Origin of the sequence: Streptomyces sp. NPDC048441, assembly GCF_043200235.1 — a bacterium.
In the GTDB taxonomy this organism is placed as follows: Bacteria; Actinomycetota; Actinomycetes; order Streptomycetales; family Streptomycetaceae; genus Streptomyces.
Map to the genome: position 1 here is coordinate 57,672 of NZ_JBICXM010000019.1, position 101,290 is coordinate 158,961.

Annotated in this window: 96 protein-coding genes and 4 pseudogenes (1 of these 100 running past the window's edge); 27 read left to right on the plus strand and 73 right to left on the minus strand. The window is 69.7% G+C overall.

All coding sequences use genetic code 11. From position 1 onward, the window contains the following. A protein-coding gene (locus ACGFSB_RS34125) for an SDR family oxidoreductase (RefSeq protein WP_393407495.1) crosses the window boundary here: on the plus strand, nucleotides 1-25 show its end. It extends 743 nt beyond the left edge of the window; only the last 25 of its 768 coding nucleotides appear in the window; its start codon lies beyond the left edge, outside the window; it ends in the stop codon at nucleotides 23-25. A 38-nt stretch (nucleotides 26-63) separates the two neighbouring features. Here the strand turns inward: ACGFSB_RS34125 and ACGFSB_RS34130 are convergent, their stop codons facing one another. The 4 genes from ACGFSB_RS34130 to ACGFSB_RS34145 all read right to left on the minus strand — a co-directional run bounded on the left by ACGFSB_RS34130 (nucleotide 64) and on the right by ACGFSB_RS34145 (nucleotide 5,669). Continuing rightward, a complete protein-coding gene (locus tag ACGFSB_RS34130) occupies nucleotides 64-1,611 on the minus strand; it encodes an MFS transporter (protein WP_393407497.1) in 1,548 nt (515 codons plus the stop codon). A gap of 83 nt (nucleotides 1,612-1,694) precedes the next feature. Beyond that, entirely contained in the window at nucleotides 1,695-3,782 is a 2,088-nt protein-coding gene (locus tag ACGFSB_RS34135; RefSeq protein WP_393407500.1) for a condensation domain-containing protein, read from the minus strand. A 114-nt stretch (nucleotides 3,783-3,896) separates the two neighbouring features. Further along, on the minus strand, nucleotides 3,897-4,679 hold the full coding sequence (locus tag ACGFSB_RS34140; RefSeq protein WP_393407502.1) for an AMP-binding protein: 783 nt from the start codon (nucleotides 4,677-4,679) through the stop codon (nucleotides 3,897-3,899). Between the two features lie 111 nt (nucleotides 4,680-4,790). Next, complete coding sequence (locus tag ACGFSB_RS34145) at nucleotides 4,791-5,669, minus strand: aromatase/cyclase (protein WP_393407505.1); 879 nt, start codon at nucleotides 5,667-5,669, stop codon at nucleotides 4,791-4,793. Nucleotides 5,670-5,857: 188 nt separating this feature from the next. Here ACGFSB_RS34145 and ACGFSB_RS34150 point away from each other — a divergent pair, with 188 nt between their 5' ends. Beyond that, nucleotides 5,858-7,786, plus strand: coding sequence for an ABC1 kinase family protein (locus ACGFSB_RS34150; RefSeq protein ID WP_393407507.1), 1,929 nt, complete (start codon nucleotides 5,858-5,860; stop codon nucleotides 7,784-7,786). A 92-nt stretch (nucleotides 7,787-7,878) separates the two neighbouring features. Then, the gene (locus ACGFSB_RS34155; RefSeq protein ID WP_393407509.1) at nucleotides 7,879-8,817 is read left to right on the plus strand and encodes an amidohydrolase family protein; all 939 of its coding nucleotides are present in this window, start codon (nucleotides 7,879-7,881) and stop codon (nucleotides 8,815-8,817) included. Nucleotides 8,818-8,846: 29 nt separating this feature from the next. Here the strand turns inward: ACGFSB_RS34155 and ACGFSB_RS34160 are convergent, their stop codons facing one another. The 11 genes from ACGFSB_RS34160 to ACGFSB_RS34210 all read right to left on the minus strand — a co-directional run bounded on the left by ACGFSB_RS34160 (nucleotide 8,847) and on the right by ACGFSB_RS34210 (nucleotide 21,392). Next, nucleotides 8,847-10,334, minus strand: a complete 1,488-nt coding sequence (locus tag ACGFSB_RS34160) for a peptide MFS transporter (protein WP_393407511.1) — start codon at nucleotides 10,332-10,334, stop codon at nucleotides 8,847-8,849. An 88-nt stretch (nucleotides 10,335-10,422) separates the two neighbouring features. Next, the gene (locus ACGFSB_RS34165) at nucleotides 10,423-11,430 is read right to left on the minus strand and encodes a cytochrome d ubiquinol oxidase subunit II (protein WP_393407513.1); all 1,008 of its coding nucleotides are present in this window, start codon (nucleotides 11,428-11,430) and stop codon (nucleotides 10,423-10,425) included. A gap of 12 nt (nucleotides 11,431-11,442) precedes the next feature. Next, nucleotides 11,443-12,705: a cytochrome ubiquinol oxidase subunit I gene (locus ACGFSB_RS34170; protein WP_393407515.1), complete on the minus strand. Its 1,263-nt coding sequence runs from the start codon at nucleotides 12,703-12,705 to the stop codon at nucleotides 11,443-11,445. A 102-nt stretch (nucleotides 12,706-12,807) separates the two neighbouring features. Further along, the gene (locus ACGFSB_RS34175; RefSeq protein ID WP_393407517.1) at nucleotides 12,808-14,979 is read right to left on the minus strand and encodes an MMPL family transporter; all 2,172 of its coding nucleotides are present in this window, start codon (nucleotides 14,977-14,979) and stop codon (nucleotides 12,808-12,810) included. A gap of 96 nt (nucleotides 14,980-15,075) precedes the next feature. Beyond that, the gene (locus ACGFSB_RS34180; protein ID WP_393407519.1) at nucleotides 15,076-15,642 is read right to left on the minus strand and encodes a DUF4865 family protein; all 567 of its coding nucleotides are present in this window, start codon (nucleotides 15,640-15,642) and stop codon (nucleotides 15,076-15,078) included. 102 nt (nucleotides 15,643-15,744) lie between these two features. Further along, nucleotides 15,745-16,236 carry a MarR family winged helix-turn-helix transcriptional regulator gene (locus ACGFSB_RS34185; protein ID WP_393407521.1) on the minus strand — a complete coding sequence of 164 codons (492 nt, stop codon included), beginning with the start codon at nucleotides 16,234-16,236 and terminating at the stop codon, nucleotides 15,745-15,747. 83 nt (nucleotides 16,237-16,319) lie between these two features. Next, nucleotides 16,320-16,808, minus strand: a complete 489-nt coding sequence (locus ACGFSB_RS34190) for an SgcJ/EcaC family oxidoreductase (protein WP_393407523.1) — start codon at nucleotides 16,806-16,808, stop codon at nucleotides 16,320-16,322. A gap of 185 nt (nucleotides 16,809-16,993) precedes the next feature. Continuing rightward, complete coding sequence (locus ACGFSB_RS34195) at nucleotides 16,994-18,754, minus strand: hypothetical protein (RefSeq protein ID WP_393407525.1); 1,761 nt, start codon at nucleotides 18,752-18,754, stop codon at nucleotides 16,994-16,996. After that, complete coding sequence (locus ACGFSB_RS34200) at nucleotides 18,754-19,638, minus strand: hypothetical protein (RefSeq protein WP_393407527.1); 885 nt, start codon at nucleotides 19,636-19,638, stop codon at nucleotides 18,754-18,756. The genes ACGFSB_RS34195 and ACGFSB_RS34200 overlap by 1 nt, the downstream gene beginning before the upstream one ends. A 44-nt stretch (nucleotides 19,639-19,682) precedes the next feature. Further along, the gene (locus ACGFSB_RS34205) at nucleotides 19,683-21,041 is read right to left on the minus strand and encodes a hypothetical protein (protein ID WP_393407530.1); all 1,359 of its coding nucleotides are present in this window, start codon (nucleotides 21,039-21,041) and stop codon (nucleotides 19,683-19,685) included. 207 nt (nucleotides 21,042-21,248) lie between these two features. Next, a complete protein-coding gene (locus tag ACGFSB_RS34210; protein WP_393407533.1) occupies nucleotides 21,249-21,392 on the minus strand; it encodes a hypothetical protein in 144 nt (47 codons plus the stop codon). Between the two features lie 94 nt (nucleotides 21,393-21,486). On the opposite strand from ACGFSB_RS34210, the gene ACGFSB_RS34215 reads away from it, so the two are divergent. Further along, a complete protein-coding gene (locus ACGFSB_RS34215) occupies nucleotides 21,487-22,005 on the plus strand; it encodes a MarR family winged helix-turn-helix transcriptional regulator (protein ID WP_393407536.1) in 519 nt (172 codons plus the stop codon). Here ACGFSB_RS34215 and ACGFSB_RS34220 read toward each other — a convergent pair. The 3 genes from ACGFSB_RS34220 to ACGFSB_RS34230 all read right to left on the minus strand — a co-directional run bounded on the left by ACGFSB_RS34220 (nucleotide 21,980) and on the right by ACGFSB_RS34230 (nucleotide 25,514). After that, the gene (locus tag ACGFSB_RS34220; RefSeq protein ID WP_393407539.1) at nucleotides 21,980-23,191 is read right to left on the minus strand and encodes a cytochrome P450; all 1,212 of its coding nucleotides are present in this window, start codon (nucleotides 23,189-23,191) and stop codon (nucleotides 21,980-21,982) included. The two genes, ACGFSB_RS34215 and ACGFSB_RS34220, sit on opposite strands and share 26 nt — an antisense overlap. Nucleotide 23,192: 1 nt before the next feature. Beyond that, nucleotides 23,193-24,647 carry a multicopper oxidase family protein gene (locus ACGFSB_RS34225; protein WP_393407541.1) on the minus strand — a complete coding sequence of 485 codons (1,455 nt, stop codon included), beginning with the start codon at nucleotides 24,645-24,647 and terminating at the stop codon, nucleotides 23,193-23,195. 90 nt (nucleotides 24,648-24,737) lie between these two features. Further along, complete coding sequence (locus ACGFSB_RS34230; RefSeq protein WP_393407544.1) at nucleotides 24,738-25,514, minus strand: SDR family NAD(P)-dependent oxidoreductase; 777 nt, start codon at nucleotides 25,512-25,514, stop codon at nucleotides 24,738-24,740. Between the two features lie 277 nt (nucleotides 25,515-25,791). Between ACGFSB_RS34230 and ACGFSB_RS34235 the strand changes: the two genes are divergently transcribed. Genes ACGFSB_RS34235 through ACGFSB_RS34255 form a run of 5 tightly spaced genes read left to right on the plus strand, consistent with a single transcriptional unit; the run spans nucleotide 25,792 to nucleotide 32,732 of the window. Next, nucleotides 25,792-26,742: a hypothetical protein gene (locus ACGFSB_RS34235; RefSeq protein WP_393407546.1), complete on the plus strand. Its 951-nt coding sequence runs from the start codon at nucleotides 25,792-25,794 to the stop codon at nucleotides 26,740-26,742. A 50-nt stretch (nucleotides 26,743-26,792) separates the two neighbouring features. Then, nucleotides 26,793-27,311 (plus strand): cobalamin B12-binding domain-containing protein, encoded by a 519-nt coding sequence (locus ACGFSB_RS34240; protein WP_393407549.1) that lies wholly within the window; start codon nucleotides 26,793-26,795, stop codon nucleotides 27,309-27,311. Further along, nucleotides 27,308-30,610: an FAD/NAD(P)-binding protein gene (locus ACGFSB_RS34245; protein WP_393407551.1), complete on the plus strand. Its 3,303-nt coding sequence runs from the start codon at nucleotides 27,308-27,310 to the stop codon at nucleotides 30,608-30,610. The genes ACGFSB_RS34240 and ACGFSB_RS34245 overlap by 4 nt, the downstream gene beginning before the upstream one ends. Further along, the gene (locus tag ACGFSB_RS34250) at nucleotides 30,610-32,334 is read left to right on the plus strand and encodes an AMP-binding protein (RefSeq protein WP_393407553.1); all 1,725 of its coding nucleotides are present in this window, start codon (nucleotides 30,610-30,612) and stop codon (nucleotides 32,332-32,334) included. Before ACGFSB_RS34245 ends, ACGFSB_RS34250 begins: the two co-directional genes overlap by 1 nt. Beyond that, on the plus strand, nucleotides 32,331-32,732 hold the full coding sequence (locus tag ACGFSB_RS34255) for a cupin domain-containing protein (protein ID WP_393407556.1): 402 nt from the start codon (nucleotides 32,331-32,333) through the stop codon (nucleotides 32,730-32,732). Before ACGFSB_RS34250 ends, ACGFSB_RS34255 begins: the two co-directional genes overlap by 4 nt. 80 nt (nucleotides 32,733-32,812) lie before the next feature. Here the strand turns inward: ACGFSB_RS34255 and ACGFSB_RS34260 are convergent, their stop codons facing one another. Further along, complete coding sequence (locus ACGFSB_RS34260; RefSeq protein ID WP_393407559.1) at nucleotides 32,813-33,139, minus strand: antibiotic biosynthesis monooxygenase family protein; 327 nt, start codon at nucleotides 33,137-33,139, stop codon at nucleotides 32,813-32,815. Nucleotides 33,140-33,160: 21 nt separating this feature from the next. Then, a complete protein-coding gene (locus ACGFSB_RS34265; RefSeq protein WP_393407562.1) occupies nucleotides 33,161-33,856 on the minus strand; it encodes an N-acyl homoserine lactonase family protein in 696 nt (231 codons plus the stop codon). A 232-nt stretch (nucleotides 33,857-34,088) separates the two neighbouring features. On the opposite strand from ACGFSB_RS34265, the gene ACGFSB_RS34270 reads away from it, so the two are divergent. The 4 genes from ACGFSB_RS34270 to asnB are packed head-to-tail and all read left to right on the plus strand — an operon-like array spanning nucleotide 34,089 to nucleotide 40,347. Beyond that, nucleotides 34,089-35,897: an MFS transporter gene (locus tag ACGFSB_RS34270; RefSeq protein WP_393407564.1), complete on the plus strand. Its 1,809-nt coding sequence runs from the start codon at nucleotides 34,089-34,091 to the stop codon at nucleotides 35,895-35,897. A 36-nt stretch (nucleotides 35,898-35,933) separates the two neighbouring features. After that, on the plus strand, nucleotides 35,934-36,791 hold the full coding sequence (locus tag ACGFSB_RS34275) for a PfkB family carbohydrate kinase (RefSeq protein ID WP_393407566.1): 858 nt from the start codon (nucleotides 35,934-35,936) through the stop codon (nucleotides 36,789-36,791). A gap of 31 nt (nucleotides 36,792-36,822) precedes the next feature. Continuing rightward, nucleotides 36,823-38,457 (plus strand): FAD-dependent oxidoreductase, encoded by a 1,635-nt coding sequence (locus ACGFSB_RS34280; RefSeq protein ID WP_393407568.1) that lies wholly within the window; start codon nucleotides 36,823-36,825, stop codon nucleotides 38,455-38,457. Nucleotides 38,458-38,496: 39 nt separating this feature from the next. Beyond that, nucleotides 38,497-40,347, plus strand: coding sequence for an asparagine synthase (glutamine-hydrolyzing) (asnB, locus tag ACGFSB_RS34285; protein ID WP_393407570.1), 1,851 nt, complete (start codon nucleotides 38,497-38,499; stop codon nucleotides 40,345-40,347). Nucleotides 40,348-40,423: 76 nt separating this feature from the next. On the opposite strand, the gene ACGFSB_RS34290 is transcribed toward asnB, so the two are convergent. From ACGFSB_RS34290 to ACGFSB_RS34350, 13 genes are all read right to left on the minus strand, one after another. Further along, nucleotides 40,424-41,986 carry a multicopper oxidase family protein gene (locus tag ACGFSB_RS34290; protein WP_393407572.1) on the minus strand — a complete coding sequence of 521 codons (1,563 nt, stop codon included), beginning with the start codon at nucleotides 41,984-41,986 and terminating at the stop codon, nucleotides 40,424-40,426. A 181-nt stretch (nucleotides 41,987-42,167) separates the two neighbouring features. Next, the gene (locus ACGFSB_RS34295; protein WP_393407574.1) at nucleotides 42,168-42,512 is read right to left on the minus strand and encodes an antibiotic biosynthesis monooxygenase family protein; all 345 of its coding nucleotides are present in this window, start codon (nucleotides 42,510-42,512) and stop codon (nucleotides 42,168-42,170) included. Continuing rightward, nucleotides 42,512-44,170, minus strand: coding sequence for an FAD-dependent monooxygenase (locus ACGFSB_RS34300; RefSeq protein WP_393407577.1), 1,659 nt, complete (start codon nucleotides 44,168-44,170; stop codon nucleotides 42,512-42,514). Before ACGFSB_RS34300 ends, ACGFSB_RS34295 begins: the two co-directional genes overlap by 1 nt. Before the next feature lie 39 nt (nucleotides 44,171-44,209). Further along, a complete protein-coding gene (locus ACGFSB_RS34305; RefSeq protein ID WP_393407580.1) occupies nucleotides 44,210-45,073 on the minus strand; it encodes an NAD(P)-dependent oxidoreductase in 864 nt (287 codons plus the stop codon). A gap of 33 nt (nucleotides 45,074-45,106) precedes the next feature. Continuing rightward, nucleotides 45,107-45,418, minus strand: coding sequence for an antibiotic biosynthesis monooxygenase family protein (locus tag ACGFSB_RS34310; RefSeq protein WP_393407584.1), 312 nt, complete (start codon nucleotides 45,416-45,418; stop codon nucleotides 45,107-45,109). Next, the gene (locus tag ACGFSB_RS34315) at nucleotides 45,408-45,728 is read right to left on the minus strand and encodes an antibiotic biosynthesis monooxygenase family protein (protein ID WP_393407586.1); all 321 of its coding nucleotides are present in this window, start codon (nucleotides 45,726-45,728) and stop codon (nucleotides 45,408-45,410) included. The genes ACGFSB_RS34310 and ACGFSB_RS34315 overlap by 11 nt, the downstream gene beginning before the upstream one ends. Further along, complete coding sequence (locus tag ACGFSB_RS34320; RefSeq protein ID WP_393407589.1) at nucleotides 45,728-46,480, minus strand: SDR family NAD(P)-dependent oxidoreductase; 753 nt, start codon at nucleotides 46,478-46,480, stop codon at nucleotides 45,728-45,730. The genes ACGFSB_RS34315 and ACGFSB_RS34320 overlap by 1 nt, the downstream gene beginning before the upstream one ends. A 25-nt stretch (nucleotides 46,481-46,505) precedes the next feature. Further along, entirely contained in the window at nucleotides 46,506-46,961 is a 456-nt protein-coding gene (locus tag ACGFSB_RS34325) for a DUF1772 domain-containing protein (protein WP_393407592.1), read from the minus strand. Between the two features lie 10 nt (nucleotides 46,962-46,971). Further along, nucleotides 46,972-47,436, minus strand: a complete 465-nt coding sequence (locus tag ACGFSB_RS34330) for an SRPBCC family protein (RefSeq protein ID WP_393407594.1) — start codon at nucleotides 47,434-47,436, stop codon at nucleotides 46,972-46,974. Between the two features lie 20 nt (nucleotides 47,437-47,456). Next, entirely contained in the window at nucleotides 47,457-48,686 is a 1,230-nt protein-coding gene (locus ACGFSB_RS34335; protein ID WP_393407597.1) for a ketosynthase chain-length factor, read from the minus strand. Beyond that, nucleotides 48,683-49,969, minus strand: coding sequence for a beta-ketoacyl-[acyl-carrier-protein] synthase family protein (locus ACGFSB_RS34340; protein WP_393407599.1), 1,287 nt, complete (start codon nucleotides 49,967-49,969; stop codon nucleotides 48,683-48,685). The genes ACGFSB_RS34335 and ACGFSB_RS34340 overlap by 4 nt, the downstream gene beginning before the upstream one ends. Then, nucleotides 49,966-50,400: a cupin domain-containing protein gene (locus tag ACGFSB_RS34345; protein ID WP_393407602.1), complete on the minus strand. Its 435-nt coding sequence runs from the start codon at nucleotides 50,398-50,400 to the stop codon at nucleotides 49,966-49,968. The genes ACGFSB_RS34340 and ACGFSB_RS34345 overlap by 4 nt, the downstream gene beginning before the upstream one ends. Continuing rightward, entirely contained in the window at nucleotides 50,397-50,732 is a 336-nt protein-coding gene (locus tag ACGFSB_RS34350) for a TcmI family type II polyketide cyclase (RefSeq protein ID WP_393407605.1), read from the minus strand. Before ACGFSB_RS34350 ends, ACGFSB_RS34345 begins: the two co-directional genes overlap by 4 nt. A gap of 178 nt (nucleotides 50,733-50,910) precedes the next feature. On the opposite strand from ACGFSB_RS34350, the gene ACGFSB_RS34355 reads away from it, so the two are divergent. Beyond that, nucleotides 50,911-51,291, plus strand: coding sequence for a SchA/CurD-like domain-containing protein (locus ACGFSB_RS34355; protein ID WP_393407607.1), 381 nt, complete (start codon nucleotides 50,911-50,913; stop codon nucleotides 51,289-51,291). A 76-nt stretch (nucleotides 51,292-51,367) separates the two neighbouring features. Here ACGFSB_RS34355 and ACGFSB_RS34360 read toward each other — a convergent pair whose 3' ends face one another. From ACGFSB_RS34360 to ACGFSB_RS34420, 13 genes are all read right to left on the minus strand, one after another. Next, nucleotides 51,368-51,820: a DUF1772 domain-containing protein gene (locus ACGFSB_RS34360; protein WP_393407610.1), complete on the minus strand. Its 453-nt coding sequence runs from the start codon at nucleotides 51,818-51,820 to the stop codon at nucleotides 51,368-51,370. Further along, nucleotides 51,817-52,206 (minus strand): SchA/CurD-like domain-containing protein, encoded by a 390-nt coding sequence (locus ACGFSB_RS34365; RefSeq protein WP_393407613.1) that lies wholly within the window; start codon nucleotides 52,204-52,206, stop codon nucleotides 51,817-51,819. Before ACGFSB_RS34365 ends, ACGFSB_RS34360 begins: the two co-directional genes overlap by 4 nt. Further along, the gene (locus ACGFSB_RS34370; protein ID WP_393407616.1) at nucleotides 52,206-52,964 is read right to left on the minus strand and encodes an SDR family NAD(P)-dependent oxidoreductase; all 759 of its coding nucleotides are present in this window, start codon (nucleotides 52,962-52,964) and stop codon (nucleotides 52,206-52,208) included. The genes ACGFSB_RS34365 and ACGFSB_RS34370 overlap by 1 nt, the downstream gene beginning before the upstream one ends. Further along, nucleotides 52,961-53,230, minus strand: a complete 270-nt coding sequence (locus ACGFSB_RS34375) for an acyl carrier protein (RefSeq protein WP_393407619.1) — start codon at nucleotides 53,228-53,230, stop codon at nucleotides 52,961-52,963. Before ACGFSB_RS34375 ends, ACGFSB_RS34370 begins: the two co-directional genes overlap by 4 nt. 50 nt (nucleotides 53,231-53,280) lie before the next feature. After that, on the minus strand, nucleotides 53,281-54,120 hold the full coding sequence (locus ACGFSB_RS34380; RefSeq protein WP_393407622.1) for a BTAD domain-containing putative transcriptional regulator: 840 nt from the start codon (nucleotides 54,118-54,120) through the stop codon (nucleotides 53,281-53,283). 29 nt (nucleotides 54,121-54,149) lie between these two features. Continuing rightward, nucleotides 54,150-54,947, minus strand: coding sequence for a thioesterase II family protein (locus ACGFSB_RS34385; protein WP_393407625.1), 798 nt, complete (start codon nucleotides 54,945-54,947; stop codon nucleotides 54,150-54,152). 75 nt (nucleotides 54,948-55,022) lie between these two features. After that, on the minus strand, nucleotides 55,023-55,826 hold the full coding sequence (locus ACGFSB_RS34390) for a 4'-phosphopantetheinyl transferase family protein (RefSeq protein ID WP_393407628.1): 804 nt from the start codon (nucleotides 55,824-55,826) through the stop codon (nucleotides 55,023-55,025). Next, nucleotides 55,826-56,074, minus strand: coding sequence for a phosphopantetheine-binding protein (locus ACGFSB_RS34395; RefSeq protein WP_393407631.1), 249 nt, complete (start codon nucleotides 56,072-56,074; stop codon nucleotides 55,826-55,828). Before ACGFSB_RS34395 ends, ACGFSB_RS34390 begins: the two co-directional genes overlap by 1 nt. A gap of 57 nt (nucleotides 56,075-56,131) precedes the next feature. Then, nucleotides 56,132-57,871 (minus strand): acyl-CoA dehydrogenase family protein, encoded by a 1,740-nt coding sequence (locus ACGFSB_RS34400; protein WP_393407634.1) that lies wholly within the window; start codon nucleotides 57,869-57,871, stop codon nucleotides 56,132-56,134. A gap of 51 nt (nucleotides 57,872-57,922) precedes the next feature. After that, nucleotides 57,923-58,180, minus strand: coding sequence for a hypothetical protein (locus tag ACGFSB_RS34405; protein ID WP_393407636.1), 258 nt, complete (start codon nucleotides 58,178-58,180; stop codon nucleotides 57,923-57,925). Between the two features lie 134 nt (nucleotides 58,181-58,314). Continuing rightward, nucleotides 58,315-59,559, minus strand: coding sequence for an acyltransferase domain-containing protein (locus tag ACGFSB_RS34410; protein WP_393407638.1), 1,245 nt, complete (start codon nucleotides 59,557-59,559; stop codon nucleotides 58,315-58,317). Continuing rightward, on the minus strand, nucleotides 59,556-61,277 hold the full coding sequence (locus ACGFSB_RS34415; RefSeq protein ID WP_393407641.1) for a fatty acyl-AMP ligase: 1,722 nt from the start codon (nucleotides 61,275-61,277) through the stop codon (nucleotides 59,556-59,558). The genes ACGFSB_RS34410 and ACGFSB_RS34415 overlap by 4 nt, the downstream gene beginning before the upstream one ends. Nucleotides 61,278-61,500: 223 nt before the next feature. Next, the gene (locus ACGFSB_RS34420; RefSeq protein WP_393407644.1) at nucleotides 61,501-62,973 is read right to left on the minus strand and encodes a hypothetical protein; all 1,473 of its coding nucleotides are present in this window, start codon (nucleotides 62,971-62,973) and stop codon (nucleotides 61,501-61,503) included. A gap of 184 nt (nucleotides 62,974-63,157) precedes the next feature. Between ACGFSB_RS34420 and ACGFSB_RS34425 the strand changes: the two genes are divergently transcribed. Next, entirely contained in the window at nucleotides 63,158-63,385 is a 228-nt protein-coding gene (locus ACGFSB_RS34425) for a DUF6059 family protein (protein WP_393407646.1), read from the plus strand. A 17-nt stretch (nucleotides 63,386-63,402) separates the two neighbouring features. On the opposite strand, the gene ACGFSB_RS34430 is transcribed toward ACGFSB_RS34425, so the two are convergent. The 11 genes from ACGFSB_RS34430 to ACGFSB_RS34480 all read right to left on the minus strand — a co-directional run bounded on the left by ACGFSB_RS34430 (nucleotide 63,403) and on the right by ACGFSB_RS34480 (nucleotide 75,017). Then, on the minus strand, nucleotides 63,403-63,792 hold the full coding sequence (locus ACGFSB_RS34430) for a DUF6009 family protein (protein WP_393407648.1): 390 nt from the start codon (nucleotides 63,790-63,792) through the stop codon (nucleotides 63,403-63,405). A gap of 148 nt (nucleotides 63,793-63,940) precedes the next feature. Beyond that, the gene (locus ACGFSB_RS34435; protein ID WP_393407651.1) at nucleotides 63,941-65,518 is read right to left on the minus strand and encodes a phage/plasmid primase, P4 family; all 1,578 of its coding nucleotides are present in this window, start codon (nucleotides 65,516-65,518) and stop codon (nucleotides 63,941-63,943) included. Continuing rightward, the gene (locus ACGFSB_RS34440; protein ID WP_393407729.1) at nucleotides 65,515-66,549 is read right to left on the minus strand and encodes a bifunctional DNA primase/polymerase; all 1,035 of its coding nucleotides are present in this window, start codon (nucleotides 66,547-66,549) and stop codon (nucleotides 65,515-65,517) included. Before ACGFSB_RS34440 ends, ACGFSB_RS34435 begins: the two co-directional genes overlap by 4 nt. Nucleotides 66,550-67,300: 751 nt before the next feature. Continuing rightward, complete coding sequence (locus tag ACGFSB_RS34445; RefSeq protein ID WP_393407653.1) at nucleotides 67,301-68,122, minus strand: BTAD domain-containing putative transcriptional regulator; 822 nt, start codon at nucleotides 68,120-68,122, stop codon at nucleotides 67,301-67,303. 328 nt (nucleotides 68,123-68,450) lie between these two features. Beyond that, nucleotides 68,451-69,107 carry a ScbR family autoregulator-binding transcription factor gene (locus ACGFSB_RS34450; RefSeq protein ID WP_393407655.1) on the minus strand — a complete coding sequence of 219 codons (657 nt, stop codon included), beginning with the start codon at nucleotides 69,105-69,107 and terminating at the stop codon, nucleotides 68,451-68,453. 8 nt (nucleotides 69,108-69,115) lie between these two features. Next, a complete protein-coding gene (locus ACGFSB_RS34455) occupies nucleotides 69,116-69,949 on the minus strand; it encodes a BTAD domain-containing putative transcriptional regulator (RefSeq protein WP_393407657.1) in 834 nt (277 codons plus the stop codon). Between the two features lie 297 nt (nucleotides 69,950-70,246). Then, the gene (locus ACGFSB_RS34460; protein WP_393407660.1) at nucleotides 70,247-70,882 is read right to left on the minus strand and encodes a ScbR family autoregulator-binding transcription factor; all 636 of its coding nucleotides are present in this window, start codon (nucleotides 70,880-70,882) and stop codon (nucleotides 70,247-70,249) included. A 63-nt stretch (nucleotides 70,883-70,945) separates the two neighbouring features. Then, the gene (locus tag ACGFSB_RS34465; protein WP_393407731.1) at nucleotides 70,946-72,529 is read right to left on the minus strand and encodes an acyl-CoA carboxylase subunit beta; all 1,584 of its coding nucleotides are present in this window, start codon (nucleotides 72,527-72,529) and stop codon (nucleotides 70,946-70,948) included. A gap of 124 nt (nucleotides 72,530-72,653) precedes the next feature. Further along, on the minus strand, nucleotides 72,654-72,848 hold the full coding sequence (locus ACGFSB_RS34470; RefSeq protein WP_393407663.1) for an acyl-CoA carboxylase subunit epsilon: 195 nt from the start codon (nucleotides 72,846-72,848) through the stop codon (nucleotides 72,654-72,656). A 137-nt stretch (nucleotides 72,849-72,985) separates the two neighbouring features. Then, a complete protein-coding gene (locus ACGFSB_RS34475; RefSeq protein ID WP_393407666.1) occupies nucleotides 72,986-74,218 on the minus strand; it encodes a cytochrome P450 in 1,233 nt (410 codons plus the stop codon). 115 nt (nucleotides 74,219-74,333) lie between these two features. Continuing rightward, on the minus strand, nucleotides 74,334-75,017 hold the full coding sequence (locus ACGFSB_RS34480) for a ScbR family autoregulator-binding transcription factor (RefSeq protein WP_393407668.1): 684 nt from the start codon (nucleotides 75,015-75,017) through the stop codon (nucleotides 74,334-74,336). Nucleotides 75,018-75,417: 400 nt separating this feature from the next. On the opposite strand from ACGFSB_RS34480, the gene ACGFSB_RS34485 reads away from it, so the two are divergent. Next, a complete protein-coding gene (locus tag ACGFSB_RS34485; protein WP_393407670.1) occupies nucleotides 75,418-77,370 on the plus strand; it encodes an acyl-CoA dehydrogenase in 1,953 nt (650 codons plus the stop codon). 14 nt (nucleotides 77,371-77,384) lie between these two features. On the opposite strand, the gene ACGFSB_RS34490 is transcribed toward ACGFSB_RS34485, so the two are convergent. Continuing rightward, nucleotides 77,385-77,831 (minus strand): hypothetical protein, encoded by a 447-nt coding sequence (locus ACGFSB_RS34490; protein ID WP_393407673.1) that lies wholly within the window; start codon nucleotides 77,829-77,831, stop codon nucleotides 77,385-77,387. Nucleotides 77,832-78,024: 193 nt separating this feature from the next. On the opposite strand from ACGFSB_RS34490, the gene ACGFSB_RS34495 reads away from it, so the two are divergent. The 5 genes from ACGFSB_RS34495 to ACGFSB_RS34515 are packed head-to-tail and all read left to right on the plus strand — an operon-like array spanning nucleotide 78,025 to nucleotide 83,136. Further along, complete coding sequence (locus ACGFSB_RS34495; RefSeq protein WP_393407675.1) at nucleotides 78,025-78,456, plus strand: DUF2834 domain-containing protein; 432 nt, start codon at nucleotides 78,025-78,027, stop codon at nucleotides 78,454-78,456. Next, nucleotides 78,453-79,241, plus strand: coding sequence for a 2,3-dihydro-2,3-dihydroxybenzoate dehydrogenase (locus tag ACGFSB_RS34500; RefSeq protein ID WP_393407678.1), 789 nt, complete (start codon nucleotides 78,453-78,455; stop codon nucleotides 79,239-79,241). The genes ACGFSB_RS34495 and ACGFSB_RS34500 overlap by 4 nt, the downstream gene beginning before the upstream one ends. A gap of 33 nt (nucleotides 79,242-79,274) precedes the next feature. After that, the gene (locus tag ACGFSB_RS34505) at nucleotides 79,275-79,937 is read left to right on the plus strand and encodes an isochorismatase family protein (protein WP_393407681.1); all 663 of its coding nucleotides are present in this window, start codon (nucleotides 79,275-79,277) and stop codon (nucleotides 79,935-79,937) included. After that, entirely contained in the window at nucleotides 79,931-81,862 is a 1,932-nt protein-coding gene (locus ACGFSB_RS34510) for an anthranilate synthase family protein (protein ID WP_393407734.1), read from the plus strand. Before ACGFSB_RS34505 ends, ACGFSB_RS34510 begins: the two co-directional genes overlap by 7 nt. Nucleotides 81,863-81,912: 50 nt before the next feature. Beyond that, nucleotides 81,913-83,136: a 3-hydroxybenzoate 6-monooxygenase gene (locus ACGFSB_RS34515; RefSeq protein ID WP_393407683.1), complete on the plus strand. Its 1,224-nt coding sequence runs from the start codon at nucleotides 81,913-81,915 to the stop codon at nucleotides 83,134-83,136. A 15-nt stretch (nucleotides 83,137-83,151) separates the two neighbouring features. Here the strand turns inward: ACGFSB_RS34515 and ACGFSB_RS34520 are convergent, their stop codons facing one another. From ACGFSB_RS34520 to ACGFSB_RS34560, 9 genes are all read right to left on the minus strand, one after another. Further along, complete coding sequence (locus tag ACGFSB_RS34520) at nucleotides 83,152-84,636, minus strand: flavin-containing monooxygenase (protein WP_393407686.1); 1,485 nt, start codon at nucleotides 84,634-84,636, stop codon at nucleotides 83,152-83,154. 19 nt (nucleotides 84,637-84,655) lie between these two features. After that, nucleotides 84,656-85,549 carry a 1,4-dihydroxy-2-naphthoate polyprenyltransferase gene (locus tag ACGFSB_RS34525; RefSeq protein WP_393407688.1) on the minus strand — a complete coding sequence of 298 codons (894 nt, stop codon included), beginning with the start codon at nucleotides 85,547-85,549 and terminating at the stop codon, nucleotides 84,656-84,658. Next, nucleotides 85,543-86,274 carry a bifunctional 2-polyprenyl-6-hydroxyphenol methylase/3-demethylubiquinol 3-O-methyltransferase UbiG gene (gene ubiG / locus ACGFSB_RS34530; protein ID WP_393407691.1) on the minus strand — a complete coding sequence of 244 codons (732 nt, stop codon included), beginning with the start codon at nucleotides 86,272-86,274 and terminating at the stop codon, nucleotides 85,543-85,545. Before ubiG ends, ACGFSB_RS34525 begins: the two co-directional genes overlap by 7 nt. A 145-nt stretch (nucleotides 86,275-86,419) precedes the next feature. After that, the gene (locus ACGFSB_RS34535) at nucleotides 86,420-87,583 is read right to left on the minus strand and encodes a cell wall protein (RefSeq protein ID WP_393407694.1); all 1,164 of its coding nucleotides are present in this window, start codon (nucleotides 87,581-87,583) and stop codon (nucleotides 86,420-86,422) included. 306 nt (nucleotides 87,584-87,889) lie between these two features. After that, complete coding sequence (locus tag ACGFSB_RS34540) at nucleotides 87,890-88,360, minus strand: hypothetical protein (protein WP_393407696.1); 471 nt, start codon at nucleotides 88,358-88,360, stop codon at nucleotides 87,890-87,892. 566 nt (nucleotides 88,361-88,926) lie between these two features. Beyond that, nucleotides 88,927-89,826, minus strand: a complete 900-nt coding sequence (locus ACGFSB_RS34545) for a hypothetical protein (protein ID WP_393407699.1) — start codon at nucleotides 89,824-89,826, stop codon at nucleotides 88,927-88,929. After that, a complete protein-coding gene (locus ACGFSB_RS34550) occupies nucleotides 89,819-90,751 on the minus strand; it encodes a ParA family protein (RefSeq protein ID WP_393407701.1) in 933 nt (310 codons plus the stop codon). Before ACGFSB_RS34550 ends, ACGFSB_RS34545 begins: the two co-directional genes overlap by 8 nt. Nucleotides 90,752-91,474: 723 nt before the next feature. Beyond that, on the minus strand, nucleotides 91,475-92,557 hold the full coding sequence (locus ACGFSB_RS34555; RefSeq protein ID WP_393407703.1) for a ParB/RepB/Spo0J family partition protein: 1,083 nt from the start codon (nucleotides 92,555-92,557) through the stop codon (nucleotides 91,475-91,477). Then, nucleotides 92,557-93,216: a ParA family protein gene (locus ACGFSB_RS34560; protein WP_393407705.1), complete on the minus strand. Its 660-nt coding sequence runs from the start codon at nucleotides 93,214-93,216 to the stop codon at nucleotides 92,557-92,559. The genes ACGFSB_RS34555 and ACGFSB_RS34560 overlap by 1 nt, the downstream gene beginning before the upstream one ends. 847 nt (nucleotides 93,217-94,063) lie before the next feature. Between ACGFSB_RS34560 and ACGFSB_RS34565 the strand changes: the two genes are divergently transcribed. Both ACGFSB_RS34565 and ACGFSB_RS34570 read left to right on the plus strand, forming a co-directional pair. Then, nucleotides 94,064-94,513, plus strand: coding sequence for a MarR family transcriptional regulator (locus ACGFSB_RS34565; RefSeq protein WP_393407707.1), 450 nt, complete (start codon nucleotides 94,064-94,066; stop codon nucleotides 94,511-94,513). After that, nucleotides 94,513-94,824 (plus strand): replication initiation protein, RepL2, encoded by a 312-nt coding sequence (locus tag ACGFSB_RS34570; RefSeq protein ID WP_393407710.1) that lies wholly within the window; start codon nucleotides 94,513-94,515, stop codon nucleotides 94,822-94,824. The genes ACGFSB_RS34565 and ACGFSB_RS34570 overlap by 1 nt, the downstream gene beginning before the upstream one ends. 156 nt (nucleotides 94,825-94,980) lie before the next feature. Here the strand turns inward: ACGFSB_RS34570 and ACGFSB_RS34575 are convergent. Next, nucleotides 94,981-95,280: pseudogene (locus tag ACGFSB_RS34575) on the minus strand (polysaccharide deacetylase family protein); the annotation flags it as partial. Nucleotides 95,281-95,520: 240 nt separating this feature from the next. On the opposite strand from ACGFSB_RS34575, the gene ACGFSB_RS34580 reads away from it, so the two are divergent. Further along, a complete protein-coding gene (locus ACGFSB_RS34580) occupies nucleotides 95,521-96,741 on the plus strand; it encodes an alpha/beta hydrolase family protein (protein WP_393407712.1) in 1,221 nt (406 codons plus the stop codon). A 76-nt stretch (nucleotides 96,742-96,817) separates the two neighbouring features. On the opposite strand, the pseudogene ACGFSB_RS34585 reads toward ACGFSB_RS34580, so the two are convergent. The 3 genes and pseudogenes from ACGFSB_RS34585 to ACGFSB_RS34595 all read right to left on the minus strand — a co-directional run. Then, nucleotides 96,818-96,934 (minus strand): annotated as a pseudogene (locus ACGFSB_RS34585) (divalent-cation tolerance protein CutA); the annotation flags it as partial. 123 nt (nucleotides 96,935-97,057) lie between these two features. Further along, a pseudogene (locus ACGFSB_RS34590) lies at nucleotides 97,058-97,434 on the minus strand (hypothetical protein). Next, nucleotides 97,431-97,796: a hypothetical protein gene (locus tag ACGFSB_RS34595; RefSeq protein ID WP_393407714.1), complete on the minus strand. Its 366-nt coding sequence runs from the start codon at nucleotides 97,794-97,796 to the stop codon at nucleotides 97,431-97,433. The pseudogene ACGFSB_RS34590 and the gene ACGFSB_RS34595 overlap by 4 nt, the downstream one beginning before the upstream one ends. A gap of 192 nt (nucleotides 97,797-97,988) precedes the next feature. Between ACGFSB_RS34595 and ACGFSB_RS34600 the strand changes: the two genes are divergently transcribed. Next, nucleotides 97,989-98,366 carry a nuclear transport factor 2 family protein gene (locus tag ACGFSB_RS34600; protein WP_393407716.1) on the plus strand — a complete coding sequence of 126 codons (378 nt, stop codon included), beginning with the start codon at nucleotides 97,989-97,991 and terminating at the stop codon, nucleotides 98,364-98,366. 379 nt (nucleotides 98,367-98,745) lie between these two features. On the opposite strand, the gene ACGFSB_RS34605 is transcribed toward ACGFSB_RS34600, so the two are convergent. Continuing rightward, nucleotides 98,746-98,952 (minus strand): hypothetical protein, encoded by a 207-nt coding sequence (locus ACGFSB_RS34605; protein ID WP_393407718.1) that lies wholly within the window; start codon nucleotides 98,950-98,952, stop codon nucleotides 98,746-98,748. A 450-nt stretch (nucleotides 98,953-99,402) separates the two neighbouring features. Between ACGFSB_RS34605 and ACGFSB_RS34610 the strand changes: the two genes are divergently transcribed. Next, complete coding sequence (locus tag ACGFSB_RS34610; protein ID WP_393407721.1) at nucleotides 99,403-99,708, plus strand: hypothetical protein; 306 nt, start codon at nucleotides 99,403-99,405, stop codon at nucleotides 99,706-99,708. Between the two features lie 24 nt (nucleotides 99,709-99,732). On the opposite strand, the gene ACGFSB_RS34615 is transcribed toward ACGFSB_RS34610, so the two are convergent. Next, the gene (locus ACGFSB_RS34615; RefSeq protein ID WP_393407724.1) at nucleotides 99,733-100,320 is read right to left on the minus strand and encodes a hypothetical protein; all 588 of its coding nucleotides are present in this window, start codon (nucleotides 100,318-100,320) and stop codon (nucleotides 99,733-99,735) included. A 701-nt stretch (nucleotides 100,321-101,021) separates the two neighbouring features. Here ACGFSB_RS34615 and ACGFSB_RS34620 point away from each other — a divergent pair. Next, nucleotides 101,022-101,196: pseudogene (locus ACGFSB_RS34620) on the plus strand (helix-turn-helix domain-containing protein); the annotation flags it as partial. Nucleotides 101,197-101,290: the final 94 nt, after the last annotated feature.

The following is a 101,290-nucleotide window of genomic DNA, read 5'->3' on the forward strand; positions in this document are numbered from 1 at the left end:
GGAATGGCTCAACACCCAGCACTGACGCGGCGGCGCCCGTACGTGAGGTCGGCGGCGTAAGTGTCAGGTCCGGGCGGTCTCGGACTCCGTCGGCTTCCCGGCGGGCGCGGCGGCCGTCGGCGCCCGCAGCGGGCCGCGGCGCATCAGCGAGCCGCAGATGACGGCGCCCGCCGCGAAGATGCCGGCGCACCACCAGAACGCCGTGATGAAGCCGTGGACCGTCGCGAGCTGGAACAGCTCCGGCGTGGGCCGGCCCTGCGCGTGGTCCTCGACGTAGTGGGTCGAGGAGCTGGTCGCCATCGTGTTGAGCAGTGCGAGGCCGATCGCGCCGCCGATCTGCTGTCCGGTCTGGATGCTCGCGGAGGCGATCCCCGCGTCCTGCGGGGCCACACCGGAGGTGCCGGTGCGCAGCGCCGAGGCGAAGATGAGGCCCATGCCCACACCGACGATCATGAGCGGTCCGAGCAGGGCGGACGCGTAACCCGATTCGACCTCGATCCCCGTCAGCCAGACCATGCCGGACGCGCCGAGCAGCAGGCCGACGGTGACCATCGGCTTGGGGCCGAACCGCGGCATCAGCTTGATGTTGCCCACGTTGGCCGACACCGCGGTGGCCGCCACCATCGGCAGCAGGGCGACACCCGACTTGATCGCCGAGTAACCCCACGTGTTCTGCATGTAGTAGATGACGAACAGGAAGATGCCGTACGTGGCCGCGCCGACGAGCAGCATGGTGAGGTACGCGCCGCCCCGGTTGCGGTCGAGGACGATGTGCGGCGGCAGCAGCGGGTGCGGGGCGCGGGTCTGCCAGCCGGCGAAGGCGATCAGCAGCACGGCGCCGACGATCAGGAAGCCCCACGTCGAGGGTGTGCCCCAGCTGTGCGTGGAGGCGTTGGAGAAGCCGTAGACCAGGCAGAACATGCCGCTCGACACCAGGATTATGCCCGGGACGTCCAAGCGGGCACGGACGCTGGGCAACTTGGGCTGTCCGGCCATCAAGGCCGCGGCCCCGATCACCGCGACGCCGACGAACACCAGGTTGACGTACATGCACCAACGCCAGGACAGGGAGGAGGTCAGCGAGCCACCGATGATGAGCCCGAGGCCACCGCCGCTGGCCGCGACCGCGCTGAAGGCGCCGAACGCCTTGCCGCGTTCCTTCGGATCGGTGAACGTCGTGACCAGCAGCGCCAGGGCGGCCGGCGCGAGGAGCGCGGCGAAAACCCCCTGGCAGGCGCGCGACGCCGCCAGCATCCCGAAGCTGTTCGAAGCGCCGCCGACGGCGGAGGCGCCCGCGAAGCCGACAAGACCGACGAGGAAGGTCTCCTTACGGCCGATCAGGTCGACAAGGCGACCGCAGAACAGCAACAGGCTGCCGAACGCGAGCAGGTAGGCGGTCACGATCCACTGCCTGTCGGCGTCCGTGAACCCCAGGTCCTCCTGCGCGGACGGCATCGCGAGGTTCATCACCGTCGCGTCGAGGACGACCATGAGCTGCGCGATGCAGATGACGGCGAGGATGAGCCAGCGCCGGGGATTCCTCCCCTCGGCTCCGGCCGCCTCGGGAGCGGAGGCTGCGCTCTGTGCTGCCACGGTCTTCTCCTTCACCATGTGGGACAGACGTGAGGTCTCCCCCGTACGACCGATCGGGCCGACGGAATGTGACACGGGGCCGGCCCGCGCCCGCAGCGCACTCAGGCGCGGGCCGCCGCCTCGATCGCGCGGGCGAGATCACGTACGCCGCCGTTGCCCGCGTTCCGGCAGGCGTCGTCGCAGCTTCCGCCGAGCACCACCAGTGGGGGTTTCACGCCGCCTGCCGCGATCCGCCGGGCGATCTCGTACGCGATGGCTCCAGCGCCGGAGAAGCCGCCGAGCACCAGGGGACCGCCCGCGTCGAGCAGGGAACGCAGCGCCTCGGCGTACTCCTCGGCGTTGTCCACCGTGGGCCTGATCGAGGCCAGCGCCTGCGGTCCGCCGTACAGCCCGGCGAGCCCCGTGTGGCACAGCCCGGGTGCGCCGGGCGGGGTGACGAGACAGACCGTGCCCGCGCCCGGCACCCTGGCCGCGCGGAGCGGCACGAGAGGGCTCGAAGCGGCGCCGAAGTGCCCTGGGCGGTCGTGCGTCCGGGGCACGTCCACACCGCTCAGGGTGGCGAGGACCTCCGCCACGGTGGTCCTCTCCCCCGCCGTGTGCGGGAGCTCGCGCAGCAGGCGGGCGCTCTGTGCGAGCATCGCCGCCGCCAGGTCGTCCTCGATGCGGGCCCGGTCGTGCACCGAGGTGAGCACCAGGCCGCCGTCGTCGGCGCGGTGGGCGACGACCCCGATGGGGAACGCGGTCCGCCCGGCCAGCGGACCGGGGTCCTCGACGTGGATGCCCTGCGCGGCGAGCGCGGGAGCAAGGCCGTCGACGTGGCGCAGTCCGTGCTCGAAGACCAGCAGGGTCTCGGCGAGTTCGGCGCCCGGCGCCCTGCCGAGCCACTCGTGGATCCGGCCGGCCGAGACCCACTCGTACGCCGCCATGTCCAGCGCGTGGTCGCGCAGCGACCGCAGCAGCCGTCGCACCGTGGACGCCGGGTCGACCTCGACGACCATCGGGAGCGCGTTGGCGAACGGGCCCGGGATGCGCTCGATGCCTTCGAGGGGGATGCCACGCCCGGACACGGTCACGCCGAAGCCGACCGGGGCGGGGCCGCGGGAGGTGCCGGACGCCCGGTACAGCAGCATCGCCCACACCGCTTGCAGGGCGCTGCTCTCGGTGGTGCCCCAGCGGGCCGCCCACTCGACGAGCCTGGTCGTCTCCTCGCAGGTCAGCCGGGCGCGGCTGCGGCCCGTGCCGTCCCTTCCCGTCGCCTCGCCGGGCCGTGCGCGCAGCAGCCGGGCGGGGGCGCGCCACCGGCCCGCCGACCAGAAGTGCCGGGCGGCCGACGGGTCCTGGCCGTTCAGCCAGCACGTGTAGTCCCTCAGGTCGGGGCGGCGTTCGCCGCCGGGGAGCGCGCCTCCCGCGAGGTAGGCGCGGTAGAACTCCTGGAGCAGGACGCGCACGCTCCAGTTGTCGAGCAGCGCCCGGTGGTAGGTGAGCACCACATCGGTGGGCGGGGTGCAGTCGATGTCCTGGGGCTCGCCCGCCAGGAGGGCGGCCCGCAGCAGTGCGGGGCGGCGCAGGTCGAAGCCGCGGTCGCGTTCGCGGTCCATGAGCCGGGTGAGCTCGGTGTGGTGGGCGTCGTCGGCTCCGGTGGGCACGGATCCGTACGGGTGGCGTACGACGTCGGGGGCCGCGCGGTCGAAGAGCACGGCCCGGGGGTGCGGGTCCCAGGCGAAGGCGGTGCGCAGCACCGTCTCGTGGTCGAAGACGGACTGCCAGGCAGTGGTGAACCGGCGGGTGTCCAGGGGGCCGTGCCAGCGCCAGGACAACTGCTCGATGTGGTGGGCCGGGTGAGCCACGGCGTCGGCGAGCAGTTCACGCTGGAGCGGGCTCACCGCGATGTCGCGTGACAGCGGCCGAGCCGGAGGCGTGCCGGTGAGCAGGTCGGCGAGGAACCCTGCCGGGTACGGGGCCGAATCGCCGTCCCCCCGGGGGATGCTGAGGGTGTGGTGGGCGGCGTCGACAGCTCGCAGCACGGGCCGCTCGGGCCGCTCGGGCTGTGACCCCGGGCATCCGGTGGCGATGCGGTCGAGTGCGGCCTCCAGGACGGTGGTTTCGAGCGGCCCGAAGAGTTCCAGTGCGGGGCTCTCCAGGTCGAGGACCACCGTCAGGGATGTGGCCGGGGGGCGGTCGGTGGTCATCGGCTCTCCCCCTCCTCCGCGAGCATGGGATGTTCCACGCTACTGGCGTCAGGAGGGGGGTACCGGTTTCCTCTAGCCGCCCTGGACGGCTTCGCGAACAGCTCTCCGTCCAGGTCAGCCCTGGTCGAGGCCGATCGAGGCCGCCGGCGGAGGAGTTCGCGCGAAGGAGGCCACCGGGTCGGGCTCCCGGCACAGCACCTGTGAAGCCCCCGCGTACACACCGGAGTTGAGGTGGATGTCGCGGTAGGCCGGGAAGTGGTTGAGGGTGACCGAATCGGGGCCGAGCCGGTGCACGAGGGCGGCCTTGCGGGCCTGGGCGACGAGGCTGCGGTGGGTGAGCCGCACGCCCTCGGGCCGCCCTGCCCTCCCCGCACGGAACCGCACGCAGGTCACCGCGTCGAGGTCGCCGCCGACCACCACGGGGTCGTCCGCCGTGCCCGCCAGGGCGAACGGCAGCGTGATCGTCCCAGCGGGAGCGGCGCCGGCGTCGATGACGACGACGGTGTGGAGCCGCGGCAGCCGGCCGCGCAGTGCGGTGAGCAGCGCGGCGGTGGCGGCGGGAACGAACGCGATCTCGATCCCGGCGGCCGTGCAGATCTGGTGCAGGGGTCCTTCCCCGAGCCCCGGGCTGATCAGTGCGAAGGTGTGCCCGCTGCGGCTCGCACCGTAATAGGCGGCGGCGAAGGCCGGGTCGAGGGCGCTGGCGACCCCCACAACGGCCCCTGCGCCGCCCGCCGTTCGCCGGATGTAGTGGGCGACGCGGTCGGTCTGCCGGTCCAGTTCCGCGAAGGTGCAGATGCCGGACTCGGTGGTGATGGCGGCACCGTCGGGATCTCGGACAGCTGCCCAGCGCGGCAGGCCGTCGAGCGGGATCTCCGGGTACGCGGGCCTCTGCACCGGGTGGCCTCCTGTCTCCGTGCTGTTCGGACCGTGAGGGCGTCACGGTGTGCGGCAGCGCTGGAGGAGTCTTCGAGGACCGCTCGATGTATCGGCATCACCAGTGGCCGCTCATAGTGCTCGTACCGCGGACTGTGTGTGTTTCTTGGCCAGGGCGAGGACGCGGGTGCTGGCACGGCCGAGGGTCCGGCGCACCTGGCGGCGGGCGTGGGGTGCGCGCAGCAGGACGTCCTGCTGGGCGCTGACGGTGGTGCCTGTCGCGTCGGGCAGGACGGACCATTCTCCTGTGTGGGCGCTCAGGAGCCCTGATGCCGTCAGCTGTTTGTAGATGATGCGTCCGGCGTGCGGGAAGCAGATGCGTACCGATCGGGTGGTGTGCACGCGGCCGTCGGTGTCCATCGTGTCCATGGACACGAGCTGTACGCCCGGCTCGTCCTCGGTCACATCGGCCCGGATCACGCCGGGTACCCGGCCCGGCCAGTCCTGGACGCGGTAGAGGAAGTCGTACGCCGGCTCGGCCGGGCCGTCGATCCGTACCGAATCCTCGAAGGACAGTGCCAGCTCGTCGAGTCTGGGCCAGAGTTCGGCGGCGTCGCGCAGACTGTCCAGCGATGCGCCGGAGTCCGCGCCCACGGTGGTGAAGCTGTGGCGCAGTGTCAGCTTCGAGCGTCCCGCGGTGAGCGGTTCGACGTTCCAGACGCCGCTCAGGGCGTGGGTGGGTGCCGAGGAGGGTTCCTGCCGGAACTCGATCTGGTGCAGCTCGGGTGCGAACGTACGCCGTGAGGTCCAGGACTCCACCCGTCCGTCGGCGGTGGTGGTCCACATCCTCGTACGTTCGTGTCTGCCGTCGAATTCCAGTTGCTCGACATGGACGCTGATCCTGAGGTGGACGGGCCAGCGCGTGGAGTCGGCGAGCAGTGCGTAGACCACGCCCGCGGGAGCCTCGATGGTCACTTCGTGTGCCGTACTGTGCACGCTCTCGACGCTCATCGGTCTCGGCACCCTTCTCTGCGTACGGCTCTGGTGCGCTGTGGAGCACCAGTCGGGCGATGCCCCTTCTCAATCTGTCGTGCGCCACTTGAGAACCGGACGAGGCAGTCTCGAGGACGATTGCCGCATGACGGCCATTCGGGGCTTCGCTGCAGGGAAACTCCAGCGGGATTAGGGACACTTGCGCTATGTGGATCATCGCCGCGCTCGCCGGGACGTTCGCCGTCGTCCTCATCCCCGCCTTCCTCGGCCGCCGTCTCTTAGGCATCGACGCCGGTCCGCTGCGGCTCGTGGTGGCGGGGATCGTCGGGATCTCCGTCTCGGGGTCGCTCCTCGGATCACAGCTGCAGAACTCGGACCGTCGGAACACACTGCTGTCGCTGATGATCGGGATCGGGCTGCTGGTGGCGATGGTCACGCTCGTCGCGCTGCGGGAGCTGCTGCCCCCGGGGAGCGGGCCGTTGGACCTGTTCCGCGGGATCAGGGGGCGGATCTCGCGGGGGCGCCGCTATACGCACATCGCCCGGATCGCCGGACGGCACGGGCTCGGGCCGTATCTGCGGGGGCGCAGGTCCGTCGAGAGCGACGGGGCGCCCCATCAGCTGCTCGCGCAGGAGTTGCGGCAGGCGTTACAGGCGGGCGGGGTCACCTTCGTGAAACTCGGCCAGCTGATGTCGACCCGGCGGGATCTGCTGCCGGAGCCCTATCTGGAGGAGCTGAGCCGGCTACAGGACCAGGTGGCGCCCGCCGCCTGGCCAGAGGTCGAGCAGACGCTGATCGCCGGGCTCGGGGCGCCTCCGGGGGAAGCCTTCGCGCACTTCGACAGGATGCCGCTCGCCGCGGCCTCCATCGCGCAGGTGCACGCCGCCGTTCTCCATGACGGGACCCGGGTGGTCGTCAAGGTGCAGCGGCCGGGGATCCAGGAGGTCGTCGCGCGCGATCTGGACATCGTGAACAGGCTGGCGGCCACGCTGCAGAGCCGTACCGGCTGGGGCCGGAGTCTGGGTCTGACCGATCTGGCCCGGGGGTTCGCGGTCGCGCTGTGCGAGGAGCTCGACTTCCGTATCGAGGCACGGAACATGACGTCCGTACGAAGGGCGGCCGAGGCGCGCGGCGACGTGAGCGTCACCGTGCCGCGGGTGTACGACCAGCTGAGCACCGCGCGGGTGCTTGTGATGAGCCGTATCGACGGCGTGCCCCTGGGCCAGCTGGCGCCCGCCGCCCCGGAGCTCGGGGAGAAGCTGGCCCATACGCTGCTCACGGCGCTGCTCAACCAGATCATGCAGGACGGGGTCTTCCACGCCGATCCTCATCCGGGGAACATCCTGGTACTGCCCGACGGCACGCCCGCGCTCCTCGACTTCGGTTCGGTGGGCCGGCTCGACGCGGGGCTGCGGGCTTCCATGGCCGGGCTCTTCCTGGCCGTCGACCGGGGGGATCCCACCGCCCTTTGCGATGCGCTGCTCGAGGTGACCAACCGGCCTGAGCAGGTGGACGAGCAGCGGCTGCGCCGGGCCCTCGGCCACTTCAGTGCCCGCTATCTCGTCCATGGGGGTACCCAGGACACGGCGATGTTCACGGAGCTGTTCCGGCTGATGACGGACTTCCGTCTCGCGGTCCCGCCGGAGATCGCGGCCGTGTTCCGGGCGCTGGCCACGATAGAGGGCACCCTGACCCGCCTTTCGGACGGCTTCGACATCGTGGAGGCGTCCCGTGCGTATGCCGCGACGGAGTTCGCCCGGCAGCTGAGCCCCGGGACGGCGGGCGACACGGCGCGCGACGAGCTGGTGTCGCTGCTGCCGGTGCTGCGTCGGCTGCCCCGGCGCCTGGACCGCATCAGCGGGGCCCTCGAGGAGGGCCGACTGGGGGTGAACGTCCGGCTGCTCGCCGATCCGCGGGACCGGCGGGTGATCGGCGAGCTGCTCAGCCGGGTGCTGCTCGCGTTCCTCGCGGTCTTCTTCGGCATCGCCGGGGTGATGCTGCTCCTGGGCTCGGAGGGCGGTCCTGTGGTCGCCACCGGTCTGGGTCTCTACGCCCTGATCGGCTACCACTTCCTGCTGCTCTCCGGGGTTCTGGTGCTGCGTACGGTCTACATGCTGGCGCGTCCGCTGAGCTGAGGTCACCGGCCGGTCCTGGCCCGCGTACGAGTGATCCTCGATCCGTCGCCGGGAGAATCGGCGCTCGCCTGTCGACAGGAAGGGAACGCCCGATGAGCCAGGTTCGGCATATCGACGTGCATCACCACTTCATCCCCGAGTTCTACCGCGACATCGCCGGGCAGGCAGGTCATGTGCTCTCCGGCGGCGCGCCGATACCGCCGTGGACGCCCGGGGAGAGCCTGGCGATGCTCGACGACGCCGGGATCGAGTTCGCGCTGCTCTCGATCGCCCCGCCGGGGGTGTACTTCGGGGATCCGGCAGCGGCGGCCGCGCTGGCCACCCGGTGCAACGACCACCTCGCCGAGCTGATCAAGGAGCATCCGGGCCGCTTCGGCGGGTTCGGGGTGCTGCCCCTGCCCGACGTCGACGCCGCTCTCGCCGAGATCGACCGGATCTTCGACGTACACCGCCTGGACGGTGTGGGGCTGTACACCAATGTGGCCGGCCGGTACCTCGGCGATCCCGCCTTCGAGCCGGTGTTCGCCGAGCTGAACCGGCGCCGGGCGGTGGCCTATCTGCATCCGGCCGAGCCGCCGGTGGATCCTGCCCCGGGCCTTGGACTGCCGGGCTGGTACGGCGAGTTCGTGTTCGACACGACCAGGGCGCTGTCGCAGATGATCGTGCAGGGCACGCTCAGCCGCCATCGCGATGTCTCGCTGATCGTGGCCCACGCGGGCGGCACCGCGCCGGCCATCGTCCAGCGGATCGAGAACGTGCGCCGGACGACGCCGGACGCCGCGCAGGAGACCTCCGTCGACTTCCTGAAGCGGCTCTACTTCGACACGGCAAGCTGCGGCGCGGGACACGGGCTGCGGCTGGTCCGCGACCTGGTGGGCACCGAGCGCATCCTGGTCGGTTCCGACTACCCGTTCGTGCCGCCGCACTCGGTGGGGGCGCTGACGAAGAACCTCGCCGATCCGCGTTTCCTGGGCGTCGGGCCCGCCACCTTGCGGGAGAACACGGTCCGTCTCTTCCCCCGCCTGGGCTGACACCACGTCAGGAGCCGGTACGGGGCCGGTCAGACGCCGAGGCGCCGGGTGAGCGGCCGCCGGGCCAGGAGCAGGCCCGCGCCGACGGCGAGCACGACGAGGCCGAGCGTGAGGAAGTAGCCGGGGCCGGGGACGTCGTCGCCGGAGACCTTCAGCGCGTTGCCGCCGAGGCCGCCGCCGAGCGCGCCGGACAGCCAGAACAGGGACACCATCTGGCTGACGAACGTCGCGGGGGCGATGGCCGTGGTGGCGCTCATGCCGACCGGCGCGAAGGACACCTCGCCCGCCGCGAGCAGCAGGTACGCCACGATCAGCCAGAGCGGGGAGACCAGTTCGCCGCCCGAGGCGGACAGGGCCGCGAGGGACATCACCAGGTAGGCGGTGCCGGTGCAGGACATGCCGATGGCGTACTTCACCGCGGTGGCGACACGGGATCCGGCATGTGTCCACAGCCAGGCGAAGAAGGGGGCGGTGATCAGGACGAAGAGCGGGATCGCGGCATGGAACCAGCTGGCGGGAATGGTGGTGCCGAACATCTCGCGGTCGGTGGACTCCTTGGCGAACAGAGTGAACACGGAGCCGCCCTGAAGGAACATCGCCCAGAAGACCGCCGAGGCCGCGAAGAGCCAGATGTACGTCTTGACCCGGGTCCGCTCGTCGGCGGTCAGCAGCGGGTTGCGGAGGAGACGGGTGAAGCAGTAGACGGGCAGGACGACGCACAACAGGCCGATGAGCGCCATGACATGGCCGATCCGGAACGAGCCGAGGGCCGCGTCCGTGCCGTACCCGAGCAGGAGGAGCGCGCCGCCGGCCAGGGACGCGCGCCGCACCCGGTCGCGCTGTATGGGGGTGGCCGCCCGCTCGGGCACCCGGCCGACGTCGCCGAAGTGGCGGGAGCCGCGCACGTACTGCAGCAGGCCGGCGGCCATTCCGGCCGCCGCGAGGCCGAAGCCCAGGTGCCAGTTGACGCGTTCACCGACGACTCCCACCACGATCGGTGCGAGGAGTGCGCTGACCTGGACGCTCATGTAGAAGATGGCGAAGCCCGCGTCCCTGCCCGCGCGGTCGTCGGGGCGGTAGAACGCGGAGAGGAGGCTGGCCATGTTGGGCTTGAGGAGCCCGGTGCCCGCCGCGATAAGGAGCAGACCCGGGTAGAAGAACCCGGGGTGCGGGACGGCGAGGCAGAGGTGGCCGAGCCCGATGGTCACCCCGCCGTGGAGCACCGCCCGGTAGGAGCCGAGGATGCGGTCGCCCAGCCAGCCGCCGGGCACGGAGGTGATGAACACCGAGGCCATGTAGAGACCGAAGAGGAGCGTGGCGTCGGCCTTGCTCATGCCCAGGCCGCCGCCGGACTTCTCCTCCGTGGCGTACAGGACGAGGATCGCCGTCATCCCGTAGAAGCTGAACCGCTCCCACACGTCGGTGCCGAACAGGGTGTTGAACCAGCGCGGCCGTCCCAGCAGCCCCGTCTCCGCGGACTGCTGGGCGGCCTCTGGCCGGACCGGGGCGATCGTCATGGTTCCTCCGTACGTCTCCGGGGCAGGGAGCGAGGTTCGTACGGATGCACCGAGGACGGCTCGAGACCGCCTCAAGACCGCCTCGGGATCAGAAGTACACCGGGGACCGCTCGTCCGTCCGGGTGCGGAACGCCCACCACTGCATGGCCTGGAAGGCGAGCAGCACCGGCAGCACAAGGAGCATCACGGGACCGACCAGGCTCAGGGTGTCGGGGTGGGCGGCGGCCTCGGCCAGCGAGAGATCCTCTCCCCCGTACGTGCTCATCACCGTCTGCGGAAAGCGGCCGAGGCCGATCGCCAGGACGGGAAGGCACGCGGCGAGTCCGCTGAACAGCGGGGCGCCCGCGCTGTCGGACGCCACGAGCCGTGCCGCGAGCAGCGCGGCGGCGATCGCGGCCGCGGCGATCAGCACGGCAGGGATCGCGTTGGGCACTCCGTCCCGGGTCCTGGCGTCGAAGGTGGCGGCGAAGAGTGTGAGCAGCCCGAGCCCCGCCGCCGCGATGCCCAGCCGCGAGGTCAGCTCCGCGGCCCGTTCGGCGACCGGACCCGTCGTCCTGCGGGCCAGGAACACGGCGCCGTGGAGCGCCAGTACGGCGACGGCGGTCAGCGCGGACACCACCGGTACGGGGCGCAGCAACAGGTCGAGGGAAGGGCTCAGGTGCCCGTCCTTGACGGGGAGCGCGCCGAGCACCGCGCCGCCCAGGGCGCCCCACATGAGGGCCAGTGCCACGCAGGCGGCCTGGACCACGGCGTCCCAGCGCTGCCGCCAGCCGGGAGTCGGCACGCGGCGGCGGAACTGGATCGCGGCGTGCCGCAGCAGCAGCGCGGCGACAGCCACGACGATCAGCGGGGCCATGCCGCTCACGACGGTGGACTCCAGGCCGGGGAATCCGCCGAGCGTGATGCCCGCGGCGGCCACCAGCCAGACCTCGTTGCCGAGGAAGAACGGCCCGGTGGCCGCGTCGACGGTGCGGCGGTCCGCGTCGGTGCGGGCGACGAGGCGGCCCACGATCCCGCTGCCGATGGTGATGCCGTCGAGTACGAGATAGCCCGTCAGCAGCAGTGCCAGCAGGGCGTACCAGATGTTGTCCCACATGGTGTGCGCCTTTCAGTAGGTCAACGGGGCTGCGTCTGCGGGCTTTTCGTCCGGGATCGGGGCCTTCCCGATCTGCGCCTCGTCCGGTCCCCGCCGGGCGAAGCGGAGCAGCAGGGCCCAGTCGACGAGCGTGAGGGCCGCGACGAGTACGCCGAAGACGAGGAGCGAGGCGAGCGCACCGCCGGTGGTCAGTCCGGGGGTGACCGCTTCCTCGGTCTTGAGCACTCCGTAGATGGCCCAGGGCTGGCGCCCGGCCTCGCGGAAGATCCATCCGGCGGTGCTCGCGAGGTACGGCAGGACCACGGCGGCACTGAGCAGCCACAGCAGGATGCGGCGGCGGATCAGGTTCCGTTTGATCAGGAACAGCGTGGCGATGACGGTGACGGCCATCATCACGCCCCAGGTGGAGATCATGAAGCTCTCCGCGGTCTTGACGTAGTCCGGGCTGAAGTAGTTGTCGGGCCCGAACTTCTCGGTGAACTCCTTGGCCTGGGCCACCGCGTCCTTGTCCCCCGGACCGAATTTGGTCGGGGTCTGGTCGGCCACCACCTGGAACAGGCTGGCACCCATGGCACCGGTGATCATGGCCATGACCGCGGCGACGGGGAGGGCCAGCTTCATCGACGACCAGAAGAACTCCGTGTGTGCGGTGCGCCGTCGCAGGTGCCAGGCGCTGACCGCGACGACGAAGAAGGCTCCGGTGGTCAGCGCGCCGGTCAGGATGTGCGCCATCGCGGAGCTCGCGTTGGAGTTCTGGAAGAGGGTGGCGGCATTGATCGGCACCATCTCGCCGTCGACCTTCCGGGTGCCCACCGGGTTCTGGAGGAACCCGTTGGCGGCCATGACGAAGAAGACCGAGGCGTACGCGGTGAGGGCCACCAGCCAGATCAGTATGGTGTGCGCGGTGCGGCCCAACCGGTCCCAGCCGAAGATCCACAGGCCGAGCAGCGTGGACTCGGCGAAGAACGCCACCAGAGTCTCCACCGCGAGGGGCGCGCCGAAGACGTTGCCCGCGGCATGGGTGAGTCCGCTCCAGTTCAGCCCGAACTGGAACTCCATCACGATGCCGGTGCCGATTCCCAGGGCGTAGTTGATCAGATAGAGCTGGCCCCAGAACCTGGTCTGCGCGCGGTGCTTCTCCTTGCCGGTGATCGCCCAGCGCGTCTGCATGACGACGAGGAAGGTGACCAGGCCGAGGGTCAGCGAGACGAACAGGTAGTGCGCGATGGCAGTGAGGGCGAATTGGAGCCGTGCGAGTGTGAGCACGTCGTCCACGAGGGTCTCTCCTTGTGCAGCCGAGCGTATGGAAGGGCCGGTGCGACGGCCCCATGGCGGAGTCCGGACGCCGTCAGGGGCGCCCGGACTCCCGTATCGGGGTCAGTGCTTCTCGAGGTTCAGCTTCGGCAGCATCCGGTCCAGGCCTGCCGGGATCCACCAGGCCTTCCGCCCCATCAGCTGCATCGCGGCGGGGACGATCATCAGGCGGATGATGACGGCGTCTACGAAGACGGCGACGGCCATCCCGAAGCCGAACTGCTGCAACATGCGGTCGCCGTTGAGCATGAAGGCCCCGAAGACCGCGACCATGATGGCGCCGGCGGCGATGATGACTCCGCCGGTGTGCGCAAGGCCTTCGCGGATGGCGGTGCCGTGCTCGTTCGTACGGTCCCACTCCTCCCGGATCCGGGTGACGAGGAAGATCTCGTAGTCCATGGACAGGCCGAAGACGATCGCGAAGACCATGATCGGCAAGAAGGCCTCGATCGGTCCGGACTCGATACCGAACATGCCCTTCTGGAAGACGAGCGTCATCGCACCGAGCGCGGCTCCGATGCTCAGCAGGTTGAGGAGCGCGGCCTTGAGCGGAACGAGCACCGAGCGGAACACCATGACCAGGAGGATCAGCGAGAGTCCCACCACGATCGCGATGAACAGCGGCATCCGCTTGGCGACAGTGTCGGAGTAGTCCACGACGGCCGAGGTCGATCCGCCGACCAGGTACTCGGCGCCGTTCTCCTTGCCGAGGTCCGGAAGGACGTCGTCGCGCAGCACGTGCACCAGGTCCGAGGTCTCGGCGTCCTGCGGAGCGGAGTCGGGGAACGCGATCACGGTGAACGCGCCCTTGTCCTCTGCGGGGATGGGGCCGGTGGCGGCCGCGATGCCCTTGGTGTCGTTGAGCTTCGCGGTCAGTGCCTGAGCCGCCTGGTCCTTGCCTTCGGCCACCACGACCAGCGGGCCGTTGAAGCCGGGGCCGAAGCCGTCGGCCAGCAGGTCGTAGGCGCTTCGACTGGTGGACTTCGCCGGGTCGTTGCCCGCGTCGGCGAAGCCGAGCCGCATGTCGATGGCGGGGGCGGCAAGGGCGCCGAGCGCGACGACGGCAAGGACCAGGACGGCCAGCGGCCGGCGCTGGACGAATCCGGCCCAGCGGCGCCAGCCGGTACCCGGGGCGGGCTTGCCCTTGTCGATCCGCTTCTGGGCCTTGGCGGTGAACTGGCGGGCGAAGCGCTTGCCGAAGATCGCAAGCAGGGAGGGCAGCAGGGTGAGCGAGGCCAGCATGGTGACAAGGACGGTGAGCGCGAGCGCCACGGCGGTGCCCTGCAAGGAACCGAGCCCCAGGGCCACCAGGCCGAGCAGGGCGACGATGACCGTGCACCCCGCGAAGAAGACGGTGCGTCCGGCCAGGTCGAGCGCGCGCCGCGAGGCATCCTCCGGCGAGGCTCCCTTGACCAGTTCGGCCCGGTAGCGGGCGAAGATCAGCAGTGCGTAGTCGATGCCGACGCCCAGGCCCACCAGGATCATGATGTACGGGGTGTAGCTGGCGATGGTGAAGGTGTGCGAGAGGACGATGATGGCGCCGAGGGTGCTGCCGACCGCGAACACCGCGGTGATGACCGGCAGTCCGGCCGCGATGACCGTGCCGAACATGATGCCGAGGATCACCAGCGCGGCGAGCATACCGGCGCTCTCCGCCGCGCCGCTCTCCTGCTCGGCCAGCTTCCTGGCCGCGTCGCCGCCGAGTTCGACCTGGAGACCGTCCGACTGCGCCTTGCGGGCGGTGTCCAGGATGCGCTGGGTGTCGGCCTTCTCCATGTCCTCGGCCTTGCCGTCCAGGACGACCGTGGCGTAACCGATCGTGCCGTCCTTGGAGACAGCGGACCGGTCCTGGTAAAGGCTGCGCACCTGGGCGACCTTGGGCAGGTCGGCCACCTCGGCCAACATGCCGGTCACCCGCTGCTTCACGGTCGCCGCGGTGAGGCCGTCCTTGTCGTGCAGCACGATGTCCACGGAGTCGCCCGCGTCGGCGGACCCGTGCTCCTTCATGACGTCCAGCGCCTGCTGGCTCTCGGTGCCCGGCAGTGAGAAGTCGTCACGGTAGCGGTCACCGGCTGCCGACGCTCCCGCCCAGACGCCGACGAGGATCACCAACCACAGCACCAGCGCCGTCCACCGGTGGCGCTGGGCGAAGCCGGCAGTGCGCTCGAGGACGCTTCTGCGGGGTGGGGGCGGCGCCGGGCGGTTCTCCTGTGCGTGGGCGGGCGTGTAGGTCACCGTGCGCTCCTTGTCTGGGTCACTCACCCAGGGATTCCACAGCGTTGTCGAGCACCACTTGAGGCGCACTCGAGCACGAGCAGAGCCGGCCGGGCGTCAGTTCGTAGGGGTGGGGGGCAGGGAAAGGTGCAGCACACGCAGCACCCGGGCCCCGCTCTTGGGCTCGGGGGCGTCCTGTCCTGCGCGCAGCAGAGTGCGCCGGGTGACCGTCATGGTCACCGGATCGAGCTCAGTGATGTGCGAGTGGACCGCCGGGTCCCGCAGGGCGGCGCGGTGCCGTTCCCGTTCGAGTTCGGCGACCGCGCGCAGATCCGTCACGGGCCCCAGTTCCTCGGACTCGGTCACCAGATGCGCGACGGGTCCCGTACCGGTGCTCAGCTGGATCACGGCGCCCGTCCGCACGGGCACCGGGCCGAACGCGGAGCACAGTCCGGCGTACTCGGCTCCGGTGAGAAAGGAGCTGAACTCGGCGGTGTCGGCCCACACGTAGAACGGCGCGTAGCTGTTGTGTCCGTCGCCGCTTTCGGCCTCGGTGACGCAGAAGGCCTTCAGCAGCAGTCCTGCCCTGGCGTCCCAGGGCGCGGCCTTGGCCGCCACCCGGTCGCGTATCCGGGCCATGTCGTAGTCGGCGGGAAGAGGGATGGAGTAATGGGCGGACAGCATGGTCCGGTCACCTCGTTCGCTGGGAACGGCAGAGGAACTGCCGGTCGCCGAGGGTGCCGTTTCGTGCTTGAGCCCTGGTCGGGCGGTGGAGGGGCGCGGCGGCTACTTGGCCTGAAGGCGCCCGGTCTCGGTGTGGAAGATCTCGTTGCCCCGGTTGGTGATCTCCAGGAGCAACTCCTGCTGCTCCTCGGTGAGTCCGGTCAGGAGCTCGCCGATCGCCGTCCGGTAGTCGGTGAAGAGGACGTCGACCTGTGAGGCGAAGGCCTCGGGCACGGCCTCGACGATGACGCGCCTGCGGTCCACCGGGTCGGGCCTGCGCCGGACGAATCCGGCCTTCTGGAGCCGGTCGATCACCGTGGTGATGGCGCCGCCGCGGCTGAGACCGACCCGTTCGGCAAGGTGTCCGGGGGTCGTGGGCCCTTCCAGGTCCAGCAGGCTCAGGCAGTTGAAGTCGGTGGCGTTGAGCCCCACGGCCTGGGCCACCGCCGACTGGAACAGGACGGTCCTCGCGGCCTGCACCCGCAGCGCCGTCGCCAGTGCCAGCAGCCTGGATCCGGAGCTGCTCACACTGTCCGCCGCACCGTCAAGACGCATGTCGGGGCTGCCCTTTCTGTCTGGTGACCGAGACCAGCAGCGTACTGCCCTGCCGGGTCCGCTCCGTCGTCCGGTAAGCGCTCTCAGGCGGCCCGTCGCGTCCTGTCGACGCGCATCCTGACGGCCTTGGCACCCACCGAGAACAGCGGCCCACTGGTCGGGAACGGCTTGATGCGGCCGTTGTGGAAGGCCTCGACGAGCCAGCGGCCGTCCTGTCTGACCAGCGTGAGCGTCTGCCTCGAGAGCCGCTTGGGCACGACGTGGGGCTGCCAGGGGTAGAGCGCGGCCCCGGTGGCGACCACCACCACCACGTCGTCGCGCAGCACATGGACGCTCTCGATCTCGTGGGTGACCAGCCGCGTCCCGTACAGCATGGTGCGGAACATCAGGCTGTGCATGTCCGCGATCTCCTGGCGCCCCCTGAGCATCGCCCCGTCGAACTGGACGTAGGTGGCGTCGGGGGCGAAGAGCGCTCCATAACCCTCGCCGTCCGCGTGGTCCCAGCGGTCGCTGAGGTCCTGCATCAGGGTGCGGACGTCGAGTTCTGTCGGGTTGATCGTGGTGGTGGACATGACGGCCTCCTCTCGGACGAATTCTCTCCATCTTCATGCTTCTCTAATTTAGAGAGGTTTTTTCGCCCCGTCAAGCCGCAACGAGCCGCAACGGAAAGCACCCCGGGCGGGCCGCTTCAGCGGCCCGCCCGGGGTGCTTCGACACGCACTCAGAGCGCGATTCAGAGCGCGATTCAGAACGCGATTCAGAACGCGATCGGGAAGAGCCCGTCGTACGCCCCCGCCCGGACGGCGAGCAGCACCGCGAGCGTGCGCAACGGGGTGTGGTCGGCCGACTTCAGCTGCCCCCCGGTCTCCGCGCAGCGGTCCCCCGCACAGAGCCCCGCCCGCCGCCAGGCCGCCTCGACGTCCGTACCGGGGCGCGTGATCCACACCCCGGCCACCGAGGACTCGAACGAGGCGCCCTTGCCGCTGGAGTACACACCGGCAGCGACCCGGGACGCCCCCGACTCCCGCACCGCCTGCTGCCGCAGCCGCGCGTCGTCGCACGTCCCGGCGACGGCCGCGAGACGCGCGGCACGGGTCAGCGAACCAGCCTTGTCCGAACTGCCTTTGCCCGAACTGCCTTTACTCGCAGGGGACTTGACGGTACGCAGCACCGAACCCGGTGCGCACAGCTGGTCCCGGCCCCGGGCGGACGCCCCCAGGTCGAGGGCGCTCAGCAGCAGCCGGGCCTCGTCAGTGGCGGGGACGGCGGACGCCGTCGGCGCGGGCAGCGTGGTGTCGACCGTGCGGACGAGGGGAGCGCCCAGCCGCTGGGCGAGCTGCCGCAGGTTCACTCGGCCGGCCAACTGCGCGGTGTCGTAAGGGGCCTTGTGCCGGGAGGCCGCCGGCAGCCAGACCTCGCGCACCTGGCGGACAAGACCCGCCGCGAACGGCTCGGTGTACCCGGTGCGCCCGGCGACCTCCATCGCGGCGGCCGAGGAGCCGAGCGCGGTCTCCCGCGCCTCCTTCCTCGGCCAGCCCATGCGGGAGTGCGGCCCGGGAGCGGGCGCCTTGGCACCCGCGCAGCCAAGGCGCAGGGCCAGATAGGTGGCCTGCGGATCACCGGCCGTGCCGCCGGGCAGCGCGACGCTGCCGTCGGGCCGTACCGCCGCCGCGCAGGACGCCGGGTCGAACGCCGGCAGCCGAACGCCGAGTTGGCCCGCCGCCGTGCGCAGCGCGTCCTCCGAGGCGAGCCTGACGGCGTCCATGCCGCGCTGGGCCAGGGTCCGCCGGGCGGCCTCGGTGAGCGCCGCTGTCCGCGGGGGCGGGGTGAGACCCAGGGTGCCCGCGGTCTGCAGTACCGAGATCGCGGCGCCGGGGTCGCGGGTGACATCGGCCGGGGTCAGGGAGGCCAGCAGGCCCGCTGCCCGTGCCCGCACCGGTGCGGGCACGGGCAGCCCGAGCCGGGCAAGCACCCGCACGGCCACCGCGGTGCTGCCCTCGTCGGCCGCCTTGGCCGAGCTCGCCGTGCGGTAGCCGTCGCCCCTGCGCAGCCCTTCCAGGGCACGGGCGACACGTGCCCGGTCCGGGCGGCCGCCCGCGGCGAGCTGGGCCTCGACGGCGAACTCGATCTGGGCGATCGCGGGCAGGCCCGAGGACTCCAGACGGCCCTGCTCCGCCGCGGAGGCCCACGGCCGCATCCGGTCCGGTTCGACGTGTACGCCGCGGGAGCCCGCGAGCTTCGCCGTGCGCAGCCGCCAGGTCGTCTCGTACAGCGAGAAGGGCGAGCCCGCCGTGGACCGGGCGCCGTCCACGAAGTAGCCGCGCTTCCCGTCGCTCACCCAGGAGTCGAGGAGCAGTTGCCGGGCGTCGACGCGCGGCGCCGGCGCGTCCGCACCGGCGTCCCGCGCCCCGGAGGGTCCGCCGGGACCGCAGCCCGTGACGGCCACGAGCAGGGCAACGCAGCAGGCCCGCACCGCTCCCAGCCGGGAGCGGTGCGGGCCGGGGGAAGCCGCCCCCATCAGCTGTAGGCCCTGTCCTGGCTCGTCACGGTGAAGAAGGACGAGCCGAACTGGAAGGTCCCGGTCACCGAGTGGCTGATCCGGAACACATTCGAGTAGTCGGCCTCGTTGGGCGGGTAGAACGCGACCTGGTCATAGGCGTGCTGGCTGTACCAGTTCCGCTCCACGCTGGTGCTCCAGCTCGCCTCGGCCGAGCTGCCGGTGCTCTTGACCGCGGCTCCCTCCGGGGCCCCGACCACCAGGAACGGAGCGCCGACCGAGCCGATGCGCCACGTGTCGGTGTGCTTGATGCTGTCCGCGTTGAACGGGCGGCCACCGAGCCAGGCCACATCGGACTTGGTGTCGGTGAAGATGGCGTAGTACTCCATGAACGGGACCTTGACGAAGCTGGACCCGGCCGCGGAGATCTCCCCGGGGGCCCCGCCCTCGGGCGAGACCCGGCTCGACTTGGTGGAGTCCAGCCACTGGTCACGGGTCGGGAAGCCGGACTGGTCGCCGTGGCCACCGCTGTCGCCGCCGGAGCCACCGGTGTCGCCACCCGTGCCGCCGCCACCGGTCGTCCCGCCGGTCGTCTCGCCCGTGCTGCCGCCCGTCGTGTCGGCCGTCGTACCAGCCGCGGTCTCCTGGGAGCCTGCGGCCTTCTGACGCTCCTTGCGCTCCTTCTTCGCCGCATCGACGAGTTTGCGCTTGTTGCGTACGGACGGGTCCGCGACCCGGACCTCGCCGTGCGCGTCCTCCTTGTGCACGACGGTTCCCGGTGTGGCGCTCTCGGCGGCCTGGGAGTCCGAAGCGCCCTGGGTCACTCCGACGGCGACTCCGGCCAGGAGCAGCGCGGCCACGCCGGCCAACGAGGCCGAGCGCCTGCTGCGGATGGCGATCCCCATGGTGGGTCCTTTCTGTGTCGACGATGTACGGGGGCGGGTTGGGGTCACGACTGCGGGCGCCGGACGAAGATGTCGGGCTGTCCGTTGGTGTCACCGGCGACCAGGTTGGTCGCGTAGGAGGCGAAGACGACGGAGCGCGCGGTGAAGTCGGAGTCCGGGAAGTAGCTGGCCGCGTCGGCCTGCTGGCCCCCGTCGCCCACGCTGATACGGCGCAGACCGCCCTTGGGCAGGTCGGCGACGAAGATGTCGCGCACCTTGTTGGTGTCACCGGAGACCAGGTTGGGTCCCGCGGACGACATCGGTACGTGCTTGGAGTCGCCGCTGATACTGGCCCAGAACGTGCCGCCGGGCGCGGGGACGCCGTCGGCTCCCTTGTCGAGGAGACTCAGCGTGCCCTCCTGCAGATCCTGTAGGTACGCGTGGTTCTGCCCGGTGGACGGGCTCTCCGCGGTCAGGTTGGTGGCGTGCGAGTTGAGCACCACGTAGCGGTTGTCGTCGCTGATGGTGCCGCCGATGGTGATCTGGTCGGACTCGACGCCCTTGGCGCTGACGCTCAGCCGGGTGGTGCGGCCGGTGCGGACGTCGTGCAGGAATTCGTCGACCTTGCCGTTGGTGTCCCCCGCCACCAGATTGGTGGCGTTGGAGAAGAGGGTGATGAAGCGGCCGTCGGCGCTGATCTGGGTGCCGTCGGTGGCCGCGTTGCCCGGGGTGCCGTCGGAGCTCCTGCTCGTCCGCACCACGGTTCCGGTCTCCATGTCGCGCACCACGCTGTCCCAGGTGTCAGGCGTGTCGCCGCCCAGGATGTTGGTGGCCGCGGTGGTGAAGGCGACGTGGCGGCCGTCGGCGCTGACGGTCGGCCGCATACTGTCGTTGTCGCCCTCCTTGCCGTCCTTGTCCCGGGAGACCAGGACGGTCTCGCCGGTCCGCAGGTCGGCCCGGAAGATCTGGGACTTGCCGCCACGGGTGCCGGGGACCAGGTTGGTCGAGTCGGCCGCGTAGACGACGTAGCGCCCGTTGTTGGAGATGATCGGGTCGATGCTGGTGCAGCCGTTGGACTCGCCGCCGTGCATCCCGGTGTTGACACGGGTCGTCCTGGACTCGGTGAGATCGCGCAGGAAGATGTCGCTGCAGTCGTTGCGGTCCCCGCTCACCAGATTGCTGGCGTGCGACGCGAAGACGACCAGGCGGCCGTCACCACTGATCGAGGCCCGCTCGCTGGGGCCGTTGGCCGGTTCACCGCCCCGGCCCACACTGACCAGCAGGGTCTCATCGGCCGATGCGGCGGCCTTCTCGGTCTGCTCCGCGGCGGGCGCGGGCGCGGCGGTGGCCGCGACGAGCGCCAGCGCGGAACCCAGCAGCGCTCCGCGCGTGGCTCGTACACGCCCCGCTCGTTCCTTGGTCATTCAAGCCTCCTCGTGCCGCAGCCGCTCGGCCGTCGGTTGCGGCCGAGATTCACACCGGCGGCTCGGGAGGGACTCGAGAGGACCTTGACACCACGCCGGAGCGGCGTTGCGCAGGAGGCGGACAGAGCACAGCCACCCGGGTCCGCGGGGGAATGAAGACCCGGATGGCTGTGGGTTCAGGAAGCGGCGCGGGGGCGCCGCCGGCGGTTACGCCACGGAGACGGCCGGGAGCACGGCACGGCCGAGGCGGGGCTCGACCCGGAGCACGAGGGCACGGGTCAGCCGCTCGGCGGGCGCCTCCGCGCGGCCTTCGGCGGTCCACTCGGCCTGCTCCGCCACCAGCGTTTTCACGGCTTCCCCTCACCGCTAGACTAATCCCATGGATGGGATTTCTTGATCCATGGGAAATCTCGATGGATCGAAATATATTTGCCGGAGGCTTCTCATGTCAACTCATGACCGAAGGGCAGAGCTCGTCGCCAGGATCGAGGACGACGTACGGGACAACGGCGGGCGCGGCCAGCTCTTCCACCAGGCCATCGCGGAGCGCTTCGGGCTCAATCCGACCGATCTCAAATGCATCGACCTGGCCCGCAGCGAGCAACGGCCGACCGCGGGCAGGCTTGCCGAGATCACCGGCATGAGCACCTCGGCGACCACCGCCGTACTGGACCGGATGGAGCGGGCCGGGTTCATCGAGCGAGTCCGCGACCCCGGCGACCGGCGCCGGGTCATCGTCGTCTCCACCGGCCTCAGGGAGCAGGAACTGGCCGAGGCGTTCGCGCCGATGAGGGAGGTCATGCGCACCGCGCTCGAGGCGTACGACGACGAACAGCTCGCCCTCATCGCCGGATTCACCGGCCGGGTCAACGACATCCTGCGGGAGGTGACCAAGGAGTTGCCGGCCCGGCCGCCCGCGCGGGCGGCCGGCTCCGCGGTCACCAGGCGACGGGAAGCGAGCTGACGCCCCTGATCATTCCCTTGCCCCAGACCACCTCGCCCTCGGCGACGGCGAGCCTCAGCGCGGGAAAGCGCCGCAGCAGCGCGGTGAACGCCACCTGGAGCTCGGCCTTGGCCAGGGGCGCGCCCAGGCAGTGGTGGATACCGGGACCGAAGGCGATGTGCCGGTTGGCCGTGCGGCCCAGATCGAGCCGGTCAGGATCAGGGAACACGGCGGCGTCCCGGTTGGCCGATGCCGTGGACGGAATGACGCCGTCCCCCGGACGCACGACCGTGGAGCCGATCTTGAACTCCTCGGTCGCGATCCGAATGGTGCCGCCGCTCACCGGCCCCGGCGTCCAGCGCAGCAGCTCGTCCACGGCCGCGGCCGGAAACTGCTCGCCGCCGCGCAGCGGCTCCAGCTGTTCGGGGTGGCGCAGCAGCGCCAGCACCGAGTTGGCGAGGGAGTGCGCCACCGTGTGATACCCGGCGGTGATCAACGTCCCCGCGACCGTGACCAGTTCGGCGGCGCTCAGCCGGTCGTCGTCCCGGGCCGAGATGAGCGCGGAGAGCAGATCGGCGGAGTCCGGGTCCTCGGGGGGCCGCCGCGCCTTCTCGGCGATCAGGTCCCGCAGATAGTCCGCGAGCCGCTCCCTGGCCTCGGCCACCGCCTCGCCCGCCCCGGGCTCCAGCGTCAGGGCCGCGTCGGTCCAGGCGCGGAAGGAGTCCCGGTCGGCCGGGGGCACGCCGAGCAGTTCACAGATCGTGATGATGGGCAGCGGCATGGACAGGTGGGTGACGAGGTCCGCGGGCGAACCCGCCTCCTCCATCACGTCGAGGAGCGCCTCGGTCGTCCGGGCGATCCCCGGCTTGAGCCGCTCGATGCGGCGGCTGGAGAAGGCGGGCACAAGGAGTCGGCGCAGCCGGGTGTGGTCGGGCGGGTCCATCGCCATGAGCGAGTCGGGCTCGGGCCGGGCAGGGCCAAGACGCACGGAGCCCTCCCGCGTGGTGGCCGCCCGGCTCAGACGCTGGTCGGAGAGGACAGTGCGGACGTCCTCGTACCGGGTGACCAGCCAGGCCTCGTACCCGGTCGGCAGCCGCACCCGGGCCACCGGATCGGTCTCCCGCAGGCTGCCGAACTCGCTCGGCGGGTCGAAGAGCTGGTCGGGCTGGAAGGGGAAGCGCAGCTCACCGTCGGCGTCGTCCGCCATGTCAGTCCACCACTTCCATCTGCCCCATCATGCCCATGGTCAGATGACCCATCAGGTGACAGTGGTACATGAACTTGCCGGTGTAGTCGGTGAACTTGATCTTCACTCGGGCCTTCTTGCCCGGCATCACCGTGATGGTGTCCTTCAGCCCGGCCTCGCTCGGTCCGGGTGCCTTGCCGTCCCGGTCCACCACCAGGAAGTGCTCCAGGTGGGTGTGCAGGGAGTGCGGGATGCCGAACTTGGTGTCCGTGTTCTCGATCGTCCAGATCTCCGTGTCACCGAGCTTCGGCTTCAGGTCCACCCGGTTGACGTCGAATTGCTTGTTGTTGATGAGGTGGTGGCCCGTGGCCGGGTCGAACGACATGACGAACTTGCGCTCGACGGTGGCCGTACCCAGGTCGGGGGCGGGCCGCAGCACATCGGGAACGCTGCTCGGGTCGTCGGCGGCCCGCACCACGTCGAACCGCATGACCTCGGCGGGCTCACCGGGGTAGCCGATCAGGTTGCGCAGCACGACCTTCGAGCCGACCGGGAAGCGGGAGAAGTCGATCACGACCTCCTGCCGCTCGGCCGGCCAGATCTCCATCGTCTTGGTCGCCACCGGCGCGGGCAGCAGCCCGCCGTCGGAGGCGATGTGCGTCATCTCGTGACCCTCCTCCCCCAGTTGGAGAAGGAAGGCGCGCTCGTTGGATGTGTTGGTCAGCCGGAACCGGTACTTGCGGGCCGCCACCTCGAAGAACGGGCGCGGGGCGCCGTTCACCAGGACGGTCGGGCGGTCCATGAAGTCTTCCATGTCGTAGACGAGTGTTCCGTCGGCCGCGAACTTGCCGTCCCGCAGATACAGCGGGACGTCGTACTGGCCCTTGGGAAGCGGGAGCCGCTCCTCGAACTCGTCGGTCAGCACATAGCCGGCGGCGACACCCCGGTAGATGTTCTCGGCGTGCGCCTGGTGCGAGTGGTCGTGGATCCACATCGTCGACGCCTGCTGCGTATTGGGGTAGACGAACACCCGGCTCGATTCCGGCAGGTTCTCGTCGTTGGGGTGGCCGTCGAACCGGGCCGGCACGTGTCCGCCGTGCAGATGCATGGAGAACGGCACGTTCAGCTCGTTGACCTGCTGGATGACCACCGGGCGCCCCCGAGTGGCCCGGATGACGGGGGTCAGATCCCCGTTGAAGGTGCGCATCCTGGTGGTGGTCCCGGGCAGGATGGTGGTCTCCACCTCGCGCGTCGCAAGGCGGTAGAAGTCGTAGTCGGTGAACCCGGCGATGGAACGGCCCTTGGTACGCAGCGGACGCAGCGCCCGGGGCACCCGCAGCGGCACCCGGAACATCTGCTCGGCCGCGACCGCCTTGGACGCCGCCCCCGTCGTACCGAGAGCGATGGCGGCGCCGGATCCGACCGCCAGAAGTCCCGTGGCGGCTCCCGTCTTGAATATCTGTCTGCGCGTCAGCACCGTGTCTCCTCCGCCCGGCCGCCGAAGCCGCCGCCTGTCTCTCCATGCATGTCTGTACGGCGCATTCACCCCGAACGCGCTCGGAGATCGCTAGAGCGCTGATGCAGCCGGTGACGGCTCCCGGTGGATCTTGTGCTGCGCCGCCTGGGCCCGGGGCCGTACCACCAGCAGATCGACGTTGACGTGCGCGGGGCGGGTCACGGCCCAGGCCACCGTGTCGGCGATGTCGACCGCGGTGAGCGGCTCGGCCACGCCCTCGTACACCTGGGCCGCCTTGCGCTCGTCGCCGCGGAAGCGGTTGAGCGCGAATTCCTCGGTGCGCACCAGGCCCGGCGCGATCTCGACCACGCGCACCGGCTTCCCGCACAGCTCCAGGCGCAGGGTGGCGGCGAGCGCGTGCGCACCGTGCTTGGCCGCCGCGTAGCCGCCGCCGCCCTCGTACGTCGAGTGCCCCGCGGTGGAGGAGAGCACGACGACCGTGCCGTCGCCCGAGGCCGTCAGAGCGGGCAGCAGCGCCTGGGTGACGTTCAGGACACCGAGCACGTTCACCTCGAACATGGCCGCCCAGTCGGCGGGGTCGCCCTCGGCGACGGTCTCCGTGCCGATCGCCCCGCCCGCGTTGTTGACCAGCACGTCGACCGCGCCGACCGCGGCCGCGAAGGCCTCGGCCTGGGCCCGGTCCGTGACGTCGAAGGGGTGGGCCAGCGCCTCGTGCCCCTGCCCGGTCAGCTCTTCGGCGAGCGCGTCCAGGCGGTCCTTGCGGCGCCCGGTGAGCACCACGCGGTACCCCTGTGCGGCGAGCCTGCGCGCGGTGGCGGCTCCGATCCCGCTGCTGGAGCCGGTGATGACAGCGGTACGGGTGGTCATGGGAAGGCCTCCTGCTCGGGCATGGGGCCGGAGACTCACCGGCCCTGAGCAGCGTGCCCACCGCCGCTCGAGTGTCCCTGCATTCCCTGTCGTACGGCGGCCCCGCCTGCCGCGCGGCCCGCCGTCACCCGTGGCTGCCCGCGCCTTCGATACACACTGCACCCATTCTTGAGTCCCCCTGCGGAGCATGCCGAGCCTCGGATCAATCCAATTCGCACCGCCCGCGGTGCGGTGCACCGTCCCGGCCTTCGTCTCCGGGACTGAGGAGGAACCCGTCATGCACGCGACCCCAAGCCGCCCTGACTCGTCGACCGATGGGAGCGGACGTCTCGCGCGCCGCGGGATGCTGGCCGGACTGACGGCAGCTGCCGTTCTCGTCCCCACGGCCACGGCATCGGCGGCATCCCGGCAGCGGCGCTCCCCTGCCGGGCCGACCATCCAGGCCGTCGCCTCCGCGACGGGCATCGAACTGAGCACCCGGACGGTGCCCGCGGGTCCTGTCACCCTCTCGGCCTCCACGACCGAGCCCAAGCAGCAGGCACTCGGCCTCATCCGGCTGCGCCCCGACACCGACCTGGACACCTTCCTGGTCCATTACAAGACCGCGGCGACCGCGACGGACCCGGCGGCGCGGCGGGCCGCGCTCGCGCAGATCGACGCCGAGGCCCACTACTTCGGCGGTGCGGCGGTCACCTCGGCAAGCGGCACCATCTCCGTGTCGTGGATCCTCGCCCCCGGCACGTACCACCTCATCAACTACACGACGGTCGATCCCGCCCACCCCGAGATCGGGATACGCGAGCTGCGGGTCGGCCCGCCCGAGCACCGGCCCGTCCAGCCGTGGGCCCCGACGCAGGTCGTCTCCCCCTACGACGACGGCCCCGACGGCCGCTTCCTGGCCGCGTCGGTCCTCCCCGCGAACGGCACCTTCCAGGTCGTCAACCACTCCGCGCAGCTGAACGAAGTGATGCTCTACAAGGCGACCGCCGAAGCCACCACCGAGACCGTCACGGCCTGCATGGAGGCGCTGCGCCTGGGCAAGGAGCCGCCCCTCTTCCCCTTCACGGGCCTGCCCACCGGACTCACCCCGCTCTCCCCCGGCGCCTCCGCGGTCTTCTCGCTCTCCCTCAAACCCGGCCGCTACCTGATGACCAGCTTCATCAGCAACCGCACCACCCTGACCAAGCGCGCGTTCGAGGGCATGTGGCAACTGGTCACCCTGCGCTGACCCTTCCCCCCATGCCGCCCTGGTCCTTACGAGAGAGAGATGAACACGGTATGAGGACAGTGGCTCAACGAGACGGACGGCGGCGCATTCTGCTGTCGACGGTCTCCTCGGACGCCCACACCTGGAATCTGGTCTTTCTGCAGCTTCTCCTGGAGGAATCGGGCCACGAAGTCGTCAATCTCGGGCCCTGCGTACCGGACCAGCTGCTGATCGACACGGCGCGCAGGATCCGTCCCGACGCGGTCGTCATCAGCACCGTGAACGGGCACGGAGAGCTCGACGGCGCCCGTGCGATCCGTAAGCTGCGCGCCGATCCCGTGGCCCAGGACATCCCCGTGATCATCGGGGGCAAGCTGGGGACCATCGGTGAGACCAGTGACTCCACGGCCGGGTCGCTCATCGAGGCGGGCTTCGACGCGGTCTTCTCCGACACCGCCGACACCGCCGTCTTCGGCCGCCTGCTCGCCGCTCTGCCCGGAGCACGCGCGGCGGCCCTCTCCGCCGCACCCGAGCAGCCGTCCGACGCGCTCCCCCAGGCGCGCCGGATCACGAAGGACCGGCAGGCATGACCGAGTCGAATGTGCCGGCACCCGTCTCCGCCGACCTCGGCACCTATGTGCGCCGGGCGGCGGCCGCGAACGAACTGGTGGTCCAGCCCCGGATGGGGATGGCCGAACCGGACACGATGGCGACCGGACTGCGCGCCGTGGGCGCCGTCCCGCACCGCACGGTCGGCACCATCACGCTGGACGCCTACACCCGGGTCGGCGAGCACGACCACGCACGTGCCGCACTGGCCTCGGGCGACAAGCTGAACGGATTCCCGATCGTGGTGCACGGCCCGGCCGTCGCCGCCGAGGTCGCGTCGGCCGCCGCCGGGCGGCCCGTCCAGGTCCGGCACGGATCCGCCATCCCCCTGGCCATCTTCCGCACGATGGCAGAGGCGGGGCTCACCGCGAGCGAGGGCGGCCCGGTCTCGTACTGCCTGCCCTACGGCAGGACACCGCTCGCCGAGTCGGTCGCCAACTGGCGGGAGAGCAGCGCCGAATTCGCCGCACTCACCCGAAGCCGCAAGCTCCGGGCCCACCTGGAGACCTTCGGCGGCTGCCTGATGGGGCAGCTGTGCCCGCCGTCCATGCTCATCGCGGTGAGCCTGCTCGAGGGGCTGTTCTTCGCCCAGCAGGGCGTGGAGAGCGTGTCGTTCAGCTATGCGCAGCAAACGGATGCCCGGCAGGACGTCGAGGCGCTCGCCGCACTGCGCATACTCGCCGACGAGTGGCTGCCCGCCGGAATCGACCACCACATCGTGCTCTACGCCTACATGGGGGTCTTCCCCGGCAGCCCCAAGGGCGCGCAGCTCCTGATGGACCGGAGCGCGGAGCTCGCCGTCAGGGGCGGTGCCGAGCGGCTGATCGTGAAGACACCGGTGGAGGCCATCAGGCTGCCCACGGTCGCGGAGAACGTCGCCGCCCTGCGCTCCGCCGCGCGCCTCGCGGCGCAGGCCCGGAGCGAGAGCCAGGTGCCCTGGGCCCGGGAGGTCGACCCCGGCGACGTGCTCAGCGAGGCACGTGCGCTGATCGAGGCCACCCTCGACCACCACGACGACGTGGGCACCGCGCTGATCAGGGCGTTCCGGTCGGGCGTGCTCGACGTGCCGTTCTGCCTGCACGAGGACAACCGGGGGCTGACCCAGGCCGGCATCGACGGCGAGGGACGGCTCTGCTGGACCAAGACGGGCCGGCTGCCGCTTCCCTCGTCCACCCGCGTCTCCGTGCGGGGCAAGATCACGTCCGGGCGGCTGCTCCAGATGCTCCGCTACACCGCGGACCGGCACGACCTGCTGGCGCTCGACGCCGCACCGGCATCCGACTGGGAGGAGCCGATGCAGGAGCCGCCCCAGGAACTGCCCCCGGCGCCGTACCGGATCGCCCTGGTGGGCACCGGGCCGCGCGGCACCTCCGTACTCGAACGTCTTGTGGCGCGGCTCGCCGAGCGGCCCGCGAACCGTCCCGTCGAGGTGTACGCGGTGGACGCCGCCCAGGTGGGTCCCGGGCGGATCTGGCGCACCGACCAGCCCCGGTGGTCCCTGATGAACACCGTGGCGGGCGAGGTCACCATCTTCTCCGGACCGCCCGACGACGGCCGGGACCGGGCGGGTGCGGGCCCCTCCCTGTACGAGTGGTGGCGGACCGTCGACCCGGTGGCCGCGGACCCCGGTGTCTGTGCGCCGCGCGCCGTCTACGGGCAGTACCTGAGCCATGCCCTCGACCGGATCGAGGAGACCCTGTCCCCCGAGGTGCTCCGCCTGCACCGCTTCGAAGGCATCCACGTCGAGGCGCTCGCCAAGGAGGCCGACGGCCGGTTCCTGCTCTCCCTCGGCGACGGCCGCCATCTGCGGGCCGACCGGGTGGTGCTGACGACCGGTCACCCGCTGCCCGCCCTGCGGCCCGACCAGCAGGCACTGGCCGACTTCGCCGAGCAGCGCCCGCAACTGCGGTACATACGGGGCGACTCGGCGATCGACATGCCGCTGGAGAGCATCCCGGCGGGCGCGGACGTCGGCGTGCTCGGGCTCGGCCTCTCCTTCTACGACGTGACCGCCGCTCTCACGGTGGGACGCGGCGGACGATTCACCGAAGGTCCCGCGGGCGCACTGCGCTATCTGCCGAGCGGGCGGGAACCGGTGATCACCGCGGGTTCCCGCAGCGGTGCCCCGCTGTTCGCCCGGGGCCTCAACCAGAAGGCCCCCGGACTCTCGTACCGGCCACGTCTCTTCACCCATGAGCGGATGCGCGAGGCCCGGCGCAAGGGCAGGCTGGACTTCCGCCGCGATGTGCTGCCCTGGCTGCTGGCCGAAGTGGAACTGGTGCGCTGCGCCGCCGAGTTGCGCCGCGCCTACGGCCCCGACATCGCCGCGCGGTTCCTGGGCCGGGCCACGGAAGCGGCACTTCAGACGACGGCGGCACGTGCCGCGCCCCAGCAGGCCGTGGCCCGGGTGGCGGCCAGGTGCGGTCTGGAGAACCTGGAGCCGCTCGACCTGGAGGCGTGGGCCATGCCGTTCCGGGGGCGGTTCTTCGCCGGCGCCGGGGAGTTCCGGCAGGCGCTGACCGCGTTCCTCCACCGGGATCTGGAACTCGCGGCCGAAGGCAACGAGGAGGGTCCGGTCAAGGCGTGCCTGGACACCATCCGCGATGTGCGCGGGGTGATCCGTACCGCCGTGGACTTCTCCGGGCTCACCCCCGACTCCCACCGGGAGGACTTCCTGCGGGACTTCGTCCCCCTAGCGTCGCGGCTGACCACAGGACCGCCCGCGGTCCGGGTGCGCCAGGTGCTCGCCCTCCTCGATGCCGGTGTGCTGCACATCATCGGCCCCGGTGCCCGGTTCGGCGCGGCCCCGGACACCGGCCGGTTCTTCGTGGAGTCCCCGCACGTCGCAGACAGCCGCAAGCTCCTCGACTCGGTGATCGACGCCCGGATACCCGAGCCGGACCTGCGGCGCTCGCCCGCCGGCCTGTCCGCCAGGCTGCGTGACGCCGGGCTGCTCACCGCGTACGTCAACCGGGGTCCCGACGGCACCGAGTTCGCCACCGGCGGGGTCGACGTCACCACGTCGCCGTACCACCCGGTGGGCGCCGGCGGCCGGGCCGAGACCGGGTTGTACGTCCTCGGCATCCCCAGCGAGTTCACTCGCTGGTTCACCCAGGTGGGCAGCGGACGGCCCGGAGTGCGCGGCGAGTTCGTCGCCGACGCCGACGCCATCGCCGAGGACGTCCTGGCCGGGGCCGAGCGCGGCGCGCGGCTCAGCGGTCTGGTGCTCGGTGAGCGGTGGAGCAACCTGCTGGACGCCGAGAGAGGGGGCGATCACTGATGACCGGTGCGCTGACGACCGGTGCGCCGACGACCGACGCACACGGCGCGGCCCGGCACACCGCCGCGTCCGACGCCTTCCGGGCCGCGCGCGACCTGCTGCTGCGTCACCGGGGCGACCCGGAGGCGGCCGTGGCGGAGTTCCGCTGGCCGCGCCCGGCCCATTTCAACTGGGCGCTGGAGTGGTTCGACGTAGTGGCGGCCGGGAACACCGCGCCCGCGCTGCGGCTGCTCGACCGTGCGGGCGGCGCGCAGAACATCAGCTACGAGGAGCTGTCGCTGCGCTCCGACGCGGTCGCGGTGTGGCTGACCCGGCTCGGCGTGGCACGCGGGGACCGGCTGATGGTGGTGCTCGGCACTCAGCGGGAACTGTGGGAGGTGCTGCTCGCCGCGCTGAAGACCGGTGCCGTGGTGGTGCCCTGCCACCCGGATCTGACGGCGGCGGAGGCCGCGGACCGGGTACGGCGCGGGCGCATCCGGCACCTGGTGTGCCGGGCGGACGCGGTGGAGCCGTTCGCGGGCACGGACGTGCCGGGGGTACGGATCGCCGTCCCCGGCGACGTGCCCGGCTGGCGTGACTACCGCGACAGCGACCGGGAGACGGCCCGGTTCGTCCCCGACCGGCCCACCCCCGCCGACGACGTGGCGTTCTGCTACTTCACCTCGGGCACCACATCGGCGCCCAAGCTCGTGGCGCACACCCACACCAGTTACCCGGTCGGGCATCTGTCCGGCCTCTACTGGAACGGGCTGCTCCCCGGGGACCTGCACGTCAACGTCTCATCGCCGGGGTGGGCCAAGCACTCCTGGTCCAGCTTCTTCGTCCCGTGGAACGCCGAGGCCACCGTCGTCGCACTGCCACAAGGGCCGCTCGACGCCGCCGGGATCCCCCGGATCCTGCGGGACCAGGGTGCGAGCAGCTTCTGCGCACCGCCGAGCGTGTGGCAGCAGCTGCGGCCCCATCTCGGCTCGGCCGTACCGGCGTTGAGGGAGGCGACGAGCGCCGGCGAGCCGCTGGCCGCGGGGCTGGCCGACGAGGTGCTCCACAGCTGGGGCGTACGCGTGCGGGACGGCTACGGGCAGACCGAGACGACCGCGCTGATCGGCACCACGCCGGGGACCGAGCCGAGACCCGGGCTGCTCGGCACCCCGCTGCCCGGCTACCGGATCAGCCTGCGCGACCCGCGGACCGGGGATCCGGGTGACAGCGGGGAGATCTGCGTGGAGCTCGAGGGCGAGCGGCCCGTCGGAGTGATGGCGGGGTACCTGGACGATCCCGAGCGCACCGAACAGGCCCTGGGGCGCGGCTGGTACGCGACCGGGGACCTCGCGGAGCGCTCACCCGACGGCTGGATCAAGGTACTTGGCCGCCGCGACGACGTGTTCAAGTCCTACGGCCACCGGGTCTCCCCGTACGAGGCGGAGGCGGCGCTGCGCAGCCATCCGGCCGTCGCCGACCTGGCCGTCGTCCCGGTGCCGGACGCGGTCGCCGGGCTGCTGCCGCTCGCTGTGGTGGTCCCGGCCCCCGGCCGCACGGCGGGCCCCGAGCTGGCCGCCGAGCTGCTGGCCCACTGCGCGAGGACGCTGTCACCCGTGGGCCGTCCGGCCCAGGTCGAGTTCACCGCCGAGCTGCCCCGGACGACCTCGGGAAAGGTACGCCGCCGAGAGGTACGCGACCGGCTGCGCAGCACATTCCCTTACCCAGACGAGGAGTTGACGGCATGACGAGCAAGCCGACCCAGAGCACGGCCCCCCTGATCATCGAGGGGCTCGACCGGCCGCAGGAGCTGGAGCGCAGGCTCAAGTTCACGCCGCTGACCGCCGACGGGCGGGTCGGTGTGGAGGTGTTCCCGCTCTACACCACCGAGCAGACCGGCCCCGGCGGCCCGGCGGCCTCGCTCGTCCGCTACCACCCGGGGGCCGCCGCCGCCCCGCACCGGCACACCGGCTACGAGATCATCCAGGTCCTCGAGGGTGAGCTGATCACCGAGGACGGCGTCCATCCGGCGCACTCGATGCTGGTCCTGCCGCCGGGCAGCGTGCACGCCCCGCGCACCGAGAAGGGCGCGCTGATGCTGGTGGTCTGGGAAGCCCCGGTGGAGCCCGCCGAACCGGTGGAGTGAGCCGCCGTACGCAACGGGAAGCGCCGCCGGACCGGGTCCGGCGGCGCTCTGCGTAGCCCGGCAGTGGGGGGGCCGGGCTCTCAGTCCTGGGACGCGATGCCGTACACGGCGTAGTGCCGGCCCCTGGACCGGTCCTGGTAGTCCCGCAGCGCCGAGGGGTTGCCCGCGTGGTCGGGGCCGAACTGCCAGGTGCGGTAGGCCTCCAGGCTCTCCCACTCACCATGCAGTACGTACTCGCCCTCGCGGTCCACGTCTCTCAGCAGCTCGCTGCGGATCAGCCCTTCGATGGCGGTTCCCTGTGCGTCGCCGCGTACCCAGCTGATCTCGCGGTAGGTCTTCTCCAGCTGCTCCGAACCCCCGTCGGGAGCACGGAGGTAGATGACCACACGGATGCGCTCGCCGCTCATGATGCCGGTCCCTTCTCGTTCTCAGTCGTAGTAGGCGGGGGCCACGCGCAGGCCGGCCCACTGCTTGCCGTCGTGCCCATGGACGATGAGGGCGCCCTCGCGGCCGGCCAGTGCGACCAGCTTGCGGGTGCTCTCCCGTACGTCCTTCTCGTCGAGGTCGAACGGGAAGACCGGCCGCTCGTCGGGGTCGAGGGCGGCGGCCATCGGGATGGCGTCGACCGCGAGGAGCACCGGGCCGGAGTTCGCCAGCCGTACCAGCACGGACTGGTGCCCGCCGATGTGCCCGCTGGACTCCACAAGCTCGACGCCGGGCAGCAGTTCGGTGTCGCCGTCGACCACCCGGTAGGTGAGCCCGGGGACGTCCCACAGTTTCCTGGCCGCTTCGAGCCGGGGCACCGTGCCCGCGAGCGCCAGCTCGTAGTGGGCGCGCTGGATCACGAACTCGGCGCCGGGGAAGGCCGCGTGGTACCCGCTGTGGTCGGGATCGAGGTGGGAGCAGACCACCGTGCCGATCTCCTCCGGGCGCACCCCGAGCTCCGCGAGCTGCGCCACCACGTCCTGTCCCTCGTCCACCCGGATCCGCGCCTCGGGCGACGGGTCGGCGGGGGCACCCGTGTCGATCAGGACGTTGTGGCCGTCGTCCGTACGGATCAGATAGCCCGGCACCGGTGCCTCGAGCCCGGCTATGGTGCCGAGCCGCAGAAGATACAGCCTCATCCCTCATGCTCCCCTCCGGGCGGCGGCCCGTGCCGTCACCGCGGCGGTCATCATCGGCGCTGCCGCTCAAGTCCCGATCGAGGACGTCACACCGGGCGCGGGCGGCCGGTTGATCAACCGGGCCTCGAGCGGAACCCGATCCGACGCGGACAGGATCCCGGCCAGAAGCGGATCTGTGCGCGCCCGGCTGAGAGCCGCCGAAGACCGCCATCCGTGCCACAAGGGAGATCCCGTGACGCAGGCAGCAGACAGGACACCGGCCACGGGGGAGGCGGCCCAGGAGCCCGATCCCCGCCGGTGGCGGGCGGCCACCGTGGTCCTGGTGGCCATCGCTCTCGACCTGATCGACACCACGATCGTGAACGTGGCCCTCCCGGTCATGCAGACCGAACTCGAGGCCAGCAAGGCGGCCCTGCAGTGGGTGGCCGCCTCGTACACGCTCACCTTCGCGCTCAGTCTGATCACCGTGGGCCGGATCGGCGACATGCTGGGCCGCAAGCGGATGATCACGCTGGGCATCGGCTTCTTCGTCCTCGCCTCGCTCCTGTGCGGTGTGGCACAGAGCATCGAGATGCTCATCGCCTCCCGGGTGCTGCAAGGTCTGGCCGGCGCGGTGGTCATGACCCAGGGCCTCTCCATCTTCCAGGTCACCTTCCCGCCCAAGGAACGGGCCGCCGTCTTCGGCCTGTTCGGGGCGCTCTCCGGGGTGGCGGCGATGCTCGGCCCGGTCCTCGGCGGCATCCTGGTCGACGCGGACCTCTTCGGCTGGTCGTGGCGTCCGATCTTCCTGGTGAACGTTCCGGTCGGGATCGTCGCGCTGATCGGTGTCGCCGCGTACGTACGCGAGTCCAGGTCGCCCCGCATCCAGCGCCTCGACCTGGTGGGCGTCGGGCTGATCACCCTGGCGTTGGTGGCGCTGCTCTACCCGCTGGTGGAGGGCGCGGAGTCCGGCTGGCCGGCCTGGACGTTCATCGCGATGGCCGCCTCGGTGCCGCTCTTCGTCGCCTTCGCCCTGTACGAGAGGAAGAAGGCGGCCCGCGACGGTTCGGCGCTCGTGGAGCCCAGCCTCTTCAAGGAGCGGTCCTTCGTGGCCGGGCTCCTGGTGATGCTGAGCTTCTTCGCGATCATCTCAGGGCTGTTCTTCCCCTTCACCCTCTATCTGCAGGTCGGCCTCGGCTTCTCGCCGCTCGCGGCGGGCCTGGCCACCATTCCGTTCTCGTTCGGCGCCATGATCACGTCCGCGTTCTCCGCGCTGCTCGCCCTCAAGATGGGGCGCAAGGTGCTGAGCATCGGCATGGTGGTCATGGGGGTCGGCATGACCGGCCTGATCTGGACCGTCCACCACTACGGCGGCGACCTCGCCGGCTGGAACCTCGCGCCCGCGCTGACCGTGCTCGGCCTCGGCCTCGGCTTCGTCATCTCACCGGTGGTCGACATCGTCCTCGGCGGCGTCCCGGTCGAACACGCCGGTTCCGGCTCCGGCCTGCTGAGCACCGCCGACCAACTGGGCGCGGCGGCAGGCGTCGCAGTGATCGGCGTGCTGTTCTTCAACCTGCTCGCCGGACAGTCGGGACCCGCGACGGACGACGCCCTGCCGGCGCTCCGCTCGGAGCTCGCGACGGTCGGTGTCGTCTCGCCCGGCCGGGAACAGATCGTGACGAACTTCAGCGTCTGCGCCAAGGAGAAGGGCAAGAGCACCGACGAGAGGGAAGTGCCCGCCGCCTGCAAGGCGATCGTCCCTCCCGGCACCGTCTCACCGGCGCAGAGCGGGCCGGTCGCCAAGGCACTCGCCGACGCCGGCGACCAGGCACGCAAGAACGGCTTCGCCGATGCCACCGCGAAGGTCCTCTGGTACGAGGTCGGGATCATCGTCCTCGGGTTCTTCCTGACCTTCGCCCTGCCCAAGAAGGCCCGGGAGTCCGAACAGGACGAGGCCGACGGGGCCGACGGGGCCGACGGGGCCGACGGGGCCGACGACGCGGGCGACGCGGGCCAGGCGGGGCAGACCGGCACCGCCGCGCAGGAGGCCTCCACGGGCTGAGCGGCCCGCAGCCCCTCACCAGATACGGGAGTAGACATGCGCATCGCAGTGACGGGCTCCATCGCCGCCGACCGGATGACGACCTGTGGCCGCCCCTTCGCGGAGCGCTCCGGCGGGGGCGCGGCCAACATCGCCTTCGGGCTCGGTGCCCTCGGCCTGGCGCCCCTGCTGGTCGGGGCGGCCGGGACGGACCTCCCCCAACGGGCCATCGACCTCCGGCAGGTGCTTGAGCAGACCGGCCGGCTCGACCTGGTCGTGGTGTCGCCGGACGCCCCCGAGGCGATGGCCTGCCACACCCGTCAGTGTGTGGAGCTCGAGATCCCCTTCGTCGCCGCCCCCTCGGGGCAGTTGGCCCGCCTCGACCGGGATCAGGCGCGGGCGCTGCTCGAGGGGCCGCGGATCCTGTTCACCAACGCGCGGGAATCCGTGCTCATCCAGGAGCGCAGCGGCTGGACCGAACAGCAGGTCCTGGGCCGGGTGGGCACGTGGGTCACCACGCACGGTGCCCGGGGCTCCCGCATCGTCTCCGCCAATCGGCTGCCCCTCGACGTGGCGGCCGTGCCCCCGCGCGAAACGGCGGATCCCGCCGGTGCGGGGGGCGCCTTCCGGGCCGGGTTCCTGGCCGCCCTCGCCTGGGGCCTGAGCCCGGTGGACGCGGCCAGGCTGGGCGGCGCGGTCGCCTCCGTCGCCCTGGAGACCGCGGGCACCCACGCGTACACGCTGCACGGGGACGACCTGGCCGACCGGTTGCGCTCCGCCTATGGGGCCGGTGCGGTGAAGGAGATCGTCCCCTCGCTCGAGCACCTCGCGCACCTGGCCCGCACCTCTGGAGCGAGCACCGCGCCGGCTTCCAGTCCGGCTCGATCGAGCTACGACCCGCGGCCCTCACGCTGAGCCGCAAGCTCCGTACAGAGGGAGGATTGGTGTGTCCAGCAAACAACAGCACACGCCCGTGTTGGTGGTAGGTGCCGGACTGGCCGGCCTGTCGGTCGCCCTGTTCCTGGCGCAGCACGGGGTGCCAAGCCTCGTCGTGGAGCGCCACCGCGGCATGTCGCCCCACCCCCGGGCACGGGGTATCAACCCCCGCGCGATGGAGCTGATGCGCTCGGCCGGAATCGAATCCCGGGTCCGGGCGACCGAGTCGGCGCGGGCCCTGGCCGACAACAGCGGTGTGTACGCCGGTCAGTCCCTCACCGGGCACCAGATGGGCGCGCTGCACGAGGCGTACTTCATGGACGTCAAGACCGACCTGAGCACCCTGTCACCGACGGGCTGGTGCCTGTGCCACCAGGACGAGTTCGAACCGGTCATCCGCGAGCGCGCGCAGGAGCTCGGAGCCGACTTCCAGTACGGCACCGAGCTCGTCTCCTTCCAGCAGGAGGACGAGGAGCGCGGGATCACCGCCGTGCTCCGGGACCGCGACTCGGGCGAGAGCAGGACCGTGCGCGCCGACTACCTCGTCGCCGCCGACGGCCCCTCGAGTCCGCTGCGCACGCAGCTTGGCATCGGCTTCGACGGTCCCGGAACCACCGGAAACTTCCTCAACGTGCACTTCGAGGCCGATCTCGCCGAGGAGTTGGGCGAGCGCCGTTTCATCATGATGTACACGTTCAACGACACCGTGCGCGGTGCGCTGATGCCCCTCGACAACGCCCGGCGCTGGCTGCTGCACGTCACCTTCGACCCGGCGGTCGAGGACCCCGCCTCGTTCACCGACGAGCGCTGCCAGGAGCTGGTGCGGGCGGCGGCCGGGGTGCCGGAGCTCGCGGTGAAGGTGCTCGGCGCCATGCCCTGGGAAGCGGCGGGGCGTTCGGCATCGGCGTACCGCTCCGGCCGGGTGTTCCTGATCGGCGACGCCGCCCATGTCATGCCGCCCAGCGGGGCGTTCGGCTCCAACACCGGGGTCCAGGACGCGCACAACCTGGCCTGGAAGCTGGCCTCGGTGCTGCGCGGCGAGGCGGGCCGCGGGCTGCTCGACAGCTACGACGCCGAACGCAGGCCCATCGGCGCCTCCATCGTGGAACAGGCCGTGCTCCGGTCGAAGGACCGGCCGCGCCTTGCCGACAAGGAACCGGCCCCGGCCAACCCCGACATCGTGCAGGACACCGCGATCTGGTTCGGCGGGCAGTACCGCTCCGGCGCCGTGCTCGCGGGACCCGAGGAGCCCGCACTGCCGGGCGGGGTGTGGAACCCGGCCCCCGGCGGCGCCCCCGGCACCCGCGCACCGCACGTGGCTCTGGAGCACGACGGGCAGCCGCTGTCGACCCTCGACCTGTTCAGCCGCTCCATGGTGCTGCTCACCGGCCCCGGGGCCGAGGACTGGGCCACGGCGGGCAGGGCCGCCGCCCAGCGCCTCGGGATCACCCTCGACGTACGGCGGATCGGCTCGCCCGAAGGGCCGTCGGACCCGTCCGGGCAGTGGTCCGGCACCTTCGGTGTGACCGCACGGGGTGCGGTTCTGGTCCGGCCCGACGGAGTGGTGGCCTGGCGTGCGCCCGCCGGACACGACACCCCCGACGCCGTGCTCGGTCATGCCCTGGCCACCGTGCTGGCCCGGTAGTACACCACGCCTGCTCACCCCCGTAACGATGGAGAGAAGATGTCTGGAATAACCGGCTGGGTGGACTTCGACCGGGATCTCACCCGGGAGCACAGCACCGTCCTGGCCATGACGGCGGCCATGGCCCAGCGCGGACCCGACGGGGAAGGGGTCTGGGTGAGCCCGCGGGCCGCCATCGGCCACCGCCGTCTTGCGGTCTTCGACCTCGCCGACGGGCATCAGCCGGTGACCCTGGAGCACGACGGCCGCACGGTCGCCGTGGCCGCGCACAGCGGCTCGATCCTCAACCACGAGGAGCTGCGGGCCGAACTCGCCTCCCGCGGCCACCGGTTCAGGTCGGGCGGTGACACCGAGATCCTGCTCTTCGCCTATCTGGAGTGGGGCGCCGAGGCGGTGCACCGTCTTGAGGGGACCTTCGCCGGTGTCGTCTGGGATGCCAGGAACCAGGAGCTCTTCCTGGTCCGTGACCGTCTCGGCGTGGAGCCGCTCTTCTACTACCCGACTGCCACCGGTCTGGTGTTCGGCTCCGAGGCGAAGGCGATCCTCGCGCATCCGCAGGTCGAGCCCGAGGTGGACGCCGAGGGGCTGCAGGAGATCTTCACGTACTCCGGTACGCCGCACGTGGCGCCGTTCCGCGGGATGCACCGGCTGCGCGCGGGGCACCACCTGCTGGTGAAGGCGGGGCACACGGTCAAGACCCGCTGGTGGTCGGTGGAGGCGGATGAGCACACGGACGACCTCGACACGACCGTCGCGACGATCCGCGGGCTGCTCGAGCAGAGCATCGGCCGCAACCTGCGTACCGAGGCGCCGCTCGGCTCGCTGCTCTCCGGCGGCCTGGACTCCAGTGGTGTGGTGGGCCTGGCCGACCGTGAACTGCGCAAGACCGGCGAGCGGGTACGGACCTTCACCGTCGACTTCGCCCAGCACGCGGAGAACTTCAAGGCGACCGACACCCGCAACTCACCCGATGCCCCCTACGCGGCCGATGTGGTGCGCCACCTGGACACCGACCACACCACGGTGGTGCTCGACCCCGCCGACCTGAGCGACCCGATCGCCCGGCTCGCGGTGCTGCGCGCCAAGGACTACCCCACCCCGCTGGGTGACATGAACACCTCGCTGTACCTCCTCGCGAAGGCCGTGAGCGAGCACGCCAAGGTCGTCCTCACCGGTGAGGCCGCCGACTCGCTCTTCCACGGGGTCGCCTGGAACCGCGACCCCGTGGAGTCGACCATGGAGACCTTCCCGTGGGTCGCCCGCGGGGTGGTCCGCGACGATGCCGCGGGTCTTGGCTGCGGGCTCTTCGCCGGAGGGCTGCTGAAGGACCTGGCCCCGCTGGACTACGCGGCGCAGCGGTACCGCGAGTCGGTGTCCGAGGCCCCGCACCTGCCCGGCATGTCCGAGCACGAGAAGCACATGCGGGAGCTCTGCTGGGTTCACCTGACCAACTTCATGGAGAACCAGAACGGGCACACCGAGCGGCTGTTCAAGGCTGTCGGCCTCGAGGTGCGGATGCCGTACTGCGACCACCGGCTGGTCAAGTACGCCTACAACCTGCCCTGGGACATGCAGAACTTCGACGGCCAGGAGAAGAGCCTGCTGCGCGCCGCGGTGCGCGACCTGCTGCCCAAGAGCGTGATCGAGCGCCGCAAGACGCCGTACCCGGTCACCCTCGACCCCGGGTACGAGGCGGCGCTGCGCACCGAGATGCACGCGCTGCTCGACGACCCTCAGGCGCCGGTCCTCCCGCTGCTCGACGTGCCGGCCGCACGGGCCGCGCTGAAGGACCCCGAGGGCCTGAACCGGTGGGCCCGGCGGGCCAATGTCGAGCTGCCGATCCAGCTGAACACCTGGCTGCGCAGGTACGGGGTGCGGCTCGCCCTCTGATCAGTCCGCCGAACGCGCCGGGCCCGGGGATCTGACCCCCGGGCCCGGCGCACGTCGTCCGCGGTGGCCGCCCGGTTCAGTGGTGGCCGCCGCCGTGCGAGTCCTCGATGGTCCTCGGGGCGCTGTCCACCTGGTCCGGCGGGACGACGAGGAACTGGCCCATCATCCCGTCGTCCTCGTGGCGCAGCACATGGCAGTGGTACATGTACGGCACCTTGTCGTCGGTCAGGGTGTCGAACTTGACCGCCAGCCTGACCTTGCCGGCCTCCGGCAGATAGACGGTGTCCTTGGGGCCGCGCGCTTCCTCGGGCGGTTCCTCGCCGCCCGCGTCCAGGACGTTGAAGGTCGCGCCGTGCACATGGAACGAGTGCAGCGTCCCGTCGCCCCGGTCGATCTCCCAGATCTCGGTGGCCCCCGCGGGCACCACCTCGTCGACCCGGTTCATGTCCATCGACTTGTCGTTGATCTGCGTCCCCACGAAGTGGAACTTCCGTACCTTCGCGTTGTCCGGCACCTTGATCGGGGCGGGGGCACCGGCGAAGCGGGTGGGCAGCGCCGGGGAGGGCCGCAGGGTTTTGGCGGCGCGCAGCGCGACGATGTCGAAGGTGTCGTCGCCGCCGTGGAAGCGGTCGGTCGGGAAGCCGATGCCGAGGGCGGGCGAGAAGCTGCGCAGCACGGCCTCCTCGCCCGGCTTGAACTCCACGACGATCTCGGCGCGTTCGCCGGGGCCGATCTGCAGCCGGGTCATGGGCCGGGGCCGCCGCAGCAGCCCGTTCTCGGCGGCGACGAGGTGGAAGGTGCGGTCGTCGGGGAAACCCAGCCGGTAGACGCGGGCGTTGGAGCCGTTGAGTAACCGGAGGCGGACCCGCTTGGTGGTGACGCGGAAGTACGGGTCATAGGTGCCGTTGACGATGATGGTGTCCCCGAGGATGCCGAGGGGGTCCATCCCGGCGATGGTGTCGCGGAAGGAGCTCTCGCCGAAGTCGAGGGATCCGTCGCCGTGGAAGTTCTTGTCCTGGATGACCAGCGGTACGTCGTCGACGCCGTAGTCGGAGGGCAGTGGCGCCCCCTTGGAGTGCTCGTCGTCCAGGATGATCATCCCGGCGATGCCGCGGTAGACGTGGTCGGCGGTCGAGCCGTGCGGATGCGGGTGGTACCAGAGGGTGCAGGCCGGCTGGTGCACGGTCCACTTCGGCTTCCAGGTGCCGTCGCGCTCGATCATCTGGTGCGGGCCGCCGTCCATGGCCGCCGGGAGGTGCATACCGTGCCAGTGGATGCTGGTGGCGTCCGGGAGGCCGTTGTGCACGGCCATCGAGACCTTGTCGCCGCGGCGGGCCCGGATGGTCGGTGCCAGGTAACTGCCGTTGGCGCCCCAGGTCTCGGTCTTCTTTCCCGGCAGCAGTTCGCTCGTCCCCTGCGCGAGCTTGAGCGTGTACTGCTTGCGGCCGTCCTCGGAGGGCTCCGGGTCGAGGAGTTCGGGGACGCGCAGCCGGTTGCGGAACTTGAGACTGCCCACGTTGCTCATCTGGTGGCCGGAGTAGACCGAGAGGAAGTTGGCCCCCCAGCCTCCTCCCGCCACCACCACCGTGACACCCGCGATCTTGAGGAATCGGCGGCGGCCTGGACGGGCTGGTGTCATGGTTCGGTTCCTCCGGACAGGCCCCGGGCAGGGCAAAATATCGGTCAAGCCATCTTTGCCCAGGATGTACCGGTGATCCTTGAGAATCGCTTGAACCCGCACGCGCGAACGCCGGGCGCCGCCTCGTCCCGGAGGGGGGATCCGTGCGAGGGGCACCCGGCGTTCGGTTCGGGGGCGGCGCTCAGGACGTGGCGGGTACCCGGTCGATCCGGTGGACCACCTGGGTGACGTCCATGGTGCCGCTGCGGCGGAACGGCTTGAGCCGCTGGCGGTTCAGCGTGTGGCGGTGGCTGAGTTCGAAGTCGCGGAACTCCTGCTCGTCGCTCCAGTCGGTGAAGACGAAGTAGACGCCTTCCTCCTCCGTCGACCTGACCAGGACCTGCCCGCGGTTGGCGGGCTCATGGGCGATGCTCTCGCCGATGGACAGCCAGACCTTCTCGAAGTCGGCGGTCATCTCGGGGAAGACCTCCATGCGCAGGATGACCCGGAAGGGCCCGCCCGGCGTCAGGCCGCTCTCGCTCTCCATTACCTTTCCTCCCTCGCGGCCGGCCGGTCGAGCCGGAGTATCCGCTTCGTCAGTGCGCGCAGTGTGTTGGTGGTGAAGATCGGCGCGTCGGCGCAGCGCCAGGCGACGACGCCGTCGGGGCGCACCAGGACGGCGCCCTGTGCCGTGACCCCGTACAACTCGGGCCAGCGGTCGTCGAGATCGGTCAGTTCGGTGCCGACCGCGTACACCGAGAAGGGCATACCCAGGTCGGCGGCGACGGCCCGCGCCGCCTTCTTCCAGGGCTCGCTGTCGGGTCCGGTGAGCAGCACCATCGAGTGCCCGAACAGATCGTGCACGGACACCTCGGAGCCACCGTGCCGCAGCCGCAGATGGGGCGCCCTGCTGCCGGGGCGGCCGTCGTTCTCCGCCGCCCACAGCCCGTCCCCGGGAAAGACTCCCTCGTCCCTCGGGGTCAGCGCGGAGGACCGGTAGCGGGGGTTGAACCAGACCAGCGGGTCCTCCACCAGGTCGGAGCTGACCGGCCCGGAGTCCGTGCCGAGGAACCGCGGCCGGTCCTTGGCCCGCAGCACGGCCTGCTCCACCGTGGCCGCGCAGACGGGGCGGCGCTCCTCGTCGTAGCTTTCCAGCAGCTCGCTTCCGGCCCAGCCGTTGAGCACGGCCGAGATCTTCCACGCCAGGTTGTGGGCGTCGATGATGCCGGTACCCGCGTCGAACCCTCCGCTGGGCGGCATCACATGGGCCGCGTCGCCGACCAGGAAGACCCGGTCGTCCCGGAACCTCCCGGCGACCCTGGCCTCCCCCGTCCAGTCGCTGACCTCCGCGATCACCGGCTGTAGATCCCGTACTCCTGTCGCCGCCCGCACCAGTTCCTCGCACCGCTCCTCGGTGAACGAGGCGAGGGGCTCGCGATCGGGGTCGTAGGAGACGTGGAGCAGCCACTCACTGGCGTTGTCCAGCGGCATGAGCGCCCCGCGCAGAGCGGGGTTGACGGTGTAGCACATCAGAAACCTGCGGTCCCCGAGCTCGGCTCGGAGGTCGGCGGTGAACCGTACCGTGACGTACTGGCCGAGGACTTCACCGTCGAAGGGGATGGAGAGGGTGTCCCGCACGACCCCGGCCGTGCCGCCGGCCTCGACGAGGTAGCAGGCCTTGACGATCCGCTCGGTGCCGCCGTCCGAGTCCCGCACCACCGCGGTCACTTCATCGCCGTGGCTGTCCGCCTGGTCGAACGAGAGAAGGGTGCTGCTCCCGCGCAGGACGACGCCGAGCTGCTGCGCCCTGACGCCGAGCAGTTCCTCCAGCTCCCCCTCGTCGCACAGGCACCAGCTGGTGGGCGAGAGCAGACCGAGCGGAGTGCTCACGTCCATCACGTACTTCTCGCCCAGCTCGCCCTGCTCGAGGCCCGCCAGTGACTCGGCGGCCACGATCCCCGAATTCCGGGCGAGCGCCCGGGTCGTGGGCAGTTCGCGGATCTCTTCCTCCAGGCCGAGGGAGCGCAGCAGCTCCATGGCCCTCGGGTGGATGCCGAGGATGCGCGGGAGCTTGGGCCGCTCGCGCGCGCCCTCGATCAGCAGGCACTCGACTCCTTGCCCGGCAAGGAACAGAGCGGTCGTCAACCCCGCGAGTCCCCCGCCGGCCACCAGCACGTCCGTGTTGCGGAGCGGACTCCGGCTCATATCCTGCACAGCCTCACATCCCTTCGTCCCCTGACGGTCCTAGGCGTGGTGCTCGGCGATCACAGAGGCGTCCTTGTCGCCGTCGCCGGCGGCGATGACCGCGGCGAACTGCTCCCGGACGACGCCGAGTACGGGCATCGCGATGCCGTGGGCCTCGGCGGCCTCCATCGAGATCCGGATGTCCTTCTCCATCAGCTCGGAGCGGAAGAAGGCGGGCTCGTACCGGCGTGAGCGCATCAGCTCGGCCCTGAAGCGCATCACCATCGAGCTGAACCCGCTGGAGGCGACCGATCCGAGCAGCTGATCGCGGTCGAGTCCGGCGGCGGTGCCGTACGCGACGGCCTCGGCGAGCGAGGCGACCTGGGCGCCGAGCAGCAGGTTGAGGATGAGCTTCATGCTGGCGGCGGTGCCGGGGGCACCGAGGTGGACGACATCGTTGCCGACCGTCTCGAGGACCGGGCGCACCGTCTCCAGGTCCGCCGCCTCACCGGCGACGTACACCCGCAGTTCGCCCGAGCGGGCCTGCAGCGGGTTGCCGACGACACAGGCCTCGACCCGGCGCAGGCCCTTGTCGGCAAGGCGCTGCGCCGCCTCCCGTGCGTAGCCGGGCGACACGGTGGAGGTGTCGATGATGACGGTGCCGGGGGCAAGCACCGGCACCACCTTGCCGAAGAGGACGTCCTCGACGACCTTCTCGTCACTGAGGCTCAGCATGACCACGGAGTGGTCCGATGCGGCCTTCTCGGGGGCGTCGGCGAGCGTGGCACCCGCCTCGACCAGGCCGGCCGCCTTGCTCGCGGTCCTGTTGTAGACGGTGAGTTCGTACCCGCTGTCGAGCAACCGGCCGGCCATGCCGCCGCCCATGTTGCCCAGACCGAGGAACGCCACCTGACGGTTGTCCATGGAAAAGATCTCTTCTCTCTCGGTCCGGGCCGCTCAGTAGGCGGCGTCAACCTCATAGATGGCGAACCCGGCGGCCGTTCGCGTGTCCCTGAAGGGCCGCAGCGGCGCGGTGTCCTGACGGTGTTCCGCGCCCGACTCCCACTTCTGGAAGGCGGCCAGGGACTCCCAGCGGCTCATCACGACGAGCACGCTGGCGTCCATGGGGCTGCGCAGCAGCTCGTTGCCGAGCATTCCGGGCACCTTGGCCAGCCGCTCGCTCACCTGGTGGTAGGCCGTCCTGACCTGGGCCAGCTGCGCGTCGTCATGGGCCGCCTGGAAGACAAGGACCCTGACCTCACCGGGCATCGGCGGCGGCCTTGCCCTCGATGTGGGTGAGGATCTCCATCACGTGGAAGGAACCGCCCTTGCGGAACGGGTGGAGGGTCGCCCGGTGTTCGAGGTGGGTGGGGCTCTCCTCGAACTCCCGGAACCGCGGCTCGTCCACCCAGTCGCTGATGATGATGTACGTGCTCTCCTGGCCGGCCTCGCGGGAGAGCGACTGACCGAGGTTGGCCGGGTGTCCGGTCACCGCGTCGGTGCCCTTGTGCCAGGCCTTCTCGAACTCGTTCTCCTTGCCCGGCACCACTTCCAGGCGGAGCATCACACGGAAGGCCATCAGGAGATGCCTCCGTCGACGCCGATGGTGTTGCCCGTGACGTAACGGGACAGGTCGCTGGCGAGCCAGAGGATCGCACCGGCGACCTCGTCCGGCTGGCCGAGGCGGCCGAGCGCGGTCTTGGCGCTGTAGCGCTGGGTCATCAGGGTGCGCTGGTCCTCGGGCAGGTTGTGGAAGTTCTCGGTCTCGATGACACCGAGCGCGACCACGTTGAACCGGATGCCCTTGGGGCCGAACTCCTTGGCCAGCGAGCGGCTGAGGCCGACGAGGGCCGCCTTGGTCATCGTGTAGTGGGAGCGCAGCGGGATCCCGGCCTCGACGGCCTTGGAGCCGATGCTGACCACCGAGGAGCCCTCGCTCAGCAGCGGCAGCGCGTGCTGGATGACGAGGTGCGCGCCGGTGACATTGGTCGTCAGGATGCGGTTCCACTCGTCCAGGGAGAGGTCCGCGTACGGGATGTGGCTGATCGCGCCCGCGTTGTTGACCAGCAGGTCGATCGTGCCGTGGATCTCCTTGACCCGCTCGAGCAGGGTGGCTATCTCCTGCGGCTGGGAGAGGTCGGCGCGCAGCACATGATGGTCGCCGCCGATCTCCTTGAGCTCCCGCTCCAGGCTGGTGACGTAGTCGCTCTCGCGCTGGTAGCAGGTGACGACGTCGACACCCGCGTGCGCCAGAGCGAGCACGATGCCCCGGCCGACACCGCGCGTGCCGCCGGTGACCAGAGCCTTCTTGCCCCGAAGTTCGAGGTCCATGAGAATTCCTTCGCGTTAGGGAAAGTTAGAGCAGGACGCCGAGCGCCAGGCAGTTGACGACCAGCGCGGCGATGGTGAGCAGACTGCGCCGGTTGTTCCAGGCCCCCCAGATCTTGCGGGGGTCCTTGAAGTCCGCGGGCAGGTTGTCCGGGTCGAGAGTGCGCATCCACCGGTTGACCGGCACGTTCTTGACGACGGAGATCACGGCCGTGGTCACCGCTAGCACCGCTCCCACGGCGAACAGCGCCTGAGCCGCGGCGTCGGGCGCCGTGACGGCAAGCACCGTGTCCAGGACGAACGTGCCGACCAGACAGATGGGCATCGCGGGGTCGTACCGCTGCCCGAAGAACGCGTGGGCGTGCACATAGCGGTCGGTGGGCAGCGAGGCGAGGTAGGGCTGGCCGCCGAGCTGGGTACCGAAGAGCACTCCGGCGGCAAGACCGTTGAGCAGCAGCAGCAACGGAGTCAGATAGACGAGCACCTCTCGCTCCTCAGTGGGTCGTCAGACGCGCTGCGGACTCGACCTTCTCCTTGATGAGAGCCATCTGCACCAGGGTGTTGCGGTTCAGATGGGCGGTCATGCCCTCGTCGTCCACCGGGGCGGCGGGCTTCATGTGGAAGTCCTGGACCCAGCGCATACGGACCGCGCCGCCGGGCTCCTCGGTGTACTCCCAGTAGATCTTCATGAAGTCGAAGGGACCGGTCTCCACCCGCTCGGCGTTCACCGTGCGGGTCTTCGCGTCGCTGGTCCGCTTGGAGACCCAGCTCCAGACGTTGCCGTCGTCGTCCGGGTGCATGGTGAGCCGGAAGACGACGGTGTCGCCGTCCTGCTCGAGCACCTCGGCGGAGGCGTACTCACTGAACAGGTCGGGCCAGTTCGGTACGTCGTTGGTCATCTCCCACACCACGTCCAGCGGTGCGTCGATGACGATGGCGTTGTCGGTGTGTCCAGCCATGATTGATGCTCCTCTCGTCGTCAGCGGCCCAGCACGAGGGCCGAAGTGAATCCGCCGTGGCCGCGGGCAAGCACCAGGGCGTGGCGCAGCGGCAGTTCCCGGGGCGCGTCGGTGACCAGGTCGATCTCGATGCCGGGCGCGGGCTGCCGGGTCCCGACGGTGTGCGGGATGACTCCGTCGCGCAGCGAGAGCAGCGCGGTGGCCACGTCGAGCGGGGCGCCGCCGCCGTACAGCCGCCCGGTGAGCGTCTTCGGCGCGGTGACCGGGACGCCGCGGGGACGGAAGATCCCGGCGATGGCCCGTGCCTCGTCGAGGTCGTCCGCCGGAAGCCCGGAGGCGTCGGCGAACACCACGTCGATGTCCTCCGGAGCCAGCCCGGCATCCCGCAGTGCCGCTTCGGCGGTGCGGCGCAGTGCGCGCGGCCGGTCGGAGCCCGGAGCCGGGTCGAAGCCCGCGGCGTAGCCGAGCACCTTCCCGTACCCGTCGCCCGCCCCGCGCTCCTCGGCGGACTCCGCGCTCTCCAGGACGAGGATCGCGCCTCCCTCACCGGGCAGGTACCCGGACGCCTCGGCGTCGAAGGGCACATAGGCACGGTTCGTGTCCTGGACGGTGGAGAGCCTGCCGGTGGACAGCTGCGCGGTGAAGCCGTACGGGCAGAGCGAGGCGTCGGTACCGCCGGTGACGACCAGACGGGAGCCCTTGCGGGTCAGCCGACGGGCCTGTCCGATGGCGTCGAGGCCGCCGGCCTGCTCGCAGGCGAGCACCCCGCACGGGCCGCGCATCTTGTGCCGGATCGACAGCTGCCCGGTGGTGGCGGCGTAGAACCAGGCGATGGACTGGTACGCGCCGACCCACGAGGGGTCATGGGTGTAGAGCGCCGTCATCTCCTGCTGGCCGAACTCCGTGCCCCCCGAGGAAGAGGAGGTCACGACCGCCATCTCGTACTCGGGCAGCTCGGCCGGGTCGACCGCGGCGTCGGCCAGTGCGGCCTCCCCCGCGGCGAGGCCCATGTGCGTCCAGTGGTCGGTCTGCGAGATCAGCCTGCTGGGTACGGTCCCCTTGGCACTGAACCCGGGGACCTGCCCCGCGAGGCGTACCGGGTAGCCCGCCGGGTCGAACCGGTCGATGAGCCCGATGCCGGACTTGCCCGCGAGGACCGCGGACCAGTGGGCCTCGATGCCGATGCCGGTCGGTGCGATGATGCCCAGGCCTGTGATCACCGGAGGCCGGCTGGAGGTCACCGTCATCATGCGCCCCTTCCTGCCGCGGCCGCGGCCGAACCCGGCCGGGCGAGCAGCATCGCGGTCTGGAAGCCACCGAACCCGCTGCCCACACTGAGCACGACGTCCATGGCGTGGTCCCGGGCGGTGACCGGGACGTAGTCCAGGTCGCAGAGCGGGTCCTTGGTCTTCAGGTTCGCCGTCGGGGGAACCACCTGACGGTCCAGCGCCAGTGCGCAGGCGGCCACTTCGATGGAGCCGATCGCGCCGAGCGAGTGCCCGACCATGGACTTGATGGAGCTGACCGGGATGTCGTAGGCGTGGTCGCCCAGGCTCCGCTTGAACGCGGCCGTCTCGTGACGGTCGTTCTGCTTGGTGCCGGAGCCGTGGGCGTTGATGTAGCCCACCGCGGTCGGGTCCAGCTTCGCCTGGTCCAGGGCGACCCTGATGGCCTCGGCCATCTCGCGGCCTTCCGGCTTGAGTCCGGTCATGTGGTACGCGTTGCTGCGCCCGGCGAAGCCGACGATCTCGGCGTAGATCCGCGCGCCGCGGGCCAGCGCGGCCTCGCGCTCCTCGACGACCATGACCGAGGAGCCCTCGGCCAGGACGAAGCCGTCCCGCTCACCGTCGAACGGGCGCGAGGCGTGCTCCGGGTCGGCGTTGTTCGCCGTGGTCGCCCTGATGGCGTCGAAGCAGGCCAGGGTGATCGGGGAGATGGGGGCGTCGGTGGCACCGGCCAGCGCGACGTCCGCCGTTCCCTCCTCGATCAGCTGGACGGCGTGGCCGATGGCGTCCAGGCCCGAGGTGCAGCCCGTGGAGACCAGCGCCACCGGTCCTTCGGCCCCGACCTCCCAGGCGACCTCGGTCGCCAGGGTGCTCGGCACCATGTACCCGTACAGGTGTGGAACGCCGTACTCGTGGTCGACGAGCCACTTCTTGCCGCTGTCGCTGAGGACGACGTACTCCTCCTCGAGGCCCATCGTGCAGCCGACCGCGCTGCCCAGGCTGACCGCGAGACGCTCGGGGGCGATCGAGGAGAAGTCCAGGCCACTGTCCTGGGCGGCTTCCCGGGCGGAGACGACCGCGAACTGGGCGGCGCGGTCCATCCGCCGGATCTGGCGCTCGGTCAGGCCCTGGGCCGCCGGGTCGAAGTCCGCCTCCGCCGCCACCCGGGAGCGGAACTGGCTCGCGTCGAAGAGCGAGATGCTCCTGGTGGCCGTGCGGCCGGACGACAGGAGGTCCCAGAACGCTTCCCTGCCCACGCCGCCCGGTGCGACCGTACCTATGCCGGTGATGACGGCCCGTCTGGTCACCGTGCCCCGCCGACGTCAGGGTTGGACTCGTGCGGCCGCTGGGCCACCTCGGTGTCCACGTGGCCGAGCTCGGGGCGCGGCGCGAGCGGCGACAGGTGGAAGGCGCACGTGGCCGTGCTGTCACCGGTGTTGACGAGCCGGTGGCGCACCCCGATCGGCACGAGCAGCGATTCACCGGCGCCCAGCTCGATGACCTTGCCGTCCAGCGTCATCTCCAGCGTTCCGCTGATGACGTGGAGGAACTCCTCGGAGAACGGGTGGTAGTGCTCGGTGATGAAGTCGGCCGGGTCCAGGGTCATGACCCCGCCGAATCCCGAGGTGCAGCCGACTGTCTTGGGGCTCAGGGTGACGCGGATGTCGCCGCCGCGCTTGGTGTTGGCCTCGACTTCTTCGGTGGTCACTTTCACCGTGCGAGTAATGGCGGTGGTCACTGGATCCGCCCTCCGTCCTTGGTCCAGATGTAGAAGGGGTTGGCCATCGCGTCTTTCGGTTCTTTCCAGTTCGGGTCGTAGGGCTCCACGCAATCCAGCAGACGGGTGTTGATGTCTTCGTAGAGCGGGTGGCTGCGGGCCCGGTAGAGGTTGGGCGAGATGTCCTCGTCGGCCTCGACCAGGTGGAAGTAGAGCCCGTGGAACTGAAAGAGGGTCCGGCGGCTGACGCCGACCATGTGCGGCAGATCCGTCGAGTCGGAGTCGTGGAAGATCTGCGCGATGTCATCGGTCTTGTTCGGCTTCAGCCGGGCGACTATCAGAGTGCGATGCACGGTGTACCTACCTCCAGGTAGCCCGGTGACTGGGTTCGACGGGAACGTCTCACCGCGAACTGGAGACCTGCTCGAATCGGCCTCCAGCGTTCGGGCCCAGAGCGATTCGAGCCCGTCCCGAGGCATGTCGGCTGTGCTGCCCTGACACTGACCGGCCCGAGCTCAAGAGGGAGCAGGTATGGCCTTCGCCGCCATCACTTACGACATCAAGCCTGGATACGAGAAGGAACTCACCGAGATCTTCGGCGACTTCAAGCGCGTCAAGGGCAGCCAGGTGAAGGACCAGGCCGGCGAGTCGGCGGGCACGATTCTCGCCACCGCGGTCTTCCTGCGCGATGACACGCTGGTCCGCGTCATCGAGTACACCGGCGATCTGGAAGCCGTCGCCCGGCACATGGCCTCGCAGCCCGGCGTGCGCGAGGTGGAGAAGAAGCTGAAGCCCTACCTCAGCAAGCCGCGCGACACGGACACCGTCGAGGGCTTCGTCGCGACGTTCCGGCGGAGCCTGCTGAACACCGTCGCGCAGATCTCCGCACGGGACATCCCCGCCACGGCCTGACCCGGCGCCGTACGCGGCACGAAATGCCCTGAGCGGCGGTCTCCCTCAAGGGGGAGACCGCCGCTCAGGGCATGGTTCAGAGCGCGGTGACGCCCGCGGCCGTCACCGCCAGGGCCAGTACGGCCAGGGCCGTGCGCAGGAGATGCCAACGGCGCCACAAGGGGCGTGGATCCTCCCAGTCCGCGGGGAGCTGCTCCGGGTCGTCGACCGACTTGACCCGCCGGTTGATGGGAACGTTGCACAGGTGGGAGACGGCCGACACTCCCAGCAGGAGCAGCGCCCCCACCACGAACAGGGCCCTGGTCGAGCCGTCGCTCACCACCGCGAGCACCGCATCGACGAGCGTGCTGCTCAGCACGATGACCGGCATGGTGGGATCCCAGTTCCGGCCGAGCAGTTTGTGCGCGTACACGTATGTGCCGGTCTCCATCGCGAAGAGCGCGGGAAGGACGCTCAACGCGACCGCGAACAGCACACCTGCGGTGACACCGCTCCCCACGAGAGCCGCGATGCCCAGCACATCATTCATGCCGCGCTGTTCCCCGCCGGGTGGGTGTCCACGGTCAGCTGCGCGATCGAGCGCATCGTGGCGTCACGGAAGTACGCGGCGAACGCCTCGGGAGAGCTGGTGTCGCGCTTCTCCGCGAGGTACGGGGCGAGCTTCTCCTCGAGCATGTGCACGCCCTTCTGCGCGGCCATGTGCTTGCCGACGGCCGCGAAGTCGCCCTCGTAGTGGATGACCCGGATCAGTGTCTCGTCCTTCACGAAGACCCCGGTGCCAAGGAGACGGCCCGCCGCCGCACCGGTGTCCCCGGCGAAGTCGGGCCGGTCGACCCGCTGGAAACCGTCGAAGATCGCGGCGATCTCGTCCTCGTAGCCGGGCTTGATCCGGTAGGTGATAGCTGCGTACGGCATTAGATTCCTCCGTCGACTTCAATGGTGGTGCCGGAGACGTAGGCGGACGAGTCCCCGGCGAGATAGAGCACCGCGCCCGCGACGTCCTCGCACGTGCCGAGCCTGCCGAGGGCCGTCATGGCCGTGAGCCGCTCGATCAGGTGCGGCGGAAGTCCGCCGCCCGGCTCGGTCTCGGTCACTCCCGGGGCGACCGTGTTGACCCGGATACCGCGGGTGCCCAGCTCCTTGGCGAGTGCCCGGGTGAACCCGATGAGCGCCGCCTTGGACGCGCTGTAGTGGACTCCCAGGGGACGGCCGCGCAGGGCGACCGAGGCGCCGATGTTCACCACGGACGCCCTCTCCGCCAGGAGCCCGACCAGGGACTTGGTGACCAGATAGGCGGACGTGGTGTTGTGGTTCAGCACCCGGTGCCATTCGTCCTCCGCCAGCCGCTCGAACGGGACGTGCCCGTCGACGCCGACGTTGTTCACCAGCACGTCCAGGCCCTCGAACCGGTCACGTACGACTCCGGCGACCGCCTCGGCGCCCTCGCCGGTCGTGACGTCGGCCTGGACGAGGACGAACTCCGCTCCGGCGTCGGCGAGTTCGGCCTCCAGCGCCTTGGACGCCTCGCCCTCCGTGCGGTGCACCACGACGAGCCGGGCACCGGCACGGGCGAAGGACAGCACCGTCGCCCGTCCGATGCCGCGGGTTCCGCCGGTGACCAGTACCCGCTTGCCCGCCAGGCCGGAGCCCGGTGCCTGGGGCTCAGCGGTCATCGGACCGCGCCGGCACGCGGGGCGGCGGCGATCAGCTTCAGGAGCATGCGCGGCGTCTCGGCCTCGGCGACGGCGTCGTCGTCGAGGACGATCCCGTGCCTGCGGTCGATGACGCCGGTGACCTGAAGCAGGGCGAGGGAGTCGTAACCGAACTCCAGGAAGGGGGTGTCGAGGGCGCTGTCGCCCTCGAAGGTCATTCCCTCCTCCGGAGCACCGACGCATTCGAGCAGCAGCTCACCGAGTTCGGGCAGGGATATGTCGCTCACAGTGGTTCCTTTCGGTCTTCCTACTGAGGGTTCGATTGAGGAGGGCGAGATCAGTTGGCCCTTGCCAGCAGTGGTGAACCGGCCACGCCGGCCGCCACCAGGGGGTCGACGTCGAGTTGGGGCGAGGAGTCCAGCAGGGCGCGGTAGAGGTGGTCGATGCCGGGCGAAGGGTCGAGCCCCAGGGTCCGGCTGAGGGCCGCGCGCAACTGGTGGTAGATCCCCAGCGCGTCACTGCGGCGCCCGGCGCGGTACAGCGCAAGCATCAGCTGCTCGTGAAGACCCTCGTGCAGCTGGTGCCGGGCTGCGAGCCCGGAGAGCTCACCAACCAGCTCATAGTGGCGTCCGAGCCTCAAGTCGGCCTCGATTCGCCGGTGAAGAACGCTCATCCGGGACTCTTCGAGCCGGGTGGCCTCCACCTCCAGGAGCGCCCCGCACTGGACGTCGGCCAGCGCGCGGCCCTTCCACAGGGCGAGCGCACGGCCCAGGTAGTCGGAGGCGGCGGCCCAGTCGCCCTGCTCCAGGGTCCGGTGACCGGCCGAGGCCAGCGCTTCGAACTCCCTGACGTCGACGACGCCGCCGTGGCTGTCGAGGCGGTAGCCGCCGGACTCGGTGACGAGCACGCTCTTGGCGCCGCTCGGCAGGCCGGTGTACTGCTCGCCGAGTGCGGAGGCGATCAGATGGCGTATCTGGAGGATGTAGGTCTGGAGGGTGGTCTGCACACTGCGCGGCGGGTTCTCCCCCCACACCTCCTCGACGAGCGTGGCCACCGAGACGGCCTCGTCGGCGTGGACGGCGAGCAGCGCGAACACCTTGCGCGGCTTCACAGCGGTGAGGTGCATGTGCACCCCTGAATGGGCGGTTCTGAACGGGCCGAGAAGACTGATGTCCATCCGAGGAACTCCTTGGGAACGAAGTGAGGTCAGCCGACGGCAGGCGACAACGGGGACCCGGTGTGCGGCGCCGTCTCGCGCAGCGCCTCTCCGACGGCATGCGGCGCGTCGTGTCCGCGAACGAAGAAGTGGGCGCCGGGAACGCTCTGCAGTGCGAAGCCCGCGGTGGTGCAGCGCTCCCAGGCCTGGACGTCGGCGCTCGAGACCATCCGGTCCTCGATGCCCGCGAAGGCCTTCACGGCACAGGGGAGAGCTGTGATGGGGGCGGACCGCAGGCTGCGTGCCAGTTGGAGGTCCGCCCGGAGCGTGTCCAGGGTCATGCTCAGCCACTCGGGACGGCTCAGCAGAGCCTCGGGCATGCTCTCTTCGTCATTGAGGGAATCGATCAGCTGCTCGTCCGACAGGCCGGGCGCCCGGGTGGCGTCCAACAGCGCGGACGGCAGCTGGGGCGCGGCACACGCGCCGACCAGCAGCATGTGCGGCAGCCTGCGTCCCGTCCGGGCCCGGTGCAGCGCGAACCGGTAGGCGACCAGTGCCCCCAGGCTGTGCCCGTAGAAGGCGTACGGACTCTCGAGCAGTGGCCCGAGATCGTGCTCCAACTCCTCGACAAGACGCGCCGCTTCGGTGATCCGTCCTTCCCTCAGCCTGGATTCCCGGCCGGGCAGCCGCACGGGCAGCACCTTCACGTCCGGCCCGATGCGCCGCTGCCAGCCGGCGAACGTCATGGCACCCGCGCCCGCATGGTGGAAACACAGCAGGTTCAGCTGTCGTGTTTCCCCGGCGGGTGGTTCTGCGGCCGGCGGCCGTACCGCAAGATATCGATGCACCGGTCAGCCCCCCTTCCGTTCGACACCGCTCCGTGGAGTGGTGTACGAGCGTCGCCCGGGGTTCTGGAAAGAGACTCAACGACCCCTTGAGTTCTGAACAGGGGCGCTCAGAGCCGGCAGCAGTGCCGCGACGGGCCCGGCCATGCGTGAGCCCGAGAATCCGGGATCGTGCACGGCCGCGCTGACCGTGTACCTGTCGGCGACGGTCCAGCTGTGGAACGCCCATTCCCAGCCCGTTCCCGGTGATCCGTCGGGCCGCTGCAGCTGCACCTGTTCATCGCGCGCGGTGAAGCCGAACTCGCAGAACCTGAAGCGCAGCCCCTGGCCGATCGCTTTGCTGTACGCCTCCTTGAGCGTCCACAGCCGCACCACTTCCCGGTTCCTGTGCTCCTCCTCGATCGCCGCCAGCGCTTCCAGCTCATAGGGAGTGCACACCTGGCGTTCCGTGCCCAGGGCCAGCATCCGCCGGTCCTTGAACTCGGTGTCGACGCCGACCCGCCGGTGCCGGGTGAGGCCCACGACGAGCAGCTCCTCGGTATGGCTCAGGCTGATGTCCAGCTGGTCGATGCCCCGCAGATAGGGGCGGCCGCCGGGCTTGTAGGCGAGCTCGAGGTCCTCGGGGCTGACCCCGAGCACCGCGCCCGCGGCGGATTTCAGGAACAGCCGGGAGGCGACGAACCGCTCCCTCAGCTGCGGCAGGCTGATCCCGGCCACCCGCCGGTGGTCGGGGCCGAGTGCCGCGGCGACGTCCGGATCGGCCGGGTCGGCGGGGAGCCAGTCCTCCACCGCCGCCCAGACCACCGCCGTGCCGTGGGACGCGACATCCTCGCGCACCCGCTCCCAGGAGTCCGCGGGGCCGTGGTTCCGCAGCGGCCGCATCACGCCACCGGCTGCCCGCAGAGCACCGCCAGGCGTTCTCTGAGATCGCTGATGGTGGACACCCCGTCGAACAGGTCGGCCAGGGACGCGTCCGCCAGCCGCGGGACGCGCTCCTCCAGGGCGCACTTGAGCTCGATCATCATGACCGAGTCGAAGACGAGGTCGCCCTGGAAGCGGTGGGTTCCGACGAGCCCGCCGGCTGGTTCGCCCAGGACGCGGGCCACGGCGTCCAGTAGGTCCTGGTTCACTGGATTCTCCTCAACTCACCATGAATGGGCTTGACATGGGATGGCACAGGGAGGTGCTCAACGACCGATCGAGGTGGCGTAGAGGTCGTAGCTGCGGGCGCCCTCGAAGCGGGAGAGCAACTCTTCGACAAAGCGGTCCGCCGCGGCCGCGGGCGCGGGCCCGGCCGTGCTGTCGAGGCGCCGCAGGATGCGGGCGAGCGCCATGACCGCCCAGAGGGGTTCGCCGAGGAACCCGCCGGCCCCCGCCTGGTGCCGCCAGATCCCGAGGCAGGCGGCGCCCGCCGCGATCAGCGCGTAGCGGTCGGCCAGTGCGTAGGCCCGCGGGCTCACGGCCCGGTCGCCGGAGCGTGCGCCCAGCGCCGTACCGGCTTCGCGCAGTGCGGACAGCTCGGCGCCGAGCCTGGCCGCGGACTCTCCCAGTCGCACACCGAACTCCCCTCCCGCCGCGGCCGCACGGGCCGCCGAGGACTCCAGTGACCCCAGCAGAGAGTCACCGTCCGGGGGAAGCACCAGATCGTCGTGGCGCACGGGCGGCAGCCCGTCGCCGAACGGCTGGAACAGCCCGGCGGGCGCCTCGCCCCCGCCGGGTGCCACCAGGTCCGGCACCTGGAGCAGGTGGTCGATGAGGACCCCCCGGCTGGCGGCGCCGCCCGCGCTGCCCAGGCCGATCATGGGCAGATCGCGCACCGTCTTCTGGAAGATGCCGTAACTCCCGCTCCTGGCGTACGACTCGGAGCCCAGCACGATCGACAGGTCGTACACCGCCTCGGTCAGGACGGTCGGCAGCAGGTACTTGACGGCGGCGCTGAACGTGTTGCTCTGCCGGGGCAGCAGATGGACGGCTCGCGTGGCCACCAGCGCCAGAGCGTCGCACAGCAGCAGATCGGCGAAGGCGTCGGCCAGTGCGGTGCGGGTCCGGGGGCTCTGCAGCGAGGCGCGGCTGCGCAGCCGGCGCGAGCGGGCGAACGCCACCGTGGTGCGCATCGCCGTATCGGCGCAGCCCAGTGCCATGGAGGGGCCGATGGCGCGGGTGACGGGAAAGGCCCGGCGGGCCAGCACCCCGGCCCCGCCCGCCCGGCCGACCAGCTGCTCCGTGCTGACGGGGTGTCCGGAGAACTGCAGGCCGTGCACCAGGGAGCCCCGGATGCCCGTGGTCTCGTACCGGCCGAGCAGCGCGGCCGTGGCGCTGTCCGCCCGCGGTCCGTCGATGAGGAAGGCGCTGCGGTCGCCCCGCCCGGTGTCCGGGCCATCGGCGAAGATCAGCAGTGACTGGGCGCGGGCCGCGTTGTTGAGGGCCTCTTTGCGGCCGTTCAGCCGGTAGCCCGCCCCCTCCACGAGGGTCGAGAAGCGGTTGCGCAGAAAGTCGTTGCCGGTCGGCGGCTCCGGATAGGCACAGGCGATGCGGCCGCCGGACAGCAGCAGGTCAGCGACGGCACGCTGCTGGGCGGCCGTCCCGTCCGCCCACACGATGACCCCGGCCAGGTAGGACGTGACCCCGTACCCGAGGCCCAGGGACGCGTCCCTCCGGAAGACGGCGCGCACCACCCGGGCGAGCACATCGAGACGCTCCAGCCTGCCCCCAAGACGTCCGGGCACGAACTCGGCGTTCAGGCCGAACTCGTCGAGCACTCGCTCGGCGGGGGCCAGCGGCCGGCCGGCCGCGTCGGCCGCCAGCAACTGCTCGGCGCCCAGCGGGTTTCCGGGATCGTCCAGATCGCCAAGCCTGTGCTCGAGCCGGGCGATGCGCTCCTGTGCGGCGACCTCCGACGCGTCCGCCCTGTTCACCACCGTTGTCATGTCGCCCCTCCCTGTGCGGAACCTGCGTCACCCCTGGGTAGTCACCAGGGCTCAAGAGGACCTCAAGTGCCGGCCACGAGGGTTCTTGTCGGGACCGGGACCGGCCGCACAGTGGAGCGCGTCGCCGTAGAACTGACTGCCACCGGGCACCCAGAAACCGCCGTAGGCCACCAGGGCGTACCACACGGGTCGGACCAGGCGATTGATGATGATCCGGGCGAACAGTCCATGAGCCGGTACAGCGGGCGCGAGTGCCGGCACGGGTGCGGCGGACGGCTCCGCGGCAGATGTCTGTGTCGTGTGCGTCATGCCTTCATCCCCTCCTCTTCTCCCGGAACGGGAAGGGGAATGTGGCCCGCTGTGCTCGGTGAGTGCTCGAGCGGAGCTCAAGCACCCCGCCCGGCACGCGGCCGGGCGGCCGGTCCGTCAGCCCGGAAACCGGGTCAGACCGGCTCCTCCTCGACGAGCGGGCCCGCGCTCAGGGCGGACAGCACGCCCGCCAGATGGACCGCGTTGCTCTGCGGACCGCGGCAGACGGGCAGCACCTTGGGCCCCTTCGCCCCGCCGATCCTGCGCAGGAACGGGGAGAGGACCGCCTTGGGGCCGATCTCCACCACATGGGTCGGGGCATGTTCGGCGAACAGCAGCCGGGTGGCGTCGGCGAACCGCACCGGCGACGTGATCTGCGACGTCCAGTACGCGGCGTCGAGCGGCCCGTCGTACCTCCGGCCATACACCGTGGAGTAGAACGGCACCTGGGGCTTCCCCCCGGTCAGCCGCTGGGCCACCGTCTGGAACGCCGGTGCCGATGGCTCCATCAGGGGCGAGTGAAAAGCATGGGTCACCTTGAGGAACGTACTGGAGATGCCACTGGCGTCCAGCCGCTCCTGGGTCCGGTCGAGACCGGCGAGGTCTCCGGAGAGGATCGTGGCCCGCGCCGCGTTGAACGCGGCGATGGACACGCGGGGTTCGGTGGCCGTCGCCTCGGCCGCCTCGAAGGGATCCGCACAGGTCGCCATCATGCCGCCGCCCGGGGGCAGTTCCTGCATGATCGCGCCCCGGTGGGACACCAGCTCGGCGGCGTCCGCGAGCGTGAGCGCACCGGCGACGGTGGCCGCCGCGAACTCCCCTATGCCGTGGCCCAGAACGGCCTCCGGCCGCACGTCCTCCTCCAGCAGGGTCATGGCCAGGGCGTACTCGACCGCGAGCAACGCCGGCTGGGTCACCGCGGTCTCATGGATCCGGGGGTCCTCGGAGAGGACCACCTCGGTGACGGACACCCCGAAATGGGGCATCACCACGGCCGCGGCCTCCGCCAGATGGCGGCGGAAGCTCGTGGAGTTGCGGTACAGGCCCACGGTCATGCCCCGGTGCTGGCTGCCCTGCCCCGTGAACACGAACGCGGTGCGGATCCGTGAGGACGCCCGGGGCCGGTCCGCGCTGAGCGCCGCCAGGTACCAGGCCAGTTCCCGCACGGTCGGCTGGTCCCACATGTCGGTCGGATCCAGTACGAGCCCGAAGGTGTCCTCGATCTCCCCGAAGAGACTGAGCATGGCGACCGAGTCAAGGCCCCGTTTCAGCAAGGGTGTGTCCAGCGGCACCTCTCCCCGCACATACCGGCCGATGTGCTCCTGCAGCCAGGCGGCGAACACCTCGTCCCGGGGCCCTCCCGGTACCGCTTCGCTCATGTTCTGTTCCTTCTTCGAGGAGTGAGCCCGGCGGCATCCGACAGTGCCGCCAGTTCGTCGTCCAGGTGCTCGCACAGGGGGCGCAGACGGCCGTTGAGGAACAGTTCCCGCATCGCGCCGCGTTCCACCTTCCCGCTGGTCGTCCGGCGCACCGTGCCCGGACGGACCAGGAGCACCCCGCCGACGGGCACTTCGAACTCCTCGGTGATGCACCGCCCGACATCGGCGGCCAGCGCCCCGAAGTCGAGGTCGTACCAGCGCTGGGTGCGCACCTCCTGCACGATCACGATCCGTTCGCGTTCCCCGGTCACGCCGAAGGCGGTGCCCGCCCCGAACAGGGCGCTGATCTGCTGTACGGCGTACTCCAGATCGTGTGGGTACAGATTCCGCCCGGCCACCACGATCATGTCCTTGATCCGGCCGGTGACATAGAGGTGGCCCTCCTCCAGCGTGCCCAGGTCCCCGGTCCGCAGGAAGGGCGACTGTCCGTCCGCCGTGGCGGCGTTGAAGGTCCGCGCGGTCTCGGACCGGTTCTGCCAGTATCCGGCCGCGACACTCCCGCCGCGCACCCAGATCTCGCCGATCTCGCCGTCCGGCAGCACGGCCCGGGTCCCGGGTTCGACGATGCGTATCTCACCGCCGACCGGCCGCCCGCTGGAGAGCAGCGTACGGACGGGCTGCCCCTCGCGCGGCTTGCGGATCAGGTTCTTCTCCAGCTCCGCCACGTCCACGGCGAGTTCGGCGCCCTGCTCACCCGCGGGGGTGGCGGCGACCAGGAGCGTGGACTCGGCGAGACCGTATCCCGCGGTCATCGCCTGCGGCCGGAACCCGGCCGGGGCGAAGCGCCGGGTGAAGGCCTGCCGCGTCCCGGCGCGCAGCGGCTCGCCGCCGCTGACCGCCGTGCGCCAGCCCGACAGGTCGAGTCCGGCGAGCTGATCGTCGCTCACGCGCCGCACACAGAGGTCGTACGCGAAGTCGGGTGCGCCGCTCACGGCGATCCCGTACTCCCCGATGGCCTGGAGCCAGCGCACCGGCTGCCGGACGAACGCCTCGGGCGAGAGCAGCACGGAGGTGCCGCCGAGCCACAGCGGGTGGAGCAACTGGCCGACCAGACCCATGTCGTGGTGGAACGGGAGCCAGCCGCCGACGGACTCCCCCGGTGAGGTGCCCAGCGCTTCCACGAGCGCCCGCTGATTGGCCATCAGGTTCTCGTGGGTGACCGCGACCCCGCGCGGGACGCCGGTGGCCCCGGAGGTGTACTGCAGATAGGCCACCGCGTCCGGCACATGGTCCGGCATCCGCCAGGGCGCGGAGGCGGGCACGGCGTCGGCGGCCAGGCACATGATGCTGCCCGACGCGGACTGGACGAGCAGCCGCGACACATCGGGGGCCTGCGCCGCATCGGTGAGCACGACGGCGGGAGCCGCGTCCTTGACGATCCCCGAGACCCGGGCCTCGTTGTGGCCGCTCCGGTGGCTCGATGGCACCGGCACGGCGATGACCCCGGCGTACAGGCAGGCGAGGAAGCTCACGGCGAACTGGTGACGCGACTCGTGCATGAGCAGCGCCCGCTCACCCTGCACGCCCCGGTCCTGGAGCCACCCTGCGAGCACGCGTGCGGAGGCGTCGAGGCTGCGGTAGGAGACCGTCCTCGGCCGTCCGCGCGCACTGTCGTCGGGCAGCAGGACCATCGCTTCGCGCTGTGGCGACTGCTCCACCCGGGTACGCAAGAGTTCGATGAAGTTCCGGTGACCTTCCAATGTTCCCCCTGGCGAGTGCGGGCGCAGGCTCCCACCCATGCCGGTGCCCGCTACGACCCGGACCAGGAACATATGTGCGGACAGTGGAGACTGGCTCGATCACGACTCGGCGTACGGTGCCGAAGGCCGCCGTCCGGGCCCCACCCGTACGCGGCCTCGAGAGCTCCCCGAGCGGCGTCGGCTACGCAGCGGCCCCTGCCAAGTGCCGCCCGCTCCTCGGGGTACGGGCCGCACGCAGGGCGCGCAGGAATCCCGTCGCGGTGTCCGTCTCCCGCAGGGTCTCCCTCAGCAGCTCCCACGCCCCGTCCCGGTCGGCCCAGCCGGTCCCGAACCCGGCGTCGAGCTCGGCGAGCGCGGCGTCGCACCAGGCGTGCCCGGCGAGCCGGTGGCGCGCCGAGGCGAGCCGGGTCTGACGCAGCAGCATCAGTTCCGGGGCCCGTTCAAGCCCGGTACGCGCGGCGACGGCGCCCGCGGCATCCAGGGCATCGGCGACACCGCGGCACTCCGCGAGCTCGGCGTCGAGGGCCAGGTCGGCGGCCATAAGACCCCGGCTGAACCGCTCCTCATCGGCGAGAAACCCGGCGACGGCCTGCGCGGAGTGCTCGTCAAGGCCGGTCTCGACGAGAAACGCGGGGGCCTGGACCAGTTGCCCGATGAGCAGCGCCCATCCCTCGGAACGCAGCCCGCACAGCGACCACCGCTCCGCGAGACAGAGCCCGGACGGGCGTGCGGCGTACTCGGCGATGTGCCCGATGGCGTGCTGGAGCTGACCGTACGACAGCGGGGTGACCCCCGTGTCCACGCTGAGCAGCGAGAGACCGGGCAGCCGCACCGGTGTCACCTCGGTCCGGACTCCCGGCCGGCTGATCAGCCTGACCTTGTGGGCGGGCGGCAGCAGCCCCCGCGCACGGATCTGTCCGACCAGACCGAGGAGCACCTCACCGAAGCGGGGCAGCGGAAATCCGTTGGCGGCGGACACCACGTGCTTGTTGTCCGCCGACAGCACATCCGCCTTCCTGCCCTTCCCGGTCCGCAGCAGGCGCCAGTTGTGCTCGCGGGTGCCGTCGCCCAGGCCTGCCGCCCGTGCCCACGACTGCGCGAGGGGGGCCAGGTCCACGACGGGCGCGGTGATGTCGATGCGCTGCACAGGCGTTCCCGGCAGCGGCGGCAGCACCGGACCCGAGCACCGCCAACGCTCGTCCCGGTCGGGGCCGTCGCCTCGCTGCCGACGGCGCTGCGCCAGCCACTGCCAGACCTCCCCCACCCGTTCCCTCGCCTCGGCGCGCTGCCTCTCGTACGCGTCACGGCGGCCGTCCTCGTCGGCTCCCAGGTCCGGCGTGGTGCGCAGGGCGGGCGCCGGAGGCCCGCCGCCCCCGGCGAGTTCGGTGACAAGGCGGGACAGACCGAGAAAGGCCACCTCGTCGGTGAGGCGTACCGCACGCTGCGGGGCAGGCTCCGGGTCCCGCCCGGCCAACCCCCTTCGCCCCAGCTGCAGATCGGCGACCAGCTCCTCGATGTCCTCGACCTCGCCACCCGCTCGCCGGCTCTGCTCCCGCTCCCGCTCTTCCGGCTCCGGCTCCGCGGGAAGCGGCGGGGCGGCAGCTGCCACTTCGAACCCGTCGATGGCCAGGTTCGTACGCTCGTCACGGATCATCGGTGGCCCTTCGCTCGCTGGGAGAACCGTTGCCGGAAGCGTCGGCAGGCGCGTCCAGGACAGGTCGAGATCCACTGGAACGGGACGGTCTCCGGCATTCCTCGAGTACTTCCTGACCACCGGAAGACACCATGACGAGGCACAGGCCCAGCAGCCCCGCGGGACGACCGAAGTGGTGGCAGATATGAAAGCGACCCTGTTGCTGCGGCGCGCTCTGAACGCGGTGTGGCAGAGCCTCATTGCCTTTGGCCTGCTCTACACGATCGGCGAGCTGAAGAGAGCGGAAGCCTTGCAGGAAAACGCGGCCGAGCCGCTCGACGCTCCCCCGCCGGGCCACCCCGAAAAGCTGTGCCCCGACATTCCGTTGACGCCCGCGGAACACGCGCTCGCGCTGGAACTCAAGAACGGCTGAGGAAGAACCACCGGCCGTTACGGGCGGGCGGGCACTACGTCCGCGGTGGCCTGAGACCGCGGAGTCTTCACTCCGACCTTCCCCGCTCCCACGGTCCGCGGGTCGACGGCTTCGAGCGGGGAGCCCACCCGGTAGGGACACGCGGGGTCATTGGGCCGGTTGGGGCGGTCGTGCGGCAGCAGATAGAACGTACGGCGGGCGAACAGGCCGCTGTCGGCGCTGCGTGGCGCGGTCGGAGCCAGGTTGGAGTAGCCGATGAGCCGGCCGTCGCGCTCGTACCGTGGCTTGCCCTTACGGGTGTTGACCTTGTCCAGGGCCTGCCGGACATAGTCGAGGTCTTCGGTGTTCTCCAGCCAGACGACCTCGGCTTCCTGGGCGAGATCGCCTTCCTGCGGAATCGCGCTCATCAGGCCTCCTGGGTCTCAACGGCCGGGCAACGACCTGTGGATGTGGCATGTACGCCGCTCGGCTTCCGGGCTCCTTGAGCGAGCCGGGGCAGCGGGCGTCGTCCATCGTACGGTCGGCAGGCGGCCTCATCCGGACCGCAGCGGTTCTTCACTGCGTCCCGCGTCCCTGGCCGGCGGCGCTGTCCTCGGCGAGAAGTGCGAGGCCGGGGTAGAGCTTGGTGGCGTTGCTCTTGATCATTTCTGCGGGTGAGACCAGGCCGAGTTCCTGCCGGATGCGGCTGGCGAAGGCGCGGCTGGTGGAGGGCCTGATCCCCTCGTCGGAGCACCAGCGCCCGTAGGTCTCGAACAGAAGCTTCTGTTCGACGCGCAGTTCCGGGTTGGCGCGCCCGTCCAGGCCCCTGGTGCAGCATTCGGTGATGAAGCGGCCGACGTGGTCCTCGGTGGTCTCGTAGGCGGCGGTCGCCACCCGCACCGAGGCCGGGCCGGTGAGCGGGTCGCGGGTGGCGAGGTAGCGCTGTGCGCCCTCGATCAGCCAGTGGAGGATGCCTGGGCCCTCGTCACGCACGAGTTCGGCCGCCAGATTGTCGATCTTCCGCTCGTCGGGCACGCTCCGCTCGAACGGGATGATCCGCATACGGCGCCAGAACGCATAGCCGCCGGTGCCGACTTCGGGACGGTGATTGCCGAGCAGCCACAGCTTGTGGGTGGGGGTGAAGGTGAAGAAATTCTGCCGCATACGCCGGGCGGTAATGGTGTCGCCGCCGGTGAGGAGCTTGACGCGGGCTTCGTTGAACTTGTCGTTGGGTTTGAGTTCACTGCACACGACGATGCGCCGGCCGTGCAGTTCGGTGAGCTCCGTGGAATGTTCGGTGAACTTGCCCTTCTCCATGAGGAATCCGGGCGGGGCGGCGTTGGCGTAGTCGCCCAGGATCTGTGTCATCACCTCGAGCAGCACGGATTTGCCGTTGGCCCCGGAGCCGTAGAGAAAGGGCAGGACCTGCGCGCCGACGTCGCCGGTGATGGAGTAGCCGAGCAGCAGGTGCAGAAAGCGGGTGGTCTCCAGGCCTTTCGCGTCATCCCCGAAGGTGTCGCGCAGAAAGCTCTGCCAGCGGGGAATGGACATGCTGTGGGGTGCCACGAGGGTGGCACGCGAATGCATGTCGGTGAGCGGATCCGGCTTGCGGAGCTTCCCGGTCCTGAGGTCGACGATCCCGGACGGGGTGCACAGGGCGTAGATGTCACCGTCCAGGACGTCCGGGTTCAGGCGCAGGCCGGGCGCGGCCTGCGCCTGGTACAGCAGGGCTTTGAGCCCTGAGGTCGATTCGGAGTGCCGGCGGTGCGCGGCCAGCGCGCGGTCGCTGAACTTGCCCTGAGGGTCATGCTCGGAGATCTGCTCTGCCATCTCCCCGGCGGCCCACACCGCCGCTTCGTCGCCGCCGCTCAGTTTCCAGCGGTACTCGTCCCAGGAATGCCAGCCCATCCCGATGACATAGCGGAACTGGTCCCGGTAGAGGCGGGCGAACAGTTTCGCGTTGCCTCGGTCGGTCAGTGCGCCGGGCAGCAGACCCGTCGGGGACGCGGTCGGGGACGCGGCGGGCGGGCAGCGTGCGTCGGTCTGCTGGGCCGGCAGGCCGGGGGGTGGCTCTGGCAGCGCGAGGTCGAGGCTCTGCTGGCGGATCTGGGCTGCGGCCGCTTCGGCGTCGAAGCGGGTGGGCTCGGCGCTCATACGCGTCCTCGGGGGTGGAGTGGGCGCTGGGCGCCCGCAGACAGAGCGGACTCGATGATCGTGAGATTGCGGCCCTCTTGGGCAGGGCGTGCGGCGCGGGCCGTCTCCAGCAGCAGGGCCCGCGCCTCTCCCCTCGCGAGATGGCCCCCTTGGACCAGGCCGCCGGCCGTGTAGGCGGCCCGGTTGAGCTTTTCCGTGAAGCTCGCGCCTTCCGGCGTTGCCGCGCAGGCGGCGACCTCGGCCAGGAGAGGGTTCAGAAGGCGTTCGGCGCCTTTGACCGAGCGTCGGCGGCGGGTCGCTTCGGGTGCGGCGGCGGGTCGAGGGATCTGGGCAGGGGCAGCGGCGGGGGCAGGGACGTGCCGGGTGCGCGCGAGTTCTGCCGCCAGCCAGTCCGGCAGCGGCTCCGGGACGCGGGCCGCTCCCACCGGACGGTAACTGCCTGCGGTGGTCCGGGTTCCGGGGGCCACGATGTAGCCGTTGTCGGAGCGCACATCCACCAGCCAGGCCAGGGCCGTCTTCGGGCTGGACCCCGTGGAGGAGCGGTAGCGGATGGTGGGATGCGGGTTGCGGTACCAGATGTGGAGTCCGCCGGAGGGCGTGCGCACCCGCAGGGTTCCGGTGTCCTGCGCCGGACTCGGCTGCCCGCGGAGCGCCGCAAGGAGCGCCAGGGTGTCGAAGCCCGTGGCCAGACCGTCGAGGTTGACCTGCGGGGAGATCGGGATCCCCGGCAGGAGCCGGGACCGGTCGGGAACCTGCGCCGCGTGGGCATCGACATCGAGAACGACCAGGTCCGCGGGACCGCAGGAGACGCCTACGCCGAAGCGTGACCGCTCGTGCCACCAGGCGTCGATGCGGCCGGGATCCGTGGTCGCGGCGTGGAACCCGTGGCACCACCGGCCCGCCTTCCTGCACGGGCACGAAGCGGGCGTGTGCCGGTCCGCCTTGCAGGCCTGGCAGTTGGCCGGCGGCACCTTCTGTCGCGGGGCGAGCGGATGTACCGGCCAGCCCGCACGGGCACACCACCGGGCGATCACGTTTCCGTGCACGGCCTCGTCCCTCTGCGCGGTGGGGGGCTGGCGGGTCAACGGATCGTCCTTGTCACAGTGTGTGTCGGTCTCCGGCGGGGCCAACGGGTCTGAAGGGACTGGGATTTCGGCTTTGAGGCCCGAGCGTAGCCCACGGGCGGGGGCCGGGAAGGGCGATCTTGGCGTATCGGGGATTCTGGGTCCCGTCAGTCCCGCAGCGTCAGGGAGCGCGGGTACCCGCGTCTCCGGTTCAGTCCCGCCACAGCGTCGACGCTTCAGTCCCGCTCAGCGAAACACCTGGTCAGAGGGGGTCTCCCCGCTGACTACGGGACTGACGGGACCGAAGCTCGTAGTTATCAGCTGTTCAGAAGAGCTCTTCTACATTGCGGGCGCGTGCGTGTTGGGTGTGACTCCTTGGGTGATAACTACCAGTCTCAGCCCCGTCAGCCCCGTGCCGGGATGAGGTCACATGCGCTGACCTGGGCTTTCTCCGCAATCCTGGGTACGGGACTGAAGAGGTACGGGACTGAAGCCCCGCACGCGGGGGCGACGATGTGTGCTGCGGCGCTCTCCTCGAAGAAGGCGCGGGTACGTTCGTCGCCCACGAGGCCTGAAAGACTCGTGGGCGACGAATTCCGCCTCGTACGACGCTCCGTATGAACCTTGAATTCTTCACCGAAAAATTCGGCAGGATACCCGGTGCCTATAGAGATCCGAAAGAGATCCGCTTGAGTACACATCGGGCCCCACCGGATTCTCAGGCTGCGAAGAGGTCGAAGGTCGAGGTGCGCCGGGGACCCGCGGTGACATCCAGCTGCGGGTCGACGGTGAGCATGGCCTGATGCAGCCGCTGGAGCTGGGGCGAGGGCTCGACACCCAGATCGTCGATCAGCCGCACGCGCAGCTTGCGGTACACCTCCAGCGCGGAGGCCTGCCGGCCGGACCGGTAGAGCGCCACCATGGCCTGCGAATGCAGCCCCTCGTGCTGCGGGTGACGTGCGGTCAGCTCCGCGAGCTCGGCCAGCAGCTCGGAATGCCGTCCGAGCCTCAGATCGGCGTCGATCCGCCGTTCCACGGTGACCAGCCGGCTCTCCTCCAGGCGCATGACCTCGATCTCGAGGATGGGGCCCACCTGTACGTCCACCAGAGCGGGCCCGTTCCACAGGTCGAGCGCCTGGCGGAACCGGTCGGCGGACACGTCGTTGGCGCCCGCCTCGAAAGCGGACTGCCCCTCGGCGACCAGGTAGTCGTACTGGTGCACGTCCACGCAGTCTTCGGGTATCTGCAGCAGATACCCCCCGTGCCGGGTCGCGAGGACGTCCTTGGCACCGCCGGGGGCGCCTGGCCCCATCGCCGTGCCAAGCCTTCTGCGCAGCTGAAGGATGTATGTCTGCAGGGTGGTGAGCGCGCTCCTCGGCGGCTCTGTCTCCCAGATCTCGTCCATGAGCGTCGGAACAGGCATCACCCGCCCTGGATAGAGGGCGAGGAGCGACAGGATCTGCCGCGGCTTACCCGCTGTCGGAACAATCGAACCCCCGTTGACTTCAGCACTCAACGGACCCAGAACCTGAATCTTCACGTTCTTCCTCCGTACCTCGTCGAGTTGCTCTTCGAGTTCCTCTCAGTGGCCAAAAACAAGCACTCCGAGCAAGCTAGCCGGATCCGTGCCGGGCAAGCGGATTTCTCTACCCGACCTCTAGTTGGTCTCCATCTGTGGTGTTGTGAGAACGAAACAATCACTGAGGACTTCTCGTTCTGATTGCGGCGCGATCTCTATGGACCTCTGAAAACCTCTGCGAACCTCTGAAAACCTCAGAGCCTCTATGGACTTCTGAGGATTTCCAAGGACCTCAAGAACGTACGGACGGGAACATACGGACGGAGCATCCGGACCAGCAGTGAGCGGCTCAGACCGCCCACATGCCCTGTGCGGCGTATCCGGCGTGTGGCCATGTCCTGACCGCGGCCGCGCCGGGGGGCACCAGACTCGGCACCATCAGGTCCCACAACGCGCCGACTCGGTGCCGCAGTTCGGCGTACGGCATTCCGGTCTCCGACATCACCTCGATCACGCAGACCGCGGCGGCCACCAGCGTCTCGGGGCCCTCCCCCCGCGGGCGCTTGCGCAGCTCGCCCGTGTCGCGGGCCTGTCGCAGCAGCTCCCAGACGGTGGAGATCCAGACCCCGTGCAGGTCGTTCGCCGAGGACAGCAGCCCCGTGCGCTCACGGGCGATCCGGAAACCGGCCCGGACGGCCGGCTCCTCCTGGAGTGTCCGGGCCAGCCAGTAGGTGAGGTCGATGATCGACTGCAGCGGCGAGACGCCTGCGGCCCTCAACTCCCGTACCGCACCGTCCAGAAGATCGCGGCCGCGCTGCAGCACCGCGTCCGCGAGCTCTTCCTTGGAGGTGAAGTGGAAGTACAGCGCCCCCTTCGTCACTCCGGCCGCGTCGGCGATATCGCTCAGGGTTGCGTTCGTGTATCCATGGCGATGGAACAGTTCGGAGCCGGCGTGCACCAGGCGTTCGCGGGTCCGCTCCGATCGTTCCTGAACCCCGCGCCCCATCGCGGCGCTCAGCTCACGCGCACGAGGCGCTCGCCGCCGGTCTTCTCCGGCTGCGTCGGGGCCTCGGGGCTGGTCATGAGGATCGAGCGCTGCACCCTGCGCAGGCGGGCCGACGGCTCGATGCCGAGGTCCCGTACGAGCGTGCTGCGCAGGCGCTGATACACGTCGAGCGCCTCGCCCCGCCGCCCCGCCCCGTGCAGCGCCAGCATGAACTGGGCGTGCAGATTCTCGTGCGTGCGGTACCGGCTGACCAGGACGGTGAGTTCGGCGAGCAGCTCACGGTGCCGGCCGAGCCGCAGATCGGCCTCGATGCGCTGGTCGAGTGCGCACAGCCGGCTCTCCTCGAGCCGCTTGGCCTCCATCTCGAGCTGCGCCCCGGTCTGTACATCGGCGAAGGCGGACCCGGACCAGAGGCCGAGTGCCTCGCGCAATTGCTGTGCGGCGTCCCGGAAGTCTTCGGAGTCCATGGCCCGATACCCCGTACCCGCGAGCCGCTCGAACTCCCGGACGTCACTGGTGCCGCCGCCCCGGAGCAGATACCCGCCGGGCAGGGTCACCAGCACGTCCTTGGCGCTGCGTCGCGGCTGCCCTTCGACCGGTTCGTCCTTCTCGAGGGCGACAGCGATGAGCTCACGCAGCTGTAACACATAGGTCTGCAGGGTGGTGCGCGCGCTGCGCGGCGGTGTGGCGGCCCACAGCTCCTCGATGAGCGAGCCGACGGGCACCACCTGGTCGGCATGGAGCGCCAGGAGGGCCAGAACCTGTCGCGGTTTCGGTGCGGTCGGGGTGATGGACACCCCGTTCTCCCTCACGGCCAATGGACCCAGTACGTCGATCTCCATGCCGTCTCCCCTATCCCTGTGCGGTTCTAGGCACTCCACGATTACAAAACAGGACGGACGGTTTGTCAATACTAAACCGTTCAGGCTGTTTTTACGGGAGGGCATCCAGGGAAGGCCGACGGGAACCTGCACCTATTTACGCCTATATTTCACACTAATGGATCCCAATAAGCGTGCCGGATACAGTAGTTGACGGTTCGAATAGGGCGACCCTTCATCCCCTCGAACCCCAAACGGCGAGGAGCTCCCCTCCCGCATGAGCTTCGGAACAGCCGAAAAGCAGACCAGCCGGTCTGCTTATGCCGGGGGCTGTGCACTGAAGGGTGTGCCTGCGGGCTTCACTCGCTCCAGCACCCCGGGCGCCGCGAGCCGGGGCAGCATCAGCTCCCAGAACGGGAGGAGCCTGCCCGTGGAGATCCAGTCGCGGTCCTTCGCCCCGAGCATCTCGAAGCCCACCATGGCCGCCGCCACGACGGTCGCGGCATCGGCCGCGGGCACCCCCGCGGCGAGTTCCCCCTCGCGCTCGGCTTCCTGCAGCACCTGCTCGATCCAGTGCTGCCACTGCCCTCGCAGATCGGCGCTGCGGTCCCTGAGCGCGGCGCAGTTGCTCAGCCTGAACCCGGCCCTGACCACCACGTCCTGGTCCAGCCTGCTCATGAGGTAGTACGTCGCGTCGACCAGCCGCTGCAGCGCACCCGATCGCCTGCCGTCCGAGCGGGCGATCTGCCGGATGACCTCGGCCGCCTCCTCCTCCACCGCACGGGCCAGTGTGCTCTTGCTCTCGAAGTGGAAGTGCAGCGCGCCGTTGCTCACCCCCGCCCTCTTACTGATGGTGGTGAGCGAAGCCGGTGCGAACCCCTCCCGGGCGAATGCCTCGGCAGCGGCGTGCACCAACAACTCGCGCGTGCGCGCCGCACGCTCCTGCTTCGCCATCGAGGGTCTCCTGGTTGCGGGGAAGCCGGCGGTCGTGCCGCCGGCTTCCCCCTGAGCATCCGGCTATTGCGGTGGGTTGCCGTGCTTCCGGGACGGCAGGTCGGCGTGCTTGTTGTGGAGCATCGCGAGGGACTTGATGAGGACTTCGCGGGTCTGTGCCGGGTCGATGACGTCGTCGACCAGGCCGCGCTCGGCGGCGTAGTAGGGGTGCATGAGCTCGGCCTTGTACTCCTTGACCATGCGCGCACGCATCGCCTCGGGGTCCTCGGCGGCCGCGATCTGCCGACGGAAGATGACGTTGGCGGCACCTTCGGCGCCCATCACCGCGATCTCGTTGGTCGGCCAGGCATAGGTGAGGTCCGCGCCGATGGACTGACTGTCCATCACGATGTACGCACCTCCGTACGCCTTGCGCAGGATCAGCGAGATCCGCGGCACCGTCGCGTTGCAGTACGCGTAGAGCAGCTTCGCGCCGTGCCGGATGATCCCGCCGTGCTCCTGGTCCACCCCCGGCAGGAAGCCGGGCACGTCCAGCAGGGTCACGATCGGAATATTGAACGCATCACACATCTGAACAAACCGAGCGGCCTTCTCCGAGGCCTCGATGTCCAGAACTCCCGCCAGGGACTGCGGCTGGTTGGCGACGATGCCCACCACCTTGCCGTCAAGACGGGCCAGCGCGCAGACGATGTTCCGCGCCCACCGCTCGTGAACCTCCAGGTAGTCGCCCTCGTCGACGAGCTCCTCGATCACCTTGTGCATGTCGTACGGACGGTTGCCGTCCGCCGGAACCAGATCGAGCAGCATCTCCGAGCGGCGATCCGCCGCATCGTCGCTCACATGAGATGGCGGATTTTCGCGGTTGTTGGAGGGGAGCATCGAGATCAGGTACCTGACCTCGGCGATGCAGGTCTCCTCGTCGTCGTACGCGAAGTGCGCGACACCTGAGGTCTCGGCGTGGACATCCGCGCCCCCGAGACCGTTCTGGGTGATCTCCTCACCCGTGACCGCCTTGACGACGTCGGGACCGGTGATGAACATCTGCGAGGTCTCACGGACCATGAAGACGAAGTCGGTGAGGGCCGGGCTGTAGGCCGCGCCGCCCGCGCACGGGCCGAGCATGACGCTGATCTGCGGGATGACACCGCTCGCCTTGGTGTTGCGCTGGAAGATGCCGCCATAACCCGCGAGGGCGGAGACGCCCTCCTGGATACGGGCGCCCGCGCCGTCGTTCAGGGAGACCAGCGGGGCACCGGCCGCGATGGCCATGTCCATGATCTTGTGGATCTTGGTGGCGTGCGCCTCGCCGAGCGCGCCGCCGAAGATGCGGAAGTCGTGGGCGTACACGAAGACCGTGCGCCCATCGACCGTGCCCCAGCCGGTGATGACACCATCGGTGTACGGCTTCTTGGCCTCGAGCCCGAAACCGGTCGCCCGGTGCCGGCGCAACTGCTCGACCTCCTGGAACGAACCCTCGTCGAGCAGCAGCTCGATCCGCTCACGCGCGGTCAGCTTGCCCTTGGCGTGCTGCGCCTCGGTCGCACGCTCGCTCGGGCCCGACTGAGCCTGCACCCGGACAGCGTGCAGCTCCGCCACCCGCCCGCGGAGGTCAGTCGGCTCCGCCTCGACCGGGGCGGGGGAAATCATCGTCACCATGACAGATCCCTTCCTGGGGCCAGGCCGAGAAGGTCCAGTCCCGGGGTCCATGCGGACACTATAACAAACCGTCCATGCGGTTTACAGATGGGGTGTGGAACTCTTGAATGCCGAATCACTGCCAGCTGCGCGGAGCGCTGTAGCCAGAGCCCTTCCACCAGCGCGATCCATTGAGAGGACGCCCCTCCCCCGGCTCCGCGTCGTCACGGCACAGGGAGAGCAGCACAACGGTGAGTGCCGCCAGCTCTTCGTCACTGGCCTGCCCGCGCTCGAGTCGCAGCACGGCCTGACCACTGTCCGGATTGCCCATTTATCCCTCCTTTGCTTTTGCGGTCACGGTCGAGTACCCCCCTCAAGGACAGCTCTCGACTCGCTGGAAGGCCCACAAAAAGAACTCCGTATCCCCTGAGGGATACGGAGTTCTGGATCAGCTGTGGTGCGCGCGGGTCAGCTCGGTGTCTTGTGCAGCTGCACGGGGACGGACGCGAAGCCATTCATCATGAACGTCTTCATCGGTTCGAGTTCCTCCTCGGGGACGCCGAGCGTCATGTCCGGGAACCTCTCGAAGAGTCCGGCCAGAGCAGTAGTCGTCTCAAGGCGCGCCAGCGGGACTCCCATGCAGTAGTGGGCGCCGTGCCCGAAGCCGATGGTGTCGCGGCGGCCGGTGCGCAGGACGTCGAACACCGCGGTGTCCTCCCCGTGATACCCGGGATCGAGACCGGCGGCGAAGTTGACCAGGATCGGGTCCCCCTTCTTGATCAGGGCACCGTCAAGATCGATGTCCTCCACCGCGAACCGCATGGGCGAGAAGGCCCCCGGGCTGTGCATCCGCATCGTCTCGGCGATCACATCGTCCCAGTCGGCGCGGCCCTCAAGGACGTGAGCCAACTGGTCGCGGTGGCACAGGAGCTGGCCGATCGCGTTGGTGATCAGGGTGCAGGTCGTGTCCTGCCCGCCGGCCAGCAGGAGATTCAGGGTGCCCAACAGCTCCTGTTCGGAGAGTCCGTCGCCCTTGTCCCTGACCTCGAGCAGCCCGGACGTGAGGTCGTCACCGGGCTCGACCCGCTTGAGCGCCACCAGTTCAGCCAGCAGCTGGAAGACCACCCCCTGTGCGGCGGCCATCTCCTCACCCGTTGCCGAGCTGCTGAAGACGGTGTGCATCGCACCGGCGAGGCTGTCCCTGAGGTGCGCGGGGACTCCGAACAGTTCGCTGATCACCCGCATCGGCAGCAGCGCGGCGAACGAGGCCCGCAGATCGGGTCGTGCCGTGGGCGGCAGGGCGGCCAGATCGTCGAGAAGCTCCCCGGTGAGCGCCTCGACCCAGGGCTGAAGCTCCTTGGTGCGCCGTGCCGTGAAGGCCGCCGCGACCAGCCGGCGCAGCCTCGAGTGCTCATCGCCGTACGAGAACAGCATGTTCTCGTTGGACACCCACGGGTAGAGCGGCCAGTCCTCCGTTATGCGTCCCTCGATGAAGGCCGGCCAGTGCTGCCGGGCGCTCTTGGAGACGCGCGGGTCCACCAGCAGCTGCTTGATGTCCGCCTGACGAGTGATGGCCCATGCGATGACCCCGCCGGGCAACTCCACCTCAACTGCTCCCCCTTGTGCCCGCAGCATCGCCGCCTCACCGGCGTGATCCCGCCCCAGAACATCCAGGGTGTACGGGCATGCAGTTGCTTCCATCAATGCACTCCGTTCGTTTGTCGTGACGTTTGACGCTTCGACACACACGCACATCAGGAGGGCACACACAGCCCACCCCCCAATGGACTACGACGGGAAATTCTCTCAGACCTGCTCAGACCTGCTCGGCCCGGGAGGCCTCCGCCTCTTCTTGGGCTTTCATCGCTTCTTCGTACACCTCTTGGCCCCGCTCCGGCCTGAAGTCCAGCTGTACGAGGACCCCCGGCACCGCGACGGACGTCATCAGGTACTGCTGGAGCTCCGCCACCCGCTGCAGCATGTCCGTATGCCCGGTCATGATCTTCGACATGATCTGGACCCCGGTGAAACAGCTGGCGAACAGCCGTGCGGCAGCGGCCACATCAATGTGCGGAAGCAGCTCGCCGTCCGCCTTCGCCTTCGCCAGTACGGCTTCGTTGACGTCGAGCCACGCCTGGATCGGCACCTGTCGGTCCAGGCCGTCCCGCACGCCCTGCTCGACGGTGAGCCGGACGCTGCCCCGCACCAAGGAGTCCCCGCGACTGAGCAGGTAGGCCATCACCAGGGCCGAATCAAGACCCTCCTGCAAGGTCAGCTCCCGATGCGGGATCGGGGGCACCGAACCGACCTGGGCGGTCAGGACCGCCTGTGCGAGCTCGTCCTTGGACGTGAAGTGGAAGTAGAGCGCGCCCTTGGTCACGCCGGACCGCTTCAGGATCTCGGAGATGGTCGCGGCCTCGTACCCGACCTCGTCGAACACAGCAGATGCCGCCATGAGGATCGCCTGCCGTGTCCTGATGGCCCGCTCTTGCTGTGCCACAACATCCTCCTACCAGTCCAGCACCGGCGGATCAATGGAACACAAGAAAAGAAACCGGCACGTACGTATCTTAGTGCGTTCCGCCTTTCTGGACTAGAGCATTCCGCTGTCGTATCCCACTTCGACGACCCTCCCGGCTGCCCATGCGGACCTCCACGGCCCACGAGGGAGGGCTACTGAGGAGAGAATAAAACCTGACGACCGGTTTTCCAATGCCTTCTGGAGAAGAAGATGGGACCGTCAAGTTCCGTTTGTCCGTGCGGTATTGCCCACGGGATAGTCATTTCGATCTTTAACCCCGTCGCGTAGGTCAAGCGTTGGTAAAGAGTCTTGTAAAAAACCGGTAGGTCAGTATCTTATTGGCGACTCGAACCCATTCATTCGAAGCTGAGGCAGTGATATGACCTTGCTGACGATGCAGAAGATCGCGCTCCAGGCCGCAGGCGGCACGCTGGCGAGACCGGCCACCAACGATGTGCCGGACAGTCTCGACTTGCTCCAGTTCGTCGCCGAGACGGCCTCACCTCCGGCGAACGATTCGAGCCCCACGACGACACCCGTCGTCGCCGAGCTGATGCACCAGCTGTTCGACCCCGTCGACAGGGCTCGAATACACGGGCGATGGCGCGACCTCATCGCCCGCGAAGAGTTCCGTTACGTCCCCGGCCTCTCCACCGCCGAGCGCACCGAACTCTCCTACCGCCGCCTGCGCCTGGTGAACGACACGGTCGTCTCCCCCGAGCAGCTGGCACGCGATCCGCGCCAGCTGGCCAGCCTGCACGAGTGGACCGCGGCCTCGGACGGAGCGCTGTGCGCACTGGCGAGCATCCACTACAACCTGTTCCTGGGCAGCCTGTACGACCACGACGAGCGGGACGATCTTTCCCCCTACACGTCCATGCAGCGCACAGGAACGTTTCTCTGCTCGGAGCTGGAGCACGGGAACGACGCCCCCGCCCTCCAGACCACCGCCGAGTTCGACCGCGCCACCGGGGACTTCGTCCTGAACACCCCCGGCCCCGGCGCGCAGAAGTTCATGCCCAACACCAGCTCCACCGGCGGCCCGAAGAGCGCCGTGGTCGCCGCGCGGCTCCTGGTCGACGGTGAGGACCAAGGGGTCTTCCTGTTCCTGACACAGCTGAGCAACGAGGTGGGACCGCTGCCCGGGATACGGGTCCGCCGGCTTCCCGACCGGATCGGCAACCCGGTCGACCACTGCCTCACCTCGTTCGATCACGTCCGCCTGCCCCGCGAGGCCCTGCTGGAAGCGGACCACGGGCGGCTGACCGCCGAGGGGGTGCTCAACAGCAGCATGGGCAACCGCCGCAAGCGGTTCCTCCAGTCGATCGCGCGCGTCACCACGGGCAAGCTCTGCATGAGCGCCGCGAGCGTCGGCGCCTCCAGGGCGGCCCTGACCATCGCTGTGCGCTACGCACACCACCGTCACATCAGTGGCCCCAAGACCGGTGAGCGGGTGCCGCTGACCGCGCACCGCAGCCACTACGGCAGGCTGCTCCAGGGCCTCGCGACGGCCTATGCCATGACATTCCTGCACCGGACCGTGACCGACCGGTGGGCCGCGCACACGCCCGAGAACCGGGTGGAGACAGAGCGTCTTGTGGCCATCGCCAAGGCCTGGATCACCTGGCAGGGCCGCACCATCATGATCGAATGCCGCGAACGGTGCGGGGCCCAGGGGCTCTTCCCCCTCAACGGCCTGGCCGACCTCCAGCTGGACGCCGAGGGTTCGGTCACCGCCGAGGGCGACAACCTCCCGCTCTGGATCAAGGCAGCCGCCGAGATGGTCTTCGGCCACCGGACGGAGCGCCTCGACGCCCGCCCGGCGTCCCCGAAAGACCAGGACCTGACCGACCTGGCCTTCCTGCGCGACCTGCTCGCCGAAGTCGAGGCCCTCTGGCAGACCAGAGCGTGCACCGCACTGCGCCAGGGGCGCCGGGGCGACCCGCTCGGCCGCTGGAACGCCGCCTCGTCCTCGGGCCTCGAGATGGTCTCGGCCCATGCCCGTCTCCAGGCCGCCGACGCGTTCATCGCCGCCATCGGCCGGACGGCCGACCCCGCTGCCCGCTCCCTGCTCGAAGACCTGTGCCGCCTGTTCCTGCTCCAGGAGATCAGCCACCACACGGGCGATCTGCTGGCCGCCGGCCACCTGTCGGCCGACCATATCCACGCACTGCCGCCGGCGATCGACACACTCGTCCACGGCCTGGCCGAGCACCTGACGCCCCTCGTCGAGGCGTTCGACCTGCCGGCGGAGTACCTGGCCGCCATCCCCATCGCCAACAGTTCGTACGCCATGAGGGTCAGCGACTTCCTCGAGGCCTCGCCCAACTGATGCCCCGGGCCGCCTCATCCTTGCCCGGCACGCTCCACGGCCGCTCTCGCCTCGTGGGCCCAGGCCCCCAGCGGCAAGTGCAGGAACGGCGCTTCCTCCGCCAGCAGCTCCAGGACGACCGCCGCGTGCCGACCCGGCTTCACCACGAGGACGGCCCCGGCCTGATGGACATACAGCCCCGCCCGCCGGTCCACCGCCTCGATGTCCAGACGGGACTGCTCGATCGCCCGTGACTCCCAGAGCCGCATGTGCTGCGGCAGATTCCGCGCGTAGCTGGTACCGGGCCAGCTGATCCTGCGCAGCGCATCGAACGTACGTAAGGGCAGGGCGTCGCTCGCCCCAAGGACGCTGGGGTGGAGCACTCCCCTGTCACGCGCCGCGTACGCGACCTTCGCGGTGACCCCGGCAAGCTGCGCGACTCTCAGCAGACTCCAGGGCTTCATCCGTATCACCCGGGTCATCTCCCGGCACTCTCCCTCTGCTTGAGCCCCGGACACCGGTGCGCGAGGGGCGGTCCGTCTCCCATCATCTGATGGCTGACGGACCGCCCCTCGTGGATCTCCATCCGATTCCAAGTGTTCCTTGAGTCCCTGCACCGACCGTGGCGAAGGCGCCTATTCGCCTGAGACGGCCAGTGTTCGAAGGGACAACGCGATGCGTCTTGTCGAGGTACAGGGAAGAGACCGTGCGCTGTGCATTCTGTACGGGCTGTCCGCCGTCATCGGCCTCGGCATCATGGGGACGATGGCCGTCGCCTTCGTCGTCCAGAACGCGGACGCGGGGTTCCTCGGCGTCATGGAGAACTTCCTCCGTGACGCGACGTCGAATCTGGCGACCCAGTTCGTCTACGCCGACCTGGTGCTCGTCTGGGCAGCGCTCGGCGCCTACATGATCGTTGAAGGGCGGCGGCACGGGATCCGGCATGTCTGGGCGTACATCGTCGGGGCCCCGGTGATCGCACTGATCGTGACCTACGGCCTGTTCATGCTCGTGCGCCAGCTGAAGATCGCCGCCGCACGCGACACGGGCGGTCCGCCGAGCGCCGGTCACCCCGTACGCCCGGTGACGGTGCGGGCGGCACCGTGAACGGCTCAGCGGCGCGAGGCGTCGCTCTGGTGACCGGTGCGGCCGGCGGCATCGGCACGGCCGTGGCACGCCTGCTCGCCGAGCAGGGCACCCCGGTCGCCGCCGTCGACCTGGACACCGAGCAGTTGTGGGACACCGTCGGGAAGCTCGCCGCCGAAGGACTGCCTGTGCACGGCCGTGCCGCCGACGTCACCTCGAGCACCGAGGTCGAGGCCGTGGTGAGCGCGGTGGAGCGGCAACTGGGGCCCATCGACTACCTGGCGAACGCGGCCGGGGTGCTCCGCCTCGGCGAGGCCAGACGCCTGAGCGACCGGGACTGGCAGGCCACCTTCGCGGTCAACACGGACGGTGTGTTCCTGATGTCCCGAGCGGTGGTCAATCGCATGGTTCCACGACGCCGGGGCGCGATCGTCACCGTCGCCTCGAACGCGGCGGGCACCGCGCGCTGGAACATGGCCGCGTACGCGGCGTCCAAGGCGGCCGCGATCGCGTACACCAAGTGCCTGGGCCTGGAGGTCGCGCAGTACAACATCCGCTGCAACCTGGTCGCCCCCGGTTCGACGGACACCCCGATGCTGCACGGTATGCACCCCGACGGGAGCGCGGCCACCGCGAGCGTGACGGGGGACCCGGCCGCGTACAAGGTCGGCATCCCGCTGGGCAAGGTGGCGCGGCCACAGGACATCGCCCACGCTGCCGCGTTCCTGCTGTCGGACCAGGCAGGGCAGATCACGATGAACGCCCTGACCGTCGACGGCGGGGCCGCCCTCGGGGTCCAGGTGTAGCCGAACCTCCCCTGACGAAAGGACCGCCGTCGCATGGCAGGCATACCGCCCATCGAGCCCTACCCGATGCCCGCGCCGACCGAGCTTCCTTCCGCGGTCGTCGACTGGCAACCCGACCCGCGACGAGCCGTGCTGCTCGTTCACGACATGCAGGAGTACTTCCTCGACCCGTTCCCGCAGGGCGCTTCGCCCCGCGTCCCGCTCCTGCGCAACGCGGCCTCACTGCACCGGCGTTGCGCCGAATCCGGCGTCCCGATCGCCTACACCGCACAGCCCGGCGGCATGACCGCGCCGGAGCGCGGCCTGCTCGGCGACTTCTGGGGCCCCGGGATGCGCACCTCACCCGAGCACCGCCGGATCGTCGCGGAGCTGGAACCCGCCCCCGGCGACTGGGTGTTCACCAAGTGGCGCTACAGCGCCTTCTTCAAGACGGACCTGCTGGAACGGATGCGCGCGGCAGGCCGCGACCAGCTCATCGTCTGCGGTGTCTACGCGCACGTCGGTGTGCTGATGTCCGTGATGGACGCCTTCAGCCACGACATCCAGCCGTTCCTGGCCGCCGACGCCGTCGCGGACTTCTCCGCCGCCCACCACCGGCTGGCGATGGAGTACGCGGCCCAACGCTGCTCCGCCGTCGTCACCACGGCATCGCTGTGCGACGCCCTCGCGGCCGCAACGGCACAAGCGCCATGCTGACCGGGACGGACCCGTCAGCGGCCGCTCCCCGCGACGACGACCCGGACCTGCTCGACCGGATACTGGACGGCACCACGACCACGTTCGCCTTGCTGCACCGTCCGGAGGCCGGCACCGGGGGCACCCTGGAAGTGCTGCGGGGCGACGCGGCCCCGTGCTCCACGCTGGCCGACCTGCCGCTCGGTGACGCGCCCGCCCCGGCAGGTGTTCACGAGCTGCTCGCTCTGGTGCCGTACCGGCAGATCAAGGAGCGCGGGTTCGCGGTCCTCGACGACGATGCGCCGCTCATCGCGCTGACCGTCACCGGGCAACAGGAACTGCCGCTCAGCACAGCCCTGCGACGGCTGCCGAACGATCCCGTCAAGATCGACTCCGACGGGTTCGAGCTCTCGGACGACGAGTACGCCGACATCGTGCGCCGGGTGATCACGGAAGAGATCGGCACCGGCGAAGGCGCGAACTTCGTGATCAAGCGGGCGTTCACAGCGTGGCTGCCGGACTTCTCGGCCGTCGGCGCCCTGTCGTTCTTCCGACGGCTCGTCGAACGCGAGGCGGGTGCCTACTGGACCTTCCTCGTGCACACCCGTGACCGGATACTCGTGGGCGCGACTCCCGAGCGGCACATCAGCGTGCGCGACGGCACCGCCGTCATGAATCCCATCAGCGGCACGTACTGCTATCCCCCCGGCGGTGCCACCTTCGACGGCGTGATGTCCTTCCTGTCGGACCGGAAGGAATCCGACGAGCTCTCCATGGTCGTGGACGAAGAGCTGAAGATGATGGCCCGCGTCTGCCCCTCGGGTGGCCGGCTGATCGGCCCGTATCTGCGGGAGATGGCGCGGGTCGCGCATACCGAATACCTCATCGAGGGGCGCACCGGCAAAGACGTCCGCGACATCCTCAAGGAGACCCTGTTCGCCCCGACGGTGACCGGCGCGCCCCTCGAGAACGCCGCCAGGGTGATCAGCCGCCACGAGACGACCGGGCGCGGCTACTACAGCGGCGTGGCAGCGCTCATCGGCAGCGACGCGTCAGGAGCCCGGACCCTCGACTCCGCGATTCTGATCCGGACGGCCGACATCGTGCCCGACGGCCGTCTGGGCATCGGCGCCGGAGCGACACTGGTACGTCACTCGGACCCCGAAGCGGAGGCGCGCGAGACCCGGGCCAAGGTGGCCGGGCTGCTCACGGCCCTGACCGGGCAGGGCCCCAGCCGCTTCGCCGAACATCCGCAGGTCCGCGCGGCCCTGGCTCGCCGCAACGAAACCGTCGCCGGATTCTGGCTGGACGCGGCGGACGGCAGAGGCTGCGTGAGCGCCGAACTCGCGGGGCGCCGGGTGCTCGTGATCGATGCCGAGGACACCTTCACGGTGATGCTCGGCCACCAGCTCCAGGCCCTCGGCGCCGAGGTCACCGTGCGGCGGTTCGACGAGGAGTACGAGGCCGCGGCGCACGACCTGGTGGTGCTCGGTCCCGGGCCGGGTGATCCCAGGGACGTGGGGCACCCGAAGATCGCGAGCCTCCGGGCCGCGGCATACCAACTCCTCGCGGAGGGGCGCCCGTTGCTCGGAGTGTGCCTGAGCCACCAGCTGATGAGCGGGCTGCTCGGACTCCGTCTGCTGCGCCGCCCGGTCCCGAACCAGGGTGTGCAGCGCGAGATCGACCTCTTCGGAGGGCGCGAGCGCGTGGGCTTCTACAACACCTTCGCGGCCCACGCCGAGGAGGAATTCATCGAGCACCCCCTGGCCGGCCGGGTGGCGGTGAGCAGGGACCGGGACACCGGCGAGGTGCACGGCCTGCGGGGGCGGCACTTCGCCTCGGTGCAGTTCCACCCGGAGTCCGTACTCACCCAGGACGGGCCTCGAATCATCGCCTCCCTGCTCACGGAGGTGCTGCGGCCGGTCCCGAGCCACCACCACGACTGAGGGTGCACGGGTCCTGCGGCACCCGACAGGAAGGGACTGAGGACAGCGACATGGCACACGCACTCATCGCCGGCGGCGGCATCGGTGGCCTTGCCACCGCCCTTGCGCTGTCCCGCGCCGGGCATCAGGTCACCGTCCTGGAACGCCAGGAAACCTTCTCCGAGATCGGTGCGGGCATCCAGCTCGGCCCGAACGCCTTTCACGCCCTGGACCTCCTCGGCGTGGGCCACGCGGTGCGCGACCGGGCCGTATTCATCGACGAACTGCGCCTCATGGACAGCACGACGGGCGAAGCGATCGCCGTGATGCCGCTGACCGAGCGATACCGCAGACGGTTCCGCAACCCGTACGCGGTGGTGCAGCGCGGCGATCTCTACCACCCGCTGCTGTTCGCGTGCCTCGCGGCCGACGGCATCACCCTGGTACCCGGTGCCGCCGTGCAGGGCTACACCCAGCAGCGGTCCGGAGTCAGCGCCCGCACGAAGGACGGCCGGGCCTTCACCGGCGATCTGCTGGTCGGGGCGGACGGCATCCACTCGGCCGTGCGCGCGCAGCTCGTGGGCGACGGCGCACCGCGGGTCTCCGGCCACACCATCTACCGCTCGGTGATACCCATCGGCAGGGTCCCCGAGGAACTGCGCTGGAACGCGGTCACCTTGTGGGCCGGGCCGAGCCGGCACTTCGTCCACTACATCATCGGCGGCGGCGACTATCTGAACCTCGCCGCGACCCTCGACGACGGAGCCCGGGAACCGGTGACGAACCGCCACGCCCACCGGCAGACCGTCCTCGACCGGTTCACGGGCCTCGGCCGCACCGCACGCCGTCTCCTCGAACTCGGAGAGGGCTGGCGGGAGTGGGTGCTGTGCGATCGCGACCCGGTCGGCAGCTGGACGGACGACCGGGTGACCCTCATGGGCGACGCCGCCCATCCGATGCTCCAGTACGCGGCCCAAGGCGCGTGCCAGGCCCTGGAGGACGCCGTCGTACTGGGAGCGGTACTCGCCGGCGTCACCGCGGCCGACGATGTGGCGCGGTGCCTGGAGAGGTACAGCGGCGAGCGACGCGAGCGCACCGCACGCACCCAGCTCCTCGCCCGGGAGATGGGCACCCAGCTCTACCATCCGGCGGGCGAAGCCGCCCTGCGGCGCAATGCGATGCTGCGCGCGCTGTCCGAGGACGACCTGTACGAGAAGGTCGACTGGCTGCACGGTGCCCGGCAGTTCGCCCCCGAGGCGCCGCCGGCGGCACCGCACCCGGGGGAAGCGATGTGAGCCGCCCGACGCGGATCAGAATCGGTCGTAGCGGTAGTCGTCGAGGTCGAAGTGCCTGGCGCGCCAGGCCGCCTCGTAGGTGGAGGCGGGCCGGACAGCCGGTGCGTCCCCGTGCTCGTCGAGGTAGTAGCTGTTCGACGTCCGGCAACTCGGGTCGAGGAACACGGTGTTCTGCTGCCGGCGCAGTGTCCTGCGGAACGACCGGTCGTGCTTCTCCGGCCGGACGACCGCTTCCGTGGCCTGCCGGCGCCGCGCCTCATTGATCACTCGCAGCGCGTGGGTGACCTGGTACTCGATCATGCCGAACCAGGAACCTCCGGTGAAGGAGTAGGGACCCACGATGAACCACAGGTTCGGATACCCCTTGACGGACGCGCCTTCGTACGCCTGGAAGCGTTCGGTCCGCCAGAATTCCTTGAGGTCCCGGCCGCCCTTGCCGTGCATCGGGAAGGGCGGCAGATTGTCCAGGACGTGGAATCCGGTGGCCAGGACGAGCACATCGAACGTCTGCTCCTTGCCGTCCGTGGTGCGGATGCCGGTCCCGGTGATCTCCTCGATGGGCTCGGTGAGGAGATCCACGTTGCTGCGGGTGAAGGCGCGCCAGAAGCCCTTGCTCAGGGAGGGCCGTTTGCAGCCCACCCGGTAGGAAGGCGTGAACTTGCGCATCAACGCGCGATCGCCCCTGACCTGACGCCGCAGGTAGAACTTGGACGCCGCTTCCCCCGCACGCACCAGGAAGGGGAAACGGCGGTAGTGCACCATGGCGATCACGAAGCTGAGTTCCGTCATGAAGTCGGTGAGCAGCCGGACCGTACGCTGCGTCCACGGAGCCTTCTCGAACAGTCGCCGGACCGCTTCGGGCACGGCCATGTCCGGCTTCGGGAGAAGCCAGATGGGAGTGCGCTGATAGACGTGGAGCTGCTCCACGCGGGAGGCGATTTCCGGGACCAGCTGCACCGACGAGGCGCCGGTGCCGATCACGCCCACGCGCCGTCCGGTCAGCTCCAGGGTCTCGTCCCACGCCGCCGTGTGCACGACCTCGCCCTTGAACGTGTCCAGGCCCTGGATATCGGGAGTCTTGGGCTTGGTGAGCCAGCCGGTGGCGCAGATGACGAATCGTGCCGTCAGCGAGCTGCCGTCCTCGAGGAAGACATGCCACACATGCGCCGATTCCTTGTACTCGGCCCGTACGACCCTGGTGCTGAAGCGCAGGTGCGGACGCAGGCCGTATTTGTCGATGCAGTGATCCGCGTACGCCTTCAGTTCCTTCCCGGGCGGAAAGAGCCGCGACCACGTGAAGGGTTCGCGGCTGAAGGAGTAGGAGAAGGCGGAGATGTCGACCGCGATGCCGGGGTATTTGTTGACGTGCCAGCTGCCGCCGATGTCGTCCTGCTCCTCCAGGATCACGAAGTCGTCGATGGAGCTGTGCCGCAGTGCGATCGCCGCGCCGATGCCGGAGAAACCGGCGCCGACGACGAGCACTTCATGATCAGGGGTCATCGGTCTCTCCTCGACGGAGTCAGAGGGCCAGGCCGATGGCCTGGAGGGTTCCAAAGGCGAGGAGGAGCAGACACGTGTGCTCCAGTGCCGGAATCAGGTCGCGGCCGCCGGCCCTGCTCAGTACCCGGCGCACCGGGAAGACGGCAAACGGAACCGCGCCGAGGACGAGCAGTGCCCACGGGCGGCTGAGGGCGAGGAGGAGCCCGGTGGCGAAGGCGGCGGTGACACACAGAACGTAGAACCGGCGTGTGCGGGCGGCGCCTGTGCGCACGGCGAGGGTGTTCTTTCCCGCGGCGGCATCAGTGGGTATGTCGCGAAGGTTGTTGGTGGTGATCAGCGCGCAGGCGAGAAAGCCGACGGGCAGCGACGCGGCCACGGCCAGCAGGGGGACATGACCGAGCTGGATGTACACGGGGGCGCAGACGAACAGCACGCCGTGGAAGAGGAAGATGCTGAGCTCGCCGAACCCGTGGTAGCCGTACGGGTGAGGGCCACCGGTGTAGAACCATCCGCCACAGGCGCAGAGCACCACGAGGGCCAGTAGCCACCAGGAGACGAGAACGGCGAGGACCGTTCCGGCGAGGGCGCCGACGAGGAACAGCACTGCCCCGCTGCGGAAGACCTGCTGGGGCGTGGCCTGCCCGGAGCCGACCAGGCGGGCGGGGCCGAGGCGGTGGTCGTCGGCTCCTCTGATGCCGTCGCTGTAGTCGTTGAAGAAGTTGGTGCCGATGACGAATCCGAGCACGAACACCACCGTCAGGGCGGCGTGCCACCAGTTGACCCGTCCCAGTGAGTGGGCGATCGCGAGGCCGACGGCAAGCGGCGCGAAGGACACCGGGAGGGTCTTGGGCCGGGCCCCGGTCAGCCAGTTCCGCAGCCGGGTGGGGGCCGCCCCCTCCGCTTGCGTCAGCATTTCGTTCCCGCGCCGAGGAAGAGGACGGCGGTGGACTTCGTGGCAATCATCCGGACCTCCTCGCGCCGCCCGGCCGCATAGCGGGCCATGTCGCGCATGTGTGGGCGCAGCCCGTGCAGGGTGAGTTCCACACCGTTCGCGCGTGCGGTCCGGGTGAGCCGTGCCCGGTTGACGAAGAGCCGGTGGTCGTGGGTGCCGCGCGGTGGGCGGCCCGGCAGCGGCAGGTTCTCGGCGAGTGTGATCGAGACGAACCGGGCGACTGCCGTGTCGGCGATGGTGTCGACGACCAGCGTGCCGCCCGGACGCAGCACCCGGCATGCCTCGCTCACCACGGCGAAGGGATCCGGTACGTGTTCCAGGCACTGCCCGGCGGTGACGACATCGAACGACTCGTCATCGAAGGGGAGTCCGGTGATATCGGCTCGGACGACTTCGTCGAAGCCGTGCCGGAGGGCTTCTCGGAGTGACAGTTCCGACAGGTCCACGCCGACCACTCGGTATCCCTTGTCGGCCGCGTACGGGCCGAAAAGACCGCCCCCGCAGGCGATGTCGAGCAGGGAGGCCTGTCCTTGCCCTGGCCTGTGCTCGGCAGCGGGAACGTACTCGGCGCGGGCACGTGCGATCCAGCCCAGTGGTGCGAGTGCTCCCCGGGGGTCCCACCATTCATCGGCAAGACCGTCGTAGTCAGCGATGAAATCCTTCCTGATCGCTGATCTTTCCACCATGCTGATCCCCCCAGCGGTGCACGGGAATTGGACTGGAACCTGACACCAGCCGTCGCAAACTCCCGCATCCCGCTGGAGCCGTGGTGGAAGCCGATCGGAATCACGGACCGTCGGCCGCGAGGCCGAAGCCCACCGGGCGGTCAACTCAATACGCTTCGGCCAGAGCGGCCTGGCGGACGGCGTGGACGCACAGGCGAGTGCCATAGAGGTCGAGCGCGTCGTCGGGGTCGTCGGCATAGTGGTCGGCAACCTCGGGCCAGCGGTCCCAGCTGTACAGGCGGGCCAGGCGCCGGTCCGTGTCGGTGCGGGGCGGCACCTCGAGATCGGCCTGTGCGAGCCACTCCTGCCAGGCCGTGTTCGATCGCGGGTCCCCCGCTGCGGCGAGAGCGCTGTCGCGCGCGGCAACCTCCCGGGCTTCGCGCCGCAGTTGGGCCTGGATGTAGGCAGCCGGTCGTGCGGGGCGCCACTTGAGGCACATCCCGATAAGTTCAGCGGCGATCTCGTGTGCGTTCAACCCACGGTCGAAGTAGGACCGCAGCGAGAAGGCAAGGCGTCGCAGAGGCTCTCCCTGAGTCCAGTTGACCAAGGCGCGGACCGTGCGGGTCTCCAGGATCTCCCGCGCGGCTTGTGCGGGCGAGCGAGGCGCCGTGGTCGCATGGCTGTCCGACTGGCGGTGAGGCCGGGAATTCTGGAGCTTGCTGCCGCTCGCGCGTTGGCGCGAGGTGTCTTTAACACCCCCCCTCATCTGCACCTTTCTCTTTTCCTCAGCCATGGTGAGGGAAGGGGGCGCACCGCTTGCGGAACCAGAGTTGCCCACACGGGAGTTGTCCACAGACTCGGATGGGTTCTGCTGGTGCACGACGACCCGTGCGTCGTATCCGGAGCCCGTGATCCGGTGCCCCATCGCATGGTCGTACGAGGGCGGAATCGCGGCCGCGTACACGGTCGCCGTACCGGCGTACCCGCGCAGACCCAGCTTGCGGCGGATATTCGCCTTGGTGCCGTGAACCACCCATACGAGTGACCCGAGTTCGCGCAGTACGGCGATGTGACGCTTCACGGTGGCCCTGGAAAGGCCGAGGCGAGCCGAGATTCCGTCCAGGCAGTACAGGACGTGGCCCGTGCTGTAGTCCATGCGCTTGGCCAGGTCCTCGGCGACGCGCAGCGTCGTGGAGTTGGCCCGGGGGTGGATGCCCGCTGAGAGCAGCCATTGGGTGGCCCGGAGCCAGCGACGGGGACCGCTGTGCCGGGAATTCGTGTGCGCGAGCTCCTGGGAAGCTGCGTGGACAGGGGCTGTTTTGGGCAACACCAAACCAGCCCTCGTGGTGGTAGCGATGACCCGCTCCTGGACGAGGAAGCAAATGAGGCAGAACGAAACCGCAACTCGGCGAGGGAAAGGGAGGCTTGCCGAGCCGGGCGTGGATGTTCAGTTGGGGAGGGAGGTGGCTGGCGAAGGTCCTTTCGTACAGGTGGATACGTAGGGCGCAGGTCGTGTGAGATACGAGCGTCCGCAGGGCTGGGCGGCCAGTCCCGGGCTGTGGCTGTGTGTGCAGCCGAAGCCCTTATACGTGGTCAGGAGCAGGTGCTGCGGCGCCCACTCCCCCGGCAGCCTTGCTTATGCGGCGGGTGGCGCGGAGGGGCGCCGTCGTCGTGTCTTGAGTTGAGCTATGGCGTCGGGAAGCTCGGTCACCCATTGCCCGATGGGCAGGCGAATGGCTACGCGCCCGCCGAGGTGCTTGAGGTCGAAGGCAGCGCGTTCCGCGGGGGTGGTGACGAGATACACGGAGTCCTGGAGGACCCACAGCGAGGTCTCGGGGGTCGTATCGGCGTCGGACACAGCCTGCCGTGCTGCTTCGACCGCCATGGACTGCCAGAGCTCGAGGTCCTGTCGGGCACTGCGCGGGCGACGGGTGCCCGGCCAGACGATCTGGGACACGAACGCGTATACGCGGAGGGCCACGACTGAGTCTTCGAAGTGCGGCTCGGTGAGGACGCCTTGGTCGCGGGCCTTCCAGGCCCATGATTCGCTCAGGCCCGCGGCGAAGGCGACCGCGCTGGTGCTGAGTTTTTCGCTGGTCAGCGACATTGCTCTGACTCTTCCGCTAAGTGTGCTGATCGTTCTCGCACTTTAGCGCATGAAGCCCTCAGGTTTCCCTCATCACTAGAGGTCCAGTGTTTTTCCGTACTGGACATTCCCTTACGAGTGCCTGCATTTGAGCTGTCGTCAGTTGTTCGAATAGTTGTTGTCGTTCATGTTGCTTCTAGCGTTGCAGGGATCGTTGTAGCGATTGTTGTAGGGATCGTTGCAGGGATTGTTGTAGGGATCGTGCCAGCGGTGGTTGCAGCCGTGGTTGCAGCGTTGGTTGCAGCAGACGTTGCACCCCTCCCCTGCGCAGAGACAGAAGAATGGCGGTGGGGGGGGGGGGGCCCCCCCCGGGGCCCCCCCCCCCCCCCCCCCCCGCCCCCCCCCCCCCCCCCCCGGGGGGGGGGGGGGCCGGGGGGGGCCCCCCCCCCCCCCCCCCCGCCCCGCCGGGCGGGGGGGGGGCCGCCCCCCCCCCCCCCGGCCGCGGGCGGGTTGTGGGGGGGGGGGGGGGCCCCCCCCCCCCCGCCCCCCCCCCACCGCCATCATCGTCAGACTCGGCCATGAGCCCCCTAGGGGGACTTGACCTGCTTCTCGGGCCGCTGCATCGGCCCCTCGGCCTCGAGCGTGCGGAGAAACTGCTGGACGATCGCCGAGACGATCAGCGAGCCCTTCCGGGCGAAACCCGCGTCCTGCAACGCGACGCTGAGGTTCGATAGCCACTCGAGGACGCTGGGACCTACACGGAAGGTCGACGGCTGAGCCTTCTCGGTCTCCCAGATCCGCTCCATGGCGAACTTCCTGGCCATGTCGATGAGCTCGGGGGGCAGCTCCGCCGGCTGCTGATGGAAGGCCGCGTCCAGGTAATGACCGATCGCCAACTGAGTGTTGCCGCTCGAGCGGCGATCCGCATTGACGCGGTCCTTGAGCAGGGCGAGAACATCAGGAGAGATACGGAACCCGAAGGCCTTCCATGTGCTGGAGTGCAGCTTGGCATGGGTGAAACTCTCCTGGACCGCCGCATGTTGTCCGCTGTGTGCCGTCGTGCGCTGACGTCGCGGACGCGCGGCCGCCGCAGACTGCTCGGCACCGGGGGAAGCCCGCGGAAGGGATTCCGCGTTCTCCCTGTCGTTGTTCTCCGTTGCCGCAGACGCCCTTGTCCGGGCAGTCGTCGGCCTGGCCGGGGTGTCACGCTCGGCGTCGGGCGCGGGGCCCGGATCCGCAACAGGCACCGCTGCCTGCGGTGGCGCCCCGCCGCCGCGCGGCTGCGGGGCACGCGGCGGCGGGGAGGGCTGCGCGGCATCAGAGGCCGGCGCAGCAGGAGCAGCATCCTGGTCGGCACCAGGAGTGCCCTGTCCCCCACCGAGCCACGAGCGGTTGGCCACATCGTCAGCCCCGGCGAGCAGCCCTTGCACCAGCTGGGCGCCGGCGGGCTTGAACTTCTTCTTCGGGCGCCCCTTGGAGTCAGCCACCGGAGCCCTCCAACTCGATGCGCTCGGGCATCTCCCACTTCTCCGCGGGCTGCCCCATGCGTGCGACGAGCTGGCCCATGAGCTCGCTGTACATCTTGCCGGGGGTGTGGCTCGCGAAGCGGATCACCGACGGCACTCCGTACGCGAAGGAGTCGCTGATGCGGTTGTCCGTACGAATGTCCGTGCAGAACGGCGCCAGGTCCGCGTCCAGCATCCCGTTGCGGATGTTGACCTCCTGGGCCTTCCACCGCGAGGGAGGGTTCGAACGGTTCAGCACCGCTCCCAGGTACTGAGGCTCGCACTCGCCGCCCGTGCGGTCCTTGACGTACCGCACGGTCCCCCGGGTCGCTGCCGCGCCCTTCAGGGCCGGGTACTCCGGGACGCACACGGTGATGACGAAGTCCGCGGCAGCCAGGGCGGTAGCGGACAGGGAGGAGACAGCGGGAGGGGTGTCGATGACGACGAAGTCGAAGGAGTCGGCAACCTCCATGAGCAACCTGCGCAGGATCGGGGTCGACTGGAACCCCTTCTTATGAATGAGGTCCTGCGCGGCTGTCATGGTCGACTCCTCGCACGCCAACAGGTGCAGCGTGCCCGCGTCTTCCCACTCCTCGAGAAGTTCGCTCCGGTCGAACCACAGGTTGGACAGGTCCATGCGCATGCCCTGCATCCGGGCCTGAAGCACCCAGCCCAGCGAACGGGCCAGCTGCTCCTCCCCCGCGAGGTTGACGCCCACGGCCGTACCGGCCTGGGCCTGAGGGTCGAGGTCGACCGTCAGCACGCGCGCGCCTGCCAATGCCAGACCTGCAGCAAGGTTGACCGTGGTGCTGGTCTTGCCCACCCCTCCCTTCTGTGTCGCCACGGCGATGACCTTCATCGCGTGCCCGCCTCTCTCCAGTGCGTACGTTGATTCGGCAGCCCACATGTGTCACCAGGAACTTGAGATTCCGGTACTCGCCTATCCGGGGAGGGTGAGCAGCCGGTTTGACTGTTTCACCCAGGGATTAGGAGTCACCTGCTCACTCTGTTCCTCTAGTGACACGGGATATTAGGCTTGACGATAACAGGACCGGCTCTCTGAGGTGCGTGTGACGCGCGCGCTGGTTGCGAACGGACCAACCAGCGCCGCGGTGACGCAGTGTCAGCGACGGCGCTGCAGGCGTCGAGCGAGCGGCTGTGTGTGGGCCTCATCTATACATCGTTCGTTGGGTGGTGTGTGCGTAAGACAGTTGCATACATGCATCGTTGGCAAGTTTGTTAGATCGTTAGTTTGTTTGATCGTTCTAGCGAAGGTTGCAGAGTAAGAGCTAACGATAGATCTAACGTAAGTTGCAGCGTTGCAGCGTTCGTAGTTCTCATTCAAATAGTTGACGTTGTAGTCGATGTAGTAGCTGTAGAAACATTGATAGTTCTACCTGAAGATGCAGGGCACAGAACATGCCAAGTAACACCAGACGATGCAACGGTCGTTGTACTTGAAACGATATCTATCGTTGCAGCCATCGTTGTAGTGGTTGTTGCAGTCATCGTTGTAGTGGTTGTTCTGTCTCGGGACGCTGTGGAGCAGGTCATGGCGAAGCCCCGCGCTCCCCGGAACTTCCGGGGAGCGCGGGGCTTCTTTGTGTTCTGCCCGTTAGGGGGTGTGGGGTCAGTCCTCGTCTGACCCTTGGAGTAGCCAGATCAGCTTGTCCCGGTTCCCCGTAGTCATGCGCTTCCGGAGTTGCTGGTCGAACCAGAGGGGGTCATCCCACGGCAGCGAATCTGCGGCACTGGCTCCAGCCTGATGAGGAACCAACGTCGTGGTGTTGCCCCTGGCGGAGGTGGCAGCGTCCTCCTGTTCAGGTTCGGCCGCTTCGGCCGTGGCGGTGCCAGTGGCGGTGTTGTTTACCGCGGTAAACCGCTTTGTTGTCTCCGTGGAGTCGACCGGCTTGGGCGCCGGAGCAGCTGGCTGGTTTACCGCGGTAAACCATTCCTCGTTGTTCATGGTGGCCTGAGGGGGCTTGGCTGGGGCCGTCTCCCTCGGCTGCGCAACGCGCTTGCGAGGCAACGTCTTGGCTTCGGCGCGGCGGGCCAGCTCGGCTTCCCACACCGCTGCCTGCTCTGACCTGGGCAGGCCCGCGATGTCACGGCCGATGCGAACGGGCAGGTCGCCTGAGCTGACCAGCGTCTGAAGCTCCGGCGTGAGCTTCAGCAGCTTGCGCTGCTGACTGACCCAGCCCTTGGTCTTTCCGTAGTGGGCGGCGACTTTGTCCGCTCCCTTGAGCTCGGTGACCATCGTTTCGATACCCAGAGCACGCTCGATGGGATCGAGATCCTCACGGTCGTTGTTCTCCGACAGGACCGCGTCAAGGAAGTCAGCCCGGCTTGAGGCGACGTTCTCGTCATGGACGACGTTCAGTGTTGTCAGGTCGGCGGCCAGAGAGGCACGGAACCGGCGCTCTCCGTTGGCGATGACGTACGGCTTGTCGCCGACGTTGGGCTCTTCCTCCGGCCACAGCTTGAGGTAGCCGCTTCGGGAGACGACGACGGCGGGCTGCAACTGCCGGTTCTTGAGGATGAGGCCGAACTCCTTCAGGGCCTCATCCGTGCCGAAGTTTCTGCGCGGGTTGAAGCGAGTGGGCACCAGCTTCGTCAGCGGCAGCGCGAGCAGCAGTGGATCGCTCTTGCCGGGAACATCATCGACCTTGCTGCCAGCGAGTGAGGCGAGGCTGGTGCGGCGTCCTGCTGCCATCAGGCGCCACCTCCGTAGCCCAGCTCGAGGGCGAGCCGGAAGAAGTCTTCGCGGGCTTCCATGGCCACGCGGTTCTTCGCGTACTGGGTGACGACCTTGCCTTCGACGGAGGCGCGGGTGTGGACCTTGTAGCGGCGGATGACGGTCTTGGTTCGGGGCCAGCCTTGAGCGTCGATGTATGCCTGGGTGTCTTCCAGGTCGGCGGTGCCGTCGCGGGGATCCCAGTTGTTCACGACGACCTTGAAGGGGAGGCCGCTGGGTTCGATGACCTTCTGGATGGTGCGGGCCGTGGGGTCGAAGGCGAGGCCTTCCGGCGGCACCGGCACGATCACGTCGTGTGCGTACTTCAGCGCCTCGAGGAGGAGGTTCTCGTCCTGAAGGCTTCCGGGGGTGTCGATGAAGACGTGCATCAACTGGTCGGAGTTCTTCAGGACGTCTGCGGCGACAGCGCCCAGGTTGAGTGTGGTGGTGGTTTTGCCGACGCCGCCCTTCTGATTGGCGACAACGTGGACCTTGGCCCCGGTGTCCTGAAGGATCTTCAGGTTCTCGGGAGTCTCGTGCTCCTGAGAGAAGTCGAAGGGCAGGTCAGAGATCCTTTTCGCCCACCAGACCGTGGAGGCCTGTGGGTCGATGGACACGACGTAGACAGCAGCAGTCATCTGATGCTCCGTATGCTTCCCGTGGGTTCCGGTACTTCGGGCGTCTGCATCATTTCAGACCGCCTCCGCCGCTCTGGCCACAGACACCGGCATTTCCCCCAGCCGGGAGCGAGACACACGCTGCGGACCCGGCTCTTCGCGCCCATGCGTCGGCACATCCTCGGCCCTGGGGCCTGCGGTGCGCCGACCGGGTCCGCAGGTTCCATGGCGACTGCAGGGCAGTGGTGGGTGGGGAAAAGCGGCAACGTGGCTGAAGCCGGGAAGGGGCTGATCGAGGCATACATGGCGGGTGATTCGTCGACTGCGGCCGCGCCCTGGCGTGCTTTCGTCGGCTGAGGCGGGGAGTGGTCAGCCGGTGAGTCGCCGATCGGTGGGACGGAGTACGGGCTTGAGCGCCCCCTAGGTGGGGGAGCGGGGCTCGTGCGCGCGACCGCCTGACGTGGGACGAGGCGTGGGTGGTTGGAGCCACGGGGGACGGCCTGTCCTACTACTCAAGAGAGAGCCGTCCCGAATCGCGACCTGACCTGCAGAAACAGTGCTTCGCACCAAGACCTGACGATCTGGCACCCAGTTCGCAGCACCGTCCACCCGGTTCTTGAGAGCGGGGCAGACAGTTCCCTTGCACGTGGTGCCCATGTTTCAGGAACCGTGCACATTGACGTCACGTTCATCAGGAAGCCCCAACTTCCACTGTCCCAGCGGGCGAGGGGGCATTGACGAGAGGGCGAGCAACACGCCCTGGAGGCGGAGTTCATGAACGTGTTGCTCATGTACGTTAAGTTCATCTGGTCGGCCTCAAGGCCGTCGCTCATGCGCACCAGGACAATGCCCAGCTATGGAGGGTCCGTTGGGAGCAGTACGCAGACTGGTCGACGCCGACACAGGCGAGGCGGTCCCCTATGCGCCCTACGCCTTCTCCGGTGGCCACACCCAGGTCGACAAGGCTCGGGTCGAGGCGATCACCGAGAGCAAGGAATTCACTCCGAGTCAGAAGTTCCTCGTCCTGTGGTGGATCGGGGTCTCTCCCGAGGGCATGGCGCCGCTGCGGGCAACCGGCGCGGACATCGCCAAGCGGGTCGGCATGACCGCTGACGCTGTCGGGAAGATCAATCGGAAGCTCCTCAAGCGGCGCATCCTGATCGAACGCGGACGCATCGGCAACTACCGGCTGTACCGGATCAGCCCGTACATTGCCTTTCACGGGACCGGGATCGAGCAGCGGGACGCGGTCAAGACCTGCAATCCGCCGGACATCCCCGGATTCCAGACCATGACCCCTGCGCGGTGGGAGGCCTAGTGAACAACGACGACAAGCAGAAGCTCCTTGACGTCCTCCACCGGACCTCGGGCATGACCGCGAACCAGCGCCTGATCGTCATGCTGTACGCGATGCACCCCACCGACCGGGCAGGCGCCGTCATCGAGACAGGCGCCAACCTGGCCCAGCTCGTCGGGATGTCACCGACCGTCTTCTCACGCACCAGGCGGCAGGTCGTCGAGGCCGGCTGGCTCGAAGAATCCGAGCGACTCGCCCACATCAGCTACTACCGGCTCAGCCAGAAGAGCACCGGAGAGCACGTCGTCGTCCCCCTCCGGCGGGCAACCTGATCAGGTCCAGCAAGCACGGCTCATGTACGTGAGGTCAATGAGTGCCGCTCTCGAGAGCGGCACTCATTGACCTCACGTACATGAGTGAAGCGGGTAGGCGCCGCGTGCCCGGCACCCCGACCGGGCCGTCTCGGTGATCGCGCCGAGCAGGGCTCAGTCCTTGCCGGTGTTGTGCGACACCGTGTGGTCGCACAGCCGGTGCCCGGCCGCGACGACCTTCTTGACCATGTCGAGCACTTGAGGCGTCCACTTGGGGTCGGGGCCGTCATCGATGGTGAGGTTGACGCCGCGTGCCTCTTCCTCCGAGGCATACGCGATGGTCGCCGCGACCGGCTTGACGGCACTGCCCGGCGCCTTCGCCGTCAGTGACGAGTCGCCCGACGTACCGGGCTGTGCGGTCCATACCGAGGCGCCGGTGGCGAGGATCGTCACCCCGAGTGCCGCCCCGACCATCATCCCGGGAGAGTTCGCGGACAACACCCCGCGAGCAGCGGGGCGGGAACCGTCCTGATGGCCTCGCAACCGGACGACCCGCCGACCGCATCAGTCCCAGGGTGTAAACCCGTGGGCCGATGCCCTCGCGAGTAAGTAGCCGGTGGGCCGATGCTGCGCGGGAGGGGCACCTGACAGCGTTCCCCTGTGCCCACGGACTGGCCGTTGCGGCACGGCTGACGTTCCGTCACCACGGGAGGGCCCATGACCACCACACCGTTCATCCGCCGGAAGGGCATGACGCGCCGCAGTGTGCTGGGAGCCGCGCTGGCGGGCGGGGCCGCCGTGCCGCTTGCCGCCACTGCCAACCCCGCGTGGGCCGGCGCGGGCCCGCACGCCTCCACCCCGAAGCGGCTCACGCTGCCCGTGCCCACCGGACCGCACCCGGTGGGCACGGTCGAGCTGCACCTCGTCGACCGGTCGCGTCCGGACGACATCGCGGGCCCCGGGCACTTCCGCGAGCTGATGGCCACCGTCTGGTACCCGGCCCGGGACGTCCAGCGCTACCCGGTGGCGCCCTGGACGCCGGCCGGCGCACTTCAGGCGTTCCTCGCCGACGCGGGATTCAGCGACCTGGTTCCCCTGGCGCCGCTCACTGCCGGCCACGTGGGTGCTCCGGTACGGCGATCGGACCGACGGCTGCCCGTCGTCGTGTTCTCGCACGGCGCGCACAGCCACCAGGGCGACCACACCGTCATGGTCCAGGAGCTCGCCAGCCACGGATACGCGGCAGTGACGGTGGCTCACCAGTACGACACGTACACCAAGTTCCCCGACGGTCGGATCGCCGTCCCGCTCCACGACAGGCAGGCGCCGACGCTGCCCGGAGATTTCGCCGCCGACCTGCGCTTCGTCCTCGACTGCGTCGAGCAGCTCGCCGCCGGGCGCAATCCCGACGTCGACCGCAGGGAGCTGCCGGCCGGGCTGCTCGGCTCCCTCGACCCGCGGCGCATGGGCGCGTTCGGCTGGTCGAAGGGCGGGACGGCCACCGCCTGCGCCACACTCGCGGACGAGCGCATCCGGGCCGGGCTGAGCCTCGACGGCCCGATGCAGATGAACCCGCCGCTCGCCGGAGACCTGGACCGGCCATTCATGATGATGTCCGCCGAGTTCACCCGGTCCACGGATCCCGAAGCCGCCGCATTCTGGTCGCACCTGCGCGGCTGGCGGCTGAACATCCAGGCCCAGGGCGCCGCCCACATCTCGTACGGCGACAATGAGGCGCTGTTCCCACAGATGGCGAAGCTGTACGGATGGAGCAGGCAACAGCTCCAGGACGTGATCGGCACCCTCGATCCCGACCAGGCGGTGAAGATCCAGCAGGCGTACCCGCTCGCGTTCTTCGACGAGCACCTGCGTCACCGTCGGGGGCACCTGCTCGACGGGCCGTCCCCAGCCTTCCCGGCAGTGGCGTTCCTCCCCTGAGTACCCGGGACTGCTGACGGCAGGCGAGGTGGAGCAGTCCTTCGGAGGGGAGCGGTCCTGTAGTCGTGGCCACCCACCGCAGGTAGGCAACCGATCCTGCGACGACCGGAACGGCCGAGACCTCCGGGTTCTTCCACGGGTGGTGCTCCAGCAGGTGAGCTTCCAACGACAGCAGGACACCAGCCCGGTCCACTCTCCAGACCTGGGCGAATCGCTCGCCGCGCCTTGCGGAGCCACGTCCGGTGACAAGAGGTGGAATCGACCGACTTGCTGGACAGGGAATCGAACGGCGACGGCGCGACCGGCATTCGTCGGGTCAGGGATCCTCTGGTTCGCGGTGCAGTCGCGCGTTGAGGTCGGTTACCCACTCCAGGGCCCAGGTGCGCAGTTTCTGAGTCTCGTCTGGCGGCAGGCCGTATGCGGTGAATTCTTCGTCTTCGTACCAGTCGGCGCCGATCAGACGGTCGCGCAGGTCGTGCAGGCTGAACTCGACGCGGGCGTGGCGGCGGCCGAGGCGTTCGAGGTCGGCCAGGGTGCGCTGGCGCGAGGCGGCGTGGACGTCGATGACTGGCTGAGCCGCTCGACCAGCCCGTGGGCCTGGACGGCGTAGCCGCCGGTGACCACCAGGGGGTAGGGCGAACCGATGGCAAGGACGTCGGCGAGCAGGCGACGGTGCAGGCCGGACAAGGTCATGCGGCGATCGAGGCTCGGGCGGCGAGGTCGGTGAAGCGGGACTCCCACACATCGCGAATGGTCCTGCTGATCAAGGTGCGCAGCACTGGCCACTGCGCCAGCAGCAGATCCGAGTGAAGGAAGGCGGTCAGATCCTCACGCTGTCCTTCGGCGAGCACAGTGCGATACAGGCTCATGCGCGAGCGTGGGCGGTCCAGGTCGAAGGAGCGCAGCCCGGACCAGACCACGTGCAGTGGTAGGGCGACCGTCCCGTGGGCGGGACCGGCCAGGTCGGTCAGGTGCTCGGGCAGACGGCTGGTGTAGCGCGCCCGCAGTACTTCCGCGGCGGACGGCTCATCGGGGAGCGGGGAGACCAAGGCCATGGAGCCGATTATCGCCCATCGCCTTCAATACGTGCGGGTGAGCTGGGGTGATCGATGCCCGGCAGTTCAGAGCCCGTCTGGTCCGGCAGTGGGCTGCTCAGGACTACCTTGTGCTGTGACCGGGATGGTTCACCGTGATCGGAAGGCGGCTTGCGGGACGAGCGCACGCGAAACGGCTGGTACTACTTGGGTATGCAGGAAGAGACCGCACGCGACGCGATCGACATGTTCATCTCCGCGTTCAACGCCTCGGACGACAGCTATGTGACTGCTCTGCTCTCCCAGGCCCTGACCTCAGACGTGGTCTTCTGGGGGCCGTTGGGCCGCAGCGAAGGAATCGCGGCGGTCGAGCGGTTCGTGCTGGACATCCGGCGCCACCCGGCGGGGACCGGCACGATGGTGCGCTGCTCGGCGGTGGACATGCCTGACGAATGGGCCCGGTACCAGTGGGTCTTCACCACGCCGGATGGAGGCCCTCGCCTGGCGGGAACGGACGTCGTCCATCTGCGGCAGAGCCTCATCGACCAGGTCATCGTCTTTGCGGGGGAGATCGAGGCATCCGCCTCCTGAGTCATCCTTCTGTCGCTGTCCTTCTCCTGAACTTGCCCCTTCGGCGCTCGGGGGCTGCGGTTCGCAGTTGGTCAGGCTGCGGTGTTGAGGGGGTGTCCGCCAGTCTGCGTACACGGACAGGCTCAGCCACCGCGCCTCCAGCGATCGGATCGGACGTCACCGCACATCCAACCGTCGCGACTACCAACCCGGCGAACCTTCACGGTCACAGCACTAGGCCCTGTCCCTCCGATCATGGCCGGCACTGGGGCCGACTCAAGCGAGGTCGCCGCGGTCGGCATCAGGATGCGGAGCGGTCGACGAGGTGCTTGGGGTTACCCGTGTTATGGCGGCACGTCCGTCCGTGGTTGTGACGGAGATGGTCTGCCTGGCCTTCAGCTCACGCGGTGACGGTGCCTGCGTGTTTGGTGATGGCTTTGGGGCGTGGCGCTGGCGGGGTGTCGTTGCGGCTATCGGCTTCTCCGCAGGCTGCGACGCCGCCGAGGACGAGGGCCGCGATGAGAGCGAAGCTGGAAGCGTTCTTGTGTTTCATGGCGATCTCTACAGTGCTGATCACTTCGTTGCAGGGCGCCTCTGAGTCCAGCATGACCCAGTCAGCTAGGTGGAGGCGACCGGAAGGTGGTGCGGTGGGCGGCGATCTCGGCTGCGGCCGCCCACGGGAGCATCGGCACCGCGGTCACCGCGATCGCGGCCCTCTTCCATGACAACCAAGCCTTGCGGCAACAACTCGGCAAGGGCGTGACGGCCGGGGTCACCCTGATTGGGGCCTGCGGTTGCTGGTCCTGCAGAGTCTGTCCCCTGCTGAGTGCTGATGGCAGAAGCCGTGCTTTCCGCGGTAGGCGCTGGGGCTGGGGCTGTTGTTGGGGCTGGGGTCAGGATGGGCGGATGATCTCTCGTTGAGGAGCTGTTATGCGGGGTGTCATGATTTGTGCGGCAGTGTGGTGGACGGCGGTGGTCCTGTGGGTCGCGTCACGTTCACAGTTCGCAGGTCGACTGTCTGGTTTCCCTGACGGGGCCTGCCGCTGGTCCGTGGCCAGTGCACAGCATCTCGCCACCCCTGCACCATCACCTGCTGATGGTCTGTCTGACCTGCCCTGACGGCCACCAGCAGTGGGGGTTGTGGCGGGAGTCCGCAGCAGGCGGCTATGAGACCGCCGCAGGCATGTACTGCGGCGGAACGCCGGCCGGTGCTCTCGCCGACGCGGGTGTCCCGGGAGCGGAGCGCGACACGTTCGTCCTGGGAGAGCCGGTGACGCCTCCGGCCCTGGACTTGCACGGTCTGCCCGCCTGCCGGTGGAGTCCGCCGGTGGGCCGGGGGCAGGTCATGGCCGGCACCCGGTAACCACCAGGAACGGAACGCTGCTGCTCAGGCAGGCGACGTGGTGCCGCACTTGTAGCGGCCCTTGGGGCTCGTCGCGGTCGGTGTCTTGAACACCTCGTCTCCGATGATGGCGTGGCCGCTGACGCGGGCGCTGTAGTCGTACGTGCCACCGACACCGCACTGCGCGTAGATGGTGGTCCCCTGTGCCTGCGCGATCGTCCAGCTCGTGTAGCGGTGCCTGTCCGTGAACTGCCGCGGGCCGGACCAGCTGGAGCGGTCGAACCAGTACTCCACGCGCATCTTGCCGGGACGCCCCACGCAGTGGCCCGCGGCGTAGGTGTGCAGTTGACGCCCCGACTTGAGCACCTTGCCGCGAGGCGCCACGTTGCACGTCCATCGAGGCCCGCGCACCTCGGGCACGCTGCTGGCCTCTGCTTCGTCGGACTCCGCGTACCGGACCGTGCTCGCCGACACCGGCGTGTCCGCGACCCCGGGCTCCCGCCAGGGACCGGACACCCCAGAAGCATCCAGGCTGAGCCCCATTGCTGTGACCCTGCTGGCCGACTGGCCCTCGTCGTCCGCGCCCGCGTTCGGGACGCACAGCCCCCCGAACGCGGCCACGGCCACAGCCATGACGGCAAGTTGGTGTCTCCTGATGCGCATCGCTGTAATGCTCCTCGGCAGGCTGCAGGTTCACATACTCCGGGCTGAAGCTATGCACGACCAATGCCATGCTGACGCAACAAAACGGTTGATACAGCGCGAATCCCCACAGCGCATCCAACTGCTCCTGAGTGAGCTTGTCGCACCCCGCGCGGGTGCTCGATGTCCACACGCCCAGCTTCACGACCACCGGCTTCGCCTCGCCGTCGACCGCGATCTCCCCGCGTGACCGCGCGGTACAGGCCGATCCGCACCCTCCCGCTTCACCCATTGCGCGAGACCGCCAGGCCCCGCTGGAACACCTGATGCGCCTTCCTCTGCCTCTTTCCGCGGCCGTTGCCGCCGGGGCGGGAGGCGGGGCCACAGGAGCCTTGATGCCCAGCGCGGAGAGCCGCTCCCGCTGCTCAGGGAAGAGCTGCGCCCAGGTCCCCGGCTCCTGCTGCCGCCACCGCCACTTGCCCACGCCGCCCTCGAAGATGACGCCCGGAGCGATGTAGGGCAGGACGCCGTCAGCGTCGCTAGCCCACCCCTTCCGGCTGGTGCACACGGCTTAACGAGCTCCAACAATCATCAGAACCACTGAGAACGATCATCCTCATCGCGTCTCAGTGGAACTGATCAGCCCAGCTCACCACAGTTCGACCGACCATCGAACAAGTCAGAGCGGACAGGTGGTCTTGGATCCGCAACGCTGGTTGGAACTGCGCCGGTTCCGTGCCCTGTTGGAGTCCGGGGCGGTGAGCCTGGCGGAGGTGGCCAAGGAGACGAGGGCTGGACCGCAAGACGGTTCGTAAGTACCTGTCTGGCACGGCGCCGTCCGAGCCGCCCAAGAGGACCTTCAGAGGGTTACTTGTGTTCTGACATCATTTCACACATGTTTTCATTCTGTTCTAGGCAGACTGTTCCCTTTGCGACGTCCGGGCTCACGCAGGTATCGGGT

Bases quoted from the DNA above. Each gene is read 5' to 3' on its own strand.
- ACGFSB_RS34130 (WP_393407497.1), bottom strand. From the start codon at position 1,611: ATGGTGAAGGAGAAGACCGTGGCAGCACAGAGCGCAGCCTCCGCTCCC.
- ACGFSB_RS34135 (WP_393407500.1), bottom strand. From the start codon at position 3,782: ATGACCACCGACCGCCCCCCGGCCACATCCCTGACGGTGGTCCTCGAC.
- ACGFSB_RS34145 (WP_393407505.1), bottom strand. From the start codon at position 5,669: ATGAGCGTCGAGAGCGTGCACAGTACGGCACACGAAGTGACCATCGAG.
- ACGFSB_RS34150 (WP_393407507.1), top strand. From the start codon at position 5,858: ATGTGGATCATCGCCGCGCTCGCCGGGACGTTCGCCGTCGTCCTCATC.
- ACGFSB_RS34155 (WP_393407509.1), top strand. From the start codon at position 7,879: ATGAGCCAGGTTCGGCATATCGACGTGCATCACCACTTCATCCCCGAG.
- ACGFSB_RS34160 (WP_393407511.1), bottom strand. From the start codon at position 10,334: ATGACGATCGCCCCGGTCCGGCCAGAGGCCGCCCAGCAGTCCGCGGAG.
- ACGFSB_RS34165 (WP_393407513.1), bottom strand. From the start codon at position 11,430: ATGTGGGACAACATCTGGTACGCCCTGCTGGCACTGCTGCTGACGGGC.
- ACGFSB_RS34180 (WP_393407519.1), bottom strand. From the start codon at position 15,642: ATGCTGTCCGCCCATTACTCCATCCCTCTTCCCGCCGACTACGACATG.
- ACGFSB_RS34185 (WP_393407521.1), bottom strand. From the start codon at position 16,236: ATGCGTCTTGACGGTGCGGCGGACAGTGTGAGCAGCTCCGGATCCAGG.
- ACGFSB_RS34190 (WP_393407523.1), bottom strand. From the start codon at position 16,808: ATGTCCACCACCACGATCAACCCGACAGAACTCGACGTCCGCACCCTG.
- ACGFSB_RS34195 (WP_393407525.1), bottom strand. From the start codon at position 18,754: ATGGGGGCGGCTTCCCCCGGCCCGCACCGCTCCCGGCTGGGAGCGGTG.
- ACGFSB_RS34200 (WP_393407527.1), bottom strand. From the start codon at position 19,638: ATGGGGATCGCCATCCGCAGCAGGCGCTCGGCCTCGTTGGCCGGCGTG.
- ACGFSB_RS34205 (WP_393407530.1), bottom strand. From the start codon at position 21,041: ATGACCAAGGAACGAGCGGGGCGTGTACGAGCCACGCGCGGAGCGCTG.
- ACGFSB_RS34215 (WP_393407536.1), top strand. From the start codon at position 21,487: ATGTCAACTCATGACCGAAGGGCAGAGCTCGTCGCCAGGATCGAGGAC.
- ACGFSB_RS34220 (WP_393407539.1), bottom strand. From the start codon at position 23,191: ATGGCGGACGACGCCGACGGTGAGCTGCGCTTCCCCTTCCAGCCCGAC.
- ACGFSB_RS34230 (WP_393407544.1), bottom strand. From the start codon at position 25,514: ATGACCACCCGTACCGCTGTCATCACCGGCTCCAGCAGCGGGATCGGA.
- ACGFSB_RS34235 (WP_393407546.1), top strand. From the start codon at position 25,792: ATGCACGCGACCCCAAGCCGCCCTGACTCGTCGACCGATGGGAGCGGA.
- ACGFSB_RS34240 (WP_393407549.1), top strand. From the start codon at position 26,793: ATGAGGACAGTGGCTCAACGAGACGGACGGCGGCGCATTCTGCTGTCG.
- ACGFSB_RS34245 (WP_393407551.1), top strand. From the start codon at position 27,308: ATGACCGAGTCGAATGTGCCGGCACCCGTCTCCGCCGACCTCGGCACC.
- ACGFSB_RS34250 (WP_393407553.1), top strand. From the start codon at position 30,610: ATGACCGGTGCGCTGACGACCGGTGCGCCGACGACCGACGCACACGGC.
- ACGFSB_RS34255 (WP_393407556.1), top strand. From the start codon at position 32,331: ATGACGAGCAAGCCGACCCAGAGCACGGCCCCCCTGATCATCGAGGGG.
- ACGFSB_RS34260 (WP_393407559.1), bottom strand. From the start codon at position 33,139: ATGAGCGGCGAGCGCATCCGTGTGGTCATCTACCTCCGTGCTCCCGAC.
- ACGFSB_RS34265 (WP_393407562.1), bottom strand. From the start codon at position 33,856: ATGAGGCTGTATCTTCTGCGGCTCGGCACCATAGCCGGGCTCGAGGCA.
- ACGFSB_RS34275 (WP_393407566.1), top strand. From the start codon at position 35,934: ATGCGCATCGCAGTGACGGGCTCCATCGCCGCCGACCGGATGACGACC.
- asnB (WP_393407570.1), top strand. From the start codon at position 38,497: ATGTCTGGAATAACCGGCTGGGTGGACTTCGACCGGGATCTCACCCGG.
- ACGFSB_RS34290 (WP_393407572.1), bottom strand. From the start codon at position 41,986: ATGACACCAGCCCGTCCAGGCCGCCGCCGATTCCTCAAGATCGCGGGT.
- ACGFSB_RS34295 (WP_393407574.1), bottom strand. From the start codon at position 42,512: ATGGAGAGCGAGAGCGGCCTGACGCCGGGCGGGCCCTTCCGGGTCATC.
- ACGFSB_RS34300 (WP_393407577.1), bottom strand. From the start codon at position 44,170: ATGAGCCGGAGTCCGCTCCGCAACACGGACGTGCTGGTGGCCGGCGGG.
- ACGFSB_RS34305 (WP_393407580.1), bottom strand. From the start codon at position 45,073: ATGGACAACCGTCAGGTGGCGTTCCTCGGTCTGGGCAACATGGGCGGC.
- ACGFSB_RS34310 (WP_393407584.1), bottom strand. From the start codon at position 45,418: ATGCCCGGTGAGGTCAGGGTCCTTGTCTTCCAGGCGGCCCATGACGAC.
- ACGFSB_RS34315 (WP_393407586.1), bottom strand. From the start codon at position 45,728: ATGGCCTTCCGTGTGATGCTCCGCCTGGAAGTGGTGCCGGGCAAGGAG.
- ACGFSB_RS34320 (WP_393407589.1), bottom strand. From the start codon at position 46,480: ATGGACCTCGAACTTCGGGGCAAGAAGGCTCTGGTCACCGGCGGCACG.
- ACGFSB_RS34330 (WP_393407594.1), bottom strand. From the start codon at position 47,436: ATGGCTGGACACACCGACAACGCCATCGTCATCGACGCACCGCTGGAC.
- ACGFSB_RS34335 (WP_393407597.1), bottom strand. From the start codon at position 48,686: ATGATGACGGTGACCTCCAGCCGGCCTCCGGTGATCACAGGCCTGGGC.
- ACGFSB_RS34355 (WP_393407607.1), top strand. From the start codon at position 50,911: ATGGCCTTCGCCGCCATCACTTACGACATCAAGCCTGGATACGAGAAG.
- ACGFSB_RS34360 (WP_393407610.1), bottom strand. From the start codon at position 51,820: ATGAATGATGTGCTGGGCATCGCGGCTCTCGTGGGGAGCGGTGTCACC.
- ACGFSB_RS34365 (WP_393407613.1), bottom strand. From the start codon at position 52,206: ATGCCGTACGCAGCTATCACCTACCGGATCAAGCCCGGCTACGAGGAC.
- ACGFSB_RS34370 (WP_393407616.1), bottom strand. From the start codon at position 52,964: ATGACCGCTGAGCCCCAGGCACCGGGCTCCGGCCTGGCGGGCAAGCGG.
- ACGFSB_RS34380 (WP_393407622.1), bottom strand. From the start codon at position 54,120: ATGGACATCAGTCTTCTCGGCCCGTTCAGAACCGCCCATTCAGGGGTG.
- ACGFSB_RS34390 (WP_393407628.1), bottom strand. From the start codon at position 55,826: ATGCGGCCGCTGCGGAACCACGGCCCCGCGGACTCCTGGGAGCGGGTG.
- ACGFSB_RS34400 (WP_393407634.1), bottom strand. From the start codon at position 57,871: ATGACAACGGTGGTGAACAGGGCGGACGCGTCGGAGGTCGCCGCACAG.
- ACGFSB_RS34405 (WP_393407636.1), bottom strand. From the start codon at position 58,180: ATGACGCACACGACACAGACATCTGCCGCGGAGCCGTCCGCCGCACCC.
- ACGFSB_RS34410 (WP_393407638.1), bottom strand. From the start codon at position 59,559: ATGAGCGAAGCGGTACCGGGAGGGCCCCGGGACGAGGTGTTCGCCGCC.
- ACGFSB_RS34420 (WP_393407644.1), bottom strand. From the start codon at position 62,973: ATGATCCGTGACGAGCGTACGAACCTGGCCATCGACGGGTTCGAAGTG.
- ACGFSB_RS34425 (WP_393407646.1), top strand. From the start codon at position 63,158: ATGAAAGCGACCCTGTTGCTGCGGCGCGCTCTGAACGCGGTGTGGCAG.
- ACGFSB_RS34430 (WP_393407648.1), bottom strand. From the start codon at position 63,792: ATGAGCGCGATTCCGCAGGAAGGCGATCTCGCCCAGGAAGCCGAGGTC.
- ACGFSB_RS34435 (WP_393407651.1), bottom strand. From the start codon at position 65,518: ATGAGCGCCGAGCCCACCCGCTTCGACGCCGAAGCGGCCGCAGCCCAG.
- ACGFSB_RS34450 (WP_393407655.1), bottom strand. From the start codon at position 69,107: ATGGGGCGCGGGGTTCAGGAACGATCGGAGCGGACCCGCGAACGCCTG.
- ACGFSB_RS34455 (WP_393407657.1), bottom strand. From the start codon at position 69,949: ATGGAGATCGACGTACTGGGTCCATTGGCCGTGAGGGAGAACGGGGTG.
- ACGFSB_RS34460 (WP_393407660.1), bottom strand. From the start codon at position 70,882: ATGGCGAAGCAGGAGCGTGCGGCGCGCACGCGCGAGTTGTTGGTGCAC.
- ACGFSB_RS34465 (WP_393407731.1), bottom strand. From the start codon at position 72,529: ATGATTTCCCCCGCCCCGGTCGAGGCGGAGCCGACTGACCTCCGCGGG.
- ACGFSB_RS34470 (WP_393407663.1), bottom strand. From the start codon at position 72,848: ATGGGCAATCCGGACAGTGGTCAGGCCGTGCTGCGACTCGAGCGCGGG.
- ACGFSB_RS34475 (WP_393407666.1), bottom strand. From the start codon at position 74,218: ATGGAAGCAACTGCATGCCCGTACACCCTGGATGTTCTGGGGCGGGAT.
- ACGFSB_RS34485 (WP_393407670.1), top strand. From the start codon at position 75,418: ATGACCTTGCTGACGATGCAGAAGATCGCGCTCCAGGCCGCAGGCGGC.
- ACGFSB_RS34490 (WP_393407673.1), bottom strand. From the start codon at position 77,831: ATGACCCGGGTGATACGGATGAAGCCCTGGAGTCTGCTGAGAGTCGCG.
- ACGFSB_RS34495 (WP_393407675.1), top strand. From the start codon at position 78,025: ATGCGTCTTGTCGAGGTACAGGGAAGAGACCGTGCGCTGTGCATTCTG.
- ACGFSB_RS34505 (WP_393407681.1), top strand. From the start codon at position 79,275: ATGGCAGGCATACCGCCCATCGAGCCCTACCCGATGCCCGCGCCGACC.
- ACGFSB_RS34510 (WP_393407734.1), top strand. From the start codon at position 79,931: ATGCTGACCGGGACGGACCCGTCAGCGGCCGCTCCCCGCGACGACGAC.
- ACGFSB_RS34515 (WP_393407683.1), top strand. From the start codon at position 81,913: ATGGCACACGCACTCATCGCCGGCGGCGGCATCGGTGGCCTTGCCACC.
- ACGFSB_RS34520 (WP_393407686.1), bottom strand. From the start codon at position 84,636: ATGACCCCTGATCATGAAGTGCTCGTCGTCGGCGCCGGTTTCTCCGGC.
- ACGFSB_RS34525 (WP_393407688.1), bottom strand. From the start codon at position 85,549: ATGCTGACGCAAGCGGAGGGGGCGGCCCCCACCCGGCTGCGGAACTGG.
- ubiG (WP_393407691.1), bottom strand. From the start codon at position 86,274: ATGGTGGAAAGATCAGCGATCAGGAAGGATTTCATCGCTGACTACGAC.
- ACGFSB_RS34540 (WP_393407696.1), bottom strand. From the start codon at position 88,360: ATGTCGCTGACCAGCGAAAAACTCAGCACCAGCGCGGTCGCCTTCGCC.
- ACGFSB_RS34550 (WP_393407701.1), bottom strand. From the start codon at position 90,751: ATGTGGGCTGCCGAATCAACGTACGCACTGGAGAGAGGCGGGCACGCG.
- ACGFSB_RS34555 (WP_393407703.1), bottom strand. From the start codon at position 92,557: ATGGCAGCAGGACGCCGCACCAGCCTCGCCTCACTCGCTGGCAGCAAG.
- ACGFSB_RS34560 (WP_393407705.1), bottom strand. From the start codon at position 93,216: ATGACTGCTGCTGTCTACGTCGTGTCCATCGACCCACAGGCCTCCACG.
- ACGFSB_RS34580 (WP_393407712.1), top strand. From the start codon at position 95,521: ATGACCACCACACCGTTCATCCGCCGGAAGGGCATGACGCGCCGCAGT.
- ACGFSB_RS34595 (WP_393407714.1), bottom strand. From the start codon at position 97,796: ATGGCCTTGGTCTCCCCGCTCCCCGATGAGCCGTCCGCCGCGGAAGTA.
- ACGFSB_RS34600 (WP_393407716.1), top strand. From the start codon at position 97,989: ATGCAGGAAGAGACCGCACGCGACGCGATCGACATGTTCATCTCCGCG.
- ACGFSB_RS34605 (WP_393407718.1), bottom strand. From the start codon at position 98,952: ATGCTGGACTCAGAGGCGCCCTGCAACGAAGTGATCAGCACTGTAGAG.
- ACGFSB_RS34615 (WP_393407724.1), bottom strand. From the start codon at position 100,320: ATGGCTGTGGCCGTGGCCGCGTTCGGGGGGCTGTGCGTCCCGAACGCG.